General features: G+C 70.1%; 119 protein-coding genes and 3 pseudogenes (2 of these 122 cut by a window edge). 58 read left to right on the top strand and 64 right to left on the bottom strand.

The features are described 5' to 3' along the window. Both ACGFY5_RS24680 and ACGFY5_RS24675 read right to left on the bottom strand, forming a co-directional pair. Positions 1-957 carry the 5' portion of a methyltransferase gene (locus tag ACGFY5_RS24680; protein WP_392723259.1) on the bottom strand. 21 nt of this gene lie to the left of the window's left edge, so 957 of the gene's 978 nt are visible here — the first part of the coding sequence; its start codon is at positions 955-957; its stop codon lies off the left edge, out of view. Next, the gene (locus ACGFY5_RS24675; protein WP_392723257.1) at positions 954-1,988 is read right to left on the bottom strand and encodes a zinc-binding dehydrogenase; all 1,035 of its coding nucleotides are present in this window, start codon (positions 1,986-1,988) and stop codon (positions 954-956) included. Before ACGFY5_RS24675 ends, ACGFY5_RS24680 begins: the two co-directional genes overlap by 4 nt. 203 nt (positions 1,989-2,191) lie before the next feature. On the opposite strand from ACGFY5_RS24675, the gene ACGFY5_RS24670 reads away from it, so the two are divergent. Beyond that, entirely contained in the window at positions 2,192-2,968 is a 777-nt protein-coding gene (locus ACGFY5_RS24670; RefSeq protein ID WP_392723255.1) for a class I SAM-dependent methyltransferase, read from the top strand. A gap of 38 nt (positions 2,969-3,006) precedes the next feature. Here the strand turns inward: ACGFY5_RS24670 and ACGFY5_RS24665 are convergent, their stop codons facing one another. Next, positions 3,007-3,897, bottom strand: a complete 891-nt coding sequence (locus ACGFY5_RS24665) for an aminoglycoside phosphotransferase family protein (protein ID WP_392723253.1) — start codon at positions 3,895-3,897, stop codon at positions 3,007-3,009. 19 nt (positions 3,898-3,916) lie between these two features. On the opposite strand from ACGFY5_RS24665, the gene ACGFY5_RS24660 reads away from it, so the two are divergent. Next, positions 3,917-4,645, top strand: a complete 729-nt coding sequence (locus ACGFY5_RS24660) for a class I SAM-dependent methyltransferase (protein ID WP_392723251.1) — start codon at positions 3,917-3,919, stop codon at positions 4,643-4,645. On the opposite strand, the gene ACGFY5_RS24655 is transcribed toward ACGFY5_RS24660, so the two are convergent. Then, positions 4,624-5,034: a GNAT family N-acetyltransferase gene (locus ACGFY5_RS24655; RefSeq protein WP_392723248.1), complete on the bottom strand. Its 411-nt coding sequence runs from the start codon at positions 5,032-5,034 to the stop codon at positions 4,624-4,626. The genes ACGFY5_RS24660 and ACGFY5_RS24655 overlap by 22 nt on opposite strands. Before the next feature lie 41 nt (positions 5,035-5,075). On the opposite strand from ACGFY5_RS24655, the gene ACGFY5_RS24650 reads away from it, so the two are divergent. Further along, a complete protein-coding gene (locus ACGFY5_RS24650) occupies positions 5,076-5,540 on the top strand; it encodes a PQQ-binding-like beta-propeller repeat protein (protein ID WP_392723246.1) in 465 nt (154 codons plus the stop codon). On the opposite strand, the gene ACGFY5_RS24645 is transcribed toward ACGFY5_RS24650, so the two are convergent. Together ACGFY5_RS24645 and ACGFY5_RS24640 are read right to left on the bottom strand one after the other, a co-directional pair. Continuing rightward, positions 5,480-5,950, bottom strand: a complete 471-nt coding sequence (locus tag ACGFY5_RS24645) for an MmcQ/YjbR family DNA-binding protein (protein ID WP_392723245.1) — start codon at positions 5,948-5,950, stop codon at positions 5,480-5,482. The two genes, ACGFY5_RS24650 and ACGFY5_RS24645, sit on opposite strands and share 61 nt — an antisense overlap. Before the next feature lie 4 nt (positions 5,951-5,954). After that, complete coding sequence (locus ACGFY5_RS24640; RefSeq protein ID WP_392723243.1) at positions 5,955-6,716, bottom strand: DUF899 family protein; 762 nt, start codon at positions 6,714-6,716, stop codon at positions 5,955-5,957. Positions 6,717-6,766: 50 nt separating this feature from the next. Between ACGFY5_RS24640 and ACGFY5_RS24635 the strand changes: the two genes are divergently transcribed. Beyond that, complete coding sequence (locus ACGFY5_RS24635) at positions 6,767-7,384, top strand: winged helix-turn-helix transcriptional regulator (protein ID WP_392723240.1); 618 nt, start codon at positions 6,767-6,769, stop codon at positions 7,382-7,384. Here ACGFY5_RS24635 and ACGFY5_RS24630 read toward each other — a convergent pair. Beyond that, complete coding sequence (locus ACGFY5_RS24630; protein ID WP_392723238.1) at positions 7,355-8,515, bottom strand: Fic family protein; 1,161 nt, start codon at positions 8,513-8,515, stop codon at positions 7,355-7,357. The genes ACGFY5_RS24635 and ACGFY5_RS24630 overlap by 30 nt on opposite strands. A 158-nt stretch (positions 8,516-8,673) precedes the next feature. Here ACGFY5_RS24630 and ACGFY5_RS24625 point away from each other — a divergent pair, with 158 nt between their 5' ends. Both ACGFY5_RS24625 and ACGFY5_RS24620 read left to right on the top strand, forming a co-directional pair. After that, positions 8,674-9,081, top strand: coding sequence for a hypothetical protein (locus ACGFY5_RS24625; RefSeq protein ID WP_392723237.1), 408 nt, complete (start codon positions 8,674-8,676; stop codon positions 9,079-9,081). After that, positions 9,078-9,482, top strand: a pseudogene (locus ACGFY5_RS24620) (DUF3995 domain-containing protein); the annotation flags it as partial. The gene ACGFY5_RS24625 and the pseudogene ACGFY5_RS24620, both read left to right, overlap by 4 nt. A 36-nt stretch (positions 9,483-9,518) precedes the next feature. Here ACGFY5_RS24620 and ACGFY5_RS24615 read toward each other — a convergent pair. From ACGFY5_RS24615 to ACGFY5_RS24600, 4 genes are read right to left on the bottom strand one after another with little or no spacing between them, the layout of a single operon-like run. After that, the gene (locus ACGFY5_RS24615) at positions 9,519-10,109 is read right to left on the bottom strand and encodes a dihydrofolate reductase family protein (RefSeq protein WP_392723235.1); all 591 of its coding nucleotides are present in this window, start codon (positions 10,107-10,109) and stop codon (positions 9,519-9,521) included. 44 nt (positions 10,110-10,153) lie between these two features. Further along, a complete protein-coding gene (locus tag ACGFY5_RS24610; protein ID WP_392723233.1) occupies positions 10,154-10,978 on the bottom strand; it encodes a DUF6597 domain-containing transcriptional factor in 825 nt (274 codons plus the stop codon). Between the two features lie 4 nt (positions 10,979-10,982). Next, positions 10,983-11,468 (bottom strand): GNAT family N-acetyltransferase, encoded by a 486-nt coding sequence (locus ACGFY5_RS24605; RefSeq protein ID WP_392723231.1) that lies wholly within the window; start codon positions 11,466-11,468, stop codon positions 10,983-10,985. Next, the gene (locus ACGFY5_RS24600; protein ID WP_392723229.1) at positions 11,446-11,943 is read right to left on the bottom strand and encodes a DUF1990 family protein; all 498 of its coding nucleotides are present in this window, start codon (positions 11,941-11,943) and stop codon (positions 11,446-11,448) included. The genes ACGFY5_RS24605 and ACGFY5_RS24600 overlap by 23 nt, the downstream gene beginning before the upstream one ends. 16 nt (positions 11,944-11,959) lie before the next feature. Between ACGFY5_RS24600 and tsaA the strand changes: the two genes are divergently transcribed. The 3 genes from tsaA to ACGFY5_RS24585 all read left to right on the top strand — a co-directional run bounded on the left by tsaA (position 11,960) and on the right by ACGFY5_RS24585 (position 15,253). Continuing rightward, on the top strand, positions 11,960-12,352 hold the full coding sequence (gene tsaA, locus ACGFY5_RS24595) for a tRNA (N6-threonylcarbamoyladenosine(37)-N6)-methyltransferase TrmO (RefSeq protein ID WP_392723227.1): 393 nt from the start codon (positions 11,960-11,962) through the stop codon (positions 12,350-12,352). Positions 12,353-12,804: 452 nt separating this feature from the next. Next, positions 12,805-13,590 carry an SAM-dependent methyltransferase gene (locus ACGFY5_RS24590; RefSeq protein ID WP_392723224.1) on the top strand — a complete coding sequence of 262 codons (786 nt, stop codon included), beginning with the start codon at positions 12,805-12,807 and terminating at the stop codon, positions 13,588-13,590. Positions 13,591-13,903: 313 nt separating this feature from the next. After that, positions 13,904-15,253 (top strand): ABC transporter substrate-binding protein, encoded by a 1,350-nt coding sequence (locus ACGFY5_RS24585; protein ID WP_392723222.1) that lies wholly within the window; start codon positions 13,904-13,906, stop codon positions 15,251-15,253. On the opposite strand, the gene ACGFY5_RS24580 is transcribed toward ACGFY5_RS24585, so the two are convergent. Then, a complete protein-coding gene (locus ACGFY5_RS24580; protein ID WP_392723220.1) occupies positions 15,240-16,466 on the bottom strand; it encodes an MFS transporter in 1,227 nt (408 codons plus the stop codon). The genes ACGFY5_RS24585 and ACGFY5_RS24580 overlap by 14 nt on opposite strands. Before the next feature lie 91 nt (positions 16,467-16,557). On the opposite strand from ACGFY5_RS24580, the gene ACGFY5_RS24575 reads away from it, so the two are divergent. Next, a complete protein-coding gene (locus ACGFY5_RS24575; RefSeq protein ID WP_392723218.1) occupies positions 16,558-17,475 on the top strand; it encodes a LysR family transcriptional regulator in 918 nt (305 codons plus the stop codon). Positions 17,476-17,537: 62 nt separating this feature from the next. Continuing rightward, positions 17,538-18,242 carry an HAD family hydrolase gene (locus tag ACGFY5_RS24570; protein ID WP_392723216.1) on the top strand — a complete coding sequence of 235 codons (705 nt, stop codon included), beginning with the start codon at positions 17,538-17,540 and terminating at the stop codon, positions 18,240-18,242. Here ACGFY5_RS24570 and ACGFY5_RS24565 read toward each other — a convergent pair. Next, complete coding sequence (locus ACGFY5_RS24565) at positions 18,215-18,358, bottom strand: hypothetical protein (protein ID WP_392723214.1); 144 nt, start codon at positions 18,356-18,358, stop codon at positions 18,215-18,217. The two genes, ACGFY5_RS24570 and ACGFY5_RS24565, sit on opposite strands and share 28 nt — an antisense overlap. 113 nt (positions 18,359-18,471) lie before the next feature. Beyond that, positions 18,472-18,597, bottom strand: a complete 126-nt coding sequence (locus tag ACGFY5_RS24560) for a hypothetical protein (RefSeq protein WP_392723212.1) — start codon at positions 18,595-18,597, stop codon at positions 18,472-18,474. On the opposite strand from ACGFY5_RS24560, the gene ACGFY5_RS24555 reads away from it, so the two are divergent. Both ACGFY5_RS24555 and rox read left to right on the top strand, forming a co-directional pair. Beyond that, positions 18,598-19,023: a DUF1877 family protein gene (locus ACGFY5_RS24555; RefSeq protein WP_392723210.1), complete on the top strand. Its 426-nt coding sequence runs from the start codon at positions 18,598-18,600 to the stop codon at positions 19,021-19,023. It abuts the gene before it with no gap. A gap of 752 nt (positions 19,024-19,775) precedes the next feature. Further along, positions 19,776-21,209 (top strand): rifampin monooxygenase, encoded by a 1,434-nt coding sequence (gene rox / locus ACGFY5_RS24550; protein ID WP_392723208.1) that lies wholly within the window; start codon positions 19,776-19,778, stop codon positions 21,207-21,209. 102 nt (positions 21,210-21,311) lie between these two features. On the opposite strand, the gene ACGFY5_RS24545 is transcribed toward rox, so the two are convergent. Together ACGFY5_RS24545 and ACGFY5_RS24540 are read right to left on the bottom strand one after the other, a co-directional pair. Further along, positions 21,312-21,437: a hypothetical protein gene (locus ACGFY5_RS24545; RefSeq protein WP_392723206.1), complete on the bottom strand. Its 126-nt coding sequence runs from the start codon at positions 21,435-21,437 to the stop codon at positions 21,312-21,314. Next, positions 21,434-21,931, bottom strand: a complete 498-nt coding sequence (locus tag ACGFY5_RS24540; protein ID WP_392723204.1) for a TetR/AcrR family transcriptional regulator — start codon at positions 21,929-21,931, stop codon at positions 21,434-21,436. Before ACGFY5_RS24540 ends, ACGFY5_RS24545 begins: the two co-directional genes overlap by 4 nt. 50 nt (positions 21,932-21,981) lie before the next feature. Here ACGFY5_RS24540 and ACGFY5_RS24535 point away from each other — a divergent pair, with 50 nt between their 5' ends. From ACGFY5_RS24535 to ACGFY5_RS24520, 4 genes are all read left to right on the top strand, one after another. Beyond that, positions 21,982-23,007 carry an FAD-dependent monooxygenase gene (locus tag ACGFY5_RS24535; protein ID WP_392723202.1) on the top strand — a complete coding sequence of 342 codons (1,026 nt, stop codon included), beginning with the start codon at positions 21,982-21,984 and terminating at the stop codon, positions 23,005-23,007. A gap of 3 nt (positions 23,008-23,010) precedes the next feature. Next, the gene (locus ACGFY5_RS24530; protein WP_392723200.1) at positions 23,011-24,069 is read left to right on the top strand and encodes a sensor histidine kinase; all 1,059 of its coding nucleotides are present in this window, start codon (positions 23,011-23,013) and stop codon (positions 24,067-24,069) included. After that, the gene (locus ACGFY5_RS24525; RefSeq protein WP_392723198.1) at positions 24,066-24,728 is read left to right on the top strand and encodes a response regulator; all 663 of its coding nucleotides are present in this window, start codon (positions 24,066-24,068) and stop codon (positions 24,726-24,728) included. Before ACGFY5_RS24530 ends, ACGFY5_RS24525 begins: the two co-directional genes overlap by 4 nt. Before the next feature lie 66 nt (positions 24,729-24,794). Then, positions 24,795-26,165 carry a hypothetical protein gene (locus ACGFY5_RS24520; RefSeq protein ID WP_392723196.1) on the top strand — a complete coding sequence of 457 codons (1,371 nt, stop codon included), beginning with the start codon at positions 24,795-24,797 and terminating at the stop codon, positions 26,163-26,165. A gap of 85 nt (positions 26,166-26,250) precedes the next feature. Here ACGFY5_RS24520 and ACGFY5_RS24515 read toward each other — a convergent pair whose 3' ends face one another. Next, positions 26,251-26,607 (bottom strand): nuclear transport factor 2 family protein, encoded by a 357-nt coding sequence (locus ACGFY5_RS24515; RefSeq protein ID WP_392723194.1) that lies wholly within the window; start codon positions 26,605-26,607, stop codon positions 26,251-26,253. 28 nt (positions 26,608-26,635) lie between these two features. Between ACGFY5_RS24515 and ACGFY5_RS24510 the strand changes: the two genes are divergently transcribed. Continuing rightward, a complete protein-coding gene (locus ACGFY5_RS24510) occupies positions 26,636-27,085 on the top strand; it encodes a MarR family winged helix-turn-helix transcriptional regulator (protein WP_392723192.1) in 450 nt (149 codons plus the stop codon). A 37-nt stretch (positions 27,086-27,122) separates the two neighbouring features. Here the strand turns inward: ACGFY5_RS24510 and ACGFY5_RS24505 are convergent, their stop codons facing one another. Next, complete coding sequence (locus ACGFY5_RS24505) at positions 27,123-27,863, bottom strand: phosphotransferase (RefSeq protein ID WP_392723190.1); 741 nt, start codon at positions 27,861-27,863, stop codon at positions 27,123-27,125. A gap of 44 nt (positions 27,864-27,907) precedes the next feature. Between ACGFY5_RS24505 and ACGFY5_RS24500 the strand changes: the two genes are divergently transcribed. Beyond that, positions 27,908-28,279 carry a VOC family protein gene (locus ACGFY5_RS24500; RefSeq protein ID WP_392723188.1) on the top strand — a complete coding sequence of 124 codons (372 nt, stop codon included), beginning with the start codon at positions 27,908-27,910 and terminating at the stop codon, positions 28,277-28,279. A gap of 84 nt (positions 28,280-28,363) precedes the next feature. On the opposite strand, the gene ACGFY5_RS24495 is transcribed toward ACGFY5_RS24500, so the two are convergent. From ACGFY5_RS24495 to ACGFY5_RS24465, 7 genes are all read right to left on the bottom strand, one after another. Further along, a complete protein-coding gene (locus ACGFY5_RS24495; protein ID WP_392723186.1) occupies positions 28,364-29,440 on the bottom strand; it encodes a YihY/virulence factor BrkB family protein in 1,077 nt (358 codons plus the stop codon). A 322-nt stretch (positions 29,441-29,762) separates the two neighbouring features. Beyond that, positions 29,763-30,080, bottom strand: coding sequence for a GNAT family N-acetyltransferase (locus ACGFY5_RS24490; protein ID WP_392723184.1), 318 nt, complete (start codon positions 30,078-30,080; stop codon positions 29,763-29,765). Then, positions 30,077-30,757: an SDR family NAD(P)-dependent oxidoreductase gene (locus tag ACGFY5_RS24485; protein ID WP_392723182.1), complete on the bottom strand. Its 681-nt coding sequence runs from the start codon at positions 30,755-30,757 to the stop codon at positions 30,077-30,079. The genes ACGFY5_RS24490 and ACGFY5_RS24485 overlap by 4 nt, the downstream gene beginning before the upstream one ends. Positions 30,758-30,766: 9 nt before the next feature. Next, the gene (locus ACGFY5_RS24480) at positions 30,767-31,153 is read right to left on the bottom strand and encodes a hypothetical protein (protein ID WP_392723180.1); all 387 of its coding nucleotides are present in this window, start codon (positions 31,151-31,153) and stop codon (positions 30,767-30,769) included. A gap of 54 nt (positions 31,154-31,207) precedes the next feature. Continuing rightward, on the bottom strand, positions 31,208-31,834 hold the full coding sequence (locus ACGFY5_RS24475; RefSeq protein ID WP_392723178.1) for a response regulator: 627 nt from the start codon (positions 31,832-31,834) through the stop codon (positions 31,208-31,210). Beyond that, on the bottom strand, positions 31,831-33,180 hold the full coding sequence (locus ACGFY5_RS24470) for a sensor histidine kinase (RefSeq protein WP_392723176.1): 1,350 nt from the start codon (positions 33,178-33,180) through the stop codon (positions 31,831-31,833). Before ACGFY5_RS24470 ends, ACGFY5_RS24475 begins: the two co-directional genes overlap by 4 nt. 14 nt (positions 33,181-33,194) lie before the next feature. Beyond that, on the bottom strand, positions 33,195-33,632 hold the full coding sequence (locus ACGFY5_RS24465) for a hypothetical protein (protein ID WP_392723174.1): 438 nt from the start codon (positions 33,630-33,632) through the stop codon (positions 33,195-33,197). Positions 33,633-33,948: 316 nt separating this feature from the next. Here ACGFY5_RS24465 and ACGFY5_RS24460 point away from each other — a divergent pair, with 316 nt between their 5' ends. The 3 genes from ACGFY5_RS24460 to ACGFY5_RS24450 all read left to right on the top strand — a co-directional run bounded on the left by ACGFY5_RS24460 (position 33,949) and on the right by ACGFY5_RS24450 (position 35,318). Beyond that, positions 33,949-34,146, top strand: a complete 198-nt coding sequence (locus tag ACGFY5_RS24460) for a hypothetical protein (RefSeq protein ID WP_392723172.1) — start codon at positions 33,949-33,951, stop codon at positions 34,144-34,146. 149 nt (positions 34,147-34,295) lie between these two features. Beyond that, a complete protein-coding gene (locus ACGFY5_RS24455) occupies positions 34,296-34,682 on the top strand; it encodes a hypothetical protein (protein WP_392723171.1) in 387 nt (128 codons plus the stop codon). 9 nt (positions 34,683-34,691) lie between these two features. Beyond that, positions 34,692-35,318: an FMN-binding negative transcriptional regulator gene (locus ACGFY5_RS24450; protein ID WP_392723169.1), complete on the top strand. Its 627-nt coding sequence runs from the start codon at positions 34,692-34,694 to the stop codon at positions 35,316-35,318. On the opposite strand, the gene ACGFY5_RS24445 is transcribed toward ACGFY5_RS24450, so the two are convergent. After that, the gene (locus ACGFY5_RS24445; protein WP_392723167.1) at positions 35,315-35,926 is read right to left on the bottom strand and encodes a TetR/AcrR family transcriptional regulator; all 612 of its coding nucleotides are present in this window, start codon (positions 35,924-35,926) and stop codon (positions 35,315-35,317) included. The two genes, ACGFY5_RS24450 and ACGFY5_RS24445, sit on opposite strands and share 4 nt — an antisense overlap. Before the next feature lie 83 nt (positions 35,927-36,009). Between ACGFY5_RS24445 and ACGFY5_RS24440 the strand changes: the two genes are divergently transcribed. Beyond that, the gene (locus ACGFY5_RS24440) at positions 36,010-36,966 is read left to right on the top strand and encodes a ketopantoate reductase family protein (RefSeq protein WP_392723909.1); all 957 of its coding nucleotides are present in this window, start codon (positions 36,010-36,012) and stop codon (positions 36,964-36,966) included. Positions 36,967-36,973: 7 nt separating this feature from the next. Here the strand turns inward: ACGFY5_RS24440 and ACGFY5_RS24435 are convergent, their stop codons facing one another. From ACGFY5_RS24435 to ACGFY5_RS24420, 4 genes are all read right to left on the bottom strand, one after another. Beyond that, positions 36,974-37,615 (bottom strand): fasciclin domain-containing protein, encoded by a 642-nt coding sequence (locus tag ACGFY5_RS24435; protein WP_392723165.1) that lies wholly within the window; start codon positions 37,613-37,615, stop codon positions 36,974-36,976. 193 nt (positions 37,616-37,808) lie between these two features. Further along, a complete protein-coding gene (locus ACGFY5_RS24430; RefSeq protein WP_392723163.1) occupies positions 37,809-38,180 on the bottom strand; it encodes a GntR family transcriptional regulator in 372 nt (123 codons plus the stop codon). Continuing rightward, positions 38,177-38,917 (bottom strand): hypothetical protein, encoded by a 741-nt coding sequence (locus ACGFY5_RS24425; protein ID WP_392723161.1) that lies wholly within the window; start codon positions 38,915-38,917, stop codon positions 38,177-38,179. Before ACGFY5_RS24425 ends, ACGFY5_RS24430 begins: the two co-directional genes overlap by 4 nt. Before the next feature lie 104 nt (positions 38,918-39,021). After that, positions 39,022-39,390, bottom strand: a complete 369-nt coding sequence (locus tag ACGFY5_RS24420) for a VOC family protein (RefSeq protein ID WP_392723159.1) — start codon at positions 39,388-39,390, stop codon at positions 39,022-39,024. Between the two features lie 72 nt (positions 39,391-39,462). On the opposite strand from ACGFY5_RS24420, the gene ACGFY5_RS24415 reads away from it, so the two are divergent. After that, positions 39,463-39,888: a MarR family winged helix-turn-helix transcriptional regulator gene (locus ACGFY5_RS24415; RefSeq protein ID WP_392723158.1), complete on the top strand. Its 426-nt coding sequence runs from the start codon at positions 39,463-39,465 to the stop codon at positions 39,886-39,888. Here the strand turns inward: ACGFY5_RS24415 and ACGFY5_RS24410 are convergent. Further along, positions 39,878-40,438 carry a TetR family transcriptional regulator gene (locus ACGFY5_RS24410; RefSeq protein WP_392723156.1) on the bottom strand — a complete coding sequence of 187 codons (561 nt, stop codon included), beginning with the start codon at positions 40,436-40,438 and terminating at the stop codon, positions 39,878-39,880. The genes ACGFY5_RS24415 and ACGFY5_RS24410 overlap by 11 nt on opposite strands. Before the next feature lie 45 nt (positions 40,439-40,483). On the opposite strand from ACGFY5_RS24410, the gene ACGFY5_RS24405 reads away from it, so the two are divergent. Beyond that, positions 40,484-41,395 (top strand): SDR family oxidoreductase, encoded by a 912-nt coding sequence (locus ACGFY5_RS24405; RefSeq protein WP_392723155.1) that lies wholly within the window; start codon positions 40,484-40,486, stop codon positions 41,393-41,395. Here the strand turns inward: ACGFY5_RS24405 and ACGFY5_RS24400 are convergent. Continuing rightward, positions 41,371-42,351, bottom strand: a complete 981-nt coding sequence (locus ACGFY5_RS24400; protein ID WP_392723153.1) for an NAD(P)-dependent alcohol dehydrogenase — start codon at positions 42,349-42,351, stop codon at positions 41,371-41,373. The genes ACGFY5_RS24405 and ACGFY5_RS24400 overlap by 25 nt on opposite strands. Before the next feature lie 52 nt (positions 42,352-42,403). Here ACGFY5_RS24400 and ACGFY5_RS24395 point away from each other — a divergent pair, with 52 nt between their 5' ends. Next, positions 42,404-42,946 (top strand): TetR family transcriptional regulator, encoded by a 543-nt coding sequence (locus tag ACGFY5_RS24395; protein ID WP_392723151.1) that lies wholly within the window; start codon positions 42,404-42,406, stop codon positions 42,944-42,946. Here ACGFY5_RS24395 and ACGFY5_RS24390 read toward each other — a convergent pair. Beyond that, on the bottom strand, positions 42,943-43,680 hold the full coding sequence (locus ACGFY5_RS24390; protein WP_392723149.1) for an SDR family NAD(P)-dependent oxidoreductase: 738 nt from the start codon (positions 43,678-43,680) through the stop codon (positions 42,943-42,945). The genes ACGFY5_RS24395 and ACGFY5_RS24390 overlap by 4 nt on opposite strands. 78 nt (positions 43,681-43,758) lie before the next feature. On the opposite strand from ACGFY5_RS24390, the gene ACGFY5_RS24385 reads away from it, so the two are divergent. The 3 genes and pseudogenes from ACGFY5_RS24385 (at position 43,759) to ACGFY5_RS24375 (ending at position 46,701) form a co-directional block, all read left to right on the top strand. Continuing rightward, positions 43,759-44,355, top strand: a complete 597-nt coding sequence (locus ACGFY5_RS24385) for a TetR/AcrR family transcriptional regulator (RefSeq protein ID WP_392723147.1) — start codon at positions 43,759-43,761, stop codon at positions 44,353-44,355. A gap of 20 nt (positions 44,356-44,375) precedes the next feature. Continuing rightward, a pseudogene (locus tag ACGFY5_RS24380) lies at positions 44,376-45,527 on the top strand (LLM class flavin-dependent oxidoreductase). A 133-nt stretch (positions 45,528-45,660) separates the two neighbouring features. Beyond that, entirely contained in the window at positions 45,661-46,701 is a 1,041-nt protein-coding gene (locus ACGFY5_RS24375; RefSeq protein ID WP_392723145.1) for an LLM class flavin-dependent oxidoreductase, read from the top strand. 55 nt (positions 46,702-46,756) lie between these two features. On the opposite strand, the pseudogene ACGFY5_RS24370 reads toward ACGFY5_RS24375, so the two are convergent. After that, positions 46,757-47,020: pseudogene (locus tag ACGFY5_RS24370) on the bottom strand (sulfonate ABC transporter ATP-binding protein); the annotation flags it as partial. Positions 47,021-47,113: 93 nt separating this feature from the next. Continuing rightward, positions 47,114-47,407, bottom strand: a complete 294-nt coding sequence (locus ACGFY5_RS24365) for a MarR family transcriptional regulator (RefSeq protein ID WP_392723144.1) — start codon at positions 47,405-47,407, stop codon at positions 47,114-47,116. A gap of 62 nt (positions 47,408-47,469) precedes the next feature. Here ACGFY5_RS24365 and ACGFY5_RS24360 point away from each other — a divergent pair, with 62 nt between their 5' ends. From ACGFY5_RS24360 to ACGFY5_RS24335, 6 genes are all read left to right on the top strand, one after another. Beyond that, on the top strand, positions 47,470-49,164 hold the full coding sequence (locus tag ACGFY5_RS24360; protein WP_392723142.1) for an ABC transporter substrate-binding protein: 1,695 nt from the start codon (positions 47,470-47,472) through the stop codon (positions 49,162-49,164). Further along, positions 49,161-50,102, top strand: a complete 942-nt coding sequence (locus tag ACGFY5_RS24355) for an ABC transporter permease (protein ID WP_392723140.1) — start codon at positions 49,161-49,163, stop codon at positions 50,100-50,102. Before ACGFY5_RS24360 ends, ACGFY5_RS24355 begins: the two co-directional genes overlap by 4 nt. Continuing rightward, positions 50,099-51,088: an ABC transporter permease gene (locus tag ACGFY5_RS24350; RefSeq protein WP_392723138.1), complete on the top strand. Its 990-nt coding sequence runs from the start codon at positions 50,099-50,101 to the stop codon at positions 51,086-51,088. The genes ACGFY5_RS24355 and ACGFY5_RS24350 overlap by 4 nt, the downstream gene beginning before the upstream one ends. Beyond that, entirely contained in the window at positions 51,085-52,818 is a 1,734-nt protein-coding gene (locus ACGFY5_RS24345) for a dipeptide ABC transporter ATP-binding protein (protein WP_392723136.1), read from the top strand. Before ACGFY5_RS24350 ends, ACGFY5_RS24345 begins: the two co-directional genes overlap by 4 nt. Before the next feature lie 68 nt (positions 52,819-52,886). Continuing rightward, the gene (locus tag ACGFY5_RS24340; protein ID WP_392723134.1) at positions 52,887-53,168 is read left to right on the top strand and encodes a hypothetical protein; all 282 of its coding nucleotides are present in this window, start codon (positions 52,887-52,889) and stop codon (positions 53,166-53,168) included. Next, positions 53,165-53,476 (top strand): hypothetical protein, encoded by a 312-nt coding sequence (locus tag ACGFY5_RS24335; protein WP_392723132.1) that lies wholly within the window; start codon positions 53,165-53,167, stop codon positions 53,474-53,476. Before ACGFY5_RS24340 ends, ACGFY5_RS24335 begins: the two co-directional genes overlap by 4 nt. A 27-nt stretch (positions 53,477-53,503) precedes the next feature. Here the strand turns inward: ACGFY5_RS24335 and ACGFY5_RS24330 are convergent, their stop codons facing one another. Both ACGFY5_RS24330 and ACGFY5_RS24325 read right to left on the bottom strand, forming a co-directional pair. Beyond that, a complete protein-coding gene (locus ACGFY5_RS24330) occupies positions 53,504-54,643 on the bottom strand; it encodes a hypothetical protein (protein WP_392723131.1) in 1,140 nt (379 codons plus the stop codon). A 135-nt stretch (positions 54,644-54,778) separates the two neighbouring features. After that, complete coding sequence (locus tag ACGFY5_RS24325; RefSeq protein WP_392723129.1) at positions 54,779-55,498, bottom strand: DUF72 domain-containing protein; 720 nt, start codon at positions 55,496-55,498, stop codon at positions 54,779-54,781. A 42-nt stretch (positions 55,499-55,540) separates the two neighbouring features. Between ACGFY5_RS24325 and ACGFY5_RS24320 the strand changes: the two genes are divergently transcribed. Next, a complete protein-coding gene (locus ACGFY5_RS24320; protein WP_392723126.1) occupies positions 55,541-55,969 on the top strand; it encodes a hypothetical protein in 429 nt (142 codons plus the stop codon). On the opposite strand, the gene ACGFY5_RS24315 is transcribed toward ACGFY5_RS24320, so the two are convergent. Beyond that, positions 55,935-56,231, bottom strand: a complete 297-nt coding sequence (locus ACGFY5_RS24315; RefSeq protein ID WP_392723124.1) for a hypothetical protein — start codon at positions 56,229-56,231, stop codon at positions 55,935-55,937. The genes ACGFY5_RS24320 and ACGFY5_RS24315 overlap by 35 nt on opposite strands. Between ACGFY5_RS24315 and ACGFY5_RS24310 the strand changes: the two genes are divergently transcribed. Then, positions 56,226-56,531 carry a hypothetical protein gene (locus ACGFY5_RS24310; protein ID WP_392723122.1) on the top strand — a complete coding sequence of 102 codons (306 nt, stop codon included), beginning with the start codon at positions 56,226-56,228 and terminating at the stop codon, positions 56,529-56,531. The two genes, ACGFY5_RS24315 and ACGFY5_RS24310, sit on opposite strands and share 6 nt — an antisense overlap. Here the strand turns inward: ACGFY5_RS24310 and ACGFY5_RS24305 are convergent. Next, positions 56,524-57,129 carry a TetR family transcriptional regulator gene (locus ACGFY5_RS24305; protein WP_392723120.1) on the bottom strand — a complete coding sequence of 202 codons (606 nt, stop codon included), beginning with the start codon at positions 57,127-57,129 and terminating at the stop codon, positions 56,524-56,526. The genes ACGFY5_RS24310 and ACGFY5_RS24305 overlap by 8 nt on opposite strands. A 283-nt stretch (positions 57,130-57,412) precedes the next feature. Between ACGFY5_RS24305 and ACGFY5_RS24300 the strand changes: the two genes are divergently transcribed. Further along, a complete protein-coding gene (locus ACGFY5_RS24300) occupies positions 57,413-57,700 on the top strand; it encodes a putative quinol monooxygenase (protein ID WP_392723118.1) in 288 nt (95 codons plus the stop codon). A gap of 49 nt (positions 57,701-57,749) precedes the next feature. On the opposite strand, the gene ACGFY5_RS24295 is transcribed toward ACGFY5_RS24300, so the two are convergent. Beyond that, positions 57,750-58,229, bottom strand: a complete 480-nt coding sequence (locus ACGFY5_RS24295) for a MarR family winged helix-turn-helix transcriptional regulator (RefSeq protein ID WP_392723116.1) — start codon at positions 58,227-58,229, stop codon at positions 57,750-57,752. A gap of 85 nt (positions 58,230-58,314) precedes the next feature. Between ACGFY5_RS24295 and ACGFY5_RS24290 the strand changes: the two genes are divergently transcribed. Further along, the gene (locus ACGFY5_RS24290) at positions 58,315-59,193 is read left to right on the top strand and encodes an alpha/beta fold hydrolase (RefSeq protein WP_392723113.1); all 879 of its coding nucleotides are present in this window, start codon (positions 58,315-58,317) and stop codon (positions 59,191-59,193) included. 28 nt (positions 59,194-59,221) lie between these two features. Here ACGFY5_RS24290 and ACGFY5_RS24285 read toward each other — a convergent pair whose 3' ends face one another. After that, positions 59,222-59,665, bottom strand: coding sequence for an Lrp/AsnC family transcriptional regulator (locus ACGFY5_RS24285; RefSeq protein WP_392723111.1), 444 nt, complete (start codon positions 59,663-59,665; stop codon positions 59,222-59,224). A 76-nt stretch (positions 59,666-59,741) separates the two neighbouring features. Between ACGFY5_RS24285 and ACGFY5_RS24280 the strand changes: the two genes are divergently transcribed. Next, positions 59,742-63,143 (top strand): indolepyruvate ferredoxin oxidoreductase family protein, encoded by a 3,402-nt coding sequence (locus tag ACGFY5_RS24280; RefSeq protein ID WP_392723109.1) that lies wholly within the window; start codon positions 59,742-59,744, stop codon positions 63,141-63,143. Here ACGFY5_RS24280 and ACGFY5_RS24275 read toward each other — a convergent pair. Continuing rightward, entirely contained in the window at positions 63,103-64,467 is a 1,365-nt protein-coding gene (locus ACGFY5_RS24275) for an MFS transporter (RefSeq protein WP_392723106.1), read from the bottom strand. The two genes, ACGFY5_RS24280 and ACGFY5_RS24275, sit on opposite strands and share 41 nt — an antisense overlap. 157 nt (positions 64,468-64,624) lie before the next feature. Between ACGFY5_RS24275 and ACGFY5_RS24270 the strand changes: the two genes are divergently transcribed. Continuing rightward, on the top strand, positions 64,625-64,963 hold the full coding sequence (locus ACGFY5_RS24270) for a hypothetical protein (protein ID WP_392723104.1): 339 nt from the start codon (positions 64,625-64,627) through the stop codon (positions 64,961-64,963). Positions 64,964-65,074: 111 nt separating this feature from the next. Then, positions 65,075-65,356: a putative quinol monooxygenase gene (locus ACGFY5_RS24265; RefSeq protein WP_392723102.1), complete on the top strand. Its 282-nt coding sequence runs from the start codon at positions 65,075-65,077 to the stop codon at positions 65,354-65,356. A gap of 114 nt (positions 65,357-65,470) precedes the next feature. Here ACGFY5_RS24265 and ACGFY5_RS24260 read toward each other — a convergent pair whose 3' ends face one another. Then, positions 65,471-66,028: a TetR/AcrR family transcriptional regulator gene (locus ACGFY5_RS24260; protein ID WP_392723099.1), complete on the bottom strand. Its 558-nt coding sequence runs from the start codon at positions 66,026-66,028 to the stop codon at positions 65,471-65,473. An 82-nt stretch (positions 66,029-66,110) separates the two neighbouring features. Here ACGFY5_RS24260 and ACGFY5_RS24255 point away from each other — a divergent pair, with 82 nt between their 5' ends. Next, the gene (locus ACGFY5_RS24255) at positions 66,111-67,574 is read left to right on the top strand and encodes an MFS transporter (RefSeq protein ID WP_392723097.1); all 1,464 of its coding nucleotides are present in this window, start codon (positions 66,111-66,113) and stop codon (positions 67,572-67,574) included. On the opposite strand, the gene ACGFY5_RS24250 is transcribed toward ACGFY5_RS24255, so the two are convergent. Continuing rightward, the gene (locus ACGFY5_RS24250) at positions 67,537-68,232 is read right to left on the bottom strand and encodes a TetR/AcrR family transcriptional regulator (protein WP_392723094.1); all 696 of its coding nucleotides are present in this window, start codon (positions 68,230-68,232) and stop codon (positions 67,537-67,539) included. The two genes, ACGFY5_RS24255 and ACGFY5_RS24250, sit on opposite strands and share 38 nt — an antisense overlap. A gap of 57 nt (positions 68,233-68,289) precedes the next feature. Between ACGFY5_RS24250 and ACGFY5_RS24245 the strand changes: the two genes are divergently transcribed. From ACGFY5_RS24245 to ACGFY5_RS24215, 7 genes are all read left to right on the top strand, one after another. Further along, on the top strand, positions 68,290-69,843 hold the full coding sequence (locus ACGFY5_RS24245; RefSeq protein ID WP_392723092.1) for a carboxyl transferase domain-containing protein: 1,554 nt from the start codon (positions 68,290-68,292) through the stop codon (positions 69,841-69,843). A 5-nt stretch (positions 69,844-69,848) separates the two neighbouring features. After that, entirely contained in the window at positions 69,849-71,903 is a 2,055-nt protein-coding gene (locus tag ACGFY5_RS24240) for an acetyl/propionyl/methylcrotonyl-CoA carboxylase subunit alpha (RefSeq protein WP_392723089.1), read from the top strand. A gap of 55 nt (positions 71,904-71,958) precedes the next feature. Next, positions 71,959-72,378, top strand: coding sequence for a PPOX class F420-dependent oxidoreductase (locus tag ACGFY5_RS24235; RefSeq protein WP_392723087.1), 420 nt, complete (start codon positions 71,959-71,961; stop codon positions 72,376-72,378). Positions 72,379-72,481: 103 nt separating this feature from the next. Further along, positions 72,482-73,687, top strand: a complete 1,206-nt coding sequence (locus ACGFY5_RS24230) for a MerR family transcriptional regulator (RefSeq protein WP_392723084.1) — start codon at positions 72,482-72,484, stop codon at positions 73,685-73,687. Then, the gene (locus tag ACGFY5_RS24225) at positions 73,684-74,187 is read left to right on the top strand and encodes a tetratricopeptide repeat protein (protein WP_392723082.1); all 504 of its coding nucleotides are present in this window, start codon (positions 73,684-73,686) and stop codon (positions 74,185-74,187) included. Before ACGFY5_RS24230 ends, ACGFY5_RS24225 begins: the two co-directional genes overlap by 4 nt. A 29-nt stretch (positions 74,188-74,216) precedes the next feature. Beyond that, complete coding sequence (locus ACGFY5_RS24220; protein ID WP_392723080.1) at positions 74,217-74,675, top strand: hypothetical protein; 459 nt, start codon at positions 74,217-74,219, stop codon at positions 74,673-74,675. After that, entirely contained in the window at positions 74,672-75,394 is a 723-nt protein-coding gene (locus ACGFY5_RS24215; protein ID WP_392723078.1) for a hypothetical protein, read from the top strand. Before ACGFY5_RS24220 ends, ACGFY5_RS24215 begins: the two co-directional genes overlap by 4 nt. On the opposite strand, the gene ACGFY5_RS24210 is transcribed toward ACGFY5_RS24215, so the two are convergent. After that, on the bottom strand, positions 75,395-76,567 hold the full coding sequence (locus tag ACGFY5_RS24210; RefSeq protein ID WP_392723076.1) for a lipase family protein: 1,173 nt from the start codon (positions 76,565-76,567) through the stop codon (positions 75,395-75,397). Positions 76,568-76,687: 120 nt separating this feature from the next. Beyond that, complete coding sequence (locus ACGFY5_RS24205; protein WP_392723074.1) at positions 76,688-77,308, bottom strand: hypothetical protein; 621 nt, start codon at positions 77,306-77,308, stop codon at positions 76,688-76,690. A gap of 65 nt (positions 77,309-77,373) precedes the next feature. Here ACGFY5_RS24205 and lexA point away from each other — a divergent pair, with 65 nt between their 5' ends. Continuing rightward, entirely contained in the window at positions 77,374-77,976 is a 603-nt protein-coding gene (gene lexA, locus ACGFY5_RS24200; protein WP_392723072.1) for a transcriptional repressor LexA, read from the top strand. Between the two features lie 85 nt (positions 77,977-78,061). Then, positions 78,062-79,051, top strand: a complete 990-nt coding sequence (locus tag ACGFY5_RS24195; RefSeq protein ID WP_392723071.1) for an LLM class flavin-dependent oxidoreductase — start codon at positions 78,062-78,064, stop codon at positions 79,049-79,051. Between the two features lies 1 nt (position 79,052). Here the strand turns inward: ACGFY5_RS24195 and ACGFY5_RS24190 are convergent, their stop codons facing one another. Then, the gene (locus tag ACGFY5_RS24190; RefSeq protein WP_392723070.1) at positions 79,053-80,273 is read right to left on the bottom strand and encodes an MFS transporter; all 1,221 of its coding nucleotides are present in this window, start codon (positions 80,271-80,273) and stop codon (positions 79,053-79,055) included. A gap of 163 nt (positions 80,274-80,436) precedes the next feature. On the opposite strand from ACGFY5_RS24190, the gene ACGFY5_RS24185 reads away from it, so the two are divergent. Next, the gene (locus ACGFY5_RS24185; RefSeq protein WP_392723068.1) at positions 80,437-81,231 is read left to right on the top strand and encodes an SAM-dependent methyltransferase; all 795 of its coding nucleotides are present in this window, start codon (positions 80,437-80,439) and stop codon (positions 81,229-81,231) included. A 96-nt stretch (positions 81,232-81,327) separates the two neighbouring features. On the opposite strand, the gene ACGFY5_RS24180 is transcribed toward ACGFY5_RS24185, so the two are convergent. The 11 genes from ACGFY5_RS24180 to ACGFY5_RS24130 all read right to left on the bottom strand — a co-directional run bounded on the left by ACGFY5_RS24180 (position 81,328) and on the right by ACGFY5_RS24130 (position 97,399). Beyond that, positions 81,328-81,717, bottom strand: coding sequence for a GntR family transcriptional regulator (locus ACGFY5_RS24180; RefSeq protein WP_392723067.1), 390 nt, complete (start codon positions 81,715-81,717; stop codon positions 81,328-81,330). Next, on the bottom strand, positions 81,714-82,352 hold the full coding sequence (locus ACGFY5_RS24175; RefSeq protein WP_392723065.1) for a hypothetical protein: 639 nt from the start codon (positions 82,350-82,352) through the stop codon (positions 81,714-81,716). Before ACGFY5_RS24175 ends, ACGFY5_RS24180 begins: the two co-directional genes overlap by 4 nt. Then, positions 82,349-83,032: a hypothetical protein gene (locus ACGFY5_RS24170; protein WP_392723063.1), complete on the bottom strand. Its 684-nt coding sequence runs from the start codon at positions 83,030-83,032 to the stop codon at positions 82,349-82,351. Before ACGFY5_RS24170 ends, ACGFY5_RS24175 begins: the two co-directional genes overlap by 4 nt. Further along, complete coding sequence (locus ACGFY5_RS24165) at positions 83,029-83,634, bottom strand: ATP-binding cassette domain-containing protein (RefSeq protein ID WP_392723062.1); 606 nt, start codon at positions 83,632-83,634, stop codon at positions 83,029-83,031. Before ACGFY5_RS24165 ends, ACGFY5_RS24170 begins: the two co-directional genes overlap by 4 nt. 144 nt (positions 83,635-83,778) lie before the next feature. Then, positions 83,779-86,829 carry an alpha-mannosidase gene (locus ACGFY5_RS24160; RefSeq protein ID WP_392723060.1) on the bottom strand — a complete coding sequence of 1,017 codons (3,051 nt, stop codon included), beginning with the start codon at positions 86,827-86,829 and terminating at the stop codon, positions 83,779-83,781. Continuing rightward, positions 86,826-89,915: a glycoside hydrolase family 2 TIM barrel-domain containing protein gene (locus ACGFY5_RS24155; RefSeq protein ID WP_392723059.1), complete on the bottom strand. Its 3,090-nt coding sequence runs from the start codon at positions 89,913-89,915 to the stop codon at positions 86,826-86,828. The genes ACGFY5_RS24160 and ACGFY5_RS24155 overlap by 4 nt, the downstream gene beginning before the upstream one ends. Then, positions 89,912-90,796: a carbohydrate ABC transporter permease gene (locus ACGFY5_RS24150; RefSeq protein ID WP_392723057.1), complete on the bottom strand. Its 885-nt coding sequence runs from the start codon at positions 90,794-90,796 to the stop codon at positions 89,912-89,914. Before ACGFY5_RS24150 ends, ACGFY5_RS24155 begins: the two co-directional genes overlap by 4 nt. Next, on the bottom strand, positions 90,793-91,743 hold the full coding sequence (locus ACGFY5_RS24145; protein WP_392723056.1) for a carbohydrate ABC transporter permease: 951 nt from the start codon (positions 91,741-91,743) through the stop codon (positions 90,793-90,795). Before ACGFY5_RS24145 ends, ACGFY5_RS24150 begins: the two co-directional genes overlap by 4 nt. A 68-nt stretch (positions 91,744-91,811) precedes the next feature. Then, positions 91,812-93,263, bottom strand: a complete 1,452-nt coding sequence (locus tag ACGFY5_RS24140) for an ABC transporter substrate-binding protein (protein ID WP_392723054.1) — start codon at positions 93,261-93,263, stop codon at positions 91,812-91,814. Positions 93,264-93,302: 39 nt separating this feature from the next. Then, positions 93,303-96,032 (bottom strand): alpha-mannosidase, encoded by a 2,730-nt coding sequence (locus tag ACGFY5_RS24135; protein ID WP_392723052.1) that lies wholly within the window; start codon positions 96,030-96,032, stop codon positions 93,303-93,305. Between the two features lie 122 nt (positions 96,033-96,154). After that, the gene (locus tag ACGFY5_RS24130) at positions 96,155-97,399 is read right to left on the bottom strand and encodes an ROK family protein (RefSeq protein WP_392723051.1); all 1,245 of its coding nucleotides are present in this window, start codon (positions 97,397-97,399) and stop codon (positions 96,155-96,157) included. 241 nt (positions 97,400-97,640) lie between these two features. Between ACGFY5_RS24130 and ACGFY5_RS24125 the strand changes: the two genes are divergently transcribed. Together ACGFY5_RS24125 and ACGFY5_RS24120 are read left to right on the top strand one after the other, a co-directional pair. Continuing rightward, on the top strand, positions 97,641-98,891 hold the full coding sequence (locus tag ACGFY5_RS24125) for a glycosyltransferase (RefSeq protein ID WP_392723050.1): 1,251 nt from the start codon (positions 97,641-97,643) through the stop codon (positions 98,889-98,891). Continuing rightward, positions 98,888-101,035 carry an ArnT family glycosyltransferase gene (locus ACGFY5_RS24120; RefSeq protein ID WP_392723049.1) on the top strand — a complete coding sequence of 716 codons (2,148 nt, stop codon included), beginning with the start codon at positions 98,888-98,890 and terminating at the stop codon, positions 101,033-101,035. The genes ACGFY5_RS24125 and ACGFY5_RS24120 overlap by 4 nt, the downstream gene beginning before the upstream one ends. A gap of 37 nt (positions 101,036-101,072) precedes the next feature. On the opposite strand, the gene ACGFY5_RS24115 is transcribed toward ACGFY5_RS24120, so the two are convergent. The 3 genes from ACGFY5_RS24115 to ACGFY5_RS24105 are packed head-to-tail and all read right to left on the bottom strand — an operon-like array spanning position 101,073 to position 104,707. Beyond that, positions 101,073-102,890 (bottom strand): toll/interleukin-1 receptor domain-containing protein, encoded by a 1,818-nt coding sequence (locus tag ACGFY5_RS24115; protein ID WP_392723048.1) that lies wholly within the window; start codon positions 102,888-102,890, stop codon positions 101,073-101,075. Between the two features lie 54 nt (positions 102,891-102,944). After that, positions 102,945-103,946, bottom strand: a complete 1,002-nt coding sequence (locus ACGFY5_RS24110; protein ID WP_392723047.1) for a TIGR03617 family F420-dependent LLM class oxidoreductase — start codon at positions 103,944-103,946, stop codon at positions 102,945-102,947. Then, on the bottom strand, positions 103,943-104,707 hold the full coding sequence (locus ACGFY5_RS24105) for a CPBP family intramembrane glutamic endopeptidase (protein WP_392723046.1): 765 nt from the start codon (positions 104,705-104,707) through the stop codon (positions 103,943-103,945). The genes ACGFY5_RS24110 and ACGFY5_RS24105 overlap by 4 nt, the downstream gene beginning before the upstream one ends. 82 nt (positions 104,708-104,789) lie before the next feature. Here ACGFY5_RS24105 and ACGFY5_RS24100 point away from each other — a divergent pair, with 82 nt between their 5' ends. After that, positions 104,790-106,157, top strand: coding sequence for an FAD-binding oxidoreductase (locus ACGFY5_RS24100; RefSeq protein WP_392723045.1), 1,368 nt, complete (start codon positions 104,790-104,792; stop codon positions 106,155-106,157). 25 nt (positions 106,158-106,182) lie between these two features. Continuing rightward, complete coding sequence (locus ACGFY5_RS24095) at positions 106,183-106,359, top strand: hypothetical protein (protein ID WP_392723044.1); 177 nt, start codon at positions 106,183-106,185, stop codon at positions 106,357-106,359. Here the strand turns inward: ACGFY5_RS24095 and ACGFY5_RS24090 are convergent. Both ACGFY5_RS24090 and ACGFY5_RS24085 read right to left on the bottom strand, forming a co-directional pair. Next, the gene (locus ACGFY5_RS24090) at positions 106,356-107,075 is read right to left on the bottom strand and encodes a S1 family peptidase (protein WP_392723043.1); all 720 of its coding nucleotides are present in this window, start codon (positions 107,073-107,075) and stop codon (positions 106,356-106,358) included. The two genes, ACGFY5_RS24095 and ACGFY5_RS24090, sit on opposite strands and share 4 nt — an antisense overlap. A 119-nt stretch (positions 107,076-107,194) precedes the next feature. Further along, a complete protein-coding gene (locus ACGFY5_RS24085; protein WP_392723042.1) occupies positions 107,195-107,830 on the bottom strand; it encodes an MSMEG_1061 family FMN-dependent PPOX-type flavoprotein in 636 nt (211 codons plus the stop codon). A gap of 30 nt (positions 107,831-107,860) precedes the next feature. On the opposite strand from ACGFY5_RS24085, the gene ACGFY5_RS24080 reads away from it, so the two are divergent. Beyond that, positions 107,861-108,826: a helix-turn-helix transcriptional regulator gene (locus tag ACGFY5_RS24080; protein WP_392723040.1), complete on the top strand. Its 966-nt coding sequence runs from the start codon at positions 107,861-107,863 to the stop codon at positions 108,824-108,826. On the opposite strand, the gene ACGFY5_RS24075 is transcribed toward ACGFY5_RS24080, so the two are convergent. After that, on the bottom strand, positions 108,823-109,225 hold the 3' portion of the coding sequence (locus ACGFY5_RS24075; protein ID WP_392723039.1) for a DUF2812 domain-containing protein. It continues 194 nt past the right edge of the window; the window shows 403 of its 597 coding nt (coding positions 195-597); the start codon falls outside the window, past its right edge — the gene reads right to left on this strand; it ends in the stop codon at positions 108,823-108,825. The genes ACGFY5_RS24080 and ACGFY5_RS24075 overlap by 4 nt on opposite strands.

Genomic DNA, 109,225 nt, shown 5'->3' with positions numbered 1-109,225 from the left:
CAGGTGCACGCGTTGGCGGGGAACGGGCTCCACGACTGCGTCGGTGTGGGCGCCGCGGGCAGCGCACCAGGCGGCGAGGGTCTGCTCGCTCAGGCCTCGGCCGGGGGTCGAGGCGCGCATGGTGAGCGCGAGGGTTAGGTCGTGGACGGCGTCGGCGTAGGTGGTGGTGTCTTCGCCGTTCGGAGGACGGAAGTAGTCGGCGACGAGGAGGACGCCGGCGTCGGCGAGGAGGTGCAGGGCTTTGTCGAGGAGCGCTTCGGCGCGCTCGTCCGATTCGGCGCGGAGCACGTGGGCGAGGATCACGACGTTCGCTTTGCCTGCCGGCAGGTCGACGTCGAGGTAGTCGCCTTCGAGGAAGCTTGCCCCGGGAACACGCGCTCGTGCAGCTGGCACCACGTGAGCCAGGTCGACGCCGATCGCGTTCTCGGCTCCCACGCCCTCCAGCCACGCCCCCGAACCGCAGCCCAGGTCGACAACCAGGCCGGTGCCGTCCCAGAGGCCGCGAGTACGCAGCTCGGCGGCGACACCGCGGGCGACCGCGGCCTGGGTGGCCGCGGTGGCCGCGACGAGCTCCGGGTAGAGCGCGTTCAGGGCATCCGCGGTCTCCTCGGCCGGCCGGCCGTTACGGATCGTCTCGGCCAGCTCCGGCCACCCCTGCTTCGGACCGGGCGAATGGCGCACCAACCCCACCATCGACGCCGGCGACCCCGTCACGAGGAACCGCTCCGCGGCCGGGGAGTTGCTCCACCGCTCGCCGTCGGTCTCGAGCAGACCCTTCGCCGCGAGCAGCTGCGCGAGGAGCGTGACGTCGGCCGGGTCGGCGACGCCTGTTGCTTCGGCGAGTTCGGCGCTGGTCGCCGGGAGGTGGTCGAACAGCCCGAGCTCGACGGCCGCGTGCAGCGCCCAGTACGCCGCATAGCCGTTGATCACGTCCCAGACGGGAGCCGGACCGCTCATGGCCGCAGCACGACCTTGCCGGTCGCGCGCCGTGTTTCCAGCTTCTCCTGCGCCGCGCGGGCGTCGGTGAGCGCGAACTCGCTGTCGATCGGCGTCACGAAACCGCCGTTCCAGTACGCGTCGAGCACCGGTGCGAACTCCGCGCGGTCGTACGGGTCGGAGCCCAGCAGCTGCAGGCCGAAGTGGTACGCGTAGACGAGGTTCGTTTCGACGATGTCGCCGGTCGTGTTGCCGAAGAACACGAGCCGACCGCGCGCCGCGAGGCTGAAGATCCCGGCGGCCCAGGTCGCGGGGCCGACGTGGTCGAGCACCAGGTCGACGCCGCGTCCGCCTGTCGCCTCGCGGACCGTACCGACGATGTCCTGCGTCGACGTGTCGATCACGACCTCGGCGCCGAGCTTGCGGACGTAGTCCACCTTCTCGGGCCGGCTCACGGTCGAGATCACGCGCAGGCCCGCCGCGACCGCGAGCTGGATCGCTGCGGTGCTCACTCCGCTGCCGCCGGCGTGGATCAGCACGGTCTCGCCCGCGGCCGCGCGGCCGGTGACGTGCAACGCGTGGTTGGCCGTCATCCAGATCGTCGGCACGACGGCCGCTTCGACGAGGTCGCGCCCGTCCGGCACCGGGTACAGGTTCGCGACCGGCGCGACGACGTACTCGGCGTAACCGCCGGGGATGGTGCCGCCGATGACCTTCGCGTGGGGGCAGTGGCCGTCGCGGCCCGACCGGCAGGTGTCACAGTTGTCGCAGGGCACCGCGGGGTTCACGACGACGCGCGTGCCGGTCGCGACCGAGTCACCGCCCTCGACGCCGAGTGCCTCAACTACGCCGGCGACGTCCATACCGGCCGTGTGCGGGAGCTGGAAGCCCGGGATGAGGGCCGGGCCGCGCCGCTGCTGGATGTCGAGGTAGTTGACCGAGCAGGCCTCGACCCGGATCAGCGCCTCGCCCGGTCCCGGCTCGGGCACGGGGATGTCGTCGACGACCAGCGTGTCGAGACCGCCGTGGACGTGATGACGAACCGCTCGCATCGTCCGCTCCGTTTCGCTCGGTGTATTGCCGAGCGGTCGCAAGCCGCGCCGGCCTGCAACGGGGAGAACACGGACGGAGTCTGTTGCCTACTCGCGTCGCGGTGAGAGTAGGACGGGGTTCGGGCGCGTGTCAACGTCATGCGGGATGCCGTGCCGCGATGCGTAACGCTTGCAAGTGGGCATGCGCCCACTATAGTGGGCACATGCCCACCTCGCCACATGAGCATCGTGCCGTCGCCGAGTCGTTCGGTGTCGACGTCGAGCGATACGACCGCACCCGACCGTCGTACCCCTCCGCGCTGATCTCGCGCGTGCTGGCCGAAAGTCCTGGTCGCGACGTGTTGGACGTCGGGTGCGGCACCGGGATCGTGGCGCGTCAGTTCCATGGGTGTTCGGTGCTGGGCGTCGAGCCAGATGCCCGCATGGCTGCGTTCACCCGGCGCTCCGGTATCGACGTGGAGGTGTCCACCTTCGAGGCTTGGGATGCTGCCGGGCGGCGGTTCGACGCGCTCGTGGCCGGCCAGACGTGGCACTGGGTCGACCCGGACGTCGGCGCGGCCAAAGCCGCGGAAGTCTTACGGCCCGGTGGTGTGCTCGCGTTGTTCTGGCACGTCTTCCAGGCGCCTCCGGCGGTCAACACTGCCTTTGTCGACGCCTATGAGCGCGCTGTTCCGGACTCGCCGATCGATCTCCGGGCGGAGGCCGCCCCGGAGCCGTACCGGCCGATTCTCGACCGGGCCGCGCAGGGACTCCGGGCCACCGGTGCGTTCGGTGAGTTCGACGAGTGGCACTACGAAGTGTCGCGGACGTACACGACGGCGCAGTGGCTTGATCTGTTGCCGACGCAGGGCACGCTGACGCGGGTTCCGGCCGAGGCGGTGGCCGACATCAGCGCCGCAGTCGGCGCGGCGATCGACGCCCTCGGCGGCCAGTTCACCCTCCCGTTCCACACCATCGCCCTGGCCACCCACCGCGTCTAACTGCGCCTGTCCACAGCGGCGACGCCCGGACCGCGCTCTCAGCCCTCGCTACCGATCCGCGCCAGGGTCCGGCGGCCTAGCCCGCTCATCGCCGGGTTGGTCGTCTCGTAGTACCAGACCAACCCCATGGCCTGCACGAACGCCCACGCCCGGCCGCGTTCCCACTCGTCCTCCGCGCTGCCCAGAATCGCGCGCAACACACCCCGAGGCCCCGGCTCCAGCAAGTGCCACGCCGCCACCAGATCGAGCGCCGGATCAGCCGGCCCGAGCCCACCCACATCGAGCACCCCGGCCAACCTTCCCCCGGCAACCAGCACGTTGCCGGGGATCAGGTCCCGGTGGCTCATCACGTCCGGCGCCGACCCCCGCGGCAACTCCCGCCACGAATCCCACAGCGTCCGCAGGACGTCCACGTCGAGCAGTCCTTCGCTGCGCTCGAAACACGTCTGCATCCATGCGTCCGAGTCGGACAACCGCCCGCCCCGCCCCGTGCCCGCGAAAAAACGGTCGCCGACGTCGATCGCCCGCACCTCGAGGATGAACGACGCCAGATCCTGCGCGAACGCGTCCGACGACCCGGCGTCGACGAGGAAGGCGGTCTCCCCCGGCACCCACGTCTGCACCGCCCACGGCAGCGGATAGCCGCATCCGGGCTCCCCGATCGCGACCGGCTCCGGCGTCGGGAACCGCGTCCGCCCGAGCAACTCCCCCGCGGCCCGCGCCTCCTGCCGCAGCCCGCGGAGCACCACGGCGGGGTCCCCGGGCTCCAGCGGGAACCGCAACGCGAGGGCAGGACCCAGGCGGAACAGCGCGTTCACGGTCCCGACGCTGTTCACCGCCGTCACCGGCAACGACGCCCACCGCGGGAACTGCCCGGCGACCAGACACTGCACGTCCGGCACGGAAATGGAGAGCTGACCAGGGTGCATTCGTGGCAGTCTTCCGCCCATGACCGATCCGAACGAGGTCTTTTGGCGCGCCCACACCGGCCTCCCGCGCGAGGCGCCGGGCTCGGACGCCACCACGCGGCTCCTGCTCCAGCTCGCCGGCCCACTACCGCCCCGACCCACCGTGCTCGACGTCGGCGCCGGCACCGGACCTGCGTCGGTGCTGCTGGCCCAGCTGACCGGGGGCCACGTCACCGCGGTCGACCTGCACGAGCCGTTCCTCGCCCAGGTCACCGAACGGGCCCGCGCGGCGAACGTCCACGTCGAGACGCTGAACGCGTCGATGGACACGCTCCCCGTCGAAAACGGGTCCGTCGATCTTCTCTGGGCGGAAGGCTCCGCGTACATCATGGGTTTCGACGCCGCGCTCGCCGCGTGGCGTCCGCTGCTGGCACCGTCCGGCGTCGTCGTGGTCACCGAGGCCGAGTGGTCGACCCCCGGCCCGGCGCCGGAAGCCCGCGCCTTCTGGGACGCCGATTACCCCGCGATGCGCACGATGGCCGGCAACGTCGCCGCGATCGAGCAGGCCGGCTGGGACATCCGGGCCGTCTACGCCCTGCCCGACTCCGACTGGGACAACTACTACGAGCCGCTCGCCGCGAACATCGAACGGCTCCGCGCGGAACACGTCCCGGACGAACTTCTCGCCGCGATCGGCGAAGAGATCGACATCCGCAACGCGCACGGCTCCGACTACGGCTACACCGGCTACGTGCTGGGCAAGCCCTGAACCCGGTGCATCACGGTCTGCTTCGTCGCCGAGAACCCGATCCCGGCGTACACGGGTTCCAGGCTCGGCGCACAGAACAGTGAGACGACCACGCCGTCGGGTAACGGCTCCAACAGGGCCCCCACGACCGCGCCGGCCACCCCGTGCCTCCGGAAGCGACGGTCCACGATGACGTCCTCGACGTACGCGCGATACACCCCGTCGGTGAGCAGCCGCGCAAAACCGACCACCCGGTCCGACGACCACGCGGCCACCGCGGGCCCACCCGCGATCGCCCGCGCCATCCCCTCGGGGGTGCGCTCCGGCCACCACCGCTCGACCGCGAACAACTCCAGCACCGCGCACGCGTCGATCGTCCGCTCCCGATGACTGTGCAGCGTGAGATCCACCGGGGCAACGTAGCCTGGCCGCGCGGCCCGGTGCCGGCGGGATGGGCCGCGTGTACCTGGGGTACTCGTCGGCCGGTCGGCGCGTCGTGTCCGGCGTCGTCCAATGGCGGGTGCGGCTCACCGCGGAGAGCCAGGGCGCGTACGGACGTCCGGTGGCGACGGGCGGTCGCGCGTTCCTCTCCGACCGGGACGCGCTGCACACCCTCGACAGCCGCACCGGCGCGAAAGGGTGGAGCATCCTGGTCGGCGAGGGCATCGCCGAGAGCGACTCACCGCAGATCCTCGGCAACCGCGGCTACCTGAGCGCCGTCGACGGCACGCTCTACGCGACGAAGGGCACGTACCGCGAACGCGCTGTCGTCGCCGGCGGCCTGTTCCACTTCGCCGACAACGACGGCGTGGTCTCGCTCGAGCGACCACCGGCACGGAGGTGCGGATCGGCCCTCTATCTCACGGTGTTCCGCGGCGGCCCGGCGCTGTGCTCCGTGGAACTCCCGTCACGCTGACTGTTCAGCCACGCTTCGGCGCGGCGGCTGGAGGCCTGGGCGAGCCAGGCGTCCTGCACGACCTCGGCGAGTTCGGCGCGGGTCAGCTCGCCGAGGCGGCTGGCCCGCAGGAGCACGGAGGGGTGCCCGTCGAAGTGCTTCGTGGTGAAGAACGGCTTCTTCGTGTCCTGGATCAGCGCCTGCTTGTCCCCCTCGGAGTCGACCCAGAACACGATGACGTCGGTGTAGCGCTCGCCGGTCTCGGGGTCGAAGGCGTCGGGCCGGGGCGTCCGGAAGAACACGAACGACTTGCTGCCCACCTGGTAGACCGGGTTGCCGCGCGTCCCCTCCTCGACCGTGACGTGCGGCATCGCTGACGCCAACTCGTGCACGTCCGCTAAGCGCGCGGGACGCTTCCCCTCGTCGGGCATGGCTTCACGGTAGTCGTTCTTCGTGGCAGTGGCCTCCCCCGACCGGGGTTGCGTTCGTCCCCAGGTCGTCGCTCCGGCCGGCGGCGAGGCGCGCCCACTGCGCCGTGGGCCGGCCGTCGAGCCGGAACTGGTCACCGTCGGTGCGGAAGCCCTGCGGCCAGCCGTTCGGCGAGTCTTCCCAGGTCTCCTGGCGGCCGTACACGGTCAGGTCGAGCAGACCGTAGGACGGTGCCATCGGTTCGACGCCCCGCCCGGTGGTCCAGTAGGTCTCGAACACGCGGTCGCCGTCGCGGAGGTAGCAGGCCTTCATGCCGAACGCGCGCCCGGCGACGAGCTCCCCGAGCGACGCCTCGGGTACCGCGTACCAGGGCACCTGCCAGCCCATGAAGTCGCGGTAGCGCGAGGATTCGTCGTACGGACCCTGGCAGAAGACCGCGAAGGTGACGTCCCGCGAGTGCAGGTAGGACAGTTCGAGGACCTGGCCGTTGAAGAACGTGCAGCCCTCGCACTGGTCGGCGGCCGCGCTGCCGGTGTGCCACATGTGGAACGAGGCGATGAGCTGGGTCCGGCCCTCGAAGGCGTCGAGCAGGGACACGGGGCCGTTCGCGCCGATCAGCGAGGTGGCGGCAGCCACTTCGACCATCGGTAGCCGCCGCCGTGCCGCTGCGATGGCGTCGCCTTCGCGGGTGTGTGCTTTTTCGCGGTTCCGCAGTGTTTCCAGCTGCTTCTGCCAGGTCTCGCGGTCGGTGATCGAGGGTGTGGGCATCGCTCCTCCTCCGGCCATTTACTATGAGGCTAATAGCAACGGAGGCTTCGATGCCAGTACAGCGTGGCTACCGGCAGGCGTGCGGGGTCGCGCGTGGCCTCGACATCGTGGGTGAGCGGTGGTCGCTGCTCGTGGTGCGTGAGCTTCTGCTGGGACCGAAGCGGTTCACCGACCTCCAGCAGGCGCTGCCCACGGCCAGCCCGAACGCGCTCTCCGACCGTCTCCGCGAACTCACCGACGCCGGTGTCGTCCATCGCGGACGGCGCTACGAACTGACGCCGTGGGGCCGCGAACTCGAGCCGATCGTGATCGCGCTGGGGACGTGGGCGCTCGCGAGTCCGCCGACCGCGGAGCAGGTGTTCGTGAGTGCGGACAGCGTCATGCTGGCGATCCGGACGTATTTCCGGCCGAGCCCTGACCGGCCCGCGACGACGCTGCGGATCGAACTCCGCGACCACGGGCCAGCCGGAACGTTCGGTGTCCACCTGACGCCGAGCGGCGCCGAACTCTCCCACACCCCACCCGCCGCCCCTGACGCCGTCCTCACCACCACGACGCCGGCTTTCCTGACCGCCCTGGGCCGGCCCACCCCACCCCCGACCGCCACCATCACCGGCGACCCAGCCGCCGTGAGCCACCTACTCCGCTCCGTCCACTTCCCGGGCTGACCGGTACGGGTCGCTGAGGGTCATCGGGGTCCGAGCGATCTCCAGCGCGGTTTCCGGGAACCGGGGGCCCGCCGTGTAGTACCGGGCCCGGGTTCGGCCAACCGGTTCCAGCACTTGAGCGGTCGTGAGGTCGCGGAGGTCGCGTTGCGCCTGCTGCAGGCTCAGGCCCTCGGACTGTTCATACCGCGAGCGGCGGACGCGGCCGGCCATCGCCACGTCGTGCAACGCGGACATCATCCGCTCGTCCAGACCCGCGTTCCCGGCGAAGTCGGCGAGAGCGGTCCAGACGCGACCGGAGCGGTCGAGCCGTCCGTGGACGGTCTGTGACTGCTGGTGATAGGCGGTCAGGTTGAAGCGGATCCAACCGGAGACGTCCTGGTCGGGGAGGTAGGTCGCGCCGCGGTCGTTGAGCTCGCGGTAGTACTCCCACGTGTTGCCGGGCCGTCCGAGCCACGCCTCGATGGACGACAGCTCCGGGGCCAAGGCGCCTTCGCGCGCGATCATGAGCGTCTGCAGCGACCGGGACATCCGGCCGTTGCCGTCGGCCCAGGGGTGGATCGACACGAGGTGCAGATGGGCCATCGCGGCGCGCACCAGCGGGTGATCGTCGCTGGGGGCGTTGAGCCAGTCGACGAGTTCTTCCATCAGCGCGGGGACGGCGTCCGCGTCGGGCGCCGTGTAGGCGGCGATGCTCGCGTCGCGGGCGTCGGTGACGTAGACCGGTCCGCGCCGCCATTGCCCGGCCGGCTTGCGCGCCGCGTGTCGATGTCCCTGCAGCATCCAGTGCAGCGCGTTGAGCAGTCCTTTGCTGTAGGTGAAGTCCGGGAAGTCGTGGAGTGACTGGATGTAGGTCATCATCTGCTGGTAGGCGAGGGTCTCCGCGCGGTTCTCGTCGGAGACCTCGACGTCACGCTCGCCGTCGAGCAGGTCTTCGACGTCGATGGTCGAGACCTTGAACCCCTCGATGGAGTTCGACGCAGCGACCGCATCTGCCGTCAAGAACTTGCGCAGCCCGTCTGTCCATTTTGATGGCGTGGTCTGCATCTGGCGCCGTAGCGCATCGCGCATCGCGTCGATGTTCGCGAGTACTCGCACATCGGCGGAACCGAGCGCTGGCGTCGGGAAGAGCATGAGTTGACGATATATTGACGTAGTCAATACGTCAATTCGCAGGTTAGCCGTTCGAAGGGCGAGAGCTAGTCCGAAGACTCTCGGGTTAGACCGGAGGCGGACGCGGGTGGAGTGGTGGGCGCCGCATTCTGGCGGCACCACTCGTCCAGGAGGCACTCATGGCAAACGCGTTGCTCCAGCGCACGGCGTGGACCGCACCCGCGTACCTGTCCGCCGCCGGCCTGCTGGTCTACTCCGTGCAGAAGGCCTACTACGCCACCCAGGGCCGCCTCGGCATCCCCGGCGGCGACCACGTCCCCGCCGCGGCCTACGAGCAGCTGGGTCACGTCGCGCTCCGGCAGTGGACCCTTGCGTCCCTCGGCCTGCTGGGTGCGGCCCTCGCCGTCAGTACGGTGTTCGCCCGCCGCCGGCTGCTCCTCATCCCGCTGTGGGTGGCACTGCTGCCGATGCTCGCCGGCGCGCCGTACCTGATCGCGGCCGGGTCCGCCGGGCTCTGGCGTGGAGCCGCGGTGACCCTGCTCTGGCTGGCGATGACGCTGTCCTACCAGGTCCGGTCCCGGCGATGAACCGCCCCGCCGCTGCGGCGCTGACCTGCACCGCCGCCTACGGCACCCTCAAACTCTTCTGGGCGCTCGGCGGCACGTTCGGCCTGCGCCAGGTGCCGCTCCCGCCGGACGCGATCCGCGATGCGCTCGACCGCACCCCCGAGGCCGTGCTCGGCCACTGGCTCAGCGTCGCGGCTGCCGTGCTCGGTGTGGGCGCCGCGCTCCTACTGATGCGCGCGGCGCCCAGCCGCCCGATCCGCCGCTTGATTGGCGTCCCCCTGATGCTTTTGGCGGTGGTATTGATCCTTCGGTCGACGCTCCAGCCGATCGGCGACGTCCAGCGCCTCCTCGCCGGCGTTTCGCCCGAGGCGGCGGCCACGGCCCGGTGGGACCTGCTGGTGTGGTCGCCGTTCTTCCTGCTGTGGGGTGTCAGCTGGGCGCTGGCGGTGCGCAGCTTTTCAGCGTCGCACCGGGTATTTGAGGTGCAGCACCCGAGCGCCCTGGATCACCACGTCGGGGTCCTCCAGCAGGAGCTGGCCGTCGATCCGGCCGAAGTAGCGTTTGCCGGATCCGAACACCACGGGGACGACGTCCATCGCGACCTCGTCGATAAGGCCGGCGGCGAGGATCTGGCTGCCGACGTCACCGGCGTTGACGCTGATCGTGCGGTCGCCGGCGAGTTTCTGCGCGGTCTCGATCGCGGCGGTCACGTCGCTGACGAAGTGGTACGGCGCCTCGGGGTACCAGCCCTCGGGCTTGGGACGGTGCGACACGACGACGACGTGGTCACCGGCGGGCGGATGCCCCTTCCAACCGTTGACCAGGTCGAACAGGTGCCGACCCATCACGATCACGCCGATCGACTCCCACATCGGCCGGACGTACGCCGCCGAGGCGCGTGAGACCCGGAACCGGAGGTCGCTTTCCAGACCGTCGACGAGCGGCGTGTCGCCGCTGAAGTACCAGTCGTGCAGCGGCCCGACGTCGTCGTTCGAGTCGGCGATGAAACCGTCGACCGAGACCACGTGGTGCATGAGAACTCTGCCCATGGACACCATCCTGCGTCCTGGACGACGTCCGGTCTTGTACAAAATCACTCGACCGGGATCGGCGGGAACTCCTGGTCGGCGGGGAAGCGGCGTCGCAGGGTGAGGTATTCGGTCGGGGTGTGGCCGGTGAAGTCCTTGAATTCCTTGCTGAAGTGCGCCTGGTCGTAGTAGCCCGCCGAGGACGCGAGGGTGCTCCAGTCGATCGGCCGGGTGGCGTCGATCGAAAGGATCAGTTCGGCGAAGCGGTAGATCCGGGCCACGCGCTTGGGCGTGATGCCGACGTGGGACTTGAACTGCGTGGCCAAGTGCGTGGCGCTGACCCCGACCGCGTCGGTGAGCGCGGCGACGGGCATCGCGCCCGACGACGTCGCGAGCCGCCGGCCGGCGTACTGCACCAGGTCGATGCCTCGGGACGGGCTCAGCCGTGACCGCAGTTCGTCCTCCAGGATGCGGAGCATCCCGGCCGGTGTGGTGGTCTCACCGACCTGGTTGCGGATCCGGTCCAACGACCGTTTCCAGACGACGTCGACCGGCACCCAACGGTTGTGCAGTTCGGTCGCGGGCAGGTCGGCGAACGGGGACATGCCCCAGGGCTTGAAGTGCACGCCGACGAGGCGCACCCGCGCGGGGAACTCCACGCGGAAGCGCCGGGTCCACATGCCCATGAACCACCCGTCGGCGAACAGCGCCGGGGGGACCACGGGGTCGGAGTCGCACAGCAGGACGGGGTCGCCGAGGTTCACGAACAGGTGCGTCGAGGGCATCGGCGGCACGTTCATCCGCCGTTGGGGCGGCACCCCGGTCAGGCAGTACAGGTCGTCGACGAACTCGTCGAGCGGTGGGGCGGGCACTCGGCCGACGTAGTCCACAGCGTCAGAACTCGCAGTACATCAGGTGCAGGCCGACGCGGCCGAGAGTCGGATGGGCGAACGCACGCGGCACCGTGCCCAGGATCGCGAAGCCCTGCCGCCCGTAGAGCTCGACCGCTGAGCGGTTCGTCTCGACCACCGCGTTGAACTGCATCCCCGCGTACCCCCCGCTCCGGGCCCAGCGCAGCGCGAACTCGCACAGCGCCGTGCCGACGCCCCGGCCGCGGGCGTCCGCGGCCACCATGAAGCTCGCGGTGGCGACGTGCGAGCCCGGTCCGGGCCGGTTGGGTCCCATCTTCGCCGAACCGAGTACGCGGTGTCCCTCGACCGCGACGACCGTCGATCCGGGCGGCCTTTCGACCCAGATCTGGCGGCCCGTCTCCTCGGACATCTCCGGGTCGTACGGGAAGGTCTCTCCTGCCCGGACGACCTCGCGGATGATCGGCCACACCCGCGGCCAGTCGGCCTCATCGAACTCCCGGATCCGCATCCGCCGCCTCCTCCCGCAGCGCACGCAGATAGCGACGCGTGATCAGGCGCTGGTAGTAGCGGGTCACCGGCGTTCCGACGCGCGCGTACCACGCGCCGGGGCGCACGAAGCCGCTGATCGTGAGCATCACCGATTCGCCGCGCTCGATCAGGAAGCGCTCCTCGCCCTGCTCGGGGTGCCCGCGGAGCGTGCCGTAGGTCAGCCAGGCCCGGTCGGGCCCGGTGACCTTCTCGAGCACGCGCACCGGGGCGACGAGCACGACCGGGCCCACCCGCAGCCGCTGCACGAGCACGTCTCCCCGTGCTTCGAGCCGGACCCCCGACCGTTCGTGCATCCGCCACGACAGCAGATCGTCCACGGCGACCTCGAAGTGCTCCGGGCCGCCGAGCCTCGCCCGGTACGCGAAATGCTCGTACCCCGGCGGACGCTCACCGCGACTGACCGCACCCACATCCGGATAATTGAACGCCTCCATCGGCCAAGCTTCACCCATGACCTACGAACTCCGCCCCATCGGCACCGTCGAGTCGCCCCTCACCGACCCGGCGAACGCGCCGAAGCAGGGCGGGCCAGAGGCCTGGCTCGTGTTCGACGCCGAGTTCGCCGAGGGCCTGCGGGACCTGCGCACCGGCGACGACGTGTTCGTCGTCACCTGGCTGCACCGCGCCGACCGTTCGCAGCTCGTCGTGCATCCTCGCGACGACCCGCGCAACCCGTTGACCGGCGTCTTCAGCACCCGCTCCGCCGATCGGCCGAACCCGGTCGGCCTGCACCGGGTGCGGGTGCTCGCGGTCGACGGGCTCCGCGTCCGCGTTGCCGGCCTCGAGGCCGTCGACGGAACCCCGATCGTCGACGTCAAACCGGTGTTGGACGCGAGCCGCTAGCGGAGACGCGCGCGTACCGGCCCGCGCGAATGGCCTGGCCGAGCGCGCCGATCAATCCGTCGAGTAGTCCGGCGGTGCGCAGGTACGTCCGGTACGCGTCGTCGTCGAGCACCCGCGCCTCGACCCGTTCGCCGGTCCGTTCGCTCAGCAGCGCGGCCGAGCACCTCCGGCGGCCCGTCCGCCCCGACCAGCGACGTGTAGACGATCTGCCCGACGCCCGCCGCCACCGCCGTTGAGGTGCTCACTCCGCTCCTGCACTGGTCGATCGCGCACGACGAGCACGTCCGGACGTCCCGCCAGGCCTACGACGAGGCCCGGCCGTAGGGGCGGAAGGTGGCCGAATGGACTGCCCGGATCTCGTACTTCGGTACTGACCCGACACCAGGGTGGTGGCCTGCCCATACGGGACGCCATATGTTCTAGGTGCGGATCCACTATGGAGACGGGACTGAATGGCGAGCCGTGAGCTTCGAACGGACATTCCGCACGTCGCGCGGGTGTACGACGCCCTCCTCGGCGGCAACACGAATTTCCCGGTGGACCGGGCCGCCGCCGAACAGATCCTGATGCACTTCCCCACCGCCGGCGCGGTCGCCCACGCGAACCGTGCCTTCCTCACCCGCACGGTCAGCTATCTGGCCGCCGAGCACGGCATCCGGCAGTTCCTCGACATCGGCACCGGTATCCCCACCTCCCCCAACCTCCACGAGGTCGCCCAGGCGGTGGCGCCCGAGTGCCGCGTCGTCTACGCCGACAACGACCCACTCGTGCTCGCACACGCCCGCGCACTGCTCCACAGCACCCGCCAGGGACGCACGGCCTACCTCGAGGCCGACCTGCAGGACCCGGCGACGATCCTCGGCGCGCCGGAGGTGATCGGCACGCTCGACCTGACCCGGCCGGTCGCCCTCTCCCTGCTCGCCATCCTGCACTTCCTCCCCGACAGTTCCGACCCTTACCACCTCGTGGCGACGCTCGTCGACGCGCTCCCGCCCGGCAGTGCACTCACGATCACGCACGGAACGACGGACTTCCTGCCCGAACAGGGCCGCCGCGCCGGGGACGTGTTCAACCAGCGGGGCATCGACACTGCAGACCGGTGCCACGAAGACATACTGCGCTTTTTCGACGGTCTGGAGCTCGTCGAGCCGGGCGTCGTCACCGTGACCGACTGGCGTCCTCCGGGCCCTGATCACGAGCCGACCCCGCTCTACGGGGGCATCGCGCTCAAAAATTAATTACCGCCGACTTCCGGCGCGCCCACGCTCACGAAGAGTTGGGACCCCGGGATCACCGACGGACAAACCGGCGATTCCTTCGTGACCGTGCGTGACACCGCCCATACCGACGTCCACATGCACCCCTCACGAAACGTGCAACTCAAACTGCACAGTTGCGTCCGAGATCTTGTTGGGGAATTGCAGATGAGCATAATCCCATCCATCTCTGGCATCTGCTGTCCGTCTGTCAACTCATGTCCGATCTGCCACTCGGATCACACGAACTAGCCACCTCCGGCGTTTCCGGGAACTCCACCAAGAGGTCAAAGCAATGAGGCCCTACCTCCATGGCCGGCGCAGACTCCGCGGCCGCCGACGGACGATGGTCAGCCTGGCCACCGCCGTCAGCGCCGCGGTGCTGCTGTCCGCGTGCAACGGAGCGATGTCCAGCAGCGACCGCAAAGACGCCGCCGCCGGTTACGACAAGAAGGCCGACGTCACGCTGACGTGGTGGACCGGCCAGACCCCCGAGGCGCAGAAGACGGCCGAGCAGCTGGCCCAGCAGTACCACCAGGCCCACCCGAACGTGACGATCAAAACGTCGCAGGGCGCCGACACCGCCGACGAGCTGCTGCCGAAAATCACCGCCGGCTACCAGGACGGCAGCTACCCGGACGTCTCCTACGCCTACGGCAGCTGGGCGGGTCAGCTGGCCGCCGGCGGTCACACCCAGGACCTCACCGACTACGTCCAGAAGCCGGACTTCGGTTGGGAGGACTTCCCGGGCGCCGCGCAGCGCACCGCCACGTCCAACGGCATCGTGATGGGCATCCCGGCGCTGGTCGACAACCTCGCGCTCATCTACAACAAGAAGATCTTCGACGACGCCGGCGTGGGCTACCCGACCGACAACTGGACGTGGGACCAGTTCCGCACCGCCGCGAAGAAGCTCACCGACCAGGAGAAGGGCGTCTGGGGCACCGCCTACTCGGTGGCCGGCGGCGAGGACACCACGTGGCACCTGTGGCCGCTGCTGTGGCAGCGCGGCGGGGCGATCCTGAGCGGCAAGAGGCCGGCGTTCAACAGCGCCGAGGGCGTCGCGGCGCTCGAGACGCTGCGCGCGATCGCTGTCGACGACAAGTCGATGTGGCTGGACCCGACCGACGAGAAGTACGGCGCGATGTTCCGCGACGGCAAGATCGGCATGATGATGTCCGGCCCGTGGGAGCTGCTCGAACTCGCCCAGACCAACGTCAAGTACGGCGTGGTGCAGTTGCCCGGCTTCAAGGGCGACCACCAGACGGTGTCCGGCCCCGACCTGTGGGTGCTCTTCGACCACGACGACGCCGACCGGGCCGGTGCGTCGCGGGACTTCGTCAAGTGGCTGACCAGCAAAGACATCGACGCGAAGTGGAATCTCGCGATCGGCAACCTGCCGGTGCGCGACATCGAGCAGTTCACCCCGCAGTTCTTCGCGTACACGCAGGAGTACCCCGGCGGGCGTGAGTTCTTCGAGAACCTGGAGAACGCGCGCCAGTCCCGCCCGACAGTGACCGGGTACGACGACATGTCCCGCAACGTCGGTGAGGCGATCGCCTCGGTGCTGCAGGGCAAGAGCAAACCGAAAGAGGCCCTCGACCTGGCCGCCGCGAAGTCCGTCGGCCCGCTCAGCGGGTCGTAGCAGGCACTGCTGCTGCCCCGAGCGGGATGCGCCGGGGCAGCAGCAGCGGGCTCGCGAGGATCAGCACTCCCGCGACGGTGATCGCGGTCCGCGGGCTCGTGAGGTCGGCGAGCAGCCCACCGAGCGCGCTCAGCACCGCGATCGCGGCGCTGCTGCTGATCGACCAGGCCGCCAGCGTGCGGGCGACCCGCTCGGGCGGCGTCTGTTCGAGCCGGTAGGTGGCCAGTACCGGGGTGTACAAGCTCATGCCGACGATGATCGCGAGCTCGACGCCGATCACGGTCACCAGCCCGACGACACCGGGTCCGACGAAAGCGAGCCCGATCAGCCAGATCGCGCGCAGCGTGCCGACCACCCGGATGACCCGCTGGCGACCGAAGCGCGCCAGGGCACGGGGCGCCAGCCGCGAACCGATCAGCCCGCCGACGCACGGCGCGGCGAAGGCGAGCCCGTACTGCCAGGGCGCGAACCCGAGTTCGCCGAGCAGGAGCACGGCCAGGAGGGGTTCGGTGGCCATGATCAGCCCGGCGACGAGCAGCTGGTTGAGGAACAGCGGACGTAGGCCGGGGTGTGTCAGCACATGCTTCCATCCGTCGACCAGCTCGGCCGCTGTCGTTCGGCGCCTCTCCCGACGGGGCCGCCGATCCGGGTGCCGCATCGCGCCGAGCGCCAGCGCGGACGCCAGGTAGCTCAGCGCGTCGGCGACGACGGTGGTCACCGGCCCGAACAGGCCGATCGCCGCCCCGCCCAGCGGTGGACCGACGGCGATCGAGCCCCACGTCGTCGACTCGAACCGGGAGTTGGCCACGATCAGGTCGCCCGGCGCCACCACCGCCCGCAGGTACGCGCCGCTGGCCGCGGTGAACGTGATCTTCGCTGCCGCGACCACCACCGACACCACCAGCAGCTGCCCGAAGCTCAGCCACCCGAGCAGGTAGCACACCGGCACGCTGAGCAACGTCGCGAACCGCACCAGGTCCGTCGCGATCATCACCGGACGCTTGCGCCGGAACTCCACCCACGGCCCCAGCGGCACCGCGACCAGCGCCCCCACGGCCGGCCCGACCGCCGCCAGCGCCGACACCTGCCCCGGGTTCGCGTGCAACACCAGGACGGCGAGCACCGGGAACGCGCCGAACGCCAGCCCCGAGCCGTACGCGCTGACCGCGTACGACGCCCACAACCACCGGAACTCCCGCCCCAACGACCTCATGCGGCCACCCTCGGTGAGCGGGTGGCGTCCGATCAAACAACGCGATCGTCCGCGAGTCACAACGCCGTGTTGTGCGTATACGGTCTGCGTCGTGGATCTCGACGCCGTGCGCACGTTCGTCGCCGCCGCGGACACCGGCCAGTTCCAGGAAGCGGCCGCTGACCTGTCGATCACCCAGCAGGGCGTCTCGCGTCGCATCGCGGCGCTGGAGAAGGACCTGGACGTGCGGCTGTTCGCCCGGACCCCGCGCGGTGTGCAGCTCACCGTCGACGGCCGGGCGTTCCTGCCGCACGCCCGCGAGCTGCTACGGGTGGCCGACCGCGCCGACGCGTCCGTGCGCCCCGGCCGCCGCGCGCTGCGCGTCGACGTCGTCAGCCGGCGGGTGGCGGCGGCGACGCACCTGCAGGAGTTCTACCGACTGCATCCGGACGTCGGTCTGGACGTCGTGACGCTCGTCGCCGACGTGCACACCGCGGTCGCAGCCGTCGAAGCTGGCACGATCGACGCCACGTTCCACGCCGTACCACCGCGCGCGCTGCCGACCGGCATCCTCTCGCGGCGGGTGATCGACGACGCGCACCAGCTCCTCGTCGGCCCGCTGCACCCGTTGGCCGGCGCCCCCTCGGTGACGCTCGCGGAACTGGCCGCGCACCGCATCTGGATGGCGGGCATGGCCGCTGGCACCGAGTGGTCGGCGTACTACGACGAGCTGGCCGCCGCATTCGGGCTCACGATCGACCGGGACGGCCCGGTCTTCGGCTACGAGGCCCAGATCGCCGACATCGCCGAGTCACCGACGCTGGCCACCCTGGTCGGCGAAGGCTCGCGCTACCTGTGGCCGGACCGCTACGACCTGCGCCGGATCCCGGTGTGCGATCCGACGCCGGTCTACCCGATGTCGCTGATCTGGCGCGAGGACAACCGCCACCCCGCCCTCGCCGAACTGCGCAACCATTTCGACGGCAGCCACCTGGCCTCCGCCGACGTCTGGCTACCGAGCTGGGTGTAGGGGCACAGGTGCTCGATCATCGCGGTATGACGCCCCCTGCGCCGCCTCGACGGGACCCGCGCATGACCCTCACCGCCGCCCTGTTCGACCTCGACGGAACCCTCTTCGACCACCACGGCTCCGCGGTCGCAGGTCTCCGCACCTGGCTGGGTCGGTCCCTCACCGACGAGCTCGTCGACCTCTGGTTCGCCGCCGAGGCGGAGCACTACCAGGCCTGGCTCGACGGCACGGTCACGCACGCCGAACAGCGCCGTCGCCGGCTGCGAGCGTTCCTCCCCGCGCTGGGCACGCCGGTCCCGGCCACGGACGCCGAACTCGACACGCTCTACGCCGACGGCTACCTCGCCGCCTACCGGCAGGCGTGGTGCGGTTACGACGACGAGGTCGCCACGCTCACCGCGCTGCGCGACGCCGGTCTGCGCACCGGCGTCCTGACCAACGGCACCGCCGCACAGCAGAACGCCAAGGTCCGGGCGCTCGGGCTCGCCCACCTGCTCGACGTCGTCGTGAGCGCGGACGAGCTGGGCGCCGCCAAACCGGACCCGCGCGCGTTCCACGAGGCGTGCCGGCGCCTGGGCTCGGAACCCGAGGAGACCGTCTACGTCGGCGACGACCACGTGGTCGACGTCCTCGGCGCGCAGGCCGCCGGCCTGCGCGCCGTCCACATCGTCCGAACCCCCGGAGCGACCGCCACCGACGGCCAGATCCTCACCCTGCACGACCTCCCGGCCTACCTGGATCAGCGGCCGGTGAAGCCGTCCCAGTAGTCCTTCGAGCGGCCCTTGTAGCCCCGAGCGGAGCGACGGCGCCGCGACGTGTCACAGCCGTAGTCCCAGGTGTTGTCGTAGCGGAATTCGCAGTCGCAGTTGGCGTGGCAGCTCATCGTCGTCTCCTATCTCAGGTAGTCCCCCGTCGCTGGTCCGTTCAGTGTTCACGCGTCACCAGACGAAAACCGTTCCGCCCGCAACGGTGGCACTGTTCGCGGGCCGACACAGGCTAGGTCCGGAGCGACGCGAGGTCCCGCTCGGCGTAGAGGCGGTGCTGCCACTCCTCGATCAGGATCGTGCTCAGGCACTCGGCCACCGGGTAGCTGCCGGCGTTCGCCTTGGCATGATCGCGCACATGCTGGGTGTGCACTTCGCCATCACGTCGGCGCAGGCGTCGGCGTTGCTCGCTGCCGCGGGCGACGACGAGGAGGTCGGGGAGTTCCTCGAGGAGCTCGAGGAGTCCTGGGCCGAGGACGAGCTGAAGGTCGACACCGACCAGGCGTGGAAGGCGATCGACCGGTGCCTCGCCCGGAGCGGCTATCCGTTGTCGCACGCGGTGCTCGGCGGTGATCACCTGCACGGGGACTACTACGTGGTGTACGTCGAGCCTGCCGAGGTGCAGGACGTGGCCACGGCGTTGCTGTCGCTCGATGAGTTGTGGCTACGCGCCCGGCTCGACACCGACGACTTCGACTACGTCTGGCCCCACTTCTCCGACGTGCGAGCCTTCTACCAACGAGCCGCCGCCTCCGGCCGCGCCGTCCTCTTCACCGCTACCTGACCGGGCCGTCGTAGTAGCCCGGAGCGGCGAGCAGCGCGGACCCGAACGGACCGGACGGGTCCTCCACCGTAGAAGCGAGCAGCAGGTCCGGAGCGACCACCGCGAAGTCGTCGAACTCCAGCCCGGTCAGCGCTTGGACGCGCTCGGGCCGATGAGCTCGATCGCGTGGATCCGGCCGTGCACGTCCGCCCCGAGCGAGATCGAGACAGTCCTTTCTGGACCAGAGTCGATCTGCTGTCGTGGGAACAGCAGCGAAAAGCCTATGGTCCGGAATGGACTGACGTGCGCAGGGTGCCGATCGCGGTGGCGGCTGCGGTTCCCATCGCCGCGTTGATCGTGGCGTCGTCCGCACCCTGCCGGGCGCGATCTGCACCTTCACCACCGACGCCGGTGCCATTGTTCGTCCGGCGCGATAGTGGATTGTGTCTGGGCTTGTTATTCCAGCGACGTACAAGGCACCCTCGCACCCGGCCCGTCCGAAGATCTCGTCCATCTGCATCGTGCCGTCCGCGGGAAGATTCTCCCGGCCGGCACGGCGCTGCTCACCACGCACCTCGACCGCTTCCCCGCCTGGCGGTTCCTCTCCGGAACCTGCACCGACGAGGTGGTGCTGGGTACCGCAGGCACCCCACGCTGTTCTGACTAACCCCCACTTCAACATATAAGGCATGGGGAGGCTTGCCACAAGCCCCGGGTCAAGGCGCAGAATCGCCGACCGTAAGCAGATCACCTGCAGGAACGGGGATTTCCTCATGATCGACGTCATCATTGCCGGCGGCGGACCGACCGGCATGATGCTCGCGAGTGAGCTACGACTGCACGGCGTCCACACCGTCGTGCTGGAGAAGGAGATCGAACCCAGCAAGGTCGTCCGATCGCTCGGACTGCACGTCCGCAGCATCGAGGTGATGGACCAGCGCGGGCTGCTCGAGCGGTTCCTCGCGGTCGGCACGCAGTACCCGAAGATGGGCGGCTCGTTCGCCGGCATCGACAAGCCATGGCCCGACCAGATGGACACCGCGCACGGTTACACCCTCGGCCTGCCCCAGCCGGTCACCGACCGTCTGCTCACCGAGCGCGCCACCGAACTCGGCGCCGAGATCCGGCGCGGCGCCGAACTCACCGCCCTGAGCCAGGACCACCACGAAGTCACCGCCACCCTGAACGACGGCACGACGATCAAAGCCCGCTACCTCGTCGGCAGCGACGGCGGCCGCAGCACCGTCCGCAAACTGCTGAACATCCCCTTCCCCGGCGAACCCCCCACCGTCGAGGCCCTCCTCGGCGAGATGGAAGTGACAGCGGACCCGCAGTTCATCACCGAAACGGTCATCGAACTCCGCAAGACCGAAAAGCTGTTCGGACTCGGCCCCATCGGCGACGGCGCCTACCGCGTGCTCGCCCCGGCCGCGAGCGTCGCCGAGGACCGGACCGTCCCCCCGACGCTCGACGACTTCAAGCAGCGGCTCACCCAGGTCGCCGGCACGGACTTCGGGGTGCACTCCCCGCGCTGGATGTCCCGCTTCGGCGACGCCACCCGGCTCGCCGACCACTACCGCGCGGGCCGGGTCTTCCTCGCCGGCGACGCAGCGCACGTCCATCCACCGGTCGGCGGCCAGGGTCTCAACCTCGGCGTTCAGGACGCGTTCAACCTGGGCTGGAAGCTCGCGGCCGCAGTTGGTGGTTGGGCACCGGAAACCCTGCTCGACACCTACGAGGCGGAGCGGCGCCCGGTGGCCGCGGACGTCCTGAACCTCACCCGCGCCCAGATGCTCCTGCTGTCCAACGACCCCGGCCCGCAGGCCGTCCGCACCCTGCTCTCGCAGATCATGAACTTCGCGGAGGTGCACCGGTTCCTGATCGAGAAGGGCATCGGCACCGGCATCCGCTACGACTTCGGTGACGGCCCCGAGCTGCTCGGACGGCGCTTGCGTGACGTCAATCTGAAGGGCGGTCGCCTGTACGAGCGCATGCACGAAGGCCGCGGCCTGTTGCTCGACCAGACCGGCCGGCTCTCGGTCGAGGGCTGGTCCGACCGTGTCGACCTCGTCGCCGACGTCAGCGAGGAGCTCGACGCGCCCGCCGTGCTCCTCCGCCCCGACGGCCACGTCGCGTGGATCGGCGACGACCAGGACGATCTCGACGCCCACCTCCCCCGCTGGTTCGGCGCGCCCGAAGCGGCCTGATCGCCGCGTACCCGACGCGTCCGGCCGTCCCGCCCTAACGCCGCAACGTGGAGATATAGGCGTCCCGTAGCCGCCGATCCCGGGGAAGCCCAGCGCGGCGCCCTAGCCGTCGGGCAGCAGGTGCCCCCGCACCGAGCCGGGCTCCCACGTGCCCGGCACGTCGGCCAGCACGTGCGCGTTGGGCTCCCCGGGCGCCACGGTCCCGTAGACGAAAAGAGTGTCGGTCATGTCCCCACCTCCGCGGCGAACTCGCCGAGCTCGGTGAGCGCCTCGGAGGCGCTCGGCGCGTTCGCCGGATCCACGAGCCACTGCAGCATCAACCCGCTCAACAACGCGAGTGGCACCGACCCGCCGAGCCCTTCCCGCCCTTCCCGCTGCCCCGCCGCGAGATACTCGCGCACCTCGGACGAGCGCTCGGCCTGAACAGCGGCTTCCAACTGCGCCACCCACAGCCGCCGGTGGGTGGTGAACGTGTCGATCAGCGCCTGCCACCGCTCTTCCGGCGACTCCACCGGTACCCGGCGCGCCAACTCCTCGGACAGCTCCCCCACCGCCTCGACCAGAGCCTGCGTGAGCAGCGCGTCCTTGCTGCCGAAGTGGTAGCCGATCGCCGCGTGGTTGACGCCGGCCGCGTCCGCGACGTCCCGCACCGTCGTGTGCGCCCAGCCGCGCTCGATCAGGCACTGCTTGGCGCCCCGGAGCAGGTCCTCCCGATTTCCCATGACAGAAATTTTAATCCATTTGGTTAATCCATATGGATAAACTCTCCGGCATGACAACCTCCGTCCTCATCTCGGGAGCAAGCGTGGCCGGCCCCACGCTCGCCTGGTTCCTCCGTCGGGTCGGCTACGAGGTCACCGTCGTCGAACGTGCGCCGGCGCTCCGGGACAGCGGCTACGCCGTCGACTTCCGCGGCGACGCGCTCGACGTCCTCGCCGAAATGGGCATCCTCGACGAGGTCCGCACCCACGCGACCGGCATGCGCCACACGTCGCTCGTCGACGCGAACGGCACCGAGATCGACCGCTGGGGCGCCGAAGCGTTCGGCGGCGACCTCGAGGTGCCCAAACACGAGCTCACGCGCATCCTGCACCGCATCACCACGGACGACGTCGAGTACCTCTTCGGCGACTCGATCACGACGCTGGACGAGCAGACGGTCCACTTCGAACGCCACGAGACCCGCGACTTCGACCTCGTCATCGGCGCCGACGGCGTCCACTCCACGGTCCGCGAACTCGTGTTCGGCGACGGCCTGAAACACCTCGGCATGTCCGGCGCCGGCTTCAGCACCGACAACGTCCTCGGCCTCGACCTCAACGGCGTCCTCCAACCGGGCAGCGGCACCGCGCTCTACGCGTTCGGCACCGGCGACCGGATGACCGTCAGCCTCTCGTTCGCCACCGCCTCCGCCGCCCTGGACCGCCGGAGCCGCGCCGACCAGGAACACGCGGTCCGCACCGCGTTCGCCGACCACGGCTGGATCGTCCCCGACCTCCTCGACGCGATGAGCACCGCCGACGACTACTACTTCGCCTCCACCTGCCAGGTCGAACTCGACACGTGGCACCGCGGCCGGGTCGCGCTGGTCGGCGACGCCGGCTACTGCGCCGCTCCGACCAGCGGCATGGGCACCTCCCAGGCGCTGATCGGCGCCCGCACCCTGGCCGAACACCTCGCGGACAAAGACCCCGAAGCCGCCTTCCGCGCCTACGAACACCAACTACGTCCATACATCGACGCCAATCACGTCGCCGGACGCGAGGCGGCTGCCATGTTCGGCGCCGGTAGCGTCTGAACCATGGCAGACCGGTACACGGCGCAGTTCCCCCGTCGATTACGGGCGGTGTTCGTCGTCGCGTCAGTGGTCGTGTCGTCGCCGGTGCTGTTCCTGGGGCAGCACGTCGTCCCCGAAGTGCTGTTGATCGCCGTGCAGGCCGCGGCGGTGTGGTGGCTCGCGGTCCGGCCCTTACCGGCCACGGTGGTCACCCTGCTGGCGAGCGCCGGCCTGCAGCTCCTGGTGCCGGCGTTCGGCCCCGGCATCGTGTTCGTGGTGCTGTGCACGTACGCGTGGCTGCGGCCGGCCTCGGAGACACTCTGGATCCTGCCGGCCGCGGCCCTCGCGGTGTGCGGTCCGGCCGCGGTGCACGGCCGCTGGCAGTCCGCCGGGCTGCTCGCGGGTGCGGTGCTCCTGGCCTGGAGCTGGGGCGCGCTGGTGCGGGCCCGCGGGGCGCGGCGGGCCGCAGAACGTCGGCAAGCAGTATTGGAGGAGCGGGCGAGGATCGCCCGTGAGTTGCACGACGTGTTGTCGCATACGGTGTCGGTCATGGTGGTGCAGGCGGCCGCGGCGGACGACGTGTTCGAGCACGACCCGCAGCAGGCGAGGGCGGCGCTGCAGCGCACCGAGCAGGCGGGCCGGGAGGCGCTGGCGGAGCTGCGCTGGTTCCTGCGGTCGGTGCGCGCGGACGACGACGAGACCGGACCGCAGCCGACGCTGGCCGATGTGGACCGGCTCGCGGGCACGATGGGCGAGGCGGGGCTGCGGGTGTCGGTCACGCGCGAGGGGGACGCCGACGTGCCGAGCAGCGTGCAGCTCTCCGCGTACCGGATCGTGCAGGAGGCGCTGACGAACACGCTGCGCCACGCGGCGGCGTCGCACGCAGAGGTGTTGGTGCAGGTCAGCGAGGCGGAGGTCTGTGTGCGGGTTCGGGACGACGGCACCGGTGGGCAGCCGGGCAAGGCCGGGCACGGGCTGCTCGGGATGCGTGAGCGGGCGGCGCTGCTCGGCGGGTCGCTGGCGGCGGGTCCCCGGCCCGAGGGTGGCTTCGAGGTCGACGCCCGGTTGCCGGTGTCCCGGTGATCACGGTGCTGATCGCCGACGACCAAGAGTTGGTGCGGTCGGGCTTCCGGATGATCCTGGACGCCCGCGACGACCTCACCGTCGTCGGTGAGGCCGGTGACGGCGAGGAAGCGATCCGGCTCGCCGCACAGACCCGTCCCGACGTCGTGCTGATGGACGTCCGGATGCCGGGCACCGACGGGATCTCGGCCACCGCCCGGCTCACCGCCGCCGCGGACGCGCCGAAGGTCATCATCCTGACGACCTACGATCTGGAGGAACCGCTGTACGCGGCGCTGCGGGCCGGTGCGAGCGGGTTCCTGCTCAAGGACGTGCGCCCGTCCGATCTGGTCGACGCGATCCGGGTGGTCGCCCGCGGTGAAGCGCTGCTCGCGCCGGCGATGACCCGTCGGCTGCTGGACCGGTTCGTGGCCACCGACGTCACACCGTCGGCGCCGACCGGCAGCCTCCGGACGCTGACCGAACGGGAGCGCGAGGTGCTGGGGTTGCTGGCCCGGGGCTCGTCGAACGCGGAGATCGCCGCCCGGCTCGTGGTTACCGAGGCGACCGTCAAGACGCACGTGTCGGCGATCCTGCGCAAGCTCGGCGTGCGCGACCGGGTGCAGGCGGTCGTGCTGGCCTACGACCTCGGGTTGGTGCGTCCGCGGCCCTCATCCTGAAGTCGTAGACCCAAGACCAGCATCGCGCCGGAGGTGCGCTGACCGGCGAATTCCTAGCGTGGAAGCATGCCGAACAACGCCGTACGCCTCGTCGTGAAACTGCTCGTCGCGAGCCTGTCCGTCAGCGTCGTGTTCGCGGTTCTGACGCTCGTCTTCCTTCCCTCGGACATCACCACGTGGACGCGCTCCGTTCTCGTTCTCCTCGTCGCGATGCTTTACGTCCGGATAGCGCGGCAACTGCTCGCGGGTGTCGCCGGGGCCTATCGGCGGGTGCGGATCCTGTCGGCGCTCGGATTCGTCGCGGTGGCGTGGTTACTGGTGTCGGGCGCCTATCCCGGCTGGCTGCGGGGCGTCCAGGTCGTGCAGTTGGCGCTGTTGGGTGCGCTCATCGTCGCGGTGAACCGGCGGGTCGTGCGGGAGGCGTTCCCCCGGGTGCCCGACACCCGGCCGCGCAACCGCCGGGCCGCGCTGCTGCTGGTCGTGCTCGTCCCACTGGTCGCCGAGCTGAGCATGGGCAACATCCCGCTCTCGATGCTGTGGGTGCTGCCGATCTTCGCGCCGATCTACTCCGGTGGGGCGCTGCTGATCCGCGAGGTCGTGCGCCGCACCGGCGGTGGGCTGGCGAACATGCTGATCCTGGGTGTCGCGTACGGGCTCGTCGAGGAAGGCCTGGTGCTGCAGGGCCTCACCAGCCATCACCTGTACGGGGCGGCCGAGTGGGCGCCGCGGATCCTGGGCGTGAACAGCGCGTACACGGTGCTCAACCTGGTGTACCACCCGGTGTTCAGTATCGTCGTGCCGATCGTGCTGGTGGAGCACTTCTTCGGACGCGGGCTGTACCTGCGCCGCGGTGGGGTGATCGCGTCCGGGGTGGTCGCGGTGCTGGGGGCGTTGGTGCTGCGGGTGGCCGTGCCGCCGACGGAGGATCCTGGGTACACGGTGCCGATGGTCGCGGCGGTGGTGATCGCGGTGCTGGCTGTCGTGGTGATCGTGGCCGGTCTGCGGGTGCGGGTTCCTCGGGGCCGGGTGCTGACACCGCCGCGGGTGCCGGTTGCGGCCGGGATTGCCGGGGTGACCACGTTCGGGTTCTTCATGCTGCTCTGGCCGCTCGGCGACGCGAAACACTCGCTGTTCACCGACGGTGGTTTCTGGGCGCTCGTGGCTGTCATCGCCGCGCTGGCCCTGGTGGCTGCGGCTGCCTACGTGCTGCGCCGGTGGAGCGTCGCCTGGACGCCCGGGCACCTGTTCGGCGTGGCGATCGGGGCGCTGGTCGGCCACACGCTGTTCGCCGTGGTCGGGAACGCCGACACGTGGGCCGACCGGGCGACGCTGCTCGGGATCGCTGCGGTCACTGTCGCGGCCGGATTCACTCGGCGGCGAGCAACTCCGGAATCCGCCGACGTGTCCCCCACCACGCCGGCAGCAACGTCGCGATGAGCAGCAGCACGAGCGGCCCGCCGATCAGCGGCACCGCGGCGTCACCCAAGCTCTCGGGGACTCCGGACGGCGAGTACAGCAACCATCAGTCGGTCAGCAGCAGCGTGTACACGCTGGCGATCACACCGTCGCGCACCAGCGCGATGTCGACCCCGCGAACGACCGGCGGCGCCCCCTCCGGACCGAAGTTCCAGGTGAGGTACCCCAAATCGTTGTTCACGTACGTCGTGCCCGCGGGCGTGAACACGAACCCCGGCGCGCCGTCGAGAATGCCCTGCGCCTTGGCGTCGAGCGCGTCGTGACCGACGACGATCTCGTCGGGATCGGCGAACTTCACGTCGGACGCGTACGTCCGGCGGATCGCCTCCCGACGACGCTCACCGTCACGCTCGTTGAAGACCTCGAGGAGGTTCGCCGTCATGAGTTCCTCGATCGTCGCCACGAGAGGTTCCTTTCGCTAGTTTCACGAGGTGGAAGGACGGCTCAATGCGCTGGAACTGCGGGCCTGGCGGGGTCTGATCGAGACCACCGCGCTGCTGCGATACCGCTCCGACCGTCTGCTGATGGCCGATTCCGGCCTGTCGGGCAGCGACTATCCGATCCTGGTGACGCTGCACGAGCGCGGCGACGAGCCGGTGCGTTCGGTCGAGCTCGCGGGCCTGATCGGCTGGGAGCAGAGCCGGCTCTCGCACCACCTGGCACGGATGGAGCGCCGCGGGCTGATCCGATGTCAGACGCACCGCGCCGACAGCCGCGGGTCAGAGGTGCACCTCACCGCCGAGGGACGAGCCACCTGTCTCGACGCGGCCACCGCGCATTCGCAGCCCGTCCGGACACTCTTCGCTGACGCTCTGGACGGACCGCAACTGGAGGCGCTCGCCGACGCGATGGAGACCCTGCGGCGGCACCTCGAGGACTAGAGCCACAGCGTCGAACTTACCTGACGCATCATGCAGTTCACGGCATCAGCGCGCGGAGCCAGACGTTCCCGTGCTGGTCGAGATAGTCGGCGGTGGTGCGCCAGTACTCGCCGTCGGTGACCCAGATCGTGGCCCACGGCTCGTCACCCTGCTCCGCTCCCCGGCGCAGCAGGTCGTACATGGCTCGGGCGCGGCGTACCAGCATGCTGACGAGCGTCGTCCGCTGCGGAAGTTCGAGACCGTAACCGTCGACAAACGTGGCCAGGCGCTCGGCGGCCTCCTCCGGAGAACGGTCCGGGCGTAGGCCGGCCATGCTCTGCGCGGCGTAGGCGAGCTCCCACAGGCGGGAGCCGGGCGCGGCGGCGTCCCAGTCGATCAGCACCCAGCCACGCGGGGACCGGACCAGGTTCCACGGTGCGACGTCGTGGTGGCAGACGAGCTCCTCCCGGTCGGGCGGGATGACGCGGTTCCAGACGGTGGGGCCGGTGAAGTCCGCGACGGCGCGGTGGAAGTCGGCGACGAACGCGCCGATCTCGCGCAGTTCGGGCAGTGAGTACGTGCCCGTGTGATCGCCGAGCGTGCCCGGCACGTACTCGAGCACCTGCCGGTTCTGCTCGTCGCGACCCAGCGGGCGGGGCGCGCCCCGGAAACCGACGCGGTGGAGGTGGGTCAGGAGCGCGTCCACGGAGTCGGTCCACGGGCCGACCGGCCGGCGCACGGTGTCGCCGATGCGGACGATGCCCGATGTCACGCGCCCGGGGAGCGGCTCACCGTCCATGAGTTCCTCCTGATCCCGGCGCTCGGCGAGCCCGGGCCACCCTCATGCTCGCCGTCCCCGACGCCCCTGCCGCCTCCGCGTGGTACCAGCGCGCGCTCGGCGCGACCGAGCTGTGGAGCCGCGGCTCGGTCGTCGGCCTCGATCTGCTGGGCGCCCCGTTCTTCGTCGCGCAGCCCGAGAACAGCGGCTGGGCGAGTCCGGTCGAGCTCGGGACGACGACCGCACGCGTCGAGGTGTTCGCCGACGATCCCGACGCGCTGCTGGAACGCGCCGCCGCGGCCGGGGCCAACTACCACGACCCGGTGCGCGACCACGAGACCCCGTGGGGCCTGCACCGGCAGGGCGGCTTCATCGACCCGTACGGCCACCGCTGGCTCGTCGGCGATCCCACTCCGATCAGCCCTCACGGCTCCTGAACCGCTGCTGGTAGGTCCGCGGGCTGACGCCGAGCCGCGCATCCGCAGCCGGACTTCCGGAACGGCAGCACGCGGGCGTTCGGCCTAATTCGTGCTCAGGCCCCGATCGCTGCCCTTCTTGATCTTGCGGTCGTCGCGCAGCTCGAGGAACGGCTCGTCCGTCGGGTCGTGGCCCGCGGCGATCGCGCGGCCACGCTCGAGCTCGGCGTCGAGTTCCGCGCCCAGCAGGATCGCGATGTTGCTGATCCACATCCAGACGAGGAACGCGATGACGCCGGCCAGCGTGCCGTACGTCTTGTTGTAGCTGGCGAAGTTGGCCAGGTAGAGCGCGAACGCGATCGAGGCCACGATCCACAGCAGCACCGCGAAGATGCCACCGGGGCTGACCCACCGGAACCCACCGGTCTTGGCGTTCGGCGACGCCCAGTACAGGATCGCGAACATCAGGCTGATCAAGACGATCAGCACCGGCCACTTCACGATGCTCCAGGTGGTGACCGCTGCGTCACCGAGCCCGATCAGGTCCCCGACCACTCGCGCGAGGTCACCGGTGAAGATGACGATCGCGGCGGACACGATCAGCATCAGCCCGACGACCGCGGTGACGCCCACCCGGATCGGCAGCGTCTTCCAGATCGGACGCCCCTCGGGGACGTCGTAGACCGCGTTCGAGGCGCGCATGAACGCCGCCACGTACCCGGACGCCGACCAGAACGCGGCGAGAATACCGATGATCGCTGCGATTCCGGCCCCGCCGGAACCGTTGACCTGCGTCAGGACGGTGTCGACGAGTTCCTGCAGCTGCTTGTTCGGCGCGAGCTCGTTGACCGCGTTCGTCACGGTCTCCTTGCCGTCGCTGCCCAGCAGGCCGAGCAGCGAGACGATCACGATCGCGCCCGGGAAGATCGACAGCACGCCGTAGTAGGTCAGCGCGGCCGCCCAGTCCGACAGGTTGTCGCTGGAGAACTGCTTGAATGTCCGCTTCAGCGCCGCGAACAGGCCTTTGCCCTTGAGTTCGGTCGGGCTGTCCGGTCCCGCGGACGGCGGCACCGTCGACAGGTCGTCCGGTGCGTCGTCGCCGGTGCGGGTGGTCGCGGCTGCGTCGACGTCGTAGTCGTCGTCGGTTCTTCCCGCGTTGTCCCGCTGGTTCTTTCCGAACATCGTCCCCTCCGAGGTGTCGCACTGCTTGCTCTGGCGATACCCGGCGAAACGACTCGTGAACGTGCCAACGTGGCCGCATGACAGATGCACTGGCCGGGAAACACCTGGAGGGCTTCGCGCGCCCCCGCCGGTACCCGCCTCGGTACGAAGTTCGCGACCCAGTGCGAGGTGCTCAACCCCGGGCTGTCGGGCCACGGCGCGCCGGGGAACGGGGCGATCGCGGTAGGAGCACGGGCCGTGGTACCGGGCGCCCGGCAGGAGTCCTCCGCCTGTTCATCGACGGTCGCGAGCAGCCCGTTCCAGGGCATACAGGACGAACGACTCACCGTCCAGAGTGCGCGTAGCCCTGCCCCCAGTACCGGTGGTGCAGCACCCAGCCGATCTCCCACCGGTCGCGGCCGTCGACGAACTTGCGCGACAAACCTCCGCGCCCGACGACCGCGCCGGTCACCCGGTCGTACGCCATCCACTTGTGCGCACCGTCGACACGCCATCCAGCAGTCATCCGCGCGACCTCGGACGAGATCTGCTCGCGCGTCCACTCCCCGAACCACTCCGCCACGGCCGGATCCCGGTGGAGCGCCAACAGCTCGTCGACGTGCTCGGGCCGCCCCACCGGCTCCAACCGCAACCGCTTCACATCGACGTCACACCCCGAACCCGGTGACCGACGGCGATCGACTCCCCCGAGATCGCCCCCGCGAGCGGCGACACCAGGAACGCCACCAGATCCGCGATCTGCGCAGGGCTCGACTCCCCCGGCCGACCCACCTCCACCGCGCTCCGCGGTGACGCAGCCACGATCCCCGGGTTGACGGTATTCACCGTGACCCCGGACCCCGCAACGCTATCCGCGAGGTTCGCGGCCGCGATGATCAGCGCCGCGTTCCGCACCGAGCCCGTCACGTTCCCCGTCAGGAACGCGTTCTGTCCGCTCACACCGACGATCCGCCCGAAGCCGGACGCCGTCATGACCGGCAACACCGCATTGGCCAGGCGCAGGAACGACATCGCTTTCGCGTCGACAGCGTCCAGCACCTGCTCCGGATCGGCATGGCGCGAGGCGTCCAGCGTCCGCGCGCTCGGCGCCGCCGCGACGACCAGCCCATCGAGCCGGCCGTGCTGTGCGACCACGCCCTCCACGCCCGCGGTCACCGACCCGGCATCCCGAGCGTCGATCGGCACACCGTCCTCGACGCTCCGAGACGCGGCGATCGCCGTCGCTCCCTCGCCACGGAGCCGTTCGACGACCGCCCGCCCGATGAAGCCGGTCCCACCGACCACCAGCACCACACGCCCCTGCAACCCGAGATCCACGGTCCGAACCTAGACGTACTTCGCCTCCAGGTCGGCGAAGAACGCCTTCGCCAGCGCGAGGAAGTCCGCTTCACGGACGGCGATCGGGTCACCGACCCGAAGCTTCAGCACCGACGTCGACGGGTCGAGCGTGATCGCTTTGTCCGCAGCCATCACACCGCCGTTGCTCAGCAACGACATCGCCACGACACGTACCTCGTTGAGCGTGTCGCCGCCCCTCCGCACCCGGTGCACGAAGTGGTGCTCCAGCCGCAGCACGAGGTTGTTGAAGAACACCGGCTCGAACTCGCGCACGGCCGGAGATCCGTCGAGCGCCCGGAACGCCTGGACCTGCGCGTCGACTTCACGCCGGCAGGCGTCCACGTACTCCTGCGGGTACTTGTTCATCGCCAGCATCGCGCGCCCCTTCGACCGGTCCTGCCAACGTAAGTGCCCCCGGCCGGGCCGCCGCTAATCCTCCGCGGTCAGGTGATCGCGCACCCACAGCGCCGCCGACGTGCGATCACCCACCCCGATGCGCTTGAACGCGTTCCCGAGGTGGACTTTCACCGTGCGTTCGGTGATGCCGAGCGTCCGGCCTATCTGTTTGTTGGCCAGTCCTTTCGCCACCAGCAGCAGCACCTCCCGCTCGCGGGGGCTGAGCGACGCGGCCGGGTCGGGCGCGGCACCGGGGAGCAGCGCGCGGGCCACGCGCGGATCGAGTGGCGCGTCCCCGCGCGCGGCCGCGTGGATGCCGGCCACCAGCTCCCGCGGGTCCGCGTCCTTGAGCAGGTAGCCGGTGGCTCCGGCCGCGAGCGCGTCCTGCACCGAACTGCGGCCCGACGACGACGTCAGCACCAGCACCGTGCTCTCCGGCTGCTCCGCGAGCAATCGGCGCGTGGCCTCGACCCCGTCCATCACCGGCATCGACAGGTCCATCAGCACGACGTCCGGCTTCAACTGCAGCGCGAGTTCGATCGCCCGCGCGCCGTCCTCCGCCTCGCCCACGACGTCGATCTGATCGGCGTCCTCCAAGAGGGACGCGAGCCCCGCGCGGACGAGCGCGTGATCGTCCACCAGAAGCACCCGGACGGTCATATTTTCTTCTCCAACCGCCAACGGGTGCCGCCGCCCGGTCGGGACGCGACAGCGAGCATCGCGCCCGCATTCCGCGCGAGGTCAGCCATGACCCGCAGCCCGAAGTGCCCGTCGGGCACGACCCCCGCCGGGTCGAAACCCACCCCGTCGTCGCTGATCTCCAGCGTGACCGCCCCGGTCACCGCTACCACGACGTGCGACGCGTTCGCGTGCTTCGCCACGTTCCGCAGGCTTTCCTGCGCTACCCGGAACAGCAATGATTCGACGTCAGGCGAGAGCTCGACAGCGGGCTCGACGGTGATCTCGACCGCGGTGCCGCGCTCGCGAAGACCGGTGACCAGGTCCTCCAGCGCGGCGGCGAGCCCGGAGTCGACCAGTGACGGCGGGTAGATGTCGACCAGCAGCGACCGCATGCTGCCGACCCCGGCGCGTACCGTGCCGGCGACCGAGTCCAGCCGCTCGGCGAGCGACTCCGACCCGGGCGTCGACCGGGCCTTCCCGGCGGCCGCGGCGACCGCGAACGCACCCGCGGTCAGGTCCTGGACGACACCGTCGTGCAGCGTCGCGGCGATGCGTCTGCGTTCCTCGTCGGACGCGGCCATCGCCTGTTCGCGCAGCTGTTCACGCTGGAGCGTGGCCCGGCGGACGCGACCGACCAGCGCCCACGTCACCGGCGCCTGGAGCACCAGCATGAGCAGCAGGCTGCTGATCGTGATGCTGGCGAACCCCCGCCACAGCTGGCCGCTGCGGTCGGTGACCGCGTCGTAGCGTGAGTAGGTTTCGAAGAGCAGCGTCGTGCCGCCCGGCGTCCAGACCGGCCGGTACACCTCGAGCAGCTTGCTGTCGCTGCGTTCGTACTGGTTCTCCGGCTCGTCGAGGTCGCTGACGTCGGCCCGGGTGCGCGGGGTTCGAAGGACGGCACGCTCGTCGTCGCCGAGCGGGAACGTCCGGCCGATCAGGCGCGGCTCGTCGGAGTAGACGATCGTGCCCTCGGGCGTCCAGATCTTGGTGCGCACGATCGCGCCCACGAGGACGCCGGGTTCGATGACGCCGCCGAGGCGCTCCCTTGCGGCGGCCGCCGTGGCCGCGTCGGGGGACAGGAGCGCGTCCTCCAGCGCCGGGGTCACCACCGCGCCGGCCAGCAGGTCGGTCACGGTGAGCGCGTCGTTGACCGACTCGGACTCCGCGGCCTGGCGGGCGGCGATCGTGCCGGCCGAGGCCGCGACGCCGAACACCACCAGGACGGCGAGCACCGACTGGACGATGATCCGGCGCCAGGACACCACCCGGTCGGCCCGGGTGGTGCCCCCGGCTGCGGTGAGCACCACCCAGTTGTCGTCGGTCACCGTGCGATCCTTGCTCAGTCGTGGTTCGGGCCGTCGTCCGACCCGCCGCCGTGCCCGCTGTTGCCCGAGCCGCTGTTGCCGCTGCCCTTGCCGCTGCTGTCGTCGTCTCCACCGCGGCCCCGGCGGCCGCCGTGGTCGTCGCCGGCCTCGGCGGTGCGAGTGCTCGAGTGAGTGCTGCTGCTGTGCGGGCTGCTGCTGTGCGTACCCTGGTCGTCGCCCGGCGTGCCCCCGTCGTCGCCCGGCTCGGCCGTGCGTGACGTACGCAGACCGCCCTTGTCGTCGGCCGACGCCGATGGGCGCGGCGTCGCCGAATGGCTGGTCGCCGACGGCGACGGCGCCGTCTTCACAGCGACCTCCCGGCTCAGCGCGCTGTTGCCGGTCACCCCCGCCACCGCCGGAGCCGCTGCCGCCAGAACCGCCACCACACCGAGTGCTACGAACGTCGCCTTCATGAGGTCTCCTCCTCCGCAGGAACTTGCGATGAGACCTTTGTCCGCCACAAGCGGTACCAGCCGACAGCCGGACAGTAGTACTAGTACCCACTTCACCTGCTGTTCTTCCCACCACCGGGGTTCCCGCGGTGTCTTCCCCGCCGGCGAGGAGCCCGACGGCCCCGCAGCGTTCCTCGCCGCACGCGGCCGCACGTCGAGGAATTCCTGACACCCGAAGTAACTGCTTGGCTGCGCTTCCAATGGGGAATAGGGGGAGCAGATTTGCGGGCATCACCAACCCCCCGCCCGGATGCCCCCACACCAGGAGGACAGCACGATGCGAATCGGAAGCGTTGTCGTAGTGATCTGGTTGCTGATCGGCGTCATCGCTGCCGCACAGCGCGACTACTTTTCCGGCGGAGACGCCACCTGCGCGAAGACCGGCACGATCCTCGTCACGATCGTCGCCGGTCCGTTGAACTACTTCGGCCTCAACCCGAAGGTGAACTGCTCCACCCCGCAGCCCTCGAAGTAGGCCGAGCCGCGTGGGAGCCGCTCCGGCTCCCACGCGCTCTGTCGCCGTCAGGCTCTGTTGCCGTCGAGACAGGGCTGATGTCACGCGGGTAACCAACCGTTCCGCGTGCCGCCCCGACCCTTGTGGAAACCGATCCACGGGGGTCCGAAATGAACGCCGTCCCACTGCACGCCGCACCCAGCCGGCCGGTGCCGGTCGTGGCCGCCACGTTGCTGGCCGCCGCCTACGCCGTGCACTCCGCCTATCTGGGAGTGAACGGCATCCTCCACCACGACGCGCTCGCGATCGTTCCGGTCCTCGAGCTCGGGGTGTGGGGTCTGTTGCTGGTGGGACTCTGGCGCGGTCACCACCTCGCGTACGTCCTGGTCACGGTCGCCGCCACGCTCACGATCCTCGCGGCGGCCCCCGCGATCGGTGACGCCCCCGACTGGCACCTCGCGCTCTCCCCCGCCCTCCGACTGGTCATCGGCATGGCCCTGCTCGGCGTCCTGCTGATCCCCGAGGACATCCGCTCCTACTACGCCCGCCGCCGTTAAGCTGCTGGTATGTACGTCCCGTCCCACTTCGCCGTTCCGGCGAACCGGCAAGCCGCACTACTGGCAGGCGGTGGGTTCGCGCACCTGGTGACGCCCACCGCCGCCGGGCTGCTCTCCACGCCACTGCCCATGCTTTTCGACGCTGAACGCAACGCGTTGCTCGGCCATGTAGCGCGCAACAATCCGCACTGGCGCGACCTGCCCGACACCGAGTCGCTGGCGATCCTCACCGGCCCGGACGCGTACGTCTCCCCCGGCTTCTACGCGTCGAAGCGCGAACACGGCCGGGTGGTGCCGACCTGGAACTACGAGGTGCTGCACGTGCACGGGCGGCTGGTCGCCCACGACGACGTCGAGTGGCTCCGCGGGCTGGTGACCCGGCTGACCGACGCCCACGAGGCGAACCGCGACGAGCCGTGGCAGGTCACCGACGCCCCGGACCGCTTCATCGACGGACAGCTGCGGGCGATCGTCGGACTGGAATTGGTGATCAGCCGGGTCGAAGGGAAAGCCAAACTCAGCCAGAACCGGCCGGAAGCCGACCAGGAGGGCGTGATCGCGGGGCTGAGTGCCACCGGTGAGCCCGGCGACGCCGAGGTCGCCACCGCGATGCGCTGGGCCCGCGCGGACGCCTAGCCCGGGTTCGGCCCGGATGCGCGCGCCGGCCCGGATGCGCGCTGCGGCGCAGTGCGGAGGCCGTCGAGGACGAGCGTGATGACGCCGTCCGCGTCGGCTCGATAGGTCGGGTGGTCGTAGGCCGCGCAGATCCCCTGCAGGGCCATCATCACGGCGCCGACCCCGATGTCGTCGCGGATGGCTCCGGCCCGGACCGCAGCGGCCAGCAGATCGTCGACGACCTGTCCCAGGGCCTGGGCACCTTCGGCCAGCGCGCCGGTGCGGGTCGCCATCAGCGTCACGAGGCTGCGGGCCAGGCCCTCGTGGGCGTCCAGGTGGCTGACGAGTCCACGCAGGAAGGACTCCAGCACCTCCTCGGCCGGGAGGGTGGCCTGCAACTCGCGGGCGCGGTCGCACAGCGCGACGAGTTCCTCGCGGTAGACCGCCTCGGCCAGGGCTTCCCGGGTGGGGAAGTGGCGGTAGAGCGTGCCGGTGCCGACGCCCGCCAGCTTCGCGAAGTCGTCGAACCGCAGGTCGAAACCGCCGTCGGCGAACAGTTCGCGGGCCTTGGCGATCAGCGCGTCCCGGTTGCGGCGCGCATCGGCGCGCAGCGGCTTGGCCTCGGTCACGCGACTCCGTCCGTTGACAAGTGGAGATCATCTCCATATCTTTCGAAGTGGAGACGATCTCCAATTATAGCGGTGAGGTGTGCGTGAAGATCCTGATGTTCGGCCGAGGCGTGATCAGCGCGACATACGGATGGGCCCTGGAACGCGCCGGCCATCACGTCGAGTTCTACGTCCGGCCCGGCCGGGCCGCCGACTACGGGGACACGATCGAGGTTGACCTGCTCGACGCGCGACGCCGCCCGTGGGGCAAACGCGTCGAGCAGAACTGGCCGGTGCGTTACCGCGAGTCGCTGGATCCGGATCACGACTTCGACCTGATCGTGCTGAGCGTCCAGCACTACAGCTTCGCCCAGGCCGCGGCGTTCCTGGGACCGCTCGTGGGCGGGGCCACGGTCCTCATCTTCAACAACCTGTGGGACGAGCCCGCTGCCGCCGCCGAGCACTTCCCTGCCGATCAGGTGGCCTGGGGCTTTCCCGGGGCCGGCGGTGGCTTCGGCGCCGACGGCGTGCTGCGGGGGGCGCTGTTGCCCGTCGTCTTCTTCGGCACTCTGGACCGGCCACCGACCGAGCGCGAGCAGGCGGTGCGCGGGGTGTTCCGCGGCGCCGGCTTCCGGATCGGGGAGAACTCCGACTTCCGCGGCTGGCTGTTCGTCCACTTCATCCAGAACGCGGGCCTGCACACCCAGAGCCTGAAGGCGGGCTCGCTGTCCGCGCTGAAGACAAGTGACCTGCGCGAGGCGATTCTGGCCACCCGCGAACTGGTCCCGCTCGTCGAGGCACGTGGCGTCGATCCGCGGCGGCACCGCAACGAACTGCTGCCGTTCCGGGCGCCCGTCTGGCTGGCGGCTCCGCTGCTCGCCACCCTGTTCGCGCGTTTCCCGCCGACCCGCCGGGTGATGCAGGCGCACGCCAACCCCGAGGAGTTGCGCGCGGTCTGCCGCGACACCCTGGCCGAGGCGCGGCGGCTGGGTGTGGAGGTGCCCCGCCTGGAGGCGTCCGAGCCGTACTTCGCCGGCGACGGGGCACCAACCACCGCTTAGCCCTGGGTCACTTCGGCATGAGGACGGTGTCGACCAGGTAGACCGTGGCGTTCGCGGTCTTCACGTTGCCGCAGACGACCTTCGAGTCGCCGTTGACCGTGAAGTCCTCGCCGCTGCCCATCGCGGTGACCTCCCCGCCCTGCAGAGACTTGAACGGGCCGCCGGTGCCGAGCTGCTCGGGCGTCACCGTCGAGCCGATCACGTGGTAAGTCAGGATCTTCGTCAGCATCTCCTTGTCGGCGAGCACGGCCTTGAGCTGTGCCGCCGGGATCTTGGCGAACGCGTCGTTCGTCGGCGCGAACACCGTGATGTTCTTGGCACCGTTGAGGGTGTCGACGAGCCCGGCGGTCTTCACGGCCGTGACCAACGTCGAGAGCACCGGGTTGTTGCTGGCGGCGGTCGCGACCGGGTCCTGTGCCATTCCGCTGAAGCTGCCGGAGCCCGAGGCCGGGACGGCCGAGCACGCGGCGCCGAACGGCTGGTCCATGCTGGCGGAAGAGGTCATCTCGCTCGCCGACGGAGCCGGGGCGCTGGAGGCGGTGTCGCTGGCGGTGTCGGTGCTGCTGTCAGATCCACCGCAGGCCGCCATGCTCAGCGCGAGCAGTGAGGCCGCAGTAACTCCGAGTAGCCGAGTACGGATGCGCGTCATGACGGTGTCCTTCCATCGGGGGTAGCTATTCGGCGGTGACGACGACTGAGTGCCAGCCGGTCGCGCCGTCACGGCCGACCAGCGCCGCCACCGGCTCGGCCACCCCGATCGAGGCGCCGAGCGCGAGTCGCTGTGTCTGTGTCACACCAGTACTTCGGAGCCACGGCCCGACCGGATTGGTCGATCCGGGAAGTTATCGCCGTTCGCTGAGCGGCGCGGCCAATGCCGCCTCGACGATCCGGATCGCCTCGTCGGCGTCGATACCCACGCTGGTGACGATCGCCGCGTAGTCACGGGCGGCGCGGCGGGCGCGCTCGAGGGCCTTCTCACCGGCGGCCGACACGAACGAGCCGGACCGCCCGCGCGTTTCGATCATCCCGGCCTCCTCCAGCTCCCGGTAGGAGCGGGCGACCGTGTTCACCGCGAGGCCCAGGTCGGCGGCGAGTCGCCGGATCGTCGGCAGGCGCGTTCCGACAGCGAGCGTGCGGTCCTGGATCTGCTTCGCGAACTGCGCCCGGAGCTGCTCGTACGGCGGTGTCGGCGACGCCGCATCGATGACGATCATCGAGCCTCCATCACCCGCCGAGCCGCCGCCCCGACGCCACCGGTCCGCGTGTGGATCAGGGCCAACGCGAGGACACCCGCCACCACCAGCACCACCGAGATCGCGTTCCACCAGCCCAGCGACTCGCCGTACAGCAGAATCGCCGGCAGCGACCACACCAGGCTGGGCGTGACGAGCGTCCGGGCGTCTTCCACCCGCATGACGATATCCGCCATCAGTGACGCTTCGTCCTCCGCCACGGCGGGGCTGGCCAACAGATAGCGCAGCTGCAGGACCAGACCGGCTCCGGCACCGACGAGGCTGATCAGCACGACGATCGCTCCGTACCGCAGTTCGGAGTCGTCGACCGGCAGCACGCTCGCCGCGAGCAGGAACGCACCGGCGTAACTCGCGACCGTGAAGATCGCGTACGGCAGGCCCAGCACGTCGGACCAGCCGAGCTTCACCGGGTGGGCCACCCGCCGGGGCAGCTCCGCGCCGACCCGCTGGTCGACCCGCCGCACCCAGCGTCCGACGAGCCACTGACCCACCAACAGCGCGACGACCAGCACGGTCAGCACGACGAGCTGCCCCAGTACGCGCGCGAGCGCCGCGCCCAGCAGGAACACTGCCAACAGCACGCTGTCGGCGAGCTTCGCGCGGCGCCGCACGTCCAGCCGCGCCGCGAGCAGCGGGGTCGGGTGCGCCTCGGCCAACCCGTGCCGGGCCAGCCACAACTCGTCCTCGGTCTGTCGCATGTGATCACCCCGAATGTCGCAAGCTTTGTATCAGTAGGATGAGTCATAGCCTGCGACAAAGTCAACCGGTGTCAGCACCCCTCTCGCGTTCGAGGTCCTGACGCTCAGGCTTTGGAGTGGATCGTGACGACGTAGCCGTCGGGGTCGCGGAACGCGAACGTGAGCCCGAACGGACCCTCGAACGGGTCGAGCACGATCGGCACACCCTGCTCCGCCATGCGGGCGTGGAGGCCCGCGGCGTCCTCGTTGTGGAACCACACGCCGATACCGGCTCCGAGCTGGCCGATCGCGTCGAGGTCCACCCCCGGCAGCGGGTCGCGCACCGCGAACACCCCACTGCCCGTGGAGAAGGCCACCGCGTGCGGGTTCGGCGCCGGGAGCCGCGTCAGCCCCACCGTTTCCTCGTAGAACTTCCCGGACGCCTCGCGGTCACGTACCTGGAACGACACGAAGTCAGGGCCGGTCGTCGTCATGATCTTGCTCCTTTTCACTGGATTAAGTGTCAATACACTGACACTGAATCAGGCGAGTGTCAAACTATTGACATGACGGCGAACGAAGAACTGGGCGTGCTGATCAAAGAGACGCAGGCGGTCCTGCACCAGCGGATGGACGAGGTGCTCCGGCCGCTCGGCCTGACCGTGCCGCAGTACGCCTGCCTCCAGGCACTGCACGACACCCCCGGCATCACCGGCTCGGAACTCGCCCGGCGCGTGTTCGTGTCCCGGCAGTCCACGAACATCGTGTTGCAGGGCCTGGAGAAGCGCGGGCTCATCACGCGCTCCGACGACGCGGGTCCGCGGCGCGAGCGGGCCACCGAGCTCACCGACACCGCGGTGACACTCCTCGATCAGGCGCGTACCGGCGTCGCCTCGGTCGCGAACCAGATGACCCGCACCCTCACCCGAGCCGACGCCGCCCGGCTCCACGCACTCCTCACGACCTGCCGAGACGCACTGCTCACGCCCTGAACAGCGCACCCAGGTCCTCGAACGCCCGGACCAGATGGGCATCCAACCCCACCTCGGGATCGTCGATCCAGTTCTGTGCCGCGTGGTGGAAGGCAGCCCAACCGGTGTGGGCGGCGAGGTCAGCCACCCGTCGGCGCACTCCGCGTCGGCACAGCGCCTCCGCCAGGGCGGCGGCCATGGCCTCGCCTTTCGCCAGGTCGCGTTCGCGCAGCGTCGGCGTGGTCGCGATCAGCGCGAGTCGCGGCTCGGAGAAGGGCCGACTGTCCTCGAGGATGTGCGCGGCCTCGCGGAAGGCGCGCAGAAGCACCTCGACCGGTGACAGACCGTCGGGCGCCTCGGCCACATACCGCGTCAACGCGGCACGCAGGTCGGCCTCGCCGTCGAAGAGCACTTCGCGCTTGTCCGGGAAGTGGCGGAAAAATGTCCGAGTGTTGACGCCGGCGCGCTCGGCGATGTCGGCCGCCGTCGTCCGGTCGAAGCCGCGCTCCCGGTACAGATCCAGAGCCGCCTGCTGAAGGCGACGCCGTGCGTCCGCTCCACTCCGTGGCACGCACCCAGCGTAACGCCAGTGACTGGCTCATCGAAGTAGGTTCGTATGCATGTCTTCGTCACCGGCGGATCCGGCCAGACCGGTCCAACCGTCGTCGCCGAGCTGATCGCCGCAGGGCACACCGTCACCGGCCTCGCCCGGTCCGACGCCTCCGCCGCGCGGCTGCGGGCGCTGGGCGCCGCCGTCCACCGGGGCTCGCTGGACGACCTGGAAAGCCTCCGCCGGGGCGCCGCGGACGCCGACGGCGTGCTTCACATGGGCTACGGCGGCGACTTCGCCCGGCCCGACGAGATGGCGCGACGCGACACGAACGCGATCGACACGTTCGGCCGAGCGCTCGAAGGCTCGGACAAGCCGCTCATCGTCACGTCGGGCACGCTCGTGATGCCGTTGAACCGGGAGAGCGACGAGACCGACGAACCGCTGGCGGACGGCATCGCCGGGTTCCGGGTCGCCGGCGAGCGGTCCTGCCTGGCCTTCGCCGAGCGGGGCGTGCGCGCCGTCGTCGTGCGGTTGGCCCCCACTGTGCACGGCCCGGACGACCACGGCTTCGTCCCGATGTTGATCGCCACCGCACGCGAGACCGGAGTGTCGGCATACGTGGGCGACGGCGCGAACCGGTGGCCCGCCGTCCACCGGGCCGACGCGGCCGTCCTGTTCCGGCTCGCGGTGGAGAAGTCGCCCGCCGGAAGTGTGCTGCACGGCGTCGCGGAGAACGGCGTCGTCTTCCGCACCATCGCGGAGACGATCGGCCGAGGCCTGGGCCTGCCCACCGTTTCGCTGACCCCCGGGACGGCCGCCACCCACTTTGCGAACCCGTACCTGGGGATGCTCTACGGGGTGGACGCTCCCGTCTCCAGCGCGCGCACCCAGGCCCTGCTCGGTTGGGCACCTTCCCGCGAAGGCCTGCTGGACGATCTGGATCAGGGCGACTACATCTCGAGCACCACGCGGTAGCGGGCGTCACCGCGGCGAACCCGCTCGAGCGCCTCGTCGATCCGGGCCACCGGATACGTCTCGACCTGCGCCGCGATCCCGTGCCGCGCGGCGAACTCCAGCATCGCGCGCTGCTCGGTCGGCGTCCCGACGTTCCCGGCCGTCACGGTGCGCTCACCGGTGAGCAACGGCATCGGGGAAACAGCGACCGGGTTGTGCGGAACCCCCACCAGACACAGCGTCCCGCCCGGACGCAACGACCCCACGTACGCGTCCCACTGCAGGTCCGCCGGGACGGTGGAGAGCACGAAGTCGAACGAGTCCAGCGCCGGCTCCGACACCACCTCGTGCGCCCCGAACCGGCGCGCGTCTGCCGCCTTGTCGGATGTCGACGTGATAGCCGTGACGTGACACCCCCACGCCGCCGCGAACTGGATCGCGAGGTGCCCGAGGCCACCGACGCCGACCACCGCGACCCGGTCGATCGGCCGCACGTGGCGCAACAGCGGGGGGAACACAGTGGATCCCGCACAGAGCAACGGCGCCGCCGACGCCGCGTCGAGCGTCGATGGAATGGGTTGCACGTGACGCCAGTCGCCGGCCCGCACCACCTGCGCGAAGGCGCCGCCCGCACCGCGGAACGCGGTGATGTCCTTGCGTGGGCACAGGTTCTGCCGACCACTCAGGCACCATTCGCAGGCCTGACACGAACCGGCGACACCGCCGACACCCACGCGCTGACCGACGACGAGCCCGTCCACCTCGTCGCCCACCGCGACCACCGAACCCACCGCCTCGTGCCCGGCGACCAGCGGATACCGCGACAGCCCGTAGACGTCGTCGATCAGGCTGACGTCGGTGTTGCAGACGCCGCAGTGCGTGACTCGCACGTCGACCTCGCGCGGTCCGAGCGGCCCGAGCTCAGCGGAAATCGGACGGATGGAACCGCCCGCCGTCTCCACGGCGTACTTCAGCATGACGACACTCCCTAGTTACCAACTGGTTGGTTACTAAGGTAGCCTCGGATCCGTGAGAACGCGCAATGCCCCCGAGACCCGCCGGCGCATCCTCGCCGCCGCGACCGAGGACTTCGCCGCGCACGGCATCGCCGGTGCCCGCGTCGACCGGATCGCGGCCGAAGCCGGGGTCAACAAAGCCCAGCTCTACGCCTACTTCGGCGACAAACAGGGCCTGTTCGCCGCCGTGTACCGCCTGCACGCGGCGGCGATCGTCGACGAGACGCCGTTCACCGTCGATGACCTGCCGGGTTACGCCGTCGGTCTGTACGAGGCCGCCCAGCGGCGCCCCGACGTCATCCGCCTGCTGGCCTGGGCCCGGCTCGAAGGCGTCGATCTCCCGATGAACGCGGACGCCGTGCGCGACAAGCACGACGCGATCACCGACGCGCAGAAGAACGGCAGACTCGACGCGACAGCGAGCCCCGAGGACGTCCTCGCGCTGCTCAACGCGGCGGCGCTGAGCTGGTCGGTGGTGGGCCTGTCGCCGACCAGCGAAACCGACCACGAGCGGCGCAAAGCCGCGCTCCGGCACATGATCGCGCAGTCGTTCTAAACCGGTAGCAGGGAGCGCTCGCCACCGTGGGCCACCACCACGGTGCCGTTGATGTAGCTGCTGCGCTCCCCCGCCAGGAACACCACGACGTCCGCGATCTCGTCCGGGTCGCCGATCCGGCCGCGGACGTTGATCTGCTGCGCGAACGCGTCGAGGTTGTCGCCGATCATCCGCTCGGTGCCGTCGGTGCGCGTCGGGCCCGGTGAGACGCCGTTGACCCGGACACCGGACGCGCCGAACTCGGTGGCCCAGGACTTCGTCAGCAGTTCGAGCGCCGCCTTCGAGGCCCCGTAGACCGCTCCGACCGGCGCGGCCATCGTGGCCGACGTCGAACTCATGTTGACGACGACGCCCCCACCGCGCTCGATCATCGCCGGCACCAGCGCGCCGACCAACAGGAACGGTGCGCGCGTGTTGATCGCGAGGTGCCGGTCGAAGTCCGCGGCGGTGGTGGCGGGCGTCGGGGCGAAGTCGTAGATGCCGGCGTTGTTCACCAGGATGTCGACGGGTCCGGCCTCGGCCGCCAATCGCAGCACCTGGGAAGCGTCGGACAGGTCGGCGGCGACGAAACGCGCCCGACCCCCGAGCTCCTCGACGAGCGAAGCACCCCGCTGCGCGTCCCGGCCGTGCACCACGACGTCGGCACCGCGCGCCGCGAGCTGACGCGCGACGGCGCGTCCGATCCCGGCGGTCGCGCCGGTCACCAGAGCGGTCTTACCAGCGAACTCAGACATGGAATCCTCTTTTCTGGGTTGGGCAGCCCAATTTGTACGCGCGGTTTTTGGGTTACGCAACCCAGTACGCTGAGCACCATGACGTTGACGCGCAAAGGGCAGGCGACCCGGGACCGCATCCTGCAGTCGGCGGCCGAGCTCATCGCGGCACGCGGAGTCGCCGGCACGAGCACCGAGGACGTGCGCAGAGCAGCCGGCGTCAGCGGCTCGCAGCTCTACCACTACTTCGACAGCAAACAGGCGCTGATCAGGGCGGTCATCGCCCGGCAGTCCGAGGAGCCACCCGTACCCGGTCAGCCGATCATGGGTGCGCTCGACAGCTACGACGCCCTGCGCGCCTGGTGCGAGGCAGCGATCGAGCACCTCGACGAGCAGGGCGTCTGCTCGCTCGCCTCGCTGGCCGGCGAGCTCACCGCGTCGGACGAGGAGACCCGCGAGGATCTCTACCAGGCGTTCCTGCGCTGGCAGGAGCTGATCTCGAACGGTCTGCGCGCGATGCGCGAGCGCGGTGAACTACGCGCCGACGCCGACCTGGACGAACTCGCGTTGGCGCTGCTCACCGCGTGGCAGGGTGGCGTCGTCCTGGCCCAGACGATGCGGAGCAGCGAACCGTTGAAAGCGTCGTTCACCGCCGCCTTGGCCTACGTGCGGAGCTTCATTACAGTAACCCTATAGGCGCAATAGGGAGGACGACCTTGTCCAGTACTCCGCTCAGCGTTCTCGACCTCGTCCCCCGCAGCAGCGGCGACAGCACCGCCACCGCGGTCCGCAACGCCATCGACCTGGCCCAGCAGACCGAACGCTCCGGCTACCACCGCTAATGGTTCGCCGAGCACCACCTCAACCCGGGCGTGCTCGGGGCGTCCCCCGCGGTGTCGATCGCGCTGGCCGCGGCCGCCACGTCCACGATCCGGCTCGGCTCGGCCGGGGTCCAGTTCGGGCACCGCCAGCCGCTGGCCACCGTCGAGGAGTTCGGGCTGCTCGACGCCGCGTTCCCCGGCCGCATCGACCTCGGCATCGGCCGCTCGTTCGGCCGCCAGAAGCCGGCCCCGGAGTCCCAGACCGCGGTCACCGGCGCCGCTGATGCCTACCTCAAGAACCGGGGCGGCGGCGCGCACCAGTCCGACGAACGCACCGACAACGGCCTTTTACTGCCCAAGCACTACGACGTCAGTCAGCTGCTCAAAACGGCAGGCGGGAAGATCGCCGCACAACTCAACCTGTTGCAGCAGCCAGGCGCCTACACCCCCGGCTACGACGAACAGATCGACGAGGTCCTCGCGCTCCTGGCGGGCACCCACCCGTCGGGGCACGCGTACCCCGGTGAGGGCGCCGCGGTGCAGGTCTGGATCCTCGGGGCGTCCGGCGGCTCCAGCGCGACCGTGGCCGGAGCGAACGGCCTGCGGTTCGTCGCCAGCTACCACCACAGCCCGAGCACGGTGATCGACGCTGTCGACGCCTACCGCGCGGCGTTCAAGCCCTCGACCGAGCTCGACCAGCCGTACGTGAGCGTCTCCGCGGACGTGGTGGTCGGCGAGACCGACGAGCAGGCCGCCGTGCTGGCCTCGGGGTACGCGCCGTGGGTGCACAGCATCCGCTCCGGAGCGGGCGCCATCGCCTACCCCACACCCGCGGAAGCCGCCGCGTTCGACGTGGACGCCGACCTGGTCAAGGATCGCATCGAGACCCAGCTGGTCGGCGCGCCCGGCACCGTCGCCGACAAGCTCGAACAGCTCCGCGACGCCACGGGCGCCGACGAACTCGTCGTCACCACGATCACCCACGAGCACGCCGACCGCGTGCGCTCCTACCAGCTGCTGTCCGAAGAATGGGGACGCCGCGGGTGAAGGGGGCCGCGCGCCGCGGCCCCCTTGCTGCCCACCCGGAGCTCGCCGAGTCTACGTCCACACCAGACCAGAGGAGCCTGGCTGTCGTGACCACGACAGCTGAGCGCCTCTGGTCCAGATAGGAGGGACAGCGATGGCGTCGGAATTCCTCTGGTACATCCCGAACCAGGTCGCGCCGGGGCACCGCGGCGACGCGGTGACCGCGAACCACAACAGCCTCGAGACGCTCACCGCGCAGGCGCTCGCCCTCGAGGAGCACGGGTGGGGCGGTGCGCTGATCGGCACGGGGTGGAGCCGGCCCGACACGCTCACGGTCGCCACCGCGCTGGCCGCCCGCACCACGACGTTCAAGCCACTGGCCGCCGTCCGTCCGGGCTACTGGCACCCGGCGCACTTCGCGTCCACCGCCGCCACGCTCAACCATCTCAGCGGCGGCCGGCTGCTGGTCAACATCGTGTCGGGCAAGGACAACCTGGCCGCGTACGGCGACGACGAAGGCGACCAGGCGCACCGCTACGCCCGCACTCGCGAGTTCATGCGCATTGTCCGCGCGTTGTGGACCCAAGAACACGTCACGTTCGACGGCGAGCACTTCCGCGTCACCGACTCGACGCTCGAACTGCGCCCGGCGAAGCCCCCGCGCCTCTACTTCGGGGGTGCCTCCGCAGCCGCCGAAGCCGTGGCGGCCACCGAGGCCGACGTCCAGCTGTTCTGGGGCGAACCTCTCGACGACGTGCAGAAGCGCATCGAACGGTTGCGGACACTCGCCGCGGAACGAGGCCGCGCGCATCCGCCGCTGGAATTCGGCCTCCGCGTCACCACCCTCGTCCGCGACACCACCGAACAGGCCTGGGCCGACGCCGAGGCGAAAGTCGCGAAGATGGCCGAGGGAGCAATCCAGAAGGACCCGAACTGGTTCGTCGCCGTGGGGCAGCAGCGGCTGCTGGACCTGACCGCGCGCGGCGACGTCCTCGACGACAACCTCTACACCGCGCCCGGCAGGTACGGCGGCGGTGGAGCCGGCACCACGTGGCTGGTCGGATCCGCCGCCGACGTCGCGAAGTCCCTGCGGCGCTACCAGGAACTCGGCATCACGCACTTCGTCCTCTCCGACACCCCGTACCTGCCCGAACTCGAGCGCCAGGGCCGCCGGCTGTTGCCGCTGCTGTCATGACGGACTCCTCGTCGACGGCCGTCCGTTTCGAGCGACAGGTGCGGCAGCCCGCCCCTCAGACTCCCAGTTCTTCGAGGAGGTAGGTCCGCAGATCCGACCGGGACCCGTCGACGGGGACGTCGGTGCGCACCACGCCCCCGTCGAGCACGATCACCCGATCGGCAAGCGCGATCGCCTCGTCCACGGCGTGGGTGATCAGCAGCACCGCCGGCTGGTGCGCCGCGCAGAGCTTGCGCAGCAGGGCGTGCATCCGGATCCGGGTCAGCGCATCGAGCGGCTCGTCCGCCAACAGCAACCGCTCGGCCTTGAGCAGTGCCCGGTAATGGCTGTCGACCCGGACCGGGAGCCCGGTGGCCTCGGCCAGCACCGCGCCGGCCGGCGCGCTCCGCGCGGAAGGCGGCGATCCGGCTGCTCAGCGCGGTGAGGACGCCGGCCGGGGCGCCGGCCGCCCGAACCCCGGCGGACCGGCCGCCTCCGGCACTTCGCGGACGAACCCGTCGTCGATCAGCGTGGCCAGGATCCCGCTCACCGACGCGGTGGACAGCCGGGCCACCCGGGCGATCGAACTCCGCGCGACCGGGCCGTGATCGAGGATCGTGCGCAGAACGACGCCGGCCGAGTCGCGCGCGGCTTTCGGCGCCGCCGACGGCAGGTCGGCGCGCCGAGTCGACCGTCCGGCGCTCGCTGTTTGTCCATAAGCGACCACGACCGTTAGCCTACCGGACACATCGGAATAGTGCGTCCTAGCTGACCCCGCGAAGGATCGGTATGCGTAAACCCCTGGCCGTCGCGCTCGCCCTCACCCTGGGCTCCGCGACGCTGGCCGCCTGCGACAACGACAGCAGCGGCTCGTCCTCCGCGTTCGACCCCGCGAACTGCCAGGGCGGCACGCTCGTCGTGCTGAACCAGGGCGGGATCTCCCAACTCGACCCGGCCCGGCTCTACACCTCCGGCGGCGGCAACGTCCCGTCGCTGCTGTTCCGCACGCTGACCACGCGCAACCGGCAGCCCGGCCAGGCCGGCACGAAGCCGGCGCCCGACCTGGCCACGGACCTGGGCACGCCGTCGGACGGCGCGAAAACCTGGACCTATCACCTGCGCGACGACGTCTACTTCGAGGACGGCACCCCGATCACCGCGGCCGACGTCAAGTACGGCATCGAGCGGTCGTTCGCCCCCGAGCTGCCCGGCGGAGCGCCGTACCTGCGTGACTGGCTGATCGGCGCGGCCGACTACCAGGGCCCCTACAAGCAGCCGGCGGGCCTCGAGTCGATCGAGACGCCCGACGAGAAGACGATCATCTTCAAACTGCGCAAGCCCGAGGGCGACTTCCCGTTCCTGGCCACCGCGACGCAGTTCGCCCCGGTGCCCAAGGCGAAGGACACCGGCGTCGACTACGGCAACAAGCCGGTGTCGAGCGGTCCGTACAAGATCGCGTCGTACGACAAGGGCAAGTCCCTGAAGCTCGTGCGCAACGACAAATGGAACCGCACGACCGACGAACTGCGCTACGCGTGCCCCGACAAGGTCGACGTGACGTCCGGCCTCAACTCCGCCGTGATCAACCAGCGCATCGCCACCGGCTCCGGCCAGGACCGGTACGCCGTCACCACCGACGGCATCATCGGGCCGGACCAGCTCGCCCAGCTCGGCACCGGCAGCGAGCTCGACGAGCGGGTGGCCCGCGGCGAGTTCCCGTCGACCACGTACCTGGCGTTCGACACCACCAAGAAGCCGTTCGACGACATCCGCGTGCGGGAAGCGGTGTCCTACGCCGTGAACCGGACCTCGGTGGTCAACGCGCTGGGCGGCACCGCGTCCGCCGGCCCGTCCACGACGTTCCTTCCGCCGCAGAAGGCCCTGGGTTACCAGGCGTACGACTACTTCCCGGCAGGCAAGTCCGGCGACCCGGCGGCCGCGAAGAAGCGGCTGGCCGAGGCCGGGTATCCCCACGGCCTCACCGTCGACTTCGCCTACGAGAACGACGACTCCAACGGCCTCGGCCCGAAGGTCGCGGCGGCAGTCCAGGAAGCGCTCAAGCAGGCCGGGATCACCGTGCGGCCGAAGGCCATCGACAGCGCCTCCTACCGCGAGGTCGTCGGCAAGCCCGCCACCCAGCCGGCGCTGACGCTGAACGACTGGGGCGCGGACTGGCCGTCCGGCGGCCCGTTCCTCGTCCCGATCTTCGACGGCCGTCAGATCATCAAGGCCGGCGGCAACTTCAACCTCGCCCAGTACGACGACGCGAGCGTCAACACCGAGATCGACGCGATCAACGCGCTGACCGACCCGGCCGCGGCGGCCAAGCGGTGGGGCGCGCTGGACGCGAAACTCGGGAAGCTGGCCCTGTACGTGCCGCTCACCCACGAGAAGGACACCTACCTGTTCGGCAAGGGCGTGAAGAACGCCGTGCCCGACGGGTGGCGCGGCCAGTACGACGTCGCCCGGGTCTCGGTGAAGTGACGGCTCTCGAACCGGCGGACGCGCTGGATCCGCCCGACGCGCTGGATCCGGCGCCGCTCCGGGCCCGCTCGCTGTGGCACCGGCTGGCGCGCGACCCGGCGTTCGTCGCCGGCGCGGCGATCGCGGTCCTGATGACGGTCGCCGCGCTCGCCGCTCCCCTGCTGGCCGCGTGGGAAGGCCAGGACGCCACCACGTTCCACGACGACCTGCTCGACTCCGACCGGGGCGGCGTCCCGCTCGGACCGCTCGGTGGGCTCGACGGGACGCATTGGCTCGGCGTCGAACCCGGAACCGGGCGTGACCTGTTCGTGCGGGTGCTCTACGGCGCACGGGTGTCGCTGGGCGTCAGCGTGGCGGCCACGGTTCTGCAGGTGCTGATCGGGCTGACCGTCGGGCTCGCGGCCGGGCTCGGCGGACGGTTCGCCGACGCCGTGCTCGGCCGTGTCGCCGACCTAGCGATCGCGTTCCCGCACCTGGTGCTCGCGGTGGCACTGCTGGCGATCGTGCCGGACTCATGGCCCCGGCCACTGTTGCTGACGCTCGTCATCGGGTTCCTGGGCTGGGGAGGTACGGCGCGGATCACCCGCGGGGAGACCGTGTCCCTGCGTACCCGCGACTACGTGGCGGCCGCGCGCCTGGCCGGTGCCGGCCGGGCGCGAGTCGCCCGCCGGGAGATCCTGCCGGGCCTGGCCGCGCCCGTGCTGGCCTACGCGGCCCTGCTCGTGCCGCAGAACATGATCTCGGAGGCGGCGCTGTCGTTCCTCGGTGTCGGTGTCCGGCCGCCCACCGCGTCCTGGGGACAGATGCTGTCGTCGGCCACCACGTGGTTCCGGTCGGACCCGATGTACGTGATCGTGCCCGGCGGCATGCTGTTCCTGACGCTGCTCTCGTTCACGCTGGCGGCGACCAGCCTGCGGCGCGCGCTGGATCCGCGATGATCGGCTATCTGGCCCGGCGGATCACGAGTGGCGCGCTGGTGCTGCTCGGCCTGTCGGTGATCGTTTTCGCGCTGTTCTACCTCGCCCCGCGCGACCCGGCGGTGCTCGCGTGCGGCAAGGGCTGCACGCCCGAGCGCTTGGCCGACGTCCACACGGCGATGGGACTCGACGATCCCGTTCCCGTCCAGTACGCGCACTTCCTTCGCGGCGTCTTCGTGGGCCGGGACTACTCGTCCGGTCCGGACGTGCGTCACTGCGCGGCGCCGTGCCTGGGCTACTCGTTCGAGACCGACCAGGCCGTGTCCTCGATGGTCGCCGAACGGCTACCGGTGTCGGCGTCGCTGGCGCTGGGCGCGGAGATCCTCGCACTGCTGCTCGGGGTCGGCGCCGGCCTGATCTCCGGGCGGGGCCGGTTCCAGCTGCTGCGCCGGGCGGTCAACGGCTTCGTGCTGGTCGGGTACGCGGTGCCGGTGTTCCTCTGGGGCCTCGCACTGCTCCTGCTGTTCTGCGTCCGCCTGCAGTGGTTGCCGTTCCCGTCCTACGTGCCGCTGACCACCGACCCGGCGGCGTGGGCGCAGAACCTCATCCTGCCCTGGATCGCGTTGGCGCTGATCCAGGCGGCGGGGTACGCCCGGCTCACGCAGGCCGGCGTGGAGGGCGCGCTCGCCGAGGACTTCGTCCGCACCGCGCGTGCCTACGGCCTGTCCGAGCGGCGCATCCTGCGCACCCGCGCGCTGCGCAGTGCCCTCATTCCCTTGACGACGCTGACCGCGATCGACCTCGCGCAGATGATGACGCACGCCGTGCTCACCGAGACGATGTTCGGCCTGCCGGGGATCGGTCAGCTGCTCGTCGGCGCGGTGACCACCATCGACCTGCCGGTGGTCGTCGGCGTCACGCTGGTGGCCGGGGGTGTCGTCATCGTCGCGAACACCGTCGCCGAGATGATGCTGGCCGTCGTCGATCCTCGGGTGGAGTTGCGGTGACCGCGCTGTTGGCAGTGGAGCACCTGTCGATCCGGTTCGGTTCGACGCAGGCCGTCGACGACCTGTCGTTCACGCTGGAGCCGGGTGGGGCGCTCGGGATCGTCGGCGAGTCCGGGTCCGGGAAGAGCGCTACCGCGCTCGCGTTGCTCGGGCTGCATTCCGACGACGCCCGGGTGGACGGTCGAATCGTTTATGGCGACGTCGATCTGGTGACCGCGGACGCGGCGACGGTGCGTGCGGTTCGGGGCGCCGAGATCGCGATGGTGTTCCAGGATCCGTTGTCCGCGCTGAGCCCGTTCCATTCGATCGGGGCGCAGATCGCGGAGGTGTACCGGCTGCACACCGGGGCGTCGGCGAAGGAGGCGTGGGCGCGGGCGGTCGAGGTGCTCGGGCAGGTGCACATCGCCGACGCTTCCCGGCGGGCGCGGGCGTACCCGCACGAGTTCTCCGGGGGCATGCGGCAGCGGGCGCTGATCGCGATGGCGTTGGCGTGCCGGCCGCGGCTGATCGTCGCCGACGAGCCGACGACAGCGTTGGACGTCACCGTGCAGGCGCAGATTCTCGACCTGCTCGACGAGGTGCGTGCGACGACGTCGGCGGCTCTGGTCCTGATCAGCCACGACCTCGGCGTCGTGGCCGGCTCGACCGAGCACGTGGTCGTCATGCGCGCGGGCCGCGCGGTGGAACGGGGTCCGGTGGACGAGGTCCTCACCACGCCGACCGCGCCCTACACCCGCGAACTTCTGGCCGCCGTCCCCTCCACCGGGCGCCCCTCGGCCGCGGGAACCGCGGCGCACGGGACGAACACGGCGCACGGAACCGACGCGGCGCACGGGACCGACGCGGCGCAGGGAACCGACGCGGCCAGTGGGACCCGTGCGGCCGCCGCACGCGAGGTCGCGGTCGCGGCGGCTGGGCCGCCGGGCGCGGGCGCGCTGATGCGGCTCAGGGGGGTGACGAAGGAGTATCCGCTGCCTCGGCGCGGGTTGCGGCGGCCGGTGCCGATGCGGGCCGTCGACGTGGTGACGCTCGACGTGCGCGAGGGCGAGACGCTCGGGCTGGTCGGCGAGAGCGGCACCGGCAAGTCCACGCTCGCCCGGATCATGGCCGGCCTGATACCCCCCACCTCCGGCGACGTCACCTTCGACGGCACACCCGGCGCGATCCAGATGGCCTTCCAGGACCCCCTGTCCTCCCTCAACCCCCGCCGCACGATCGGCGACAGCATCACCGAACCCCTCCGGCTCGTCAAAGCCGACAACCCCCGCGACCGCATCGAGTACCTGCTCGAACGCGTCGGCCTCACGGCGGCCTCCTACGACCGCTACCCCCACGAACTCTCGGGCGGCATGCGCCAACGCGTGGGCATCGCCCGCGCACTCGCCCCCCGCCCCCGCCTGATCCTCTGCGACGAACCGGTGTCCTCGCTCGACGTCACCACCCAGGCGCAGGTGCTCGCTCTCCTCGACGACGTCCGGCGCGAAGACGGGCTGACGCTCGTCTTCGTCTCCCACGACCTCGCGGTGGTCCGCCAGGTCGCCGACCGCATCGCGGTGATGCACGCCGGCCGCATCGTCGAACTCGGCGACGCGGAACGCGTCTACACCGCCCCCGAACACGACTACACCCGCACACTGCTCGCGGCGATGCCGGTAGCCGACCCGACCGAGGCCCGCCACCGCCGCGAACAACGACGCCGAACCCGCGCCGCCGGCTCTCCCATCGGGTGACACGGTCGGCATCGCGACGGATACCGCCCGCGCGGCCGAGCGCATACAATCGTGTACGTTCCCACGCGATGGAGACCTACAGCTTCGACGAGGCGGCCTACGACAAGCTCGGCATCTCCGGTATCACCTGGCAGTCCGTACTCGATGTGCTGACCGTTCCACCCCGGATCCGGCAGCCGATCGGCGCGGTCTTACGGGTGGCCGGGCAGGACCGGGACGGCCGGTGGCTGGTCGTCGTCCTGATCGAGGAGAAGCAGGACGACACCTACACGGTCGTCACCGCACGGGAGCTGGACGACCACGAGGCAGCGGCCATCGCGCGCCTGCTCGACGAAGGGACCGACCAATGAGCGTCCACGACGACATCGAGACGGCGTTGGCCAGCGACAACTGGGACGGCGCAGTGGTCGAACGCGAGCCGCGGCAGGCGAAGGTCACCCACTCCGTGCGCCTCGACGCCGAAGTGTCGGCGCGCGTCGCCGCCGAGGCCACCCAGCGCGGCATCAAGCCCAGCGACGTGCTGCGCGAACTCGTCGACGCCGGATTGGCGGCGCGGGGTACCGACGAGCCGGCCGTGGTGGTGCGCCCGGGCGAACTGCGCACCGCACTCGAGACGACGTTGACGAACCTGCTGCGCAGCGCACCGAAGGTCGCCTGAGCCACCGCTCTCCACCGGCCCGGAGGTTCAACCCGAACTCGTCGACGTGATCCCCGACGCCACGCCCTGTTCCCGGTCGTCGACGCCGGTCGCGGGTTGTTCTGCGCTGAGCTCCGCGCGCGGGCCCCGGTGGACCGCGGTGTAGACCGCATCGCGCAGGCGGTTGGCCTCCTCGGCGGTGAGCGTGCCGGTCGGTGGGCGCAACGTCAGACGCAGGAGGACGTTGAGCTGGTCCGGGCGCAGGCCGAGCCGCCCGCGGGCGGCGGGCGGAAGGTCGACGTAGGGCGTGACGGTCACGATCTCCACCGACTCCAGCGCCTCGGCGTCCTCGCCCACGGCGCCGCGAACCGCGTCGCCGAGCAGTTCGGCGTCCGGCACGCCGTCGACGACCACCGACAGGTCCCGACGCGCCGCCGGCTGACGCGACACCGGCCGCCACGGCGAGAGATCGAGCATCTGCGACGCCACCCGCGGATCCGCCGACCGCAGCAGGCGGATGTCGTCGACGCCTTTGCGCAGCATGAGCGCACGGTCGAGTCCGATCCCCAGCGCGAGACCGGAGGCGCGCACACCCGCCCGGTCGAGCACCGCGGGCGCGATCAGCCCGCACTCCCCCAGCTCCACCCAACCGCCGGGCGTCTCGACGTCGATCTGCCGCCCGTCGCACGTGTAGGGGTGCGACGCCGGGGTCAGCCGCCATCGCGCACCGGGCAGCACTGTCGTGACGACGAGGGCCACCATGTCGTCGAGCGAGACCGGCGACGACGTCACCCGCCACAGGTCCACCTGGTGCGGGGCACCGACGTGCAGCCGGTCGATGACGTCCCGGCGGTACACCAGGCCGGGCAGCACGAGCAGCACGTCCGGTTCCGGGGCCAGCCGCCGCAGCGCGGGCGGTATGCCCGCCGACGTGTGGCTGCGCAGCATCACGGTCTCGGCCACGTACCGGCTGTACCGCGCGTCGCGGGTGACCGCGTCGGGCTCGTACCCGAGCCGGTCGTAGTTGTCCTCGACGGCGACCAGCGGCGAGGACCGCTGGACGTCCACCGGGCAGCCCCAGTCGGCGGCCACCAGGTCGTCGAGCAGCAATTGGAGGGCGTGCGGACCGGCGGACGGGTCGGTCAGGTCACGCAGTTCCAGGGCAGAAACGAGCAGAGGTGTGTTCACGGGAATCCTTGTCAGCGACGGGAGGGCGGATCACCCCCGGCTGCCGAGCCCGCGCGCTACCGAAGAACGCTCGCGCCACCCGACAACCGGGGGCGACGAAAAAAGGTGCGCATGACTTCACGATACGTACTCGAGCTAGCCAATTAGCGCTCGCAGCGTCTGGGCGTTGCGGACGGCGTGGCCGTGGCCGTCGTTGTTGAAGTACGCCCACACCTCGTGGCCCGAGGCGGCCCACTCCCCCATGCGGTGGGCCCACCAGCGCAGGTCGTCGTCCGAGTACGACCCCGCGTAGAGGTGATCGTGGTCCGGTCCGTGCAGCCGGACGTACACGAACGGCGCTGTCGCTTTGAGGACGCACGGCAAGCCCGCACCGCTCAGAACGACGTACGCCGCGCCGTGTTTCTCCAGCAGCGCGTACACCGCCTCGTGGTGCCAGCTGGGGTGACGGAACTCGACCGCCACCGGCAACCACGAGGGCAGCGCACCCAGGAAGTAGTCCAGCCGGGCGTCGTCCCGGGCGTGGTTCGGGTGCGTCTGCACCAGCAGAACCCCGCGCTTGTCTCCGAGCTCGTGCCAGGCGGCCGCGATGCGTTCGATCCAGACTTCCGGCTCGTGCAGCCGCTTGGCGTGGGTGAGCCCACGCGGGGCCTTCACGGTCAGCCGGAAGCCGTACGGCAGGCGCTCCCGCCAGCCTTCGAACGTCTCGACGCGGGGCCAGCGGTAGAAGCTCGCGTTGAGCTCGACGGTGTCGAACGCGCGCACGTAGTGCGCCAGCCGGTCCCGCGCCGGCGTCTTCGGCGGGTACAGCACGTTCTCCCAGTGGTCGTAACTCCACCCCGACGTCCCGATGTGCACGAACGCAGCGTGCCCAGAATTGGGCGGGTCTACCGTTTTCCCATGATGCGGTGGATGCGGCTCCTGGCCCTCGCCGGCGTACTGGCGGGGTGCAGCAGTGCGACTCCGCCGCCACCGGTGCCGCCCGTGGCCTCCGCGTGCCCTGCCGATCCGGTGCTCGAAACCGCCGGACCTCCGCGCCGTCAGGCGGTCGGCGCGGAGGCGACCGCGATGTTCTTCAGCGACACGGTCGTGAGGGGAGCCGAGGTGAAGATCGTTTGGAGCATGCCGGGCAGCGGGGACTTCGCGATCCGGGCGGTCGGCGCCACGACCGTGGAACCGGTCTGGGGCCCGGACGTCCATCTGGATCCGCCGGACGAATGGGGCACCGGGTGGGTGTTTCCCTCGCCCGGGTGCTGGACGTTCGAGGCGCGGCGGGGCGCGGACACGGCACGGGTCACGATTCGGGTGGCGGCTTCTCCGAACCGATGAACGTGCGGCTCACGTCGGCGAGCTGGCTCAGGACGTCGCGGACCGTGTCCAGGCTCGTGACGTCGAACGACTGCAGGACGCTGTTCGTGGCCTCCGACAGCGGACCGTAGATTTCGGCGAGCTTCTCCTCGTGCTGGCCGGTGGAGCGCACGTACACCTTGCGCCGGTCCGCCGCGTCCCGGTACCGCGCGATCCGGGAGCTGTTCGAGTCCACGATCACCGCCTGGAACACCGCGGGCGCCGGATCATCGCCGCCGTGCACGCGGCACTGTGGCGCAAGTACCTGAAAGGCAGCCGGCTGCTCGGCCACATCACCGACATCCACTTCGTCACCGCCGACGTCGCGGTGGTGACCAGCGTCGGACGCGTGCTGAAGTCACGGTTCAGTCGCCGGAACCCCGACAAGGCGCAGACGTTCGTCGCGGTGCGGGAAGCGGGAGGGTGGAAGTTCGCCGCGTTCCAGAACACCAAGCGCCGGCCGCTGCTGGAGTGGATCTCCACCCGCAGCGACCCGCACCTGGCCCCCAACACCCCGCCGGTCCCGGCGACCCTCGCTAGCTGAGCCGGGAAGGCGTGGCCGCGGCCGGGCGCCGTCGCGTTCTCGGCACGATCGTGGCGAGCAGGGACATCGCGGCGTCGGTCGACGTCGCCAGGTCGACGTCCCCGTTGCCTTCCAGCCACTGCCGGTAGGCGATGCGGAACACCTGGCTCCCCGTGTTGGCCGCAAGTTCGGCGACATCGGGGTCGGCACCGCGCTGGCACAGCGCGCCGCGGAAGCCGTCGGCCATCTGCTGTTGTTTGACCAGGTCTCGTTCCAGCAGCAGAGGGTCCGACGCGATCAGTGCGGCCCGCCGGCGCAGCAGCTCCAGGGATCCGAGGGCCTCCCAGTCGTAGCCGGCCAGCGTGCGGGTGACGGCCAGCAGTGGTTTCGCGATGTCGGCCGACTGGAGAAGTTCGTTGACGAGCGCCTCGTTGAGCGCATCGGCGTCGGCAAAAAGTACTTCTTCCTTGTCCGGGAAATAGCGGAAGAAGGTTCGTGTGGTGACGCGCGCGCGGTTGGCGATCTGCACGGCGCTGGTGTCCTCGAAGCCCTGCTCTTCGAAGAGCTCCATCGCGGCTTGTTTCAGCCGCTCCGCACTGCCGTGTTCCCACCGAGGCATGGGGTCAGGTTACTGGCCCCGATGTCACGTCGTGACAACACTTGGCCAGGGGTGGGTTCGACGAGCAGGCGGGAGGCTCACGAGCGCAGCCTCGAACGTGCGGACCCTTGGCCTTTCGGGACGGACGCTGATGTCGCGGCATGACATCGCTGATGTCGCGGTGCGACATCAGGTGGTACGGTGATGTCACGCCGAGACGACAGCGGGCAGGGGATTCCGCCGCGATGCGGCCGCTGGTCCGTTCGTCCCAACCCCAACCGATTGAGAATGTGGAGCGATCACCGTGATTCTCGAAATCGCCGAAATAAGCGTGAAGCCGGGCAGCGAGACAGACTTCACGGAAGCCCACATCTCGGCCAGCGAGGGATTCGAGGCGACCGAGGGAATGCTCTCGGCGCGCGTCACCCAGGGAGTCGAGACCCCGACGAACTTCGTCCTCCTGGTGGAATGGGAGGACGTCGCGGCGCACGAGCGTTACCGCGAGACCGAGCACTACGCTCGCTGGCGCGCGGCGATCGGTCCGCACGTCGCCGGGCCCGCCGCCGTCCAGCACACTCGAGTCGTCGCGTGACCGAGGGTTCGAATCGATTGGAGGGCACCGTCCCCCGGAGCAAGCGAGTTCAGGCGTCGGCGGGGAGGTCCTGCATGAGCCAGCCCGGCGAGTCGAGTCGAACCCGCTGGTCACCCAGCAGCTGACGGAGGGCGTCCTCCACACCGCGCAGAGCCTCGGCGCCGACCTGTTCCTCCCACTGCTCGCGCATCTCGTCGAAGATCGCTTCGCCTTCGCGGCGCATCGCGAGCCCGCGTTCGGTGACGTGCAGGCGCATCCGGCGGCCGTCGGCGGGGTCGGGTTCGCGGGCGACGTAGCCGCGTTCCTCCAGCACCGCGATCGTCTTGGCCGCGGACTGCTTGGTGACCGACATCCGGCGACCCAGCTCCGACGCGTTGTCGGCCCCGGACAGGATCGCGGTCAGCGCGAAGTCGTGCACCGGGCGGACGTCCTCGTAGCCGCGCGCGGCGAGCTCGGCGGTCGCGCGGTCGGCCAGGCTGCGGAAGCCGCCGAGCAGGAGCAGAGCGAGGTCGGCGCCGGATCGGGACATGCGCGCAGCCTATAGAAGCCTTGACATCGACAACTAGGCTGTCTAGTTTAATCGACAGACAGGTTGTCGATTCCAGGAGTCCAAAATGCCCGCCACCATCCCCGACGTCACCCACCATTTACTCGACGTCAACGGCACCCAGCTGCACTACGTCGCAGCCGGCAGCAGCGGCTCGCCGATCCTGCTCGTGCACGGCTGGCCGGAGACCTGGTGGGCCTTCGCCAAGCTCATCCCGCTGCTCGCCGCGACCCATCGCGTGTTCGCCGTCGACCTGCGCGGGTTCGGCGACTCCGGCAACGCCGAGGGTGACTACGACGACGCCACTTCCGCCGAAGACCTGCACCACCTCGTCGGGCACCTCGGCGTCGGTCCGGTCCACCTGTCGATCCAGGACATCAGCGGCGGCCTCGGCTTCCGCTTCGCCGCCACCCACCCCGACGACGTGCTCAGCGTGACAGCGATCGAGACCACGCTGGCCGGGTTCGGGCTCGAGAACCTCGCCGACGTCAACCACGGCGGCTCCTGGCACGTCGGGTTCCTCGGCGCCCCCGGCATCCCGGAGATGTTCCTGCCAGGCCACGAGCGCCAACTGCTCGCCGACTGGGCCTACCCGCTGATGACAACGACCAAAAATGCCATTACCGACGCCGACGTCGACGAATTCGTGCGCACGTACGCGCGCCCCGGCGGCTGGCGCGGAACGGCGGGTCTCTACCAGGCGATCTTCGCCGACCACGGCCGCACCAAAGCCCTGGCCGCGGAACGTCCCCTGACGGTTCCGGTCCTCACCGTCGACGCGGCCAGCGCCCCCTTCACCGAGCAGACGTTCACGCAGGTCACCGCGGGCGAGATCGCCTCGGTCCGGCTCGAGGGCGTCGGCCACCTGGTCGCCCAGGAAGCCCCGCAGGCACTCGCCGACGCGATGCTGACGTTCACCGCCCGCGTCGATACCGGCCGGGAGTAGTACCGAGCAGGGCCCGGAACGCCTCGTGCTACGGGGAAGCTGGTCCTCGTTCCCAGGACCCCATGACCATCAGCGTCTTCGTGCCCACGACCGTGCCGGTCCGACGGAACCGGTCGATCACCTGCTGCAGATGCCCGATGTCGCGCACGCGCAGGTGGATCAACGCGTCGGGGTCGCCGGCGATCGTGTAGATCGCCTGCACCTCCGGCACCGCCGACGCGGTCCCGATGATCGCGCTCACCGGAGTCGCGCCGCTGTAGCGCAGTTCGGTGAACGCCTCGATGCCCCAGCCGAGCTTCGCGTGGTCGACCTGCACGGTGAACCCGGTGATCACACCGATCTCGCGCATCCGGTCGACGCGACGCTTCACGGCCGCGACCGACAGCCCCACCGCGCCGGCCATCTCGGAGAACGTGCGCCTGCCGTCGGCCGTCAGCAGCCGCAAAATTTCCTGGTCGATGTCGTCCACCACACAAGCAATTTGCGTCTCCGACGGCAGAGTGCGCAAGACACTTGCTCGAAGAGAGTGACGGGCGTCTCCTCGGTGCATGAGCGTCTCCCTGGACGACAAGTACACAGCCACCGCCGGCCGGGTCCTGATGTCCGGGGTCCAGGCCATCGTCCGACTCACCCTCGAACAGCGACGGCTCGACGAGGCCCACGGCGTGAACACGCGGGTCTTCGTCAGCGGCTACCAGGGCTCCCCGCTGGGTGGGCTCGACATGGAACTGGTCCGCGCCGAGAAACACCTCGACGGCGTGGTGTTCAAGCCCGGCCTCAACGAGGAGCTCGCGGCCACCGCGGTCGGCGGCACGCAGCTGCTCGGCCAGGTGCCCGGCGCGCGCCACGACGGGGTCGTCGGATTCTGGTACGGCAAGAACCCGGGCCTGGACCGGGCCGCCGACGCGATCCGGCACAGCACGGTCTCCGGGACCGCGGCGCTGGGTGGTGTGGTCGCGCTGATCGGCGACGACCCGTCCAGCAAGTCCTCGACGATCCCGAGTTCGTGCGAGCCGATGTGCCAGAGCCTGTCGATGCCGCTGCTGGCGCCCGGCACGGTGGCCGAGGTCGTCGAGTACGGGCTGCACGCGGTCGCGCTGTCCCGCGCGTCGGGGCTGTGGGTGGGCCTGAAGATCGTCGCCGACGTCGCGGACGCGTCAGCGACAGTGGACGTCACGGGCCTGAGCGCCGCCGTGCCCGCGCCGGACCGCACCCCGCGCCCCGCTCCCCCGGCGCTGGTCGGGCCCGCCTCGCTCGACGCCGAGCACGACATGCTGACCCGGCGGCTGAACCTCGCGCGCCAGTACGCCCGCACCGCCGGACTCAACCGGGTCGTGTTCAGCGCACGCGACGCTCGAGTGGGCGTGCTCGCGTCGGGCACCAGTTATGCCGTCGTGCAGCGCGCGCTCGAGGACCTCGGGCTCGACGAGGCCGACCTGGAGACGCTCGGCGTACGCCTCATCAAGCTCGCCATGCCCTTCCCGGTCGACGCGGAACTGCTGGCGGAACTGACCGCCGGGCTCGACCAGGTGCTGGTGGTCGAAGACAAAGTGTCCTTCCTGGAAGGGCACCTGAAAGAAGCCCTGTACCGACGACCGGACGCGCCCACCGTAGTCGGCCGGTACGACGAAAACGGCCGTCCCCTGCTGACCGCGCGCAGCAGTCTCGGCGCCGAGGACGTCGCCCGGGCGCTGCGGTCCCGGCTCCACCTCCCGGCGGCGGAGGTCTCGCCCCAGCGCCCCCGCATCGCCCTGCCGATGCTGGCCGCGCGCACGCCGTTCTTCTGCTCCGGCTGCCCGCACAACACCTCGACCCGCGCGTCCGACGACACGCTCGTCGGGATCGGCATCGGTTGTCACGCGATGGTCGCGCTGGACACGCACGGGCGCGGCAAGCACATCGGCATCACCCAGATGGGCGGCGAGGGTGCCCAGTGGATCGGGCTCGCCCCGTTCACCGACGACCGGCACTTCGTCCAGAATCTCGGTGACGGCACGTTCCACCACTCCGGTTCGCTCGCGATCCGCGCCGCGGTGGCTGCTGACGTCACGATCACCTACAAACTGCTCTACAACGACGCTGTCGCGATGACGGGTGGGCAGCGGGCCGAGGGCCGGCTCGATATTCCGACGCTCACGCGGTGGCTGGCGAACGAGGGCGTGCGGAAGGTCGTCATCACGACCGATGAGCCTGGCTCGTACCGGGGGATCCGGCTGGACCCGATCGCGTCGGTCCGGGACCGGGCCTTCTTCGCCGAGGCCGAGCAGGAGCTCGCACACATCGACGGCGTGACCGTGCTGATCCACGACGATCGGTGTGCGGCGGAGGAGCGGCGGCTGCGGAAGCGGGGGCAGCTTCCCACGCCGGTGGAGAAGGTCGTCATCAACGAGCGCGTGTGTGAGGGGTGTGGTGACTGCGGCGATAAATCCACCTGCCTGTCGGTTCAGCCGGTCGACACCGAGTTCGGCCGCAAGACGCGTATCCACCAGGCCTCGTGCAACTCCGACTTCACCTGCCTGACCGGCGACTGCCCGTCGTTCCTGCTCGTCGAGCCGGGGAAGCCGCGAAAGCGCTCGGTTCCCGAGGCGCCGAGCGATCTTCCCGAGCCTGACCGGCGCTTCCCGGACGACGTGCTACTCCGGATGCCCGGCATCGGCGGCACCGGCGTCGTCACGGTCTCGCAGATCCTGCAGATGGCCGCCCACCTCGACGGACTGCACGCCGCCGGGCTCGAGCAGACCGGCCTCGCGCAGAAGGGCGGCCCGGTCGTCAGCGACGTCCGCATCTCCAAGGCCCCGATCACGGGCACGACCAAGGCGTCCCGCGGCACCGCCGACGTCCTCGTCGGCTTCGACCTGCTCGGCGCCGCCGCGCAGACCAACCTCGACGCCGCCCGTGCCGGTCACACCGTCGCGGTGCTCAACACCGCGATCGTTCCGACAGCGGCGATGGTGACCGGTCGGGTGGTGCTTCCCGACAGCCCGGCCGACGCGCTGGAACGCATCGCCTCGGTCACCCGTCCTGACGCGACACTGCATCTGGACGCCCAGGGCCTCGCCGAAAAGCTGTTCGCCGACCACATGCCCACGAACATGCTGCTGCTCGGTGCGGCGTACCAGCACGGATGCCTCCCGCTGTCGGCCGCGGCGATCGAAGCGGCGATCCGCCTCAACGGCGCGAGCGTCGACAAGACGCTCGCCGCGTTCCGCTGGGGCCGCGCGGCCGCCGTCGACAGGGCCGCGGCCGAAGCGGCGGTCACCGGGACGGCGGTCACCGAGGCGCCACGGACCGTCGCCGCCGGCACGTCGTTCGAGGAGGCGCTCGCACTGCGCGTCGCCGACCTCACCGGCTATCAAGACGTCAACTACGCCAACCGCTACGCCGACGACGTCCGGCGCGTCGCCGCGGCAGCGACCCGCCGGGCCGGCGACGAGGCCGGTGAGCGCATCGGCCTGGCCTACGCCCGAGGCCTGCACCACCTCATGGCGTACAAGGACGAGTACGAGGTCGCCCGCCTCCACCTCGACCCGACCGAGCAGGCCCGCCGCGACGACGAGTTCGGCCCCGACGCCGACGTGTCGGTGTTGCTCCACCCGCCGGTGCTGCGCGCCCTCGGCATGAAACGCAAGATCCGCCTCCGACGCACGGCGCGTCCCGCGTTCACCGCACTCCGTGCCGCACGCCGGCTCCGCGGCACACCGCTCGACGTCTTCGGCTACGCCCACGTCCGCCGGGTCGAACGCGAACTCGTCGCCGAATACCGCGCCGCCGTCCACGGCGCACTCGCCCACCTGGGCACCGACAACGCCGAGCAGGTCGTCACGCTGATCGACCTGGCCGACGTCGTCCGCGGCTACGAGGACGTGAAGCTGGCTCGCGTCACGTTGTTCCGGGAACAGCTCGGCACGCTCACCGCGGAGATTGCTGCGGGTACCACCACGGCTCGGTGACGTCCTTGTACTCCACGGGCCGGAAGTCGTGGTACTCGGCCGGAGTGGCGTAGTGGCTGCTCACGACCAGGTGGTTGGGGTTCTGGAACCAGCTGAACCCCGCCGGGGACGCAACGACCGTGTCGGACTTCGGTGCTTCCAGCGCCGGCACGGTCGCCAACCGGGACGGGAACGCGCGGCGGGACGCGACCACGATCACGAACGCCGCCGCCGCCAATCCCAGACCGACGATCGGAAGCACCTCGAGGTAGCCGGCCCGGACGATCCGCTCCCCCAGGAACGATCCGCCGCCGATGCCGACCTGGAACGCCACGACGTAGACCGCGGACGCCGCGTCCGCGGACTGCGGCGCGACCCGTAACACCGCGGCCTGCATGATCACCGGCGAGGCCGTCATCGCCGCGCCCCACGCGAGCACCGCGACGATCGTCGGCACCGGCCCGAGCGTCGGCACGAGCAACGCCAGCGCGGCGATCATGACGACGATCAGAATGCTCAGCAGCGGCCCCGGCCGCCGGTCGACCCAGCGTCCGATGAACCAGTTGCCGACCAGACCGGCCGCGCCGAATCCCAGCAGCAGCGCGCTCAGCGCCGGCCCCTCCAGCCCGGCATTGCGCCGCACCAGCGGCGCCAGGAACGTGTACGCGCAGAACAGGCCGGTCATCAGCACGATCGTGGCGGCCGCGACCGCCACCAGCGGCCCCGACCGCAGCACGAGGATCGCGTTGCGCTGGCGCTGCCAGGCCGAGGTCGCGAGGTCACTGCGCAGTGCCGGCAGCGCCGGGAGTTGCGTCAGAATTCCCGCGACGCAGAGGGCACCACCCACCGCGAGCACCGTGAGCACGATCCGCCAGCCGAAGAGCTGGCCCAGCGCCGTGCCCAGCGGCACGCCGACCACGATGGCCAGCGAGTTACCGAGGAAGACCCAGGCGGTCGCGCGCCCGCCCTGTCCCGGCGGCACCAGGCGGAACGCGATCGGCGCCACGGTCGCCCAGAAGATGCCGTGCGCCAGCGCGCACACCAACCGGGCCACGACCAGCAGCGCGAACGTCGGCGCGATCGCGGACGCCAACTGCGAGAGTGCGAAGATCGACATCCCGATCGCGATCAGGCGCCGGCGCGGGACCTGCATGGTCACCGCGGTCAGCGGGATCGACGTGAGGGCCGCGACCGCGGCGTAGATGGTGACGAGCAGGCCGACGTCGGCCTCGCTCACCGACATGTCGCCGGCGATCTCCGGCAGGAGGCCGACCGGTATCGCCTCGGCGGTCACGTAAACGAAGGTGGAAGCACCTAAAGCTGTCAGCGCGACGCGGTGGTTCACGCACGTGAGAGTAGGCAGAGCGATCGGAGTTAACCCTGCATTTAGAGTTTTTGATGTTTCAGTTGAGCATCACGGCCTGCCGGAGGGACTGCTAATGGCCGATTCGCTCTGGGTACGGTGCAAGCGGCAATTTTGACTGGTTGAGGAGTGCTGACGTTTGAGTGAAGCCCGGGTCGAGCTACGCGGCGGTCCCGCCAGCTACACCAATTTGACGGTCTATCGCGACAACAGCCGCCAGCTACCGCCCACGATCGAGATGCTCGTCGCCGACGGCGTGCTGGACTACAAGCTGACCAGCGCGGTCACCACACCCGACGGCTACCCCATCTACCGATGCCCGACCAACTGGCGACTCGCGGTGCGTCCGACCGAGGTGACTCCGACCGAGGCGACTCCGGCCGCCGCGCCTGCGGTCGAAGAGCCGTCCGCAGAAATCCACCCCTTGGACGCGCTGCTCGCCGAACTCGATGCGAAGGACGCGAACGGCCCGCGCTGATCCCGTCATGCCGCTGCCCGCCCGCACCCGGCACCGGACCGGGCTCACGCATCGAGAAGCTAGCGACCGACGCCGCGAGTGAGCAGGTCGTAGAGGGTTGCGCGCTGACTCATGTTGGAGTCCGTGCTGGTCGCTGCAGAACGGATGAGCGAGTCGAGTCGGACGGAGCCGGGCTGCAACGAGTACCGCTTCTCTCGAGACCTCACGGATCCCACCGTGTTGGTGCTCGCGGAGGAGTGGGCGACAGAAGACGCGCTTCAGACGCATCTGGCTTCGCCGGACTTCACCGCCTTCGCGGAAGTCTTCGGCCGGGCGATCGAGGGAGACCCCACCTTCGTGCGCTTCGACACCGCCGGTCCTCGCCCGCTGTTCGGCGCGACTTCCGACCAGTAACGGCCACCCGGTCAGCGCGTTTACGCGTCGAGTCGCTTGCCCAGCGCGTCGCGGATCGTGGTCAGCGCCTCGAGCACGGCCGCAGGTGGTGCACCGGGCACGCTGACGTGAACGTCAGTTGCCGCGCCTGTGCAGGCCGGCGAGCGCCGCGTCGAGGATCGGCTGCCGGTACTCCGGCGTGCCGGGGATCTTCGCGATGGCCATGACGAGATCGAGCACCTGGTCGAGGTCCAGATCGTCGGCGATCTGGTGGGCGTCCTGGGCGGCGGCGAACAGCGGCTGACCTGCGGCGAGCATCCGGCTCCGGGTCTGGAAGACCGGATCGGTGGTGTCGGTGTGCTCGAGCAGCCCGAGAACGACCGGCCGCTTCGTGGCGACGTACTGGAAGAAGCGCCGCAGCCAGGTCGTGAGCCGCTCCCCCGAACTGTCGCCCTCGACCGTCGCCGCGGCGGCGCAGACCTCGTCGACCTCGTCGACGAGCAGCGCCTCGAGCAGCGCGTGCCGGGTCGCAAAGTTGCGGTACAGCGTCGCCTGACCGACCCCGGACCTGCGGGCGACCTCGGCCATCGACGTCTCGGCTCCGGTGTCGGCGAAGGCAGCGCGCGCTCCTTCGATGATTCGCTGGCGGTTGCGGGCTGCGTCGGCTCTCTTCGACGGCGACTGGTCTTGCATAAGTGGACAGGCTCTCCATATGGTGATGCGGACAGGCTCTCCGTTTCACCGGAGACTCTATTCGTCTGTTCAAGGATCCGCCATGTCCTCTTCTGACACCGCCCGTCCCGTGCACCGCCGCCTGGTGCTGGCGATCTGCTGCCTGAGCGTCGGCGTCACCGGCATCAACCTCAGCATCGTCAATGTCGCACTGCCGTCGATCAGCAGGGATCTGCACGCCTCGGTCAGCAGCCTGCAGTGGACCGTCTCCACGTACTCCCTGGTCATGGCCTGCCTGCTGCTGTTCTCGGGTTCCCTGGCCGACCGCTTTGGACGCAAGCGGATCTTCCAGCTCGGCCTGGCGCTGTTCGCCCTCGGCTCCCTGCTCAGCGGCCTGGCGCCGAGCGTCGGGTGGCTGATCCTGTTCGCCGGCCTGCAGGGAGTGGGTGGCTCGATGCTCAACCCGGTCGCGATGTCGATCGTCGTCAGCGTGTTCACCGACCGCCGGGAACGGGCCCGGGCGATCGGCCTGTGGGGATCGGTCATCGGGATCACGATCGCGATCGGGCCCGTGCTCGGAGGCCTGCTGGTCAGCGGCGTCAACTGGCGATCGGTGTATCTGGTCAACGTCCCCGTGGGCATCGTCGCGATCCTGCTCGCCCGCCGGTTCGTCCCCGAGTCCCGGGCCGCCCGCGCCCGCGCCTTCGACCCGCCCGGCCAGGCGCTGATCGTCGTGCTGTTCGCGTCGATCATCGCCGCGACGATCGAGGGCCCACGTCAGGGATGGGCGGACCCGTGGATCGTCGGGTTGATCGTGCTCGCCGTCCTGGCGTTCGTCGGCCTTCTCGCCGTGGAGCCCCGGCGGTCCGAGCCACTGATCGACCTGCGGTTCTTCCGCAGCCCTCCGTTCTCCGGCGCGAACACCATCTCGGTGGTGATGTCGGCCGGCCTCGGCGGGTTCCTGTTCCTCAACACGCTCTACCTCCAGGACGTCCGCCACGAAAGCCCGCTGCGCGCCGGGCTGATGATCGTCCCGATGGCCGTGGCCCAGGCCGTCGCCGCCAACCTCTCGGGGCGGCTGGTCGCGTCCCGGGGCGCCCGCCCGCCCCTCGTTCTCGGCGGCGCGTTACTGGCCCTCGGCGGCTTTTCGCTGGTCGCCCTGACCGCGCGGACCCCCGGCGCTTACCTGTTGGCTGCCTACGCCCTCTTCGGCCTCGGCGTCGGCATGATCAGCCCGCCGATCACCAACACCGCCGTCTCGGGCCTGCCGCCCGACCAGGTCGGTGTCGCCGGCGCGCTCGCCGCCAGCGCCCGCCAGTTCGGCGCCTCGATCGGCGTCGCCGTGACCGGCTCGATCGTGGCCGGTGCCGACTTCATCGACGCGAGCCACACCGCCTGGGCGCTGCTCGGAGCGTGCGGAGTCGCCGTGCTCGCGCTCGGCATCGTCTCCACCAGCGGCTGGGCGCGATCCGTCGCCGCGCGCAACGGCCAGCGCCTCGCGCCGCCTTCGCCCGGATCGATCACCAGCATCACGCCGTCGACGTCGTCGCGAGGCTCGTCCGGGTGACCAATCGGCCGGGAACACGCTGCACGACGGCCAACGCCGCCGCGATCCGCTCGTCCAGCCCACTGTCGTTAGAAGCCGGATGCGTCAGCCCACCCAGGATGTCGCGCGCGAACCGCGCGGCGATCTCCTCCACCGACTGCGGCCCGTCCGGCCGGTACCAGGTCCAGGCGTAGTTGCACATGCCGAAGATCTGCAGCGCGGACATCGTGGGGTCGGTCGTGTGCAGCACCCCCTGCTCGGCACCGTCACGCAGGATGCCGACCAGGATCTCGGTGTAGGCGTTTCGCTGCGTGCGAACGAATTCGTTCAGCTCGCCGTCGAAGTAGCGCACCAGCTCACGCAGGCACGCCAGCGACGCCGCGCGGTCGTCCCGGTGGGCGGCGAGCAGTGCGTAGATCATCGCGATCAGCCGCTCGACCGGGTCGTCCAGTTCCGCGCCGATGTACGAGGCCTCGGCGAACCGCCGCCCGAAATACGCGACGTGCAGCTCCCCGAGCATGGCTTCCTTGCTGCGGAAATGGTGGACGATCGTGCCCTTGCTCAGGCCGAGCTCGGAGGCGACGTCACCCAGGCTGGTGTCGGCGTAGCCGCGCGCGGCAACGTGCTCGGCGAACACGCGCAGGATCGCGTCGCGAGAACTCGCCCGGGAACTCTTCACCGCCCCATCATACGACCTCTTGCTGACCGTACGGGCGGTCAGTTAACGTCAGTGGTCATGATCCGTTCCAAGGTCGATCCGGGGAGCGCGGCGTTCGCCGCCAACGCGGAAGCCCACCGTGCACTGCTCGCGGAGCTGAACGCCAAGCTGGCCACGGCACGGCTCGGCGGCTCGGAGAAGTCGCGGGCCCGGCACGTCGAACGCGGCAAACTCCTGCCCCGTGACCGCGTCGACGCGCTCGTCGACCCCTCGTCGCCGTTCCTCGAACTCTCGCCGCTGGCGGCCAACGGTCTCTACGACGACCAGGCCCCGGCCGCCGGGATCATCACCGGCATCGGACGGGTCGCCGGCCGCGAGTGCGTCATCGTCGCCAACGACGCGACGGTCAAGGGCGGCACGTACTTCCCGATGACCGCGAAGAAGCACCTCCGGGCCCAGGAAGTCGCGCTGCACAACCGGCTGCCCTGCCTCTACCTCGTCGACTCCGGTGGCGCGTTCCTGCCTGCACAGGACGAGGTCTTCCCCGACCGCGACCACTTCGGGCGCATCTTCTACAACCAGGCGCAGCTCTCCGGGAAGGGCATCCCGCAGATCGCCGCGGTGCTCGGCTCCTGCACCGCCGGCGGCGCCTACGTCCCCGCGATGAGTGACGAAGCCGTCATCGTCCGCAACCAGGGCACGATCTTCCTCGGCGGCCCGCCACTGGTGAAGGCCGCGACCGGCGAGGTCGTGCTGCCTGAGGACCTCGGCGGCGGCGACCTGCACGCGCGCACGTCCGGCGTCGTCGACCACCTCGCCGACAACGACGCCGACGCGCTGCGCATCGTCCGGAACATCGTCTCGACGTTCGGCCCGCGCACCTCCCCGCCCTGGGACCGCGCACCGGTGGAGGAGCCGGCAACCGATCCCGCCGAGCTCTACGGCGCCGTCCCCACCGACCCGCGCGTCCCGTACGACGTCCGCGAGGTCATCGCCCGGATCGTCGACGGATCGCGCTTCGCCGAGTTCAAGCCCGACTACGGCGCCACGCTCGTCACCGGGTTCGCGCACATCCACGGCCACCCGGTCGGGATCGTCGCCAACAACGGCGTGCTGTTCAGCGAGTCGGCGATGAAGGGCGCGCACTTCATCGAGCTCTGCGACCAGCGCGGTATCCCGCTGGTGTTCCTGCAGAACATCACCGGGTTCATGGTCGGTCGCGAATACGAGGCCGGGGGTATCGCCAAGCACGGCGCGAAGATGGTCACCGCGGTGGCCACCACCCGCGTACCGAAGCTGACCGTCGTCATCGGCGGTTCGTTCGGCGCCGGGAACTACGCCATGTGCGGCCGGGCGTACTCGCCCCGCTTCCTGTTCATGTGGCCCAACGCCCGCATCTCGGTGATGGGCGGTGAGCAAGCCGCGATGGTGCTCGGCACTGTCGGCAACGCCGATCCCGACGCGATCCGCGCCCAGTACGAGACCCAGGGCAACCCCTACTACTCCACGGCCCGGCTCTGGGACGACGGCGTCATCGACCCCGCCGACACCCGCACCGTGCTCGGCCTTTCCCTGTCCGTCGCCGCCAACGCCCCGTTGGCCGACCCCGCCTTCGGCGTCTTCCGGATGTGATGACGATGTTCTCCACTGTTCTGGTCGCCAACCGCGGGGAGATCGCGGTCCGCGTCGTCCGTACGCTGCGACGGCTCGGAATCCGGTCGGTTGCTGTCTATTCGGACGCCGACGTGGACGCCCCGCACGTCGCCGCCGCCGACGTCGCCGTGCGGATCGGGCCGGCCGCAGCCGCCGAGTCGTACCTTTCGATCGAGCGCATCATCGCGGCGGCCCAAGCCACCGGGGCCGAGGCGATCCACCCCGGCTACGGCTTCCTGAGCGAGAACACCGACTTCGCCGCCGCCTGCGAGTCGGCCGGCCTCGTGTTCATCGGTCCGCCTTCCTCCGCTATCGACGCCATGGGCGACAAGATCCGAGCCAAGCAAACCGTCGCGAAGGCCGGAGTGCCCGTCGTGCCCGGCTCCGACAGCACGGCCCTGTCGACCAGCGGCGCGCCCGACCGGCCCGACGCCGGCCGCGGAGACGGGGACCACGCGCATCCCGGCCGCGGCGCCGACCCGGGCCTCTCCGACGCCGAACTGACGGCCGTGGCGGCGGAGATCGGGTACCCCGTTCTCCTCAAGCCCTCCGCGGGCGGCGGCGGCAAGGGCATGCGCGAGGTCCACCGCGCCGAGGACATCGCCGCCGCTCTCGGCACCGCGCGCCGCGAAGCGCGCGCTTCGTTCGGGGACGACACGCTGCTGGTCGAGCGGCTGATCACCACGCCGCGCCACATCGAGATCCAGGTGCTGGCCGATCAGCACGGCAACGTCGTCCACCTCGGTGAACGCGAGTGCTCGCTGCAGCGTCGGCACCAGAAGATCGTCGAGGAAGCCCCGTCACCGTTGCTCACGGAGGCACAGCGCGAGGCCATGGGGGCCGCTGCCTGTGACGCGGCCCGCGCCTGCCGGTACGTCGGCGCCGGGACCGTCGAGTTCATCGTCGCCGGGGACCGCCCCGACGACTGGTTCTTCATGGAGATGAACACCCGCCTCCAGGTCGAGCACCCCGTCACCGAGGAGGTGTACGACGTCGATCTGGTGGAGTTGCAGTTGCGGGTGGCCGCAGGTGCCGTCGCGCCGTGGCCGTCGCCGTTGACGCCCCGCGGGCACGCGGTCGAGGTGCGGGTGTACGCCGAGGACCCCGCGTCGGGGTTCCTGCCGACCGGCGGTCGCGTGCTCGCGCTGCGGGAACCCGTCGGCGTGCGGGTGGATTCCGGCGTCGCCGAGGGTGGATTCGTCGGTTCCGACTACGACCCGATGCTCGCGAAGATCATCGCGCACGGGTCCGACCGCGCCGAGGCGCTCCGCCGTCTCGACGCCGCGCTCGGCGAGACCGTGCTGCTGGGGCTCGGCACGAACATCGGGTTCCTCCGCGCGCTGCTCGCCGACCCGGACGTGCGGGCCGGGAACCTCGACACGGGGCTCGTCGGCCGTCGCCTCGACGACCTGACCAGCTCCGACCTTCCCGATGACGTCGTCGGCCTCGCCACCGGCCTCGCGCTCCTCGATCTGGAGCCCGCCGCCCCGGCCCTGGCCGATCCGTTCGACATCCCCGGCGGCTGGCGCCTCGGTGACCGCGCCTGGACCACCCGCCGCCTCACCGCCGGCGGCACCACCTCCGTCGAAGTCCGCTACCGCGGCCGCGCCACCAACGCCGAGATGAGCATCGACGGCGCCGCCCCCGTCCCGACCACGACCACCCGCAACGGAGTCGTTCGGCACGTTCAGGGTGGGGTGGCCCGGAGCTACGCGGTCGCGCGGGACATCGATGGGCTGCTGTGGATCGGGCGGGACGGCCGCACGTGGGCGCTGCGCGACCAGGAAGCCCTCGACGCCGCCGGTGAGGCCGCGGCCGGTGCGGGCGGTCCCGTGCTCTCGCCGATGCCCGGCGCCGTGACCGTCGTCGCCGTGGAAGAAGGCGAAACCGTCGCCGCAGGACAGACGCTCGCCGTCGTGGAAGCCATGAAGATGGAGCACGTGCTCACTGCGCCGATCGACGGCACGGTGACCGAACTCCGCGCCCGCGCCGGCGCGAACGTTGCCAAAGACGCGGTCCTGATGATCATCGAGGCCTAGTGCTCGCCGCGAACCCCAGTACCGTCCAGGGTGGAAACACACCGGGAGGACACGAGTGGGCGTTTTCAGCGCGGGTGAGATCGAGTACCTCGGCGGGCAGCGACTCGGGCGGCTGGCGACCGTGACGGCCGACGGTCGGCCGCACGTCGTCCCGACCGGGTTCCGGCTCGACCACGAGAACGGCATCCTGAAGATCGGGGCGCACGATCTGCCCGGCCGGGGTCAGCGGCGGGGGTACCGGGGGCACATCGCGAACAACCCGTGGGTGGCGTTCGTGGTCGACGACGTCGCGACGGTGGAGCCGTGGGCGCCGCGCGGGGTCGCGGTAAAGGGGCACGCGGAGATCCAAGAGACCGGCGGTGAGCTGCTGGGACGTGGATTCGGGCCGCTGTGGGTGCGGATCACACCGAGTTGGGTGTCGTCGTGGGGCATCGACAACGGTTCGTACGACAAGCCGATCGTGCGGGCGGTGTGATCGACCTGGGGCCCGCGCTGGCTGTTGCCTCGCTGGCCACGCGGCCGCGTATCGAGCGGAGTGGGGTTGACCTTCGAGTGGGTCGAAGCTTCACGATGAGCGGGTGAGTGACGGCGAACTGATGACGATCGGGTCTTTTGCCCGGTCGTGCGGGCTGACCCCGAGCGCGTTGCGGTTCTACGCCGACTCGGGCCTGCTGGAGCCCGCGGCCGTGGACGCCGCGTCCGGTTACCGCTACTACGCGCCGGATCAGGTCGCTCGCGCGACGCTGATCCGGCAACTGCGGGAATTGGATCTGCCGCTGCCCCGCATCGCCGAAATACTTTCGATCGACGTCGTGCAGCGCGCCGACGAGGTCATCGACGCCCACGTGAACGCCCTCACCACCCGAGCCGAAGCCGCCCACACCCTGGCCGCCGCCGCCAAACGCACCCTCCGCACCCCCACAGCCGACGCCGCGAACGGCGGTCATGGTGGTGGCGCGGTGGCGGGGCGCGGCGGAGTTGGGGGGTGGGGTGAGGATCGGGTGGAGGTGCACGGGTTGCGGTTCGTGGCGGCGGTGGAAGCAGTGTCGACCGCTACGGCGTCGGAGCCGACGGTGCCCGCGCTGGTGGGGATCTACGTCGAGGCCGGGGACGGGCAGCTCGTGCTCACCGCGACCGACCGGTACCGCCTGGCGACCCGCACGCTCGTGACGCACCACGACGGCGCCCCGTGGGCCGTCACCGTGCACGGCGACGACCTCCGCGCGATCACGCCCTGGCTCCGCCGCCAACCCGTCATCGGCCTCCGTCCCGCGAACGACTACCTGGAGGTGGCTCCCGCCGGCGGCCCAGCCGCCGGCCCGCCCACCGCGGACGCGGGCACCGGTGGAGCGGGTGCCGGAGGTGCCACCGGCAGTGACGGGCGGTGGTGCCGGGTTCTGGCGCCGCCCTATCCGGACTATCGGGCGATGCTGGGCGCGCTGCCCGTTCCCGCGGTGCGGGTGCTGGTCGCGCGGCACCAGCTTCTCGCCGCGCTCGAGAATGTTGCCTCGCGTCACGTCCGCATCAGCATTGAGCAGCACCGGAGCACCTCGCCGCACCACCGCGCACCGGACACGATCGTGATCGGTGCCCCGGACGGACCGGCGATGACACTCGCGTTCGAGCTCGCCACGCTCCACCCGACGATCAGCAGCGCGATCGGCCCGGACGTGATGCTGGAGTTCTCCGCCCCCGACCACCCGGTGCTCGTGCGCTCCGCCGACACCGGCGACCTCACCGCCATCGCCATGCCCATCCACCTCCCCGAAACGGAGCCCTCGTGACCACCCCGCAACACGAAGCCGTGAACACCCAGAGCGACGGAGGGCTCGGCGAGCTGATGGGGCGGATCGGGGCCGCCGTCGCCGCGCACCGCGCATCCGGCGGGGACGGCCCCCGCGAAGACCTCCTCGCGATCTGGCGCGAATTCGCCCCCTCCCCGACCGGGCCGGATCAAGCGCTGCGCCGCTGCACGATCGCCCACTACCTCGCAGACATGTACGACGATCCAGCGCTCGCGCTGATGTGGGACACCCGCGCCCTCGACGCGGCCGCGAACCTCCCCGCCGAGCACGTCGGCTTCTATCCCTCGCTCTACCTGAACATCGCCGACAACCTCCGTCGCCTCCGCTCGTTCGACGCGGCAGAGGAGTACCTCGCGGAGGCCCGGCGCCGCCCACCAGCGGTCGCCGACGACTCGTACACCGAGCTGATGAACACCGCGTTCACCGCGGTCGGCACTGCCCTGCGCGAACGATCCACAGCCCCCATTATGGACGTTTGACCAGCGCCCTGACCGGCTACGATTCGTCCATGCCCGACGTCCTGGTCGTCGCGTTACCCCTGCTGGTCACCGTGGCGCTGCTCGTCTTCTTCCTCCGGCGCCAACGCCGCGCCGGGGTCGAACTCGGTGCCCGCGACGAGATGACGGCCGTGAACCAGCTCCCGCTGCGCCAACTCTGGGTGATCAACCGGGCGATCCGCGCGGGCCGGGCGGTGGACGACCCGGCGCTGGCCGCGCAACACCCCGACGCGCGCTGGACCGGCCGTACCCTCGATCCCCGGTCGACGGGCCGACAACGGATGGCGCTGGGCTGGGCCGTGCTCGTCGCGGTCAACACTCCGCTCTACCACGGGCTGTCCCTCCTGTTGGAGGCCCCGGTCGGCTGGGGTTCGGCGGCCGGTGTCGCGGTGACCATCGCGACCGCGCTGATCGTCGCGATCCACTTCGGCATCCCGTCGCACGGCAAGCCCACCACGGACGCCCGATGAACGGCGCCGCGCAGGTCGTCCTCGTCGTCGGGTTGCCGCTGCTGGTCGTCGTGGTGACGCTGGTCCTGGTCGCCCGGCGCAACCGCCGCATCGCGGCCGAGCTCGGCGCTCGGGAGTCGGTCACCGCGCTGAGCCGGCTGCCGCTGAAGGAGAACTGGCGGATCCGCCAGGCGATCCACGGCGGCCGGGCGGTCGACGACCCGGCGCTCGCCTCGGTCGCCGCCGACCGCGCGGACTACCTCGTCCGCGCCGGCGAGAACTACGAGAAGCGAATGCGACGCCTCCGCTGGGTGTACATCGTGTTCGGGGCGCTGCTCGTCTTCATCGTCGTCATCCGATCGTCGGACGGCCTGCAGCGCGACGACTGGGCACCGCTCGGGCTGTACGTCGCCCTGGCGGTCCTCATCCTCGGCCAACGTCCGTGGATGCGGCACCGGACGCGACGGGCCACCGCCGCCTCCGACGCGAACCACGCGCTCGCCGCGGAGCACCCGGACGCGCGCTGGACGGGTCCGACGCTCGATCCGCGGGCGACTTTCCGCCAGCGCGCGATCCTGGGCTGGGTCGTGATCGTCGTGGTCGCCACCCCGCTGTACTACGGGCTGGGCCGCGCTCTCGACGCCCCGATCGGCTGGGGCTGGGCGGTGCTCACGAGTGCGTTCGTGGCGACGGCGACGATCGCGTCCCTCTGGTACACGTCGCCGCCCCGCCCGTCGTGATCAGCAGTTGCTGGTGGCCGCTCTCCCCGCGAAGCGGTCGCCGAGGAACGTGAGCACGTCCGGCACCGACGCGATCAGCGTGCTGACGTGTTCACCGACGAACGTCGCCCACCGCACTGTCACGCCGGCCGCGCAGTACTGACGACGTAACGTCTGGGCCTGCGCGAGCGGAATGATCTCGTCGGAGCCGCCGTGGAACAGGTAGACCGGCGCGCGCGGCGGCGTCGACCCGAGCTTGTTCTCGGTGAGTCGCGACTGCCACGCCGGCGTGGTCAGCGGGTTGGTGGTCGTGTAGTCGGCGATGTGCTGGAACGCGTAGCCGAAGACCTGGTCGATGCAGGCGTCCTGCTGGGTCTCGTAGAGCGTCCGGCCGCGTTCGTTGAGGTAGGCGGGCAGGTTCAGCTCCGGGTACGCGGCGTCGAGACCGAGCGCCGCGAGCAGCTCGAACCCGAATCCGATCCCGCCGTCGAGGAACTTCGCGACCGCGTCCAGGTCCGCCGGGGTTCCGCCCGCAGTAATGCCGACGACGGTGAGCTCCGGAGCGTAGGTCGGCGCCAACTCGCCGGCCCAGGCCGCGCCACCACCACCCTGCGAGTAGCCGGAGAACGCGACCGGTCCCCCACCGGCCAGTCCGCTGGCCGGCAGCCGGATCGAGGCCCGGACGACGTCGATGACACCGCGTCCCTCGGACCGGCCCACGACGTACGGGTGGGTGCCCGGCGTGCCGAGGCCCTCGTAGTCGGTGATCGCCACGGCCCACCCGCGGCGCAGCATGGCGTCGATGAGTAGAGGCTTTTCGTAGTCGGGCTGGAACTTCGACGGCGCGCAACCGTCGCCGATGCCCCGCGTTCCACTCGCGACCGAGACGATCGGGCGCGGCCCGGGACCCCGCCAGGCGAGCTTGGGAACCAGCACCCGACCGGACACCGCGATGGGGGCGCCGGTTGCGTTCCGCGACCGGTAGAGCAGCAGGTAGCCGGTGTTGATGATGTCGTCGGGCAGCTGCCGCCACCAGATGACGTCGCCGTCGGCGCCGTCGGGCAGCGGGGACGGCGGGGTGTAGAACGCGTCGCCGGCGGGGCCCTGCGGCGGGGGTGCGGCGGCCTGCGCGGGTGCCGTCGGCGCGACGGCGGCGACGGCGACCAGGAGCAGGGCGGCGAACAGTCGTCTCATGGAACTCCTCATCGAGTCCGTCGGGGGTGCCGCGGACGATAAGGAGGCAAAACGAGAGATAGAAGAAATTGCGGGTCTCACTACTGGCGAGTAACATGTCGGCCGTTCGGCGGGCGCGCGTCAGCGTTCGAGCACCGCGTCGAAGACGATCGTCGTGGTGAAGTTCGTGCCGTCCACCTGGTAGGCGAAGCAGCCCGGGCCGCTCACCCACGTCGTTGCGGGGATGTCGTTGTCCCGCTCGGTGAGCAGGGCGAAGAAGCCGCCGTCGCGCCGTTCGCCGGTGTAGGAGAACTCGGCGAGGGCCGAGCCCTCACCGTCGATGCGGTCGGCCCGGATGAGCACCGGGCCGGCGTATCCGGTGCCGATCCAGCGGACTTTCGCGCGGTACTGCCCGTCTGGTTGCCGGTCGTCGGCGCGGAGTTGGAGAACCGCGTCGCCGCCCGTGTAGTAGTAGGCGATCGGGCCGAGCGGGCCGGTGCCGAGGACCTTGTCCGGGTGGCCGGGTCGGGCCTTCGCGGCGGTGACCGGGCAGGTGCCGCCGGCTGTGACGCGCGGTAGGCGCAGCGGCGACGCGGCGAAGGGTGCGCCGGAGGCGCTGCTGGACGTGGCGCCGCTCGACACGGAATCGCCGGTCGGCGCGGTGCCGCTCGCGGCGGGGTCGTTGCCCGCGTCGGAGCACGCGGTGAGGGCCGCCGCCGTCATCGCGACGATGAGCAACGCTGCTCGGGTTCGCATCCCCATGCACCCCAGCATCCCACCGGCAGGCATTAGTACATGTGATCGAAAAAATGTCGTAGGGTTGGTGTATGGCACCGCCCGAGCTCACCCCGATCCGGCAGCAGATCCTCGGCTTCGTCCGGCAAACCGTGCGGGAGCGGGGCTATCCCCCGAGCATCCGTGAGATCTGCGAGGCGGTCGGGCTCAGTTCGACCTCATCAGTGGCCCATCACCTGCGAGCCCTCGAGAAGCTCGGCCTGATCAACCGGGACAGCCGAGCGGCCCGCGCCGTCGACGCGCGCGAGGCGCCTGACGGCACCACGGTGGTGCCGCTCGTGGGTGCGATCGCCGCCGGTTCGCCGATCACCGCCGACGAGAACTTCGAGGAGGCGCTTCCCCTGCCGGCGAGCCTCGTCGGCCACGGTGAGTTCTTCGCGCTGCGGGTGCGCGGTGACTCGATGATCGAGGCCGCGATCTGCGACGGCGACATCGTCGTCGTGCGCCGGCAGCCCACCTCCGACAGCGGCGACATCGTCGCCGCGATGCTCGACGGCGAGGCCACCGTGAAGGTGCTGCACGTCGAGGGCGGCCACGTACAACTACTGCCTAAAAACGCCCACTACGCCCCGATCGACGCCGACCACGCCACCATCCTGGGCCGCGTGGTCAGCATTCTCCGCAGCCTCCGCTGACGCCGACTGGCTCCGGCAGTCGGCCGAATCGCGGGCTACGGTTAAGCGGAGACAGTCCCCGCTGAAGATCTGGAAGGCGCCCGCCATGCCGATTCCGCTCTCGATCCTCGATCTCGCGCCGGTCGGCGCGAACGAGTCCGCCTCCAGCGCGATCGCGGCGAGCGTCGCGTTGGCGCAGGCCGCGGAGGAGCACGGCTACCAGCGGGTCTGGTACGCCGAGCACCACAACATGGCCGCGATCATGTCGAGCGCGACGAGCGTCCTGATCTCGCACGTCGGCGCGAAGACCAACAGCATCCGCCTCGGCGCCGGCGGCGTCATGCTCCCCAACCACGCTCCGCTGACGATCGCCGAGCAGTTCGGCACGCTCGCCGCGATGTACCCCGACCGCATCGACCTGGGCCTGGGCCGCGCCCCCGGCTCGGACCAGAACACGATGTACGCGCTGCGCCGCGACCCGAGCTCCGCCGAGTCGTTCCCCCAGGACGTCCAGGAGCTGCAGGGGTACCTGACCGGCCACACCCGGGTCCCGGGCGTCGACGCCTACCCGGGCAAGGGCACCGACGTGCCCCTCTACATCCTCGGCTCGTCGCTGTTCGGCGCGCAGCTGGCCGCCGCGCTCGGCCTGCCGTACGCGTTCGCGTCGCACTTCGCGCCGCAGGCCCTCACCCAGGCCGTGCGGATCTACCGCGAGAAGTTCCAGCCGTCCGAGCAGCTCTCGCAGCCGTACGTGATCGCCGGCGTCAACGTGCTCGCCGCCGACACCGAGGAGGAGGCGCGGGCCCAGCACGAGGTCACCCGCCGCTCCCGCGCCCGCCTGCTGTTCGGGCGTGGACGCAACCTCACCGAAGCCGAGACCGACACCCTGCTGGCCTCCGGCGCCGCGCAGCAGCTCGACTCGATGATGAAGTACGCCGCGATCGGCACGCCGAACGACGTCCGCGCCTACCTGGAGAACTTCACAGCCGAGGCCGACGCCGACGAGCTGATCACCGCGCACCAGGCCCCCACCGTCGAGGGCCGCCTGCGCTCGGTGGCCCTCACCGCCGAGGTGATGGAGCAGGTCCCGGCGTGACCTAGGAGTCCGCGTGGGCGATGCGCGTCAACTGGGGCCAGAGCAGCACCAGGAAGAGCGCCGAACCGGCGAACGCGAACCAGAACGGCGCCGTCACGCCGAAGCGACCCGCCAACGCACCGCCCACTGCGGATCCCACCACCAGGCCGCCGTACAGGCCGATCGTGTAGACGCTGCCCACCCGCCCCTGCAGGTGCGACGGGACAGCGCGCTGGCGCACTGTCGTCGAGGTGGTGCCCCAGATGAACGCGTGTGCGCCGAACACGAAGAAGATCGAGAGGGCCACGACCGGAGACGTCGTGGCGGCCAGCCCGAAGTGCGTGAGCGTCTCGATGATCAGGCCGACGCGCATCACGTTGCCGAGGCTGACCCGCGCGGTGATCCAGCCGTAGAAACCGCCCCCGAGCAGCCCTCCGACCGCCGACACGGCGGTGATCAGCCCGAATCCGATCGCGCCGAGACCGAGCCGGTCCTGCGCGTAGATCACGAGCACGGACCAGTCCGCGCCGAACGTCACGTTGAAGATCAGGATCGTCAGCGCCAGCGTGCGCACCGCGGCATGACGCGAGATCCACGCGAAGCCCTCGTGGATCTCGCGGAGGACGTGGCTCGACGTCGGCGCCTCCCGCGCCGCCGGTCGGATCCGGCAGACGAGCAGCACACCGGCGGCGACCAGCACCGCCTGGGTGACGAAGGGCCAGACGCCACCGGCCGCGAACAACGCCGCGCCGATCGGTGGGCCGGCGAGCTGGTTGAGCGAGACGAACCCGACCTGGAGGCGGGCGTTGGCCAGCACGAGGTCGTTCCGGGACACCAGCATCGGCGTGAGCGTCGCGGCGGTGTTGTCGGCGAACACCTCGGCGGTGGCCAGCAGCCCCAGTGCGACCAGCGCACCCACCGCGTCGAGCCGGTCGGTGACGAGCGCGGCGACCAGGACGGCGAGGACGACCGCACGGCTGCCGTCGGCGAGGACGACGATCCGGCGCCGGTCGTAGCGGTCGGACACCACCCCGGCGGAAAGCCCGAACACCAGCTGCGGCGCCCAGCGCAGCAGTGCGGCCGATGCGATCAGGAACGGTTCGTCGGTCAGCGACGCGACCAGCAGCGGCCCGGCCGCGATAGCGACGCCGTCACCCAGGTTCGTCGTCCAGGACGACGCGAGCAACCACCGGAACGACCGGCCCAGGCGTGCGGGCGCGACACGTTCCAGTATCCCGGGCACCGCGCGACTGTACTTTCCGCGCAGCGGAACGGCGAGGCAATTGCCCGCTCCCGCTGATGCGCGGCAGTAGGGCCCGGTCGACGTACGTAGGGTCACACCTCGCCGGAGCGCTGATCGGGCACGCTAACGTACATAGTGGACTCAGTCGGAGGGAAGTGTTCAGGTGGAACACGCTACGAACGCGCAGATCGATACCAGCCGGCCCCACGTGGCCCGCATGTACGACTACTACCTCGGGGGAAAAGACAACTTCCAAGTCGACCGGGACGCGGTCGCCGCAGTTGAAGCGGCCATGCCGGAGGTGCGTCAGCTGGCCCGCGAGAATCGCGCGTTCCTGCGGCGTGCGGTGCGGTTCATGGTGCGATCCGGCATCCGGCAGTTCATCGACATCGGCGCCGGCCTGCCGACGGTCGGCAACACGCACGAGATCGCACAGCAGGCCGCGCCCGACGCCCAGGTGGTCTACGTCGACAAGGATCCGATCGTTCTGGCGCACGGTCGAGCACTTCTGGCCACCAACGAACTCACCACGGTGGTGACCGCCGACCTGCGGGAGCCGCAGAAGGTCATCGGGAACCCCGAAGTGCGGGAGCTGATCGACTTCGACCGGCCGGTCGGGGTCATGCTCATCGCGATGACCCATTTCCTGCGCACCGACGAGTTCGACCCGGTCATCGGAGCGTTGCGGGACGCGCTCGCGCCGGGAAGCTATCTCGCCGCCACCCACGTCACCGTCGACAATCACCCGGCCGAGGCGGTGGAGGGTGTCGAGGCCGCCTACCGCGCCACTCCCACCCCGATCTATTTCCGGCGCAAAGACGAGATCGCGGAGGTGTTCGCCGGGTTCGACCTGGTCGAACCCGGTCTGGTGACGATTGACCAGTGGTGCCCCGACCCGGCGGACCCGGCGCCGGAGGCCACCCGCTGGCTGATCGGCGGCGTCGGCCGCCGACCCTGACCCGAGGTGTCGGCGGCCAGCGGACGGCGTCGGTCACCTCCCGTTGCGCGATGGGCGCAGCGCCGACGCACCGAGCGCACCGCGAGCGCCGGCACCTCACGCCACCTCCCGGAACACCTCGCGGGTCGCGCTGGTGAACAGCGCGTTGACCGCCTCGCGGTCCAGGCCCGCGGCCCGGGCGGCGGTCAGCCAGTCGACGAGTGACCGCCGCAGGTCGGGGTGCGCGTCGAGCGCCGGTGACGCCAGCGACCGGGTCACGAACGTGCCCTGGCCCTGCCTCGACTCCACCAGCCCGTCGCGCTCCAGCTCGCGGTAGGCCTTGTGGACGGTGTTCGGGTTGATCGCGAGTGCGGCGACCACCGCGCGGGCGGTGGGGAGCTGGTCGCCGGCCTCCAGCACACCGAGCCGCAGGGCGTCCTTCACCTGCTGCACCAGCTGCAGGTAGGTGGTGACGCCGGACGTCCGGTCCAGTCGGAACTCGATCACGACGACGTCCCCCTCCGCGCCACGACGACGAACGTCCCGGCGACGAGCAGCACGGACAGCCCCAGGTACCAGCCGAGCTCTTCCCAGCGAATCTCGTACCAGCGGTCCCACGACCCGTCCCCGTACCGGACCCAGCCGCCCACGAACCGCACCGCCGCGTACACCAGCAGCGTGACGAGCATCGCCGGCTCGACTTTTCCGATCACCGCGCCGACGAAGCCCCCGAGCGCCACCGCGAAGACCGTGAAGCCCACGGCGGCCACCGACACGACGTCGTACCGGTAGTGGTCGTTGAATCGGCCTTCCAGCACACCGGTGAGCACCAGACGCACGGTGAGCGCGACCGTCAGGGTGGCGACGCCGAGCGGTACCAGGGTCAGCGCCAGCCATCGACGGCGCTGCGGCCACATCAGATCGGCGGTGTGGTTCTCGAGCGGACGGGCGAGCAGGGGCGCGCCCCAGAAGACGCCGAGCGCGGCGGGCAGGAACGCCGCGATCGTGCGGGACGTGCTCCCGTTTCCGAGGGCGCCCACGATGCCGTGCCGTTCGAGCGCTCCGATCAACGCGAGACCCGCGACCACGGCGACCGCAGTGGTCAGGAGCGAGCGCTGCTGACGCCAGGTGACCCAGATCATGACCGTGGCACCTTTCGTATCATCCACCCGAACGTGATCGCGAGCCAGAGCGCGGCGAGGGCATAGAGGACCACGCCGTAGGCCCACACCACTCGCGGGTACTCGGCCGGGTCGTAGACCTGTGGGTGCGGCGCGAGCAGATCGACGAGCGGCAACAGGAGCCCGCCGTTCCACACGAGCAGGAAGCCGGCCACCGTGACGGCCATCGCCGGCAGCGTGCGGCCCAGCACCGCACCGGCGCACAGCCCGAGCGCGCAGGCGTAGAGCAAGAAACCGAGCCGGACGGTGCTGGTACCGACCTCGCCCGGCCAGATCAGATGATTGCCCGGCGGCAAGCCGTACGCGGCCCGTACCCCGTACATCGTGGCCACCGCGAGCACCAGCGTGGGCAGGACGCGGGCCGCCAGCCAGCGCGCGCGGAGCATCGACTGGGTGTACGCGAGGTCGACCGTGCCGCGCTGCTGTTCCCGGGCGAGCATCGGCGCAGCGATACCGGCACCGAACAGCATCGGCACCGAGACGCCGGGCTGCGCGAAGTCGCCCATGGACTCGTAGTAGGTGGCCAGCCGTTCCGGGCCCGCGACGAGTAGCGCGTAGGCGGCGATCAGTGCGAGCGACAGGAGTGCGGCGCCGCGCAGCTGGCGGGCATGGAGCCAGGTCAACGTCGCGAAGCTGGTCATACGGCCACCAACTCGGGCCCGGCCGCTGCCGCGGGGCTGCGCAGGTAGCCGAAAACGACATCGGACAGCGTCACCTCGTGCACGGCCCACCGGGGATCGACCGGCTCGGCGCGCCACCGCACGAGGACCGTGGCCTGGCGTTCGGTCGTGCGGGCCGAAACCACGGGGTGGACGCCGACGCGGCCGTTGCCCCCGTAGGCCTCGACGGGGCCGACGAGCAGGCGGTGGCCGTTGACCAACGCCTCGATCTGCCCCGACACTTGCAGCGATCCCTCGTTCACGACCAGCAGTGAATCGCAGACGTCCGACAGTTCCGCGAGCACGTGCGAGGAGAGGATCACCGTGCAGCCACGCTCCTCCACCGTCGCCATCAACTCGCCGAGCAGCGCCGGGCGGGCCAGCGGATCGAGGTCGGCCATCGGCTCGTCGAGCAGGACGACGTCGGCGCGCTTGCCGAGAGCGAGCGCGATCGCGACCTGCGTGCGCTGGCCACCGGAGATCCGGCCGACGCTGCGGTCGAGCGGGATGCCCAGGCCGCGGAGCCGCTCGGTGGTGCCGCGCGTGTCGAATCCGGCGTTGGTGGCCGCGCCGAAGCGGATCATCTCCGCGACCGTGAACCCGTCGTAGAGCGGCTTGCTCCCCCGTCGCGTCCAGCGTCGTCGTCATGCGAACCTCTCTCGGTCTACTAAAGTACTAGCACAATAGTAGTTTGACCGAGGGTGCCGCCCCTCACCTCGAGGGGCGGATCATCGCCGGAATCGTAGGGTGACCAACTCGAAGGGACGTAGCCGAAGGCTGGTGGAACGGCCCTCCGGCAGCGACACGGCAACGGGCTTCTCGAGTAGGTCGGTCACCGCCACCGATTCGTACGGGAAAAACGCCTCGACCTCGACGTCGGCTCGGCGCCCCGCGGATTCGTAGAGCCGGACCACGACGTCGCCGGACCCGTCGTCGGAGCATTTGACGGTGTCGACCACCACTCCCTCGCCCGTGGCCCGCACCAAGGGTTCGATCACCTCCGCTCCGGTGATCGACCGAAGCGGGAAGGCGAGATCGAAGCCGAGCGCGACGGTGGCGGAGACGTCCGCACCCGGAGCGAGCACCGTGGTGAAACGGTGGCCGCCCTGGTCGGTCTCCGGGTCGGGGAAGAGCGGGCTGCGAAGCAGGGTCTCCCGGACGATCGTCATCGGCCCGTCCACGTCCCGATCACGCACGACGTCGTGGCCGTAGATCGTGGCGTTCGCCACGCCCACGCCGTAGCCCTTCTCGCCGACGTGCAACCACCGATGCGCACAGATCTCGAACTTCGCCTCCTCCCAGGAGGTGTTCGTCGTGGTCGGCCGGGTGACGTAACCGAATTGTGTTTCCGCAGTCGACTCGAGTGCGTCGATCCGGAAGGGAAACGCGAGCTTCAGGACTTTCTGGCGTTCGCGCCAGTCGACCTCGGTGGTGATGGTGACGTCGGCGCGGTCTCGTTCGAGAACGATGTGCTGCTCGACGGTGGAGTTCCCGAAGCGGCGTCGGGCGACGACGACGCCCCGGTCCCCGTCGCCCGTGGCGGTGATCTCCGCCCGGTCGTCGAGGTCGACGACCTGTTGCCGGTAGTGCTCGTCGAGATCCCACGCATCCCATTCGGTGGGCAGGTCGGGATGCAGCTGGAGCAGGTTGCCCGGCCTACGGCCCGTGAGCAGGCTCCGCTTCGTCGTGAGGTCGTCCAGGACGACGAGCAAGCCGCGTTCGTCGACGGTGACACGGGTGAGACCGTTGACGAGCGTCCACGACGTGCCGTCCTCGACGATCCGGACCGGTGCGGCGTCCCGGGCGGGGAGTGACGCGGCCGCGCAGCTCAGCGGGGCGACACCCGCCCGGGAAAACGGTGACGAGTTGACGGTCAGCAGCTGATCTCCGGGCCCGGCGAGAGCTGCCAGCGACGTCTCGATGACATGATTCAGCGATTCCGCGACCGACGCGTGGGTCTGTTCCGCTTCGCGATGTACCCAGGCGATGGAACTGCCCGGCAGGATGTCGTGGAACTGCAGCAACAGCACGCGGCGCCAGGCTTCGTCGAGCGTCTCGGCCGGATAGGGGAACCCACGTCGCACAGTGGCTGTGGTCGCCCAGAGTTCGGCTTCCCGCAGAAGTGACTCCGACTGGCGATTACCCCGCTTGGTGGCCGCCTGCGAGGTGTAGGTGCCTCGATGGAGTTCGAGGTACATCTCGCCTTTCCAGACGGCGGGTTCCGGGTTCTCCGCCTCGGCCGCGGCGAAGAACCGGGCCGGCGAGCTCACGGTGACCCGGGGGACGCCCTCGAGGTCGGCCTGGCGGTCGGCCGCGGCCAGCATCTCACGCGTCGGTCCCCCGCCGCCGTCTCCCCACCCGAAGGGGGCGAGCGACATCGAACTGGTGAGGTGGTCGGCGAAGTTGTTTTCCGCGTAGACGAGCTCCTCCGCGGAAAGCATGGCGTTGTACGTCTCGATCGGCGGCATGTGCGAGAACAGAATGGACCCGTCGTGCCCCTCCCACCGAAACGTGTGGTGCGGCATCCGATTGACCCGGTTCCAGGACAATTTTTGCGTGAAGAACCACTTCAGCCCGGCACCACGAGCGATCTGCGGAAGCGCACCGGTGTACCCGAAGCTGTCGGGGAGCCAGACCTCCTCGCACTCGATGCCGAATTCTTCGGCGAAGAACCGCTGGCCACGGGTGAACTGGCGGACCAGGGACTCCCCGGAGGGAATGTTGGTGTCCGCCTCGACCCACATGCCGCCGACGGGAACGAAACGCCCCTCGGCCACCCGCTGCCGGATCCGTTCGAACAGCGTCGGGTAGTGCTCCTTCATCCAGGCGAACTGCTGGGCCGAGGAGCAGGCGAACACGAAGTCGTCATGGTCGTCCATGAGCGCGAGCACGTTGGAGAAGGTTCTGGCGCACTTCCGGATCGTCTCCCGGACCGGCCAGAGCCAGGCGGAGTCGATGTGGGCGTGGCCCGTGGCGTGGATGGTGTGGGCGCTCGCCGTGGCCTTCTTCATCAGTTCGCCGCGCAGTTCGGCACGTCCGGCAGCAGCGGTTTCCGCCACGCGGACCGGTTCGATCGCGGTGATCATGCGTTCGAGCGCGCCGGCGATCTGCCAGCGGCGAGGGCTCGTGACGGGGAGCTGGGCCGCGACGCCGCGCAGCACCGCGATGTCCTGGAGCAGCTCGTAGACCGTCAGGTCGAGCAACGCCAGATCGGCGCGGTTCAGCCGGTAGCGCAGGGTCTCTCCGGCCGTTTCCCAGAGACCGAGCGGAGTCGGGGTGAAGTCGACCACGTCGGATCCGGCGACATTCGGATTGGCAGCGGCCTCGACCCAGAACTCGACGGCGTCGCCCGCGTCGCCGTCGAGGGGAACGTAGTGGTTCCAGGGAGACAGCCCCTTGAACGGCTCGCCGGCGAGGGTGTAGGCGAGTCCTTCCGCCTGGAAGCCCGGCTGGGCATGGGTGAAGCCGAGATCGATGACGGCTTCGAGCCGGGTGCCGGTGCGCAGGCTCCCCTGCCGGTTCCAGTCGGCCGGGATCGTGCAGTGGACCCGCAGCCAGCTGGTGTCCCACGCGCGTCCCCATTCCGACCCGACCGGAAGTGGTCGGAGCTCTCCCGCGGTGCCGACGGCGAAGGGTACAGGTTCGCCGCCGATCTCCCGGTGCCGGACCGTCAACGGGACCGCCGCGCGGTAGAGCCGGGGCTCGATCTTGTCGCGGACGAACCGGGCGACGCGTTGCTCGATCTGGAGGAGGCGACTCTTCTGACGAACCTCGATCATCGGACTCCGCTGCTTCCTATCTTGAGGACGAGAGTGCGGCTCTCGGGGCGTAGCAGCGCATCCGGCCAGACGTCCGGGCCGCAGGCGCGTGATCCCAGCCCGTTCTGGCCCGCGTCGAGGTACAGGTAGGACGCCGAGGGCGGGGGAAGCTCGTGCGGATGCCGGGCGGCACTGAGTTCCTGGGCGGTGTGGCGGGTCAGGGTGAACCCGGGGCGGCGGCCACGGGCATCGGGGAAGGCGTCGATCGACAGGTACGGTTCTCCGTCCGTCGCCAGGTGCAGCGACCGCAGGTCGCTGCGGTGCCCGCTTTCCTGGGGGCGCGCGTACCGCACGGTGAGGTCATCGATGTGACGGGCGAACCGGCCCACCAGGGCGCTCCGCCGAGAATCCGGATAGGAGTCGCCGGGACCGGTCCCGAACCACGCCGCGCCGTCGACGGTGGTGGGGAGATCGAAACGTACGCCCACGCGGGGCCAGACGATCGCCCAGCGGGAGGTCGGTTCGATCTCGACGCGGAGCCACAACCCGTCGTCACGCGAGGTCCAGGTCTCCTCGACGGTGACCGCCGCCCGGTGGTCAGGCGCGCCGTAGCGGGTGCGGATGCGGATGCCCGAGGGAACGGCGGACACGTCTTCCACCCTGGCGACCAGCCGATGCAGTCCGGCGTCCAGCCACTGGGCGGCGTACGACGGACCGGGTACGCCGAGCCCTTCCCCCTCCAGGGGATCGCTCGTGTCGTAGCTGCCGATGTGGTTCCCTCGGTCGTTGTCCGTGGGGGCTCGCCACAGTTCCAGGCGGGGGCCGGTCACGGGGAGCCCGGCGAGCCGGGTGAGCCGGCCCTCCTCGAAGGTTGCCAGGCCGACCTCGAGTGTTCCCGCAGTCGTCCCCGTGGGGCCGGACGCCCTCGTCAGTTTCGTCGGGGTGCCACCGGCCGGCGTGAGGTCGTGCTGCCCGGAGGCGACCACGTGCCCTGCTGCCGCCCACGTCGTGTCGGCGGCCAGCGCAGCGTCGACGGTCAGCCAGGTCTCGTCCTTCCCCGACGGTGTCGCGTGCACAACCGTGGCGGTCGCGGCTGCGCCGGCGTCGATCGATGCGAGATCGTCGAGGACGCCGTGGCTCACCTCGTGCCCGTCCTGCTCGATTCTCCAGCGGAACACCAGATCCGAGGTGTCGGCGCTGTGCCGCCGGTTCTCGACGGTGACCGCGACCGATTCACGGCCGGACCGCGAGAAGGCGAAGCGCACCGGGGCGGCGACGGCGGCGAACTCGAACAGGCCCGGGGACGGCGTGCTGTCGGAGAGCACCATCCCGTCCATGCAGAAGGGGCCGTCGTGGACGATCTCGCCGAAGTCACCGCCGTAACCGAAGTACTCGACGCCGTCTGCGGTACGGGTACGGATTCCGTGATCTCGCCATTCCCAGACGAATCCTCCGTGCAATCGCGGGAACCGGTCGACGAGGTCCTCGTAGCGGTCGATACCGCCCGGACCGTTCCCCATGGCGTGCACGTACTCGCAGATGAGGAAGGGTTTCGTTCGCTGCCGGGCGGACTGCGCCCCGGAGGCTTCCAGCAGCAGCGAGGTCGAATCGTCTCCGATGCTCCTCGTCTCGGCGATCGTCGGGTACATCCGCGAGTACACGTCGGTGTAGTCGCCGGCGCGGTCACCCTCGTAGTGGATGGGCCTTTCGGGATCACGCATCCGCGCCCAGGCGGCCATGGCGGCCAGATTCCGTCCGGTCCCGGACTCGTTGCCGAGTGACCACATCACGATGCTCGGATGGTTCTTGTCCCGCTCGACTGCGCGCTCCATCCGATCGAGGTACGCCTCGCGCCAGGCGGGATCCTCACTCGGGTTGCCGAACCACTCGTCGCGTCCGCCGCCGGGGTGGAAGCGGTCGCTGCCGTGGTGGAACGAGTGGGTCTCGACGTCGTTCTCCAGCATCACCCAGAAGCCGAGTTCGTCCGCGAGGTCGAGCACCCGCGGGTGCGGTGGGTAGTGCGACGTCCTGATCGCGTTGACGTTGAACCTCTTCATCATGGCGAGGTCCGCGCGAGCGAAGTCCTCGTCGAAGACCCGGCCCCGGTCCGGGTGGGTCTCGTGTCGGTTCATCCCGTGGAAGACGACCCGCCGGCCGTTGACGAGGAACTGGTCGCCTCGGACGGTGACCGTGCGGAAACCGAGCCGCAGCGACACCGTCTCGCCGCGGCTGGTGATGGTCGCGTCGTAGAGCCGCGGATTCTCGGCCGACCAGGCGTCGACTGCACCGACGTCGATCGGCCCGACGTCCGAGGCGGACGCCCAGCGGACATCGACGGCGAGGTCGGGCACCCGCAGGTGCACCGGGAAGGCCGCCGACGTCGCGCGGAGCTCGCTGGTGATCGTCCCGCTGCCGGACTCGTGATGGTAGGAGGCACGGACCCAGACGTCCTCGATGCCTCCGACGGGGCGGGCCTGCAGGGTGACGCTCCGGAAGATGCCGGGCAGCCACCACTGATCCTGGTCCTCGACGTAGGTTGCGGCGGACCACTGGTGCACACGGACGGCGATGACGTTGACGCCCTCGTGCACGGCGTCCGTCACGTCGAACTCCTGCGCGAGCCGCGATCCCGATCCGACGCCGATCGGGACACCGTTCACCCAGACGCGGTAGCGGGACTCCACACCGTCGAAGCGAAGGACGATCGCCTCGACCGTCTCCTGGTCGGTCCATCCATCGGGCAGGACGAACGTGCGCCGGTGGTCGCCGGTCGGATTGGCGTCCGGCGGGTGCGGCGGGTCCTGCGGAAACGGCAGCTGCACGTTCGTGTAGATGGGGCCGCCGTACCGGCCGTCACCCTGCAGCACCCAGTGACAGGGCACGTCGAGCGAGTCCCACGCCGCGTCGTCGTAGTCCGGTGCTGCCATCGCGTCGTCGGCCTCGCCGGCCGGGAGCACCCCACGGCCTCCCAGGGTGCCGGGTGCGGCCGGCAGCAGACGAAAACGCCAGGCGCCGTCCAGCGAGAGGGCCGGCGCGTCGGAGTGCAGCCAGGACCGGGCCGCTCTCCGGCGTCCGGTTCCCGGGCCGGTGTCGGTGAGGTAGTTCATCTGACCGCTCCAGCCGCGAGTCCGGTTCTCCAGAAGCGCTGCAGCATCAGGAACAAAACGATCAACGGCACGATGGACACGAACGAGCCGGTGATCACCGACTGCTGCAGATCGGGCTGCTGGCTCACGGCGGCGTTCCAATTGAACAGGCCCAGGGTGATCGGGTAGAGCTCTTCGCTCTGCAGCATGACCATGGGCAGGAAGAAGTTGTTCCAGATACCGATGAACTGGAACAGGAAGATGGTGACCAGGCCCGGTGCGAGCAGCCGCAGCGACACCTGCCGGAAGATTCGGAACTCGCTGGCTCCGTCGATCCTCGCCGACTCGAGGATCGCCTCGGGCACCGAGGCCGAGGTGAAGACCCGCGCGAGGAACACGCCGAACGGGTTGACCACGCTCGGCAGGATCACTGACCAGTAGGTGTTCACCTGGTGCACCGCCGAGAACATCAGGAACAGCGGCAGTGCGAGCGTCGCGGACGGGACCAGTACGCCACTGAGAATGACGGAGAACAGGAAGTCCCGCCCGCGGAAGCGGAACTTCGCCAGGGCGTACCCGGCGAGCGCGGACAGGAACGTCCCGATGAGGGCTCCCCCGCCGGCGTAGATCAGGCTGTTGACGGCCCATCGCCCGAAGAGCCCGTCCTGCGTCGTGAAGAGCGTCCGGAGGTTGTCGGCGAAGTTCAGGTCGGCGAACCACAGCCCGAAGGTGGAGGCGAAGTCGCCCTGGGATTTCGTCGATGACACCAGCAGGAAGTAGGCGGGGATGAGGAAGTAGATGGTGAGGACCACCAGTACGCTCATCGCCGCGATGCGGCCGACCAGGCTCTCCTGGCTGGGCGGCCGACGCCCCGGGGCGCTTGACGTGCGGGCGGCGGTCATGCGTCCGACCTCCGACTGGTGATCTTCATGAAGCCGAAGCTGAGGATGAACGTGGCGATGGCGATGACCACGGACATGGCCGCGGCCTGCTGATAGTTGCCGCCGCTGGCGATTCCATAGGTCATCATGTTCGGCGTGTAGGTGGTCGACACGCTCGGGGCCACCTGGGCGAGCACGGACGGCTCGGCATACAACTGCAGTGTGCCGATGATCGAGAAGATCGTGGTCAAGACGATCGATGGGAACACGATCGGAAGCTTTATCCGGAGGGCGATGGCGAGGTTGCCCGCGCCGTCGAGCCGCGCGGCCTCGTAGAGCTCCTGCGGAATTGCCTGCAGCGCGGAGTAGATGATGAGCATGTTGTAGCCGGTCCACAGCCACGTCGAAATGTTCGCGATGGACCACAGGACGCTGCTCTGATCGAGGAAGTCGACGGAGATCCCGATGTCGCTGAGGATCTGTACCACCGGCGACAACTGCGGGTGGTAAAGGAACGACCACATGATGGCGGCGATCAGTCCGGGCACCGCATAAGGCAGAAAGGCTGTCAGCCGGAAGAACGACGGGAAGCTGACCAGTCGCGAGTCGAGGAGCAGAGCGATGAGGAGTGACAGGAACAGCATGACCGGGACCTGGACGACACCGAACAGGCCGACCCGGCCGAGGCTGGCCCAGAACTCGGAGTCGGAGAGGACCGCCGCGTATTGCGTGACGCCGCCGAAGACGGTGGACACCGTTCCGAACTGGCCGCCCGATCGTTCGATCTTCTGGAAACTCTCGACGAGCGCGTAGACGACCGGTGCGACGTAGAACAAAAGGAAGGGCACGAAGAACGGCAACAGGAACGAGGCGATCGTTCCCGACCGCACACCGACGCGGTATCGCGGTGCGGTGGAGCGGTTCGGCAACGCCGGGGGCGCCGGCGCGATGCTGGTCGGTGAGGTCATGGGTTCGCCCGTCTCGGATCGACGGTGGCGCCGGACCACGGCTGCGGCCCGGCGCCACGGATGGGGGCTCAGTTGGCAGCGGTCACCGGAATCGACTGACCCTTCATGGCATCGACGACGGCGTCCTGCGAAGCCTTCAGTGCCGTGGACAGGTCGGTGCCGCTCGCGACGGCCTTCGTCATGGCGTCGCCCAGCGAGTTGTACGCGGTGACCTGCGTCGGGCCCCATTGCCATGTGGTGTCGATGTTCTCCGCCGACTGGCTGAACACGTCGAAGATGTTCTGGTTGCCGTAATACGGCGTGCCGGTCTTGAACGCGGCCAGGTCCGCTCCGGCCGTCGCGGCCGGGTAGAGGCCGCCGAGGTCGTTCGTCATCTTCAGCGCCTCGGGATCGGTGTTCAACCAGTCACTGAACTGAGCGGCTTCGTACGGGTGCTTGCCGCCCTTGATGAAGGCGACAGTGGACCCTCCCCAGTTACCGGCCCGGTTCTCCCCGGCCGCCCACTGCGGTAGCGGCGCCACTCGCCACTTGCCGGCCTGCGCCGGCACGTTGTCGCGGAGGTTGGTGTAACTCCAGGCGGCGCCGATCATGGTCGCGAGCTGGCTTTTGGCGTACGCGTTGGTCAGCGGCGTCGAACCGTTCTTGAGGTCCGTCCGGACCGTTCCGTCCTTGATCAGACCCTGCCAGTAGGCGGCGACGGCCCGCGCGGCGGGGTTGTCGATGGAGACGACCCACTTGTCGTTCTTGTACCCGTACATCTGGCCGCCCTTCTGCCAGAGGAGCCCGTTGAACAGCCAGGGGTTCGAGGGGTCGAACGCCGTGATGTCCAACGATGCATCTTTCGACTTCAGGGTCTTCGCTGCGGCCTGGTACTCGGCCCAGGTCTTGGGGACGGCGATGCCGTACTTCTCGAACAGGTCGACCCGGTAATACATCGCCAGCGGGCCGATGTCCTGCGGAAACGCGTAGATGCCCTGGCCGCCGAACGTCGACTGCGACCACGTCCAATCGATGAACTTGGACTTGGCCGCAGCGGCCGGGGCACACTGGGACACGTCCGCGAGCATGTCCTGCGTACGGAATTGCGGCAGCGAGTCGTAGCCGATCTGCGCCAGGTCGGGGGCCTGGTTGGCCTTCACCGCGTTCGTAATCTGATCGGCAGAATTGTCGGCGATATTCTTCATCGTCACCTGGATGTTTGGATGCGATGCATTCCAGACATCGAGTACCTTCTGCATTCCGGGAACGAAGTTCCAGTACTGCAGGGTGACTTTGCCTTTGGCCGGTGCGCAGCTTTCAGCCGCCGACCCTTCATCGCCCGACGACGAGCAGCCGCCGACCAGGAGCCCGGTTGCACATGCTGCCGCAATCGCGGCCCGGACACGGCGACGACCGAAAATGCCTCTCGTCATGAAAGGGACATCCTTTCCGTTGGATCGGCCTTGTGACGCTCGACCGAGGCCGCGTCGGCCATCTCGAATGAGATTCTTCGGTGAAAACGCGGGCGCACGGTGCACCACGCGGTGAAGACGTTTCGAATCGTCGGGAAGGGCGGACCTTCACCTCAGCAGGAGACTTCGGATCTCCCAGGGCTGTAGTCGGACGTGGAGGGTGCCAGGACACTCCTCGGTTTCGATCGGGTCGCCCAGCAGCGAGAGGTCGGTCGCCGATCGGAAGTCCCCGGTGATCGTGGCGGCAACGGGACTATCACTCATGCCGACGACGCGCACCTCGATGCCGTCGTGACAGTGATGCACGGCGGTCACCGCAGCCGAACCACCCGTCACCTTCAGTCCTCCGGCGGGGCCCGGCATCGGCATTCCGAGCGGCGCCGCCCCGCGGCGGACCAAGGGTTCGCTCCGGAAGTGCGCGGAGTGGCGGACGGCGTCCGCCCGTTCCCATCCGGCGCGCGCCGGGAGCACAGCAAGACGAGCGGTGATGGTTTCGCCGAACGCTTGTGCGCCCGGTACCGGGATCTCGGCTGCGGCGGGCTCGTCCCGCAGCGGGTGCAGGTTCACGCTGATGGAACCAATGGCCCGCAGGACGGTCAGGGCGAGCTCTCGGCCGTCGTCCACGACTTCGTACTCGGTCGCGTGGTCGAGCAGGATCGTGGCCGCTCCGGCGGCGACGAACGACGTGGCCGGGAACGTGGGGAGCGGGAACTCACCCCAGCCTGCCTCGGCGACCAGGCCGCGCCGGGTGACGGCGAATTGCCCCTCCGACTCCGAGCAGGCTGCGGCTTCCGGGAGCGGGAAGTGGATGCGCATCCGGTGGTCACGCGCCGGGTTCTCGAACGACAGGCTCAGCCGGACGAACGGCTCGTTCGATCGGAGCTCCGCAACGGTCTCGACCGTCATCGCGGTCGTCTCGAGGCTTCGCCGATCGGGATCGTCCGACAGACCCACGGGAATTTCGTAGACCCGGGTCGCCTGGAGCTTCCAGCGGACGGGTCCCTCTTCGACGACTTCGGCGCTCACTCGGCTCGGAGTGTCGATCAGCGTTTCCCGGTCAGGCGGTGCGTAGTTGTAGCTGTCGCCGCGGTCGCCGCCGTCGACGAGGCGTCCGAGTCCTGCGAGGACGAGCCCCTCGTCGTCGTACAGGTCGAAGGTGCCATCGGGGCGGACCCGGACGCTGACGAGACCGTTGGAGATGGAGTCCGGAGCGTCGGTGCCGGCCGCTGACACCGGTGACTCCGCTTCCCGGATGGTGAACGCGGTCGTCCCCGAGGCCGCGACGGGTACCTCCACGAGGACACTCCGCACCGGAGAGACCTCGGTCACGACGCGCCAGTTACCCGGATGATCCGCCACCGCGGACGCCACCGCGCCGCGCAACTCGAGAAGGTCGAACGGTGCCTCGGACGCGGATTCGGCGACCCGGAAGACGAGCAGACCCGGCGTGACGGTGTAGTCGTTGATCTGCCGACCGAACAATTCGCGGCGATGGATGCGGCGCAGGACCCGCTCGAGGTCGGCTCCTGCCATGTTCTCGTCGGCCAGGACCGTCGCCGCCGCGCCCAGAATCTGCAGGGGGAGGCGACGTCCGTCGGCGCCGACGGCCATCAGCGCCACCTCGGCTGATGTGGTCTCGACGTCGACCGACGCGACGACGATCCGGTCCGACGTCAACGGGTTCGCCACGAAGAACGCCGAGGACGGCACCGTCGCGGCCACCTCGGACAAGACGCCGTCACGCACCGCACGGGCGATCTGCCCGGCCTCGGCCAGGCGTGCCGCGACCTGGTCACTCGTCTCGTCCGAACCGGAGCCGACGACGGAATCGTGGGCGGACGACTCGATGATCTTTCGCCAAGAGACGTTCAGAAACTCGTCCTGGCTCGTCCGTGACCAACGGGCGGCCAGCCGTTCGGCCTCATCCACGACCCGTTCTGCCTCCGCCATGCCCTGCTTGAGCGATCGGCGGACGGACAACACCCCGGGCAGGACGTTGCCACGGGCATGGCTGCGGAGTTCGCCGACGACCGTCGGCAGGTCGACGTCGGTGGGTAAACCCTCGAGGTATTCGGGCAGCGTCGCCACAGCGATGGGACGGTCGGGACGGGCGGCGCGGCGCAGCCACTCGACGAGCCGGGCGTCCGGTACGGCGTGGTCGGTACCCGCCATGGCAAGTACCGGATCTCCGCCCCACCGCTGCTTCGTCATCACCGTGTAGTCGTCGAGCGCGCGCCCGATCATCTCCGGCACGAGCAGGATGTCGAGCCCGTTGTCGTAGCCGTCGAACAGATATTCCGTGCGGACGCGGGAGCCGTCCGGCGCCTGCCACACGAATTCGTGTCCGTCGATCGCGGCCGGGACACCCCGCCAGAGCACGGCGCGCCCGATACCCGCCCGGACCAGAATTTGTGGCATCTGCGCGATGTGGCCGAACATGTCGGGCAGGTACCCGACGGACATTGCTCCCCCGAGTGCGGCGGCACCTTCGACACCGAACCGCAGATTGCGCACGATCGTCTCGCCGGTGCACAGGAACTCGTCCAGGAGGATCAGCCACGGCCCGAGCGCGAGACGCTTCTCCGCGACGAGCCGGCTGACCCGGTCGACCTCGTCCGGCCGCATCTCGAGGTAGTCCTGGATGGCCGCCGTCTGACCATCGAGGGTGAACCGGAACGACGGATCCGACTCGGCCACGTCGAGCAGGCGGTCGAACTCGGCGACGAGACGATGGCGGAAGACCTGGAACGGCTCGTACCACTCGCGGTCCCAGTGGACGTGGGGTACGAACACCGCGCCGGCCGGGCCGGCGGCCGCCAGCAGTGCATCCGATGTCACGGCGTCTACCCCTCGATGGTGAATTCCGAATATCAAAGCAGTTTGTTGAAAATGCTGCAAGAGTCTTGACCTGCGAAAACCTAGAAGCGCGGGCCGGGATCCTGACCGGCCGACAGGCTTGCCTACTTCCCCGACGCGAGGAGCATCGTCGTCGGGCGCGGCGAAAACGCCTGGTCGAGGACCAAGGTCGCGGCACCCACCGACGCCACGTCGACGGGAACAGCAGACTCCACGAAGCGGATCGAATGCGGTAGCACCAGCGCCGGGTCGCCGGAAACCGCGGTGGGGAGCACGGACAGCACCACCGGTGCGAGGCGTCCCCAGAACGGCCCCCCGAACACCACCTGCTGCACGTCGAGGAGATTCGCGGTGACCACGACAGCTCGCGCCAAAGCCCGCCCGGCTTCGGCGTGGATGCCGATGGCCGCCGGGTTCCCGGCGTCGGCCGCGTCGGCGAGCTTCCCGAACGCCGCTCCGACGTCCAGCACGTCGTCGAGCCGGCCGACGTCACCGGGCGACAGCACCTGCCGTTCGAGTGCACGTTCCACCAGCGCGCGCGGGACCGCCATGTTGCCGACGCAGCCCCGGCGCCCGCACCAGCACACCGGTCCGTTCGGATCGACGGTGATGTGCCCGGCGTCGCCCGCGTTCGAGCTCACACCGCGCAACACTTCGCCGCCGATGGCGATGCCGGTCGCGAATCCCGTGCCGTAGTAGACGAAGATGAAGTCGCGCGCACCGTCGTGGCCCGCGAACCATCGCTCGGCGATCGCGGCCGCGGTGGAGTCCTTCTCCAGCACCACCGGCAGCCGCAGGGCAGCGCTCAAGGAGTCACGCAGGGTGACCCGGTGCCAGTCGGGCAGCATCGGCGGGTTCAGTACGACACCCGTCTCGGCGTTGATCGGCCCGGGTGAGGCGATGCCGACTCCCAGCACCTTCGATCGTTCTACGCCGGACGACACGATGAGTTCTTCGATCGTCCGAGCCATCGCCCCCACGACCCGGCCCGGGTCCTGTACGACCGGCGTCTCGGTCCGGATGTGATCGCGGACCTCACCCGCCAGATCGACGATCACGTACGTGACGACAGCTGGATCGATGTGCACGCCGACGGCGAATCCCCCACTCGGGATGAGCCTCAGGATCTTGGGTGGCTTGCCCCGGCCACTGGCCGGCATGACGGTCTCCGTCACCAGTCCGTCCTCGACCAAGCGACGGCTGACGTTGGACACGGTCATCCCACTCAGGCCCGTCAAAGCGGCCAGCTCACCTCGGGCGACCCCAGTGGGATGCCGACGGATCGCGTCCAGGACCACCGACACGTTGAACTCCGCGACGGCCACCAGATTCGTCCCTGTTTGGGCCATACCTCTCTTTTCGCTCATGAAAGCGTGGCAGAGTATGGGCGCCGACGAGGTGAACGACGCGGCGCTCGTGGCTTTCGTCGCTCGCCCGGCAGGGAAGGCTAATCGCCTTCTCGTGTCTGGTCGAGCAGAAACACGCGCCGCAGCCGTCCGGCGGCGGCGTCATGCGAACCTGCCTCGGTTTCACAGCGTCTCCTGAGCCCGTCCCCATCACCTCGACAGCTGGCCGGTCGATCGTCGAACCATGACGATCACGACCCTCGCCGCGGATCCGGTCCAGGACGCCGCCAAGGCCGGAAGAGCCGTGCTCGACGTGGTGATCCCGGTCTACAACGAGGAAAAGGACATCGAAGGGTCGGTGCGGCGGCTGCACGCCCACCTGACCTCGACGTTTCCCTACCCGTTCCGCATCACCGTCGCCGACAACGCGAGCACCGACAACACCTACGCGATCGCCCACTGGCTGACCGGCCAGCTGCCCGGCGTCGCGGTGGAGCACCTGGAAGAGAAAGGTCGCGGGCGCGCCCTGAAGGCGGTCTGGTCCGCGTCGGATGCTCCGATCCTGGCGTACATGGACGTCGATCTGTCGACCGACCTCGCGGCACTGTTGCCCCTGGTCGCGCCGCTGATCTCCGGCCACTCCGACCTGGCGATCGGCACCCGGCTCTCCAAGGGCTCGCGGGTTGTGCGGGGAGCCAAACGCGAGGTCATCTCCCGCTGCTACAACCTGATCCTGCGCGGCACGCTGCACGCGGGCTTCTCCGACGCGCAGTGCGGGTTCAAAGCGATCCGGCGTGACGTCGCCGGGCAGCTGTTGCCGCTGGTGGAGGACACCGGCTGGTTCTTCGACACCGAGATGCTGGTGCTCGCCGAGCGGGCGGGGCTGCGGATCCACGAGGTGCCGGTCGACTGGGTCGACGATCCGGACAGCCGGGTCGACATCGTCGCGACCGCGGTGGCGGATCTGCGGGGCGTGTGGCGGCTCGGGCGCGGTTTGGCCACCGGTTCATTGCCGCTGCACACCGTGCGGGAGTCCCTGGGGCGTGACGCCCGGGAGGTCGCGCCGGGTGTGGATTCGCGGCTCGTGCGCCAGCTGATCCGGTTCGGTGGGATCGGGGTGGCCAGCACGCTGGCGTATCTGGTGCTGTACGTGGCGCTGCGGGGCGTCGTCGGTGCGTTCACCGCGAACCTGCTCGCGCTGCTGATCACCGCGATCGCCAACACCGCGGCGAACCGGCGGCTCACGTTCGGCGTCCGCGGTGCCGGGAAGCGCGGACGGCAGCACTTCGAAGGGCTGCTGGTGTTCGGGCTCGGCCTGGTGCTGACGACCGGCGCGCTGTCGGTGCTGCACGCAACGGTGAGCGCCCCGGGGCGCGGCGTCGAGTTGGCGGTACTGATCTGCGCGAATCTCGCCGCGACGATCCTTCGATTTCTCCTCTTCCGCGCCTGGGTCTTCCACCCGCGGCGCACGGCCGCGACCCAGGACGCCCGATGACCGCACTCACCACACCCCCGCAGCCACCCGCCGGATCGCATCCCGCCCTCGACGGCGAGGTCCTCGACACCGCACCGCCGAAGCCCGCCGGACGGATCGGCCGGATCGTCCGGGGCCGCGAGGAGGACCCGCGGTGGATCCGGCCGGCCTTGCTCGTGCTGCTGGTCGGCACCGCGGCTCTGTATCTCTGGGACCTCGGCTCCTCCGGGTGGGCGAACAGCTTCTACTCCGCGGCCGCCCAGGCCGGCACCGAGAGCTGGAAAGCGTTCTTCTTCGGCTCCTCGGACGCGTCGAACTTCATCACCGTCGACAAGACCCCGGCGGCGCTGTGGGTCATGGAGATCTCCGCGCGGATCTTCGGCGTCAACGCCTGGAGCATCCTGGTGCCCCAGGCGCTGGAGGGCGTCGCGTCCGTCGGGCTTCTCTATCTTGCGGTGCGACGCTGGTCAGGCCCGGTCGCGGGGCTGATCGCCGGAGCGGTGCTGGCCCTGACCCCCGTGGCCACGCTCATGTTCCGCTTCAACAACCCCGACGCCCTGCTCGTGCTGCTCCTGATCGGCGCCGTCTACGCGACGATGCGCGCGATCGACGCCGCCGCGGTGCGCGCCGGGACCTACTGGCTCGCGCTCGCCGGTGCGCTGATCGGGTTCGGCTTCCTCACGAAGATGCTGCAGGCGTTCGTGATCGTGCCGGTGCTCGGCATCGTGTACCTGGTGGTCGCGCCGACCTCGGTGCGGCGGCGACTGCTGCACCTGGTGGCGGCGTTCGCGTCGCTGATCGTCGGCGCCGGATGGTGGGTGCTGATCGCCGAGCTCTGGCCGGCTGATTCCCGCCCCTACATCGGGGGGTCGCAGACCAACAGCGTGCTGGACCTGGTGCTGGGCTACAACGGCCTCGGTCGGCTGTCCGGTGACGAGGCCGGCAGCGTCACTCCCGGTGGGGGTGGCGCCGGGTCCTGGGGTGAGACCGGGATCCTGCGGCTGTTCAACTCGGAGTTCGGCACTCAAGCGAGCTGGTTGATCCCGGCGGCGCTGGTGCTGCTGGTGGCGGTGCTCGGGTTCACGGCGCGCGCGCCGCGGACCGACCGGACCCGCGCGGCCATGCTGCTCTGGGGTGGGTGGCTGCTGATCACCGCGCTGATCTTCAGCTTCATGCAGGGCATCATCCACCCGTACTACACGGTGGCGTTGGCACCCGCGATCGGTGCGGTGATCGGCATCGGAGCGGTCTCGGTGTGGGCGGTGCGTGGCGAGGACGCCGCGCGTGCCGTGCTCGCCGTCGCGATGGGAGCGACTGCAGTCTGGGCGTTCGTGCTGCTCGGGCGGGCCGACTGGCAGCCGTGGCTGCGGTGGGTGGTGCTGGTCGGTGGGCTCGCCGTTGCGGGCGGGCTCGCGTTCACGCCCCGGCTCGCGCGCCGGGTGGCCGTTCTGCTGGCTGGCGCCGCGTTGCTGCTCGGTGTCGCGGCTCCCGCCGCGTACGCCGTGCAGACCGCGTCGCAGCCGCACACCGGTGCGATTCCGAGTGCGGGCCCGTCCGGGGGTTTCGGTTCCTTTGGCGGACGTCAAGGAGGCGGGCCCGGCGGCACGGGCAACCGCGGCACCATCCCCGGCGGCCAGCAGGGCCAGGGCAACCAGTTCCCCGGCCAACAGGGCCAGGGGCAGCAGCAGGGTGGGGGGCAGATGCCGGGTGGGGGGCAGATGCCGGGTGGTACCGGTAACGGTGGGTTCTCGAGGGGTGGGGGTAACCGCGGTGGCGGTGGCAACCTGCTCAACGGCAGCACGCCGAGTGCCGAACTCACCGCGCTGCTCACGGCGAACTCGTCGCAGTACACGTGGGTCGCCGCGACCATCGGATCGAACTCCGCGTCCGGCTACCAACTGGCCACCGGCGACCCGGTGATGGCAATCGGCGGCTTCAACGGCACCGACCCCACTCCCACACTCGCCGCGTTCCAGTCCTACGTCTCCGCCGGCAAGATCCACTACTTCATCGCCGGCGGCGGCATGGGGTTCGGCAACTCGAACACCGACGGAACGTCCTCGCAGATCACCGAGTGGGTGCAGGAGAACTTCCCGGCGACGACAGTGGGCGGCACCACCGTCTACGACCTGACCCGATCGGCCTCCGGAACCACCGAGTCGTGACACCGCAGCCCCCCGGGCCGGACCGCCGGGGGGCTGCCTACGACGCGCAGGTGTCGCGGTAGTCGACGCCCGGCGCGTACGACTCCCACACCTCGCGGGACAGTCCCCCACCGGCCCGGCGGCACGCCGCACCGATCAGCGCGGCGCTCCCGTACGGGAGCGCCGCCGGGATCACGCTCCACCGCATCACGGTGCCGTCCGCCCCCGCGCTGAGCAGCGTCGGACCGTCGAAAACGAGGTCGAGCACGAGCCCTTTCTGCGCGGAGGCCGAGATCACGGGGAGGCGCGTCCCCGCGTCCCACACCGTCACGGCGCCGTTGTCACCGCCACCGGCCACCCACTTGCCGTCCGACGACCACGCCAGCGTGGAGTACCGGCCGGTGCTTCGCACCCGCCTCGCCGCGGTCGGCTGCGTAACGTCGATCAATTGGATGCCTGCAGCGGAGGCGACCGCCAGACGCGCGCCGTCGGGGCTGAAGGCCAGGTCGGTGACGTCGGTCGGCCCGTCGACGGTCGCAAGCTGGGCGGTGGGCGCGCCGTCCGCGACGCGCCAGATGCGCACCGTGCCGCTGCGGGCGTAGGCGAGCAGGTCCGTGCCGAACGCCAGCGCGGTCACCTGCTCGGTGCCGCCGCCGATGACGTCGCCCCGCTGCCTCGGCGCGGACGGCGTCGAGACGTCCCAGAAGCGGACCTGACCGGCGGATCCGCCGGTGGCGAGCGTCCGGCCGTCGGGCGAGAAGCCGAGCGCGGAGACGCCCGTGAACGGCACGGTGCCGACCGTGCGCAGGGCGCCGTCCCAGAGTTGAGCGCCGACGGCGATGATGTCCTTGCCGGCGGCCATCACCCCGCCCGGCGCCGGTACGCGCGAACGGCGCTGCACCGGATCGAGATCCCACGACGAGATCGTGCCGCCGTCGGAGGCGAGCAGGGACTCGGGGCTCAGCACCGCCGCCTGCATCGCATGGGTACGCACGACCCCGGCGAACGGTGTCGCGCGCAGCGCCTCGGTCAGGGCCCTGGTGGCTTCCCTGCCGGGCGCGAGGTACTGGGCGGCCATGCCGGTCTGCAGCGCGCGCTCCGGGTCGCTCGTGCGCAGCCGGGTGGCATCGCGCAGGAAGGCCTGGGCGGCCGTCGTCCGCAGGTCCGCGGCCGCTCGGTCGTGCGCCCGCGCCTCCGAGCGCCCGTCGACGATCGCCACGCCGGAGACCACCAGGGACACGACCAGCAACAGAGCGAGCGCGGCGAGCGCCGACAGCGCGGTACGCCGGGCGCGCCCGAACTCACGGACGTCGCGCCCCAGCAGCTCGCGGCGTGACGTCCCGATGATGGGCGCGGCGATCGTTGCCGCCTCGGACCGGAAGTCGGGGTCATGGACCGACAGGTCCTCGCGGCCGACCGCCCACCGGAGGTCGATGTAGCGCGGGAGCGCCGCGTAGCGGCCGGACAGCGCACGCGGCAGACAGTCGGTGCGCGACCAGTCGAAGTCGTCGCGGCCCCAGTGGATCTCACCGTCGAGCAGGACGAGGATCAGACGGTCGATCGGCTTGGGGGCGTCACCCGCGTGCAGAGCGGCAGCGCCGGAGCCGCTGAGCCAGTGGCCGACCTCGCGCTCCACCCAGCGTGATCGCGCCGCTTTCGGGGACGCGAGCAGGATCAGGTAGCGGGACGCGTCCAGCTCGGCGAACAGGTCCGAGCGCAGGGAGCCGCTGGGTTCGGTGTCGGTCGTGTCGCGGTGGACCGCCAACGTGCCGGTTCCGTACCACGGAGTGCCGATCGTCTTGATCGCGTGTTGCAGTGCCGAGGCAACCCCGGTGCCTTCGGCCCATGCATAGGTAATGAAAGCGTCGTGCGCCATCGGTCACCTCGCCCCTAGTGGCGGTCACGGTAGCGACTCGGGACCCTGGCCGATCTACCCCGGGTGACCTGGCCGAACGACTGACTTCAGCGCCGCGGCCACCTCGGCGATCAGGTCGTCACCGGCGTCGTAACCGGGGAAGTACGCACAGACGCGGTCGCAGTCGCCGTAACGGGCGACGATCCCGGCCGCGACCTCGTCGGGCGTGCCGCAGATCGCGAGCGTGTCGACCATCTCGTCGGTGATCAGCTCCGGCATCGAGGCCCACTCCCCGCGCTTCGAGCGGGCGTTGAGCTCGGGCTGCAGGTCTCCCCAGCCTTCGACGTCGAGCACGGGGCGGTAGGCGGGGGTGGAGGCGTAGAACGCGAGCAGGCCACGGACCGCGCGTTCGGGTCCGTCCCGCCCGACGCCGAGGATGACCTCGGCGGTGACTTCGAAATCCGTTCGTCCCCGGAGTCCCTCGTGGATCGCGGGCCAGGTGCGCTCGCGCATGTGTCTGGCGCTGTTGAACGGCATCACGAGGACGCCGTCAGCGACCTCGGCCGCCATCCGGTTCATGTTCGGCCCCAGCGCCCCGACCAGCACCTTGGGGACGCCGTACGGGTTCGGGCCGGGGTCGAACGTCGGGGTCATGAGCGTGTGGCGCGTGTACTCGCCCCGGAAGCCCAGGCGGGTGCCGTCCTGCCAGCTGTTCAGGATGGCTTTGGTGGCCAGCACCCACTCCCGCATGTGCTCGACCGGCCGGCCCCACTGCGCGCCGTACCGGTTCTCGACGTGGGCCCGCACCTGTGAGCCGAGCCCCAGCCGGAAGCGGCCCTTCGACAGCAGCTGCAGGTCGTACGCCGCGTGCGCCAGGTGCACGGGGCTGCGCGGGAACGCGATCGCGACGTTGGTCATCAGGTCGAGGTCGCACACCGGTGCGGCGGCGACCAGCGGGAAGAACAGGTCGTGCGAGTTCTCGAACGTGAAGACGCCGTCGACGCCGGCTGCCTGCAGTGCCCGGGCGCGGTCCGCGGCGCCGATCACGGAGTCCGAGAGCATCACGTCGACTTTCATACTGTATTTTCTACCGGCTGTTGGCGCAGGTGTCCGGATGCGAGGATCGCCACTGCCACCGCCAGCATCGGGACGAGGGTCAACGCGTCGACGACAGCGCGGTCCAGGCCGCCGTCCTCGACCAGCAGGATCTCCCCGGCGACACCGACCACCATGTTCGAGCAGCCGTGCGCGAGGCTCGTCACCCAGACGCTGGCGGTCTTCACGAACAGCCAGCCGAGCAGGATCGCCATCAGCGTGGTGTGCGCGCCCCAGGTGGCCAGGCCGAGCGGGATGTTGTCGTAGTCGGAGTACCCGGCGAACGCGAGCGGCCAGTGCCAGACCGCCCAGATGACGCCGGTGACCAGGATGGCGGTCGTGGGGTTCGGGTGGATGCGCTGCTGGAGATAGCCCCGCCAGCCGAACTCCTCACCGAAGAAGATCGGCGGCACCAGCAGCGCGATGCCGGCGAACGCGGCGATCACCCCGAACCCCGCCGGGCGGTAACCGGCGAACACCGCAGCCAGCGCCATGATGCCGGCCAGGACCGCGATCGGAACGAGCCACGCCACCGCGTACCACCGCACGGGGACACGGACGCGCAGCCCGGCGTCGGCGAAGCCTTCACGCGTCACGTACTTCCGCACCACGAACGCCGCGACCGCCGGCGCGAACGCCATCGGCAACTGGGCCAACGGGTTGCCCATCGACCACCCCACGGCCCACGCCACCGCGATCCATCCCCACGTGGAGCCGAACGTCAGGATCAAATACCACCTCATGCGCCCATCCCACCGCCGGGCGGGCACCGGGTCACTCCAGCTAGCCGGAGCTTCGCGGTGGAGATGGACGTAGGTTGGACTGATGCTGGTTGACGAACTGCGGGCGGCGCTCGGTGCGGAGCGGCTGATCGAGGACCCCGACGTGCAGGCGTCGTACGCACACGACGACGCTGAGTGGGCACCGGCCGGCAAGCCCCTGCTCGTCGTCCGCGCACGCACCACCACCGACGTGCAGGCAGTCGTCCAGGCGTGCCTGCGTCACCGGGTGCCGGTCGTCCCCCGCGGCGCCGGTACGGGTCTGTCCGGCGGCGCGAACGCCGTCGACGGCTGTGTCGTGCTGTCCACCGAGCAGATGACCGACATCGTGGAGATCAACCCGGTCGAGCGGCTCGCGGTGGTGCAGCCGGGGGTGGTGAACGATGTACTGCGCGCGGCTTGTGCCGTCGAAGACCTCTGGTATCCGCCCGACCCGGCGAGCGCCCCGTGGTCGACGATCGGCGGCAACGTCGCCACGAACGCCGGTGGGCTGTGCTGCGTGAAGTACGGCGTCACCCGGGATTACGTCCTGGCGTTGGAGGTGGTGACCGGAACCGGGGAGCTGGTTCGCCTCGGTCGCCGCACGGCCAAGGGCGTCGCCGGGTACGACCTGGCCGGCCTGATCGTGGGCTCGGAAGGAACGCTCGGCGTCGTCACTGAAATCACCGTACGGTTGCGGCCCGCGCGCCCGGCGGAGCACACCGTCGCCGGCTACTTCGACTCACTCGTCGCCGCCGGCGAAGCCGTTCGCGCCGTGGGCGAAGCCGGCGTCGTCCCGTCCGCGCTCGAACTCGTCGACCGGCACTGCCTGGCCGCCGTCGACGCCTGGAAGAACATGGGCCTCTCCGCCGACGCCGACGTGATCCTGCTGGGCCGCACCGACTCCCCCGGCCTCGCCGGCGAAGAGGAGGCGGCCACGATGCTCGCGTGCTTCGAGCGCGCCGGAGCCACCTGGGCCGCGCGATCCACCGACCAGGAGGAGGCCGACGCGCTCTTCGCCGCCCGACGCCTGGCCTACCCGGCGCTCGAGCGGCTCGGCCCGGTGCTCACCGAGGACGTGTGCGTGCCCAAGGCGGCCCTGCCGGAAATGCTCGGTCGGATCGAGGCGGCGTCCGTACGGCACGGGGTGCTGATCGCGAACATCGCCCACGCCGGCGACGGCAACCTGCACCCGCTCATCATCACTCCCGTCGGCGACGACGCGGCCCGCCGTCGGGCCCAGGGCGCGTTCGAACAGATCATTGTCGACGCTCTGGAGCTGGGCGGAACCGTCACCGGTGAACACGGCGTCGGGCTGTTGAAGCGCGACGGACTCGAGCAGGAGCTGTCGCCGGCGGTGCAGGCGATGCACCGCGCCGTGAAGCAGGCCCTCGATCCGCACGGCATTCTCAACCCAGGGAAGGTGTTCGAGTGACGGCGCGAGCACTTACCGTGGACATATGGCCGTCACGATGGGAAGCGCCGCCATCGAGTGGAGCTGGATCTTACGGGGGCGGCCGTGGTGCGCCCACGACGTCGGGGGTGTCGAGGCCGACGACGAGCACCACTTGGCGTGCGCCGAGTGCGGGGCGGTGTGGTGGTACCAGGGCACGCCACCCCCACCGCGCGGTGACTAGCCGATCGTCTCGTTGATCCACTCTGCTGCGACGTCCACCCGTGCGGTCGTCTCCTCGAGGTCGTGAGGGCAGTCGGGGCCGGTGCTCTCGGTGGAGACCACCTCGGCGCCCTCGTCGGTCTCGCGGAAGTACGGTGCGCCGGAGTCGAACATGCACGCGCCGGTGCTGGGCGACGGGTCCTTGCCGTGGACGCCGACCGTCGTGTCGGACACGCTGATGACCTCGACCAGCCCAGTCTGCAGCGTGTCGGACGGCTCGGTCGAGACGCCGTCCAGCGCGCCCCACCCGGTCAGCCGCAGCACCTCGCCCGCCTCCGGGGGTGCCTCGGGAAGGGAGACCGGGTCGATTTTCTCCACCGGCCGCTCGAGCTTGGCCAGCGAGATGTCGTTCACCGGCGACTGCGCCACCTCGACGATCGCCACCTCGACCCCACCGGGCCCGTCGGCCGTCACCCGGCCGAGCGTCGCCGTGGTGTCGTAGGGCACCGGGCCGCTCACCGGGTTGCCGTCGACGTCGTGGAAGCAGTGCCCGGCGGTGAGGATCCACTGCGGAGCGATCAACGCGCCGGAGCAGGCGCTGTTCCTGGTCGTGCCGTCCGGGTTCGGGATGCCGGTCATCGTCAGTTTGGTCGCGAACTGGAACTGTCCGTCTTCGACCGGAACCCCGTTCGCCACCGCCTGCGCGGGCGCGCTCCCCACGAACAGAACAGCACCCACGGTGACAGCGGAGAGGGCTAAAGCCGAGAGCGAACGCATGAGAACCCTTCAGTCGGTAACCGTCGATCACCTTCCTAGCGTGGAACGGAGCGTAACGCTCGTGAATGGACGGATTCCTGTCATGTGGTGGGGACCACGCGCTTCTCGACGCCGGGGAGGGGTTCGGGCCAGTAGGCGGACTGGCTGTAGAAGATCTCCTTCACCGTGGGCAGGTTCTCCGATCCCGGCCAGGTGTCGGGCTTCCACAGCCCACCCCGCGTCGGCGCCTGCCCGCAGTGCAGGAACATCTCCTCCACCTCGACGATCGTCGCCAGCGCCGGCGAGTTCTCGCGGTCGACCTCCAGCCGGGACCCGGGCAGCTCCGCCAGGAACGGTGCGTTGCGCACGATCGTGGCCCGGCCGTTGAGCCGCACCGTCTCCCGGTAACCGGGCACCAGGAACAGCATGCCGACGCGTGAGCGCTCGATGATGTTCTGAAAACTGTCGATCCGGCGGTTACCGGGCCGGTCGCCGAACGCGATGTGCCGCTCGTCGAGCACCAGCACACCGCCGGCCTTCTCCCCGCGCGGTGACACGTCGAGCTGCCCGTCGGCACCCACTGTGGCCAGCAGGAAGTACGTCGAGGAAGCCAGGAAGCGGCGGGTCACCTCGTCGATCACCGCTATCGACTTCTGCTTCATGTGCGGGTGGGGTTCCGGGATGAACTCCCGCAACTCCTCGACGCTCGTCACCGGTTGTCCCAGGTCAAGACTCATAAGACGCTCACAAAGGCTAACCTAACAAGCGTGCGCGCAGAACGGCTGGTCGCCCTGCTGTTCATTCTGCAGCGCCGCTCCGCCGCGACGGTCCCGGAACTCGCCGAGGCGGTGGGCGTCTCCGAGCGCACGCTCCACCGCGACCTCGCCGCACTCCGCGACGCCGGCGTCCCGCTCTGGACCGAGACCGGCCGCCACGGTGGTGTCCGCCTCGTCGAGGGCTGGCGCTCGCACCTCGACGGCCTCACCTCCCGCGAGGCCGTCGCCCTGCTCGCGATGGGCGCGCCGCACGCCCTCGCGGAGCTGGGCCTGGGCACCGCGGTCACGGCCGCCCACGCCAAGGTCGCGGCCACGCTCCCGCCGGAGCTGCGCGAACAGGCCGAACTGGTCGCGCAGCGCTTCCACCTCGACGCCCCCGACTGGTTCCGCACCGCCGACGGCACCGACCACCTCGCCACCGTCGCCGGCGCGGTCTGGAACGCACGCCGGCTCCGGATCGCCTACCGGCGCGACACCACCACCGTCGAACGCACCGTCGACCCGCTCGGCCTCGTCCTCAAAGCGGGCGTCTGGTACCTCGTCGCCTCGGTGGACGAGGCCGTCCGTACCTACCGCGTGGGTCGCATCGCCGCCGCCGATCAGCTCGACGAGCCCGCCGACCGTCCCGCCGGGTTCGACCTCGCCGGTTGGTGGTCGCAGTCGTCGGCGACCTTCGAACGGTCACTGCAACGCACCGACGTGCGGGTCCGGCTGAGCTCCCGCGGCTTCCGCTGGCTTCCCAGAATGCTTCCGGCGGACGTCACCGAGCAGGCGATCCGTACCGCCGGCGAACCGGACGAGCACGGCCGGCGCGAGGTCACGCTCGGGCTCGAGTCACCGGAGATCGCGGTGGGGCAGCTGTTGCCGCTCGGCTTGGAGGTGGAGGTCGTCGCTCCGGAGAAGGTCCGGGCGATCATGGCCGACACCGCAGCCGAAATAGCCCGCCGCCATTCCTAGGCTTTCCGGAACAGCCGATACTGATACGCCACCGCGGTCACGAGGCACAGACTGAACGCGACCATGAAAATGGGTGCGCCGACACGCAGGGACACGAATATCGACTCGACGAGAAACGCCCGGAGAAAATCCGTTCCTTGCTTCTCCCAGAGCCCCGGCGTGTAATACCACTCCCGGGGCGAGGAGGAGAGATGGACCATACTCAGCGTGGTGAAGGTCAGCAACAGGTTGGGCAGTAACAACAGGCCCGAAGTCGCCAACGAACGTCGGTAGCGCTGCGCCTTCGACGCGGGATCGGAGAAGATGTCGACGTTCGGGCCCGCCGAGCACGAGGCGAAGTACTGCGGTCCTCCGTGCCGGGAACCGCTCACGTGGTGCCAACCGGCGTCTTGGAACAGG

It is taken from the genome of Cryptosporangium sp. NPDC048952 (genome assembly GCF_043197895.1).
In the GTDB taxonomy this organism is placed as follows: domain Bacteria; phylum Actinomycetota; class Actinomycetes; order Mycobacteriales; family Cryptosporangiaceae; genus Cryptosporangium.
Note: the sequence above shows the minus strand (reverse complement) of the source record. Positions and strands in the feature narration are given on the sequence as shown.

Bases quoted from the DNA above. Each gene is read 5' to 3' on its own strand.
- ACGFY5_RS24265 (WP_392723102.1), top strand. From the start codon at position 65,075: ATGTTGGAGTCCGTGCTGGTCGCTGCAGAACGGATGAGCGAGTCGAGT.
- ACGFY5_RS24130 (WP_392723051.1), bottom strand. From the start codon at position 97,399: ATGGCCCAAACAGGGACGAATCTGGTGGCCGTCGCGGAGTTCAACGTG.
- ACGFY5_RS24105 (WP_392723046.1), bottom strand. From the start codon at position 104,707: ATGAGGTGGTATTTGATCCTGACGTTCGGCTCCACGTGGGGATGGATC.
- ACGFY5_RS24175 (WP_392723065.1), bottom strand. From the start codon at position 82,352: ATGATCTGGGTCACCTGGCGTCAGCAGCGCTCGCTCCTGACCACTGCG.
- ACGFY5_RS24385 (WP_392723147.1), top strand. From the start codon at position 43,759: ATGACGTTGACGCGCAAAGGGCAGGCGACCCGGGACCGCATCCTGCAG.
- ACGFY5_RS24400 (WP_392723153.1), bottom strand. From the start codon at position 42,351: ATGCTGAAGTACGCCGTGGAGACGGCGGGCGGTTCCATCCGTCCGATT.
- tsaA (WP_392723227.1), top strand. From the start codon at position 11,960: ATGACCTACGAACTCCGCCCCATCGGCACCGTCGAGTCGCCCCTCACC.
- ACGFY5_RS24260 (WP_392723099.1), bottom strand. From the start codon at position 66,028: ATGCAAGACCAGTCGCCGTCGAAGAGAGCCGACGCAGCCCGCAACCGC.
- ACGFY5_RS24535 (WP_392723202.1), top strand. From the start codon at position 21,982: ATGACAACCTCCGTCCTCATCTCGGGAGCAAGCGTGGCCGGCCCCACG.
- lexA (WP_392723072.1), top strand. From the start codon at position 77,374: ATGGCACCGCCCGAGCTCACCCCGATCCGGCAGCAGATCCTCGGCTTC.
- ACGFY5_RS24255 (WP_392723097.1), top strand. From the start codon at position 66,111: ATGTCCTCTTCTGACACCGCCCGTCCCGTGCACCGCCGCCTGGTGCTG.
- ACGFY5_RS24085 (WP_392723042.1), bottom strand. From the start codon at position 107,830: ATGAGTCTTGACCTGGGACAACCGGTGACGAGCGTCGAGGAGTTGCGG.
- ACGFY5_RS24585 (WP_392723222.1), top strand. From the start codon at position 13,904: ATGAGGCCCTACCTCCATGGCCGGCGCAGACTCCGCGGCCGCCGACGG.
- ACGFY5_RS24155 (WP_392723059.1), bottom strand. From the start codon at position 89,915: ATGAACTACCTCACCGACACCGGCCCGGGAACCGGACGCCGGAGAGCG.
- ACGFY5_RS24600 (WP_392723229.1), bottom strand. From the start codon at position 11,943: ATGGAGGCGTTCAATTATCCGGATGTGGGTGCGGTCAGTCGCGGTGAG.
- ACGFY5_RS24430 (WP_392723163.1), bottom strand. From the start codon at position 38,180: ATGATCGTCATCGATGCGGCGTCGCCGACACCGCCGTACGAGCAGCTC.
- ACGFY5_RS24290 (WP_392723113.1), top strand. From the start codon at position 58,315: ATGCCCGCCACCATCCCCGACGTCACCCACCATTTACTCGACGTCAAC.
- ACGFY5_RS24475 (WP_392723178.1), bottom strand. From the start codon at position 31,834: ATGACCGTCCGGGTGCTTCTGGTGGACGATCACGCGCTCGTCCGCGCG.
- ACGFY5_RS24570 (WP_392723216.1), top strand. From the start codon at position 17,538: ATGACCCTCACCGCCGCCCTGTTCGACCTCGACGGAACCCTCTTCGAC.
- ACGFY5_RS24245 (WP_392723092.1), top strand. From the start codon at position 68,290: ATGATCCGTTCCAAGGTCGATCCGGGGAGCGCGGCGTTCGCCGCCAAC.
- rox (WP_392723208.1), top strand. From the start codon at position 19,776: ATGATCGACGTCATCATTGCCGGCGGCGGACCGACCGGCATGATGCTC.
- ACGFY5_RS24675 (WP_392723257.1), bottom strand. From the start codon at position 1,988: ATGCGAGCGGTTCGTCATCACGTCCACGGCGGTCTCGACACGCTGGTC.
- ACGFY5_RS24580 (WP_392723220.1), bottom strand. From the start codon at position 16,466: ATGAGGTCGTTGGGGCGGGAGTTCCGGTGGTTGTGGGCGTCGTACGCG.
- ACGFY5_RS24295 (WP_392723116.1), bottom strand. From the start codon at position 58,229: ATGTCCCGATCCGGCGCCGACCTCGCTCTGCTCCTGCTCGGCGGCTTC.
- ACGFY5_RS24460 (WP_392723172.1), top strand. From the start codon at position 33,949: ATGCGAATCGGAAGCGTTGTCGTAGTGATCTGGTTGCTGATCGGCGTC.
- ACGFY5_RS24425 (WP_392723161.1), bottom strand. From the start codon at position 38,917: ATGCGACAGACCGAGGACGAGTTGTGGCTGGCCCGGCACGGGTTGGCC.
- ACGFY5_RS24170 (WP_392723063.1), bottom strand. From the start codon at position 83,032: ATGACCAGCTTCGCGACGTTGACCTGGCTCCATGCCCGCCAGCTGCGC.
- ACGFY5_RS24665 (WP_392723253.1), bottom strand. From the start codon at position 3,897: ATGCACCCTGGTCAGCTCTCCATTTCCGTGCCGGACGTGCAGTGTCTG.
- ACGFY5_RS24115 (WP_392723048.1), bottom strand. From the start codon at position 102,890: ATGGCGCACGACGCTTTCATTACCTATGCATGGGCCGAAGGCACCGGG.
- ACGFY5_RS24305 (WP_392723120.1), bottom strand. From the start codon at position 57,129: ATGCCTCGGTGGGAACACGGCAGTGCGGAGCGGCTGAAACAAGCCGCG.
- ACGFY5_RS24150 (WP_392723057.1), bottom strand. From the start codon at position 90,796: ATGACCGCCGCCCGCACGTCAAGCGCCCCGGGGCGTCGGCCGCCCAGC.
- ACGFY5_RS24540 (WP_392723204.1), bottom strand. From the start codon at position 21,931: ATGGGAAATCGGGAGGACCTGCTCCGGGGCGCCAAGCAGTGCCTGATC.
- ACGFY5_RS24465 (WP_392723174.1), bottom strand. From the start codon at position 33,632: ATGAAGGCGACGTTCGTAGCACTCGGTGTGGTGGCGGTTCTGGCGGCA.
- ACGFY5_RS24165 (WP_392723062.1), bottom strand. From the start codon at position 83,634: ATGATCCGCTTCGGCGCGGCCACCAACGCCGGATTCGACACGCGCGGC.
- ACGFY5_RS24340 (WP_392723134.1), top strand. From the start codon at position 52,887: ATGGAGACCTACAGCTTCGACGAGGCGGCCTACGACAAGCTCGGCATC.
- ACGFY5_RS24520 (WP_392723196.1), top strand. From the start codon at position 24,795: ATGCCGAACAACGCCGTACGCCTCGTCGTGAAACTGCTCGTCGCGAGC.
- ACGFY5_RS24210 (WP_392723076.1), bottom strand. From the start codon at position 76,567: ATGAGACGACTGTTCGCCGCCCTGCTCCTGGTCGCCGTCGCCGCCGTC.
- ACGFY5_RS24500 (WP_392723188.1), top strand. From the start codon at position 27,908: ATGCTCGCCGTCCCCGACGCCCCTGCCGCCTCCGCGTGGTACCAGCGC.
- ACGFY5_RS24205 (WP_392723074.1), bottom strand. From the start codon at position 77,308: ATGGGGATGCGAACCCGAGCAGCGTTGCTCATCGTCGCGATGACGGCG.
- ACGFY5_RS24565 (WP_392723214.1), bottom strand. From the start codon at position 18,358: ATGAGCTGCCACGCCAACTGCGACTGCGAATTCCGCTACGACAACACC.
- ACGFY5_RS24125 (WP_392723050.1), top strand. From the start codon at position 97,641: ATGACGATCACGACCCTCGCCGCGGATCCGGTCCAGGACGCCGCCAAG.
- ACGFY5_RS24240 (WP_392723089.1), top strand. From the start codon at position 69,849: ATGTTCTCCACTGTTCTGGTCGCCAACCGCGGGGAGATCGCGGTCCGC.
- ACGFY5_RS24605 (WP_392723231.1), bottom strand. From the start codon at position 11,468: ATGCGGATCCGGGAGTTCGATGAGGCCGACTGGCCGCGGGTGTGGCCG.
- ACGFY5_RS24095 (WP_392723044.1), top strand. From the start codon at position 106,183: ATGGCCGTCACGATGGGAAGCGCCGCCATCGAGTGGAGCTGGATCTTA.
- ACGFY5_RS24555 (WP_392723210.1), top strand. From the start codon at position 18,598: ATGCTGGGTGTGCACTTCGCCATCACGTCGGCGCAGGCGTCGGCGTTG.
- ACGFY5_RS24660 (WP_392723251.1), top strand. From the start codon at position 3,917: ATGACCGATCCGAACGAGGTCTTTTGGCGCGCCCACACCGGCCTCCCG.
- ACGFY5_RS24280 (WP_392723109.1), top strand. From the start codon at position 59,742: ATGAGCGTCTCCCTGGACGACAAGTACACAGCCACCGCCGGCCGGGTC.
- ACGFY5_RS24145 (WP_392723056.1), bottom strand. From the start codon at position 91,743: ATGACCTCACCGACCAGCATCGCGCCGGCGCCCCCGGCGTTGCCGAAC.
- ACGFY5_RS24455 (WP_392723171.1), top strand. From the start codon at position 34,296: ATGAACGCCGTCCCACTGCACGCCGCACCCAGCCGGCCGGTGCCGGTC.
- ACGFY5_RS24195 (WP_392723071.1), top strand. From the start codon at position 78,062: ATGCCGATTCCGCTCTCGATCCTCGATCTCGCGCCGGTCGGCGCGAAC.
- ACGFY5_RS24590 (WP_392723224.1), top strand. From the start codon at position 12,805: ATGGCGAGCCGTGAGCTTCGAACGGACATTCCGCACGTCGCGCGGGTG.
- ACGFY5_RS24615 (WP_392723235.1), bottom strand. From the start codon at position 10,109: ATGGGCAGAGTTCTCATGCACCACGTGGTCTCGGTCGACGGTTTCATC.
- ACGFY5_RS24435 (WP_392723165.1), bottom strand. From the start codon at position 37,615: ATGACGCGCATCCGTACTCGGCTACTCGGAGTTACTGCGGCCTCACTG.
- ACGFY5_RS24220 (WP_392723080.1), top strand. From the start codon at position 74,217: ATGCCCGACGTCCTGGTCGTCGCGTTACCCCTGCTGGTCACCGTGGCG.
- ACGFY5_RS24625 (WP_392723237.1), top strand. From the start codon at position 8,674: ATGGCAAACGCGTTGCTCCAGCGCACGGCGTGGACCGCACCCGCGTAC.
- ACGFY5_RS24335 (WP_392723132.1), top strand. From the start codon at position 53,165: ATGAGCGTCCACGACGACATCGAGACGGCGTTGGCCAGCGACAACTGG.
- ACGFY5_RS24360 (WP_392723142.1), top strand. From the start codon at position 47,470: ATGCGTAAACCCCTGGCCGTCGCGCTCGCCCTCACCCTGGGCTCCGCG.
- ACGFY5_RS24480 (WP_392723180.1), bottom strand. From the start codon at position 31,153: ATGCTGGCGATGAACAAGTACCCGCAGGAGTACGTGGACGCCTGCCGG.
- ACGFY5_RS24450 (WP_392723169.1), top strand. From the start codon at position 34,692: ATGTACGTCCCGTCCCACTTCGCCGTTCCGGCGAACCGGCAAGCCGCA.
- ACGFY5_RS24530 (WP_392723200.1), top strand. From the start codon at position 23,011: ATGGCAGACCGGTACACGGCGCAGTTCCCCCGTCGATTACGGGCGGTG.
- ACGFY5_RS24375 (WP_392723145.1), top strand. From the start codon at position 45,661: ATGGCGTCGGAATTCCTCTGGTACATCCCGAACCAGGTCGCGCCGGGG.
- ACGFY5_RS24405 (WP_392723155.1), top strand. From the start codon at position 40,484: ATGCATGTCTTCGTCACCGGCGGATCCGGCCAGACCGGTCCAACCGTC.
- ACGFY5_RS24350 (WP_392723138.1), top strand. From the start codon at position 50,099: ATGATCGGCTATCTGGCCCGGCGGATCACGAGTGGCGCGCTGGTGCTG.
- ACGFY5_RS24640 (WP_392723243.1), bottom strand. From the start codon at position 6,716: ATGCCCACACCCTCGATCACCGACCGCGAGACCTGGCAGAAGCAGCTG.
- ACGFY5_RS24390 (WP_392723149.1), bottom strand. From the start codon at position 43,680: ATGTCTGAGTTCGCTGGTAAGACCGCTCTGGTGACCGGCGCGACCGCC.
- ACGFY5_RS24320 (WP_392723126.1), top strand. From the start codon at position 55,541: ATGATGCGGTGGATGCGGCTCCTGGCCCTCGCCGGCGTACTGGCGGGG.
- ACGFY5_RS24670 (WP_392723255.1), top strand. From the start codon at position 2,192: ATGCCCACCTCGCCACATGAGCATCGTGCCGTCGCCGAGTCGTTCGGT.
- ACGFY5_RS24110 (WP_392723047.1), bottom strand. From the start codon at position 103,946: ATGAAAGTCGACGTGATGCTCTCGGACTCCGTGATCGGCGCCGCGGAC.
- ACGFY5_RS24215 (WP_392723078.1), top strand. From the start codon at position 74,672: ATGAACGGCGCCGCGCAGGTCGTCCTCGTCGTCGGGTTGCCGCTGCTG.
- ACGFY5_RS24505 (WP_392723190.1), bottom strand. From the start codon at position 27,863: ATGGACGGTGAGCCGCTCCCCGGGCGCGTGACATCGGGCATCGTCCGC.
- ACGFY5_RS24630 (WP_392723238.1), bottom strand. From the start codon at position 8,515: ATGCTCTTCCCGACGCCAGCGCTCGGTTCCGCCGATGTGCGAGTACTC.
- ACGFY5_RS24645 (WP_392723245.1), bottom strand. From the start codon at position 5,950: ATGCCCGACGAGGGGAAGCGTCCCGCGCGCTTAGCGGACGTGCACGAG.
- ACGFY5_RS24120 (WP_392723049.1), top strand. From the start codon at position 98,888: ATGACCGCACTCACCACACCCCCGCAGCCACCCGCCGGATCGCATCCC.
- ACGFY5_RS24100 (WP_392723045.1), top strand. From the start codon at position 104,790: ATGCTGGTTGACGAACTGCGGGCGGCGCTCGGTGCGGAGCGGCTGATC.
- ACGFY5_RS24495 (WP_392723186.1), bottom strand. From the start codon at position 29,440: ATGTTCGGAAAGAACCAGCGGGACAACGCGGGAAGAACCGACGACGAC.
- ACGFY5_RS24420 (WP_392723159.1), bottom strand. From the start codon at position 39,390: ATGACGACGACCGGCCCTGACTTCGTGTCGTTCCAGGTACGTGACCGC.
- ACGFY5_RS24160 (WP_392723060.1), bottom strand. From the start codon at position 86,829: ATGATCGAGGTTCGTCAGAAGAGTCGCCTCCTCCAGATCGAGCAACGC.
- ACGFY5_RS24650 (WP_392723246.1), top strand. From the start codon at position 5,076: ATGGGCCGCGTGTACCTGGGGTACTCGTCGGCCGGTCGGCGCGTCGTG.
- ACGFY5_RS24635 (WP_392723240.1), top strand. From the start codon at position 6,767: ATGCCAGTACAGCGTGGCTACCGGCAGGCGTGCGGGGTCGCGCGTGGC.
- ACGFY5_RS24545 (WP_392723206.1), bottom strand. From the start codon at position 21,437: ATGACCGACACTCTTTTCGTCTACGGGACCGTGGCGCCCGGGGAGCCC.
- ACGFY5_RS24415 (WP_392723158.1), top strand. From the start codon at position 39,463: ATGACGGCGAACGAAGAACTGGGCGTGCTGATCAAAGAGACGCAGGCG.